Consider the following 103,191-nt stretch of genomic DNA (forward strand, 5'->3'; position numbering starts at 1 on the left):
GCCACTCGATACGACAAACACGCCGTCACCTACCGCGCCGCCGTCGTCCTGAACTCCGTCATCGCATGGGTCCAGCAATTATCAGACACGCCCTAGGTCGGGTCGCTCGCGATGGCGGCGACCCTGGCGGTCGGAGTGACGGCGGCCGTGACGAGCCGTCCGGTGTGGACGGCGGCATCCGTCCCGCCCGGGGCCGACATCCGGCACGTCGCGACCCTGACGGAGGATCAGGACCGCGGATGGCCGGACGGATATCTCGGCGGCACCGCCGACGGCGTCGTGTTCGAGTCGATCGGCGAGATCACCCCCGTCGTCGGATCCATGCCGACCGGTACGGGTGTGACCCGGTGCATGCAGTTGCTCCCGCCACAGGCGTGGGAGCCCTCGGGCGAAGAGGGCAGCGTGTGGGGCGGATACGGCGGATGCAGCGTCGAGCCGTTCTCCGTCACCGCCACCTTCGTCGTCGGGCCCGAGGCGCCGTCGGCGCTGCGGGAGAGGTTCGTCGAGGGGACGCGCCTGCAGTTCGTGGCCGGCGACGCTGTCATCGAGGTGTTCTCGGCGGACGCGCCGACGGCCGAGGCGACGAACTGACCGCCCCGGCCGTCCGACGTCGTCAGGCCGCCTGGTAGGTGAGGCAGTCGGCGGACTCGGCTCCGGGTCCGACGCGGACAGCGGATGCCGTGCACTCGAGCGACGAGTTGAAGACGCACTCCGAGCGCTGACAGGCGCCGACGTGGCTGACGACCTTGTCGAGTCCGCCCTTCGTTCCGAGGGGGATGAAGGTTGCGCACTCGGCGTCGCCGGGGGCGCCGCCGATCGTCACCGCCGCGGCGTGGCAGTGCGAGTGGTCGTTGTATGAGCAGCCGAGGGCGTTGCACTCGGACACGCGGGGCAGGTCGTCGAGGGTCATGCTCATGGAAGCCTCCAGGGTCGTGGTGGTTCGAGGGTATTCCGCGACCCCCGGAGGTTGGACAGCCTTAGTCGCGAGAAATCTGCCCGATCAGTCGCCTTTTCGAAGTTAGGTGAGCCTCGCCTCTCAGGGCCGTGACTCGCGTGGCCCGCGAGGCCTATCACAGGCTGTCGATTTCCACATCGGGCACCGCCGGCGAGCACGGAAATGGTAGATTCCCTGCATTCCGCAGCGCGCGGAAAGCCCGGGTCGGACCCGAATCCCGACACGGGCGACGGGGAACATCGGCGCGAGGCGGCCGGCGCGAGAAAGCGGAGTGCTCGTCCCGACGGAGGGAGAAGGGTACGCATGGCTCTCGCTGCATTGTCCGCCGACCTTCCGCCCGCCCTTCCGCTGTGGCCTCAACTCGCGCTCAGCCACGTCGAGACGGCGCTCTCGGAGCCGGACCGGCCGCTGCGCCTCGTCGTGATCGGTCCCGCGGGCTCCGACAAGTCGCCGCTGCTCGCGCAGATCGCCGATCGCCTCCCCACCCTCCCCCCCACGCGGATCATCGACGACGGCCATCGCCTCTCCGACGATGAGGTGCACGCGCTGCACACCTCGCTCGACGACCCCCGCGCCGGGCTCATCCTCGCCTGTCGGCCGTCGCCGTGGACGCCGACCCTGACGGCGCTGATTCGACGGATCGAGCAGTCGCACCCCGCCCTCGCCCTCGGTCAGGTGGACACCGAGGACGTCCTCCGCGCGCTGTCCGCAGCCGGACGCTCCATCGACACCGGCTGCGTCGGCGCGATCGTGCAGATGGCGGCATCCGTCACCTGGCTCGTGAAGGAGGCGCTCGCCGCGCACGGCGACGGCTTCTGCCACGACCCCTCCCACGAACGGGTCGCCCGCGCCGTCGGCGAAGTCATCGCCCTGCGGCTGGACACCCTCGCCCCCGAGACAGCGCGCATCGTGCGTCTGGCCAGCCTCGCAGGCGACGACCTGCCCCCCACCATCGACGGGACGGCCACGGAGTCGCTCGCCCGCGGCCACGCCGAGGGACTGTTGCTGCGCGGCGGGCGCCCCGTGCCGATCGTCCGGACGACCGTCGCCCGGATGACCCCCGTCGCCGAGCTCATCGACCTGCTCGACACCGCCCCGCTCTCGCCCCTCGACCCCGAGATCGCCACCTCTCTCGGTGGCCATCTGGACCCGCGATTGGCTCTCGCCCTTCGCGGCCAGGCCGACGAGGCGGCCGGCTACGATCCGCTGCGCGCCACGGAGCTCTACGACGCCGCGCTCGCGGCCGGCGACGACGCGCCGCTCATCGCGATCCGCAAGGCTCGGATGGCCTGGCATCGCGGAGATGTCGACGAGGCCGCATCCCTCGTCGACGCCATCGTCCGGGAGGCCACCGGGGACGAGGGCGACGAGGCCCTGCGCATCCTCGGCTCGGCGTGGAGCGCCCGCGGCCTGCTCCGCGCCAGCGCAGCGACCTACCACGCCCAACCGACCACGGACTTCGTCCTGCGTGCGCAGGGTGCGCTCTCGGCCTTCGGCACCGGCGACGCGGGGCCGATGCACGACACGCTCGGCATCGTCGACAGCGGAGTGAGCGGCATCCCGACCACCCTCCACGTCGCCTACGTGAAGCTGCTGCGGGGGCTCGCGGCATCCCTCGCCGCCGCGACGGGCACCGCCTTCAACGAGCTCATCCGGGCCAGCGCGACGTACGGCGATTCGAACGAGCACGGGCCTGTGCCCGAGCTGCCCGCTGTCATCGCGGCGATCGGCGCGATCAACATCGGCGAGCTCGATACGGCCGGCAACCTCCTCGCCGATGCGCTGATGGAGGAGCACGGCGGCCCCTGGGCCCGCTCGCGATTGCTTCTGTGGGCCGCGTGGGTTGCGGTGCACCGGCAGCATCCGGAGGAATCCGCGGCGCGACTCGCCGACGTCGACGCCTCGGCCTTGCCGTTGAGCAGCCGCGAAGTGCTGGTCCGCGACTCGGTCATGCTCGCGCACGTGCGGCGCTACGGGTCGCTCGACGAACTGCGTGCGCTGTGGGAGCGGGTGCGGGACGACGTCCGCCATGTCGAACCCGACCTCTACCTGCTGCACCCGCTGCGCGAGTTCATCGAGACCGCCCCGCTGTTCGACGACTCGGAGCGTGTCCTGCCCGCGATCGAGGCGCTGACGGACATCCTGCGCGGTCTCGGCGACCCGTCGATGTGGTCGACGCCGTTCCACTGGTCGACCTACCATCGGGCGCTGCTCGCACGGGATGCGCACGGACAGGCGCACGCGGCGCGCGCGCTGTCAGCCGCGGCACGCGGCTCCCGTCTCGCCGCCACCCTGTCGGCGGCGGTCGGCGAGTGGTCGCGCAGCCGCGTCGACGACGGCGACATCGATCGCATCGAGCAGATCGCCTCGCGCCTGGCCGAGGTGGGGCTCGCCTGGGAGGGCGCACGGTTGGCGATCTCGCTCTCCGAGCGTTCCCGCGATCGCCGCGCCGGCACGCGCCTCGCCACCTTCGCCCGCGCTCTGCACCCGAACGCCGGACCGGGGGTCTCGGGCAACGACGTGGCCCTCGGCGACAGCGGGCTGTTGAGCGCCCGGGAGCGCGAGGTCGCCGGCCTGGTGCTCAGCGGGATGACGTATGCCGAGATCGGCGAGGCGATCTTCATCTCACCTCGGACGGCCGAGCACCACATCGCGCGCATCCGCCGCCGACTGGGCGCGACCTCGCGCACCGACCTCATCGCCAAGCTGCAGGCGATCGTCGGCACCGACGACGGCGCAAGCGACGCGGGCGACAGCCGCTGACGAGGACCGCTCGAGAAGAGCGGACCCCCTCCGGCCAGTTCAGTGGGGACTGCGGCGGGAGAGGGTCCGCGAAACCATCCAGGTCGCCGGAGACGCGCAAGTTTGGGGACAGTGCGCGTCGAGACCGCTTGGGGAACGGTTCGGCAACCGATGGGGGATGGCTCTCACATGCTAGAGGAAAGCGCACCGCCGGAACAGGCAGGACGCCGGATCTTGAGGTGAACGACGAGGATCAGGCGGCCGGACAACCGATCCGACCCGAGCGCACATCGACGGGAGCGAGGAGCGGCGTGTGCAGAAGCCGTGGCTCCGCGCCGTCCGTCTTCACGTCGGGACCGGCCACGAATCGGAAGGTCAGCACGTCGGATCCTCCCGGCGACAGCTCGACCCGATGGGTGACTGAGAGACGACCGTCGTCCTGCACATCGACGGATGCGACGGACGCGCCGTCGAGCGTCACACCGCCGGCGAACCAGCCGCGCGGCGTCACCACCGTCACCGTGGGCGCGATGTTTCCCGCCTCCACGCCGTAGGCCCCGCCGCCCGTGACGCTGAGGGGCAGCGACGACGCGTCCGCCGCCGCCAGGGTGTTCCCCAGGTCGACCGCCACCTCGACCTCCCGCAGGCCGTCGGCGCGACAGACACCCGAGCGGGTCTCCAGCCCGACGGTCAGGTAGGGCGTGAGCTTGCCTCCGGTGGCATCGTTGAAGTACACGGCGAACGCATCCGGACCGGCCGCGTCGAGGCGGGCGAGCGGACCGGCGAACGCCGTGCCGGCGAGAACCGCCTGCTGCTCCGCGTCGCGGCTCCAGATCGAGATGCGCCCCTCCTCGACGACGCCGGTGAGCGCGGTGACCAGCGTCAGCGGGCGGGCGCGCTCGGTCACCGCCGCGAAGACGGCCCCCGCGGCATCCGCGAAGTACCGGCTCTGCGCGTCCTGATCGAGGGTGCGGTACGGCTCGACGAGCAGCCGGTCGATCGCGTTCGACTGATCGAGCGCACCCGATCGCGTCTCGACGGGGCCGACCGCCTTCAGGATCGCTGCGAGGACGACGGGGTCCATCGACACCACGACATCGGGGGCCGACCCGCCCGATCTCTGCCACCACGCGGCGGCGAGGTTCGCCGTGACACGGAAGTCCGCGGTCATCGACGTGTTCTGCACGTACCGACCGATGCCGTCCCCGAGCGCTCGGACCTCGGCGGCAGGCACGGTGCCGAGCGGCCTGTCGGACGGCGAGAAGTCCGACGAGTCGCGCTGGGCTTCGAGCGAGAGCATGCCGTCCCTCGCCCGGAGCTCGAGGAACGTCCCGGTGATGCCGCCGCCGGTACGCAATTCGGCGGTGTTCTGGAGGACGATGAGGATGCGACGGTCGCCGTCGACCCCGAGCATCGCCGGGACCAGCTCGGCAGCCTGCGCGGCTCCGTCCATCGCCGTCCGGAGATCGTCGACGGCATCGATCACGCGCTCGACGCCGTCGGCGAGCCGGGGGATCAGGGCGGTACGGTCGATGCCCGCCAGATCGCGCGCGATGTCGTCCTGCGTGGCGGCCGCCCGACTCAGCGCCGGGGCGGCCTCGCGCAGGGCGTGGACCGCGGCGGGGGCGTCGGCATCCGTCAGCCGCCGCGCCGTCTCGAACATCGTCGGCGCGACCTCCTCGCCCATTCGGACGATCGCGGTCGCCGCGCGACGCGCCGCCGAGAGATTCGCCCCCACCCCCGGGATCGCTTCGGCGGCGGACCAGACCGGATCGTCGGGGATCGCCGGCGCGATCTCGGCGACGAGTCGGGATGCCGCGCGTTCAGCTCCGTCGATGTCGCCCTCGGCGACGGCCGTCGTGGCGACGGCGGCATCCTCCGTCGCAGCCGTCAGGGCCTGCTGCAGGTCCCAGGCGGATCGCCCGACATGGACGACGGCGACCACGGCGCCGAGGAGGAGGAGAGCGCCGGCGACCCAGAGGAGTCGACGGCGCCTCGTCACGACTCGACCCGGCGGCGGCGGCGAGCGACCAGGAAGAGCCCTCCGGCGACGGCGGCGGCGCCACCGACGGCGGCCGCGATGGGCCACTGCCCGCCCGTGAACGCCAGCGTTCCGGGAGTGCCGTTCGAGGCGACCCCCGTCGGCGTGGCGCACGTGTCGGAGTAGCCCGGGTAGGCCAGCGGCACCGCGATGCTCTCGTCGCCGACGCGCAGCTGAGCGGTCACGGCCCCCGTGGTCCACGCGGCTGCGTCGTCGCGCGGAGTCCACTGATCGCCGGAGCGCACCCAGCCGGGGAGGGCCTCGACGGTGCCGTCGCCGTCGACCTCGACGCCCGGCCAGAGCACGGTGCCGTGCCCTTCACCGGCATCGTCCACCGTGAGCGGCACCGAGAGCTGGTGACCGTCCCCGGAGATGACGAGCTCAGCGGACGGCGCCGACGCGGTACGTGCAGCCGCCGATGCATCCACACGGACGATCGAGTAGTCGATCGCCGGTGCCTGGTGGACGCACAGCGACTGCACGACCGACCCGTTCAGTCCCGACTCGTCGGGAGTGTTCGGGACGTACGACCCGTCGGCCGCGAATGCCGGTGCCGAGCCGGCACCGACGATGACGGCGCCCACGATCGCGGCACGCCAAAGTTCCCCCCACATGTCTGCCTCCCCAAAGGCGACGAGGCGGCGCCTCGGATGGGCGCTCGCTCGTTCTTCAGCCGCCACGTTACCGCCGGTGCCGCCGGCGGACCTCCCGTGTTCTGCCCCGCAACCCCCTAATCCTCCTCCCTACTTGTCCCCCATCTGGGGGACAGGAGATTAGGTTCGTCCCCCTATTGGTGGACACCGTCGTCACCTGTAGCGTCTCCGATATCGCCGCCGCAGAGGCTTTGGGGAGTCGACACGGCACATGGCGGCAGCAGATGGAGTGGGGGCGAGCTTGGGGGCCGTACCCATATCTGCCTGGGCTCTTCGTACGTCTTCGTTCGCGCATCGAACTCGTGCGAAGAGCCCTTACTCCGCACACCGTATGGGGCGGTGGGCGGGGTTTTCTGGGGGAAGAGAAAGAGGGTGCGCCGAGGGGTCGGTGCATCGAGCGGTGTCGCTGGGGGGCGGCGCCGCACACGGGGAATCGCGGATCGGATCCGCACATCGGGGGACGCGAGCCACACTTGCGTCGATGTTTTTCGGGGGATGGAACGTTCATGGGGACAGAACGGAACAGGGGTGCGCGTCTGCGTGACGCGCTCGTCGATCCGACGAGACCATCGGTGCGCGAGGCACTCCGGGGCCCGCGTGATCGCCGCCGGAGCCGTGGCCGCACCACGGTCTCCGGCGGCATCACCCCGACCGCGAGGGCGGTCCGCTGATGCACATGCGCCTTGTTGCGCCCGCGCCGCACTCCGCAGCTGTCGCTGAGCGCCGCACCCCGTCGCCGGCATCGCCCGTCGCCCCGTACCCTGCTGAGGGTCTGCGCGAGCGCTCGACGCCCGGCGGTCTGACGCCCGGCGCCATCCTGGAGCATGCCGACGCGGCACACTGGCGCGTCGCCGTCGTCGGCGGCTCACCCGCCCAGCGCGAGGAGCTTCACCAGCGCATGGTCGCCGACCGACCCGGCGTGGCCCTCATCGGCCACTGGACGCCGGTGCACACCGCGATCCGATCGCGGGAGACCTCCCTCGACATCGCCGAACAGATCCGGCACGCCGAGGCCGACCTCGTGGTCGTCTGCCTGCAGACGCACCGGCAGACGGACTGGATCGGCACCTACGGCGAACTGACGGGCGCACGCGCCCTGATCGCTGTGGACGCACTCGGCGATCTTCTGACCGATCGAGTCCCGCGCATCCTTGCCGACGGCGCGCGCGGACGACTCGACAAGATGTGGCGGCTCGCGCTCGAGCCGAAGCGATGGGCGAAGCGGTACCTCGTCGAGGGACCCCCGGCCTCCCAGGCCGTCCGCCGATCCTCGGCTCCTCATGACGCGTGAACCGTCACCCGCACGCGGGCACGGCCGGACCTCCCCCCCGTCCGTCCGTGCCCGCCTGGTGGATCAGCCGGCGCGGCCCGAGCGCCGGCTCTTCCACGACCGCTCTGCCACCTGAGCGCGGCACGGACCGTCAGCCCGCGACGCACCGCGGCGCCCCGCGCTGAGCGGGATGCGGCAGCTCAGCGACCGCAGCGCACAGCGCCTTGCTCAGCGACCCGAGCGCGTCACCGTCTGCGCGTTCGCGAGCGCGGGTGCGCCCGGGTCGCGCAGGATCGCCACGATCTGATCCTGTTGCGCGGCCGTGAGCATGCGCGAAACGGGCAGGGCGAGCGTGCGATCGGCGAACCGCTCCGACCCGGGAAGCCCGTCGGGAGGTGTCAGCGCACGGTACGGCGCATGGCGGTGGATCGCCGAGCCGCCCCTTCGCACGGCGATGCCGGCGGCGGCGAGCGCGGCGAGCAGTCCGTCGCGGTCGACCGGATACGCGTCCTCGACCTCGACCCAGAAGGATCCGACGTTGCCCGTTCCCCACGCGGGGTCCGCCGCGAGACGTAGCCCCCGCACGTCCCGGAGCCCGTCGCGGTACCGGTCGGCGATCTGCCGACGGCGGCGCACGATCTCGGGCAGGCGACCGAGCTGGACGATCCCCACGGCGGCCTGCAGGTCGGTCAGGCGCGAGTCCCCACCCACCTCCCGGTACTCCTCCGCGGGCGGCACCGAGCCGGGACGCGGATCGGCGGACGGGGTGATCATGCCGTGCTCGCGCAGCCGCCGCGCCCGCGCCGCCCAGGCAGCGTGCGTCGTGGTAAGCATGCCGCCGTCACCCGTCGTCAGGATCGCGCGGCCGTCGAACGACCAGGTGGCGATCTCGGCCGCGGCACCGACGGGGCGGCCGCGACAGGTCGAGCCCACACCGCCGGCGGTGTCCTCGATGACGACGATCCCGAGCGGGTCCGTGACGTCGCGGATGCTCTGCAGGTCGACGGGAGAGCCCCCGTGGTCCGCGACGATGACCGCGGTCGTCGTCGGGGTGAGGGCACGCTCGACCGTGGCAGCGGTCGCGGTCCCGGTGACCGGATCGACGTCGGCGAACACCGGCGTCGCCCCCACCGAGCGCACGGCGTTCGCGGTGGCGATGAATGCCAACGACGGGACGACGACGTCCTCGCCGGGCCGCACCCCTGCGACGAGCAGGGCGAGATGCAGGGCGTCGGTGCCGTTGGCGGTCGCAACGGCGTAGTTCGCGTCGACGAGACCGGCGAAGTCCTGCTCGAAGCGCGCCACCCTCGGGCCCTGCCCCACCCAGCCGCTCGCGATGACCTCGGCGACCGCGTTCAGCTCGGCCTGGCCCAGCCAGGGGGCGTCGACGCCGATCTCCCACTCAGCCATGGTGGGCCCGCCCGTGGCGGCGCGACCGGCTCATGCCGCCACCTCGGCAGAGGAGCGGGCGTGCGGGATCGGATGCGGCGCACCGAAGGCCGCCAGGCTGCCCGCGGCGGCGTCGAGGATCGACAGCACCCGGAGCCCGGACGCGCCACTCGTGCGCGAGGCGCGCTTCTCACGGATCGCGGCGGCGAACTCGCTCACGACGAGCGTGAGCGCCTCCCGCTCCTCGAGCGCCGGCGCGCGGGTCGCGCCCGCCCGGTACGGGATGCTGACCTCCCGTCGCTCCTTCGCGGTCGCGCGCGAGATCGATGCGACGTCCGCGCCGCGGTCGTACATGGTGAGCCGCTGCTGCGTGTTCAGGTCGTCCCACACCAGGGTGTGGCGGGTGCCCCCGATCACCATGCGGCGCGTACGGGTCGGGCTCAGCCAGTTGACGTGCACGTGCGCCATCGCCCCGCCCGCGAGCGGCATCGCGAGGTGGCCGATGCACGACTTGCCGGTGTTCAACGGATCGGATCCGTGCGCCGACACCGAGGTCGCCCGCAGGCCACCCGGCAGCACGAAGTCCATGATCGACAGGTCGTGCGGAGCGAGGTCGCGGAAGACGTCCACGTCGGGCTGCACGAGACCGAAGTTGATGCGCACGCTGTCGATGAACAGGATGTCGCCGAGCTCGCCGCTCGCGATCAGCTCACGCATCTTCATCACCGCGGGCGTGTAGCAGGACGTGTGGTCGGCCATCAGCACGAGGCCGCGTTCGGATGCCCGCCCGACCATCTCCTCGCCGCGCTGCTGGGTGTCGGCGAGCGGCTTCTCGACCAGTACGTGCTTGCCGGCCTCGAGCGCTGCCATCGCGATCTCGTGATGGGTCGATGCGGGCGTCGCGATGGCGATGGCGTCGATCTGAGCGTCGGCCAGCACGGAATCGAGCTCGGGGACGACCCGGGCACCCCCCACGGCGTCCGCGGCGCGGCGCGCGCGGTCGATGTCGAGGTCGCAGATGGCGGCGAGACTCCACTCACGGCTGGCACGCAGCGTGCGCGCCAGGGTCGGCCCCCAATATCCCGCGCCGATCACGGCGACATTCAGTCGTCTCTTCACTTCGTCCCCCGGATTCCCCCCGCGGATCACGCTCCCCACGAGCGCCCCCCGACGGCTGCTGCCGTCAACCGGTGGGGGCGATCGCCGCCGCACCGGTGTCGTCTCGCGGCGACCCTCCGAGGGCCGTCCGCGATGTCATGTGCCCGCACTGCGGTCGCCGAGCGAGCGCAGAGCTGCGGAAGTGTTTCGGAGCGCTCCGTCAGTCGGATGGCGACGCGCGGCGCTCGCAGGACCGGGGCGGCGTACGGCGTCCGGACGGCCGTGGCAAGGCGCGGTCGCGCGGTGGTCGCACGCACGTCGATGCGCGTCGGACCCGTCCGGTGTACGCCGAGTGTCCCCGCAGTCCCCATGCTCTCCCCCACAACGCCCACCCCGAGCAAGAGGTGCGGACGGTAGACCGGCGCCGTCGACGATCCCACTCGTCGCCGTTGTGCTCGCCTCCCCAGGCGGGCACGACCGGTGTCCCCGCGGCTATGAAACCAGACGGGGGCGGCGGGCACAAGGCGACCCGCTCTGTGAATCCCGTGGGTGTTCAGCCCCACCCGCCGAGGTAGGCGGCGACATCGGGCTCGCCGACCAGCTCGCGCACCGCGTCGGCGGTCTCCGTCGTGCGGGGGAACAGGTCGTCCCGCTGCCAGCGCGCCTCGCGCGCCGCGGCCCGGAGGGAACGGATGCGGAGGAGCACCGCGCCGTCCTCATCGATGAGGCTCGCGACGCCGAGACCCTCCTGGGCGACCCGCTCCACGACCGCGTGAAGGCCCGCACCCGCGCGGACCGGTCGCACGATCTCGAGGTGCAGCCGCACGCGATCGAGCACGCCGCGCCCCGCCGCCAGATCCGCGGCGGCGACGGCGGCCGATCCCGGCACCGCCGCCACGACGGAATCGACGCTCACGAACGCAGCGGCGTCCGAGGCACCCTCCGGCGCGGTCACGGCGACGTCGACCTGCGCGGTCGGCAGCCCGCGGGGTCGCGAGCCCGGCACCGGGATCAGCTCCGACAGCAGCATCGCCTCGGCGTTCCGGTCCGCCTGGCCCGTCCCCTCGCGCGCACCCGCATCCGGACCGTCGTGCCATGCCACCGCGGACGGCACGTGCGCGAGCACCGCACCCCGCAGCCACGCGCGGTACGTCCACTCCCAGTCCTCCCCGCCGTAGGCCCGGAACGACTCGTCGAAACCGCCGGCGGCCGCGAACATCGTCCGCGAGCACGCGAGCACGGCGCCGATCGTATGCCGGTAGCTGCGGTCGTCGGCGTCGAGCAGGTCGCGCGAGCGCCGGTAGGCGTCGGCGAGCCATGCGGGCTCGGGGAGCTCCCGCCCCGCGACGACCCCGCGCACGTCGGCGACGGGGGGCGCGTCGGCGAGGTCGGCGTGGCGCCGCCGTCCGACCGCGACGACGTCCGGGGCGAGCCCCGGCATCCGCGTCAGCTCACGGATGAAGCCCGGCTCGGGGACCGTGTCGGCGTCGAGGAAGACGAGCACCTCCCCCGTCGCGTGCGCCGCGCCGAGGTTGCGCACCGCGGCGAGGCGGAATCCCTCGTCGGCCTGCCGGACGAGCCCGACGCCCGCCGGCACCTGCGGCGGCGTGGCCGAGCCGTCGTCCGCGACGATCACTTCGAGGCGGTCGCGGGGGTGGTCCTGGCCGGCGAGGGCGGCGAGGCACCGCGCCAGCTGCGCGGGCTGCTCGTAGTGCGCGACGACGACCGAGACGGTGGGTGTCGCCTCCCGTCCGTCCAGCAGGTCCCAGCGGTTGCCCGGCAGGGCGATGCCCTCCGGCATCAGGCCGCCCACCAGGCGAGGTACGACGCGGCGACGTCGTCGAGCGTCGGCGCGAGCGAGGCTCCGGGAGCCAGCCGCGTCGACGTCGGATCGAGCCAGGCGTCCACGAGGCGGGCGGCGAGCTCGTCGGGGGCGTAGCGGGCGAGCGTGCCGGGGCGGAGCGCATCCATCTCGGCGGCGTAGCGCGAGTCGACGACCAGCGGGCGGCGGCCCGCCTCGACCCAGTCCAGCATCGACCGCGAGGCCGACACGTGCTCGTGTGCCGCGAGGGGGATGCCGGGGGCGAGCAGCTCGGCGGCGAAGGCGTCGTCGCCCAGGAATCCGGTGACCTCGAACGCGACGCCGAGCTCGGCGGCATCCGCCCGCAACCGGACGACGTCCTCCTCGTGGCCGCGCGACGGCGCGCCGATCGCGCGCACCGCGACGTCGCCGACGTCCTCGCCCCGGCGGAGGAGCTCGTCGGCGGCCCGGGCCGCCGCGACCACGGCGGGACGGTGACCCTTTCCGGGGTAGACGAAGCCGGCGATGAGGACGCGCAGGTCGCGCGTCGCCTCGCCGGGGCGCGACGGCGGGATGCCGGTGCGCGCCCCGAGCGCGATCGCCTCGGCGCGGGTGACCCCGGGCAGGAACTCGTCCATGAGCAGTTGCTCGTGACGACTGTTGACGGCGACCCGGCTGGCTGCGGCGACCATCCGCGCGTAGGCGGCGCGGCGGCGCTCGAACATCGTGCCGTCGGAGGGCTGGGGCACGTCGTGGAGCGTGAGCGTCAGCCGCATCCGCTCGGCCCAGCGTTCGACGACGTCGGCGGCGTCCTCGGGTGTCCTGCCGAAGAGGCGGTCGGTGGCGTGGAGGTGCACGCGCGCACCCGCGTCGAGCCCGGCGAGCGCCCGGTCGCCGGCGGCGACGTCCGCGACGCGCACCGTCCGCGCGCCGGGACGGAGGGCCCCGACGGCGCGGGCGACATCGTCGCCGTACCGCGTGACACCGTGCCCCTCCGGACCGAGGACGAGCAGGAGCGGAGGCGCGGAGATCACCCGGCATGGTTATCCGTCCGGGGGAGCGAGGTCAAGCCCCCTCGATCCGACGCCTGATGCGCCTACGGTCGGGGCGTTCCCGCGCACCCACTTCTCGGTCGGCGCGACGCCGTCAAAGGGAGAACAGTGGACACGAGCACGCCGATCGTCGCCCCCGCGGGTGCGGAGAGGACCGGAGCGATCAGGATCGTCTCGGTCCCCGCCGGCCACCCGTACGTCCGGCAGACGACGGCGGATCCGTGTGTGAGTGTGCTCCCCGACCCCATCGCCCCCGGAGCGGACCCCGCGGTGTGGTGGCCGCCCGCCGCCCTCGACCCGACCTGGATCCGTGCGCACGCCGATGCCGCATCGCTCCTCCACATCCACTTCGGCACCGAGTCGTTCCCGCCCGGACACCTGACCGCGTGCCTCGAGGCCGCCCACGCCGTCGGCTGGCCCGTCGTCTACACGCTGCACGACCTCGAGCACCCGCAGCTGACCGACGACTCCGGCTACCTCGCCCAGCTCGACGAGCTCGTGACGGGCGCCGACGCGGTCACGACCCTCACGGTCGGCGCCGCCCGCGCGGTGCGCGAGCGCTGGGGCCAGCACGCGACCGTCATCCCGCATCCGTCGGTCCTGCCGCGATCCGCCGCGATCGAACCGGCACTCGGTGCGGGCCGCGTCGTCGGCGTGCATCTGAAGGACCTCCGGCCGAGCGTCGACGGACCGGGCACGGTCCGGGCGCTGGAGGCCGCGCTCACCGCCCTGCGCGACGCGGGCCACGACGTCCGCGGCGAGGTGCGTCTGCACCATCGGGTGCGGGACGCGGATGCCGCAGCCGAGGTGCGCGCGCTGTGCGCGGCATCCGCTGTCCTCGACCTCGTCGAGCACGAGCGTCTCGCCGACGACGAGCTGTTCGCGGCCCTCGCGAGCCTCGACGCGTGCGTGCTGCCCTACCGGCACGGCACGCACTCGGGATGGCTCGAGCTGTGCTGGGACCTGGGCGTCCCGGTCGCCGCCCCGCGGATCGGGTTCTTCGCCGAGCAGCACGCCGACGACACGGTCGCCTCGTTCGCGCCCGGCGACGCCGCGGAGCTCGCGCAGGCCCTCGCCGGCCTGTGGGTCGCCCCGTCGGCGCGTCCGGCGAGCGCCGCGCGCGACGCCCTCGTCGACGAGCGCCGGGCGCTGCGCACCGTGACGGATGCCGCGATCGCCGAGCGTCACGCGGAGCTCTACCTGCACCTGCTCGAGAGCCGCACCGCGTGAGCGCCCGTCCGCTCCGCATCGTCGTGATCGCGCCGCTGCGCTTCCCGATCCGGCGCCCGCACGCGGGCGGTCTGGAGTCCGCCGTCTGGGCCGAGGTCGACGCGCTCCGCCGCCGCGGGCACGAGGTGACCTTCATCGCCCCCGAGGGGTCGGACTTCCTGCCAGACGAGGCGGCGTTCCGGCTGCCGCCGGTGGTGTGGCCGGGCGATGCCGCACCGACCGACAAGACGTGGCCCGAGAGCTACCACCGCGAGAGCGCCCCGGCGCTCGACCGTGCGCTCAGCGGGATCGCCCGCCATCCCGAGCGGTACGACGTGGTCTCGAACCACTGCCTCGACCCCCTGCCGCTGCGCCGCGCGAACACCCTCGGCGTGCCGATGGTGACGACCCTGCACACGCCGGTCGAGGCCGCCGCCGTGGCCGCCCACGTCGCCGCGGGAGGGGCGGGGTCACGGTTCCTCGCGGTGAGTTCGCACACGAAAGGGCAGTGGGATGCCGCGGGTGTGCCCTCGCAGCTGTTGCCGAACGGCGTCGACCCGGCCGCGTGGCCGCTCGGTCCCGGGGGCGACGACCTCGTGTGGTTCGGCCGGATCGTCCCCGAGAAGGCTCCCCATGTCGCCGTCGAGGTCGCGCGCCGGCTCGGTCGCCGCCTCGTCATCGCCGGCCGGATCGGCGACGAGTCGTACGCGCGCGAGGTGCTCCTGCCGAGCGTCCACGGCGCGGTCGAGTACGCCGGCGAGCTCTCGCCCGGACCGCTCGCGGAGCTCGTCGGGCGGAGCGGTCTCGCCCTCGCGACCCCCGCCTGGGCCGAGCCGTTCGGGCTGGTCGGACCCGAGGCGCTCATGTGCGGCACACCGGTGGTGGGGTTCGCGGTCGGCGGCGTTCCCGAGATCGCGGCCGCGACGATGGGGATGCAGCTCGTGGCGCCCGGCGACGTCCTCGCGATGACCGAACGGGCCGCGGCCGTGCTGCCGAGCGGGAAGGATGCCGCGTTCCGTGCCGTCGTGCGCGAGACGGCGGAGCGCCGGTTCTCGCTCGACGCGCGCATCGACGCCCTCGAGGCGACGTTCGCCCGGATGCTCGCGACGGAGACCGCCGCGTGACCGGGCGGACGCCCCGGCTCGGCTGGTACGTGCACCACCACGGCCGCGGGCACCTGACCCGGCTGCTCGCGATCGCACCGCACCTGGATGCCGAGGTCGACGCCGTCAGCAGCCTCGCGGCGCCCGCGGGCCTGCCGTCCGGCTGGACCTGGACCGTGCTCGACCGCGACGACGACGGCGGCGCGCCGATCGACCCGACGGTGGACGGGATGCTGCACTGGGCCCCGATCGGGCACGTCGGGCACCGCACCCGGCTCTCGGTCATCGCCGCCGCGGCGGCGGAACGGCACTGGGACGGGATGGTCGTCGACACCTCGGTCGAGGTGACCCTGCTCGCGCGCCTGCTGGGGCTGCGGACCGTCGTCGTCACGCAGCCGGGTCATCGCATCGACCGGCCGCACCTGCTGGGATTCGCCGCCGCCGACACCGTGATCGCACCGTGGGCCCGCGGCATCCTCTCGCCCCCGCACCTCGAGGCGCTCGGCGACAAGGTCGTGCACACGGGCGGGATCAGCCGTTTCACCGCGCGCGTCGCGAACGGGCCGCGCTCGGATGAGGTGGTGCTGCTCGCGAGCGGGGGGACCGTCGGACCGGCCGCGATCCGGGATGCCGAGAAGGCCACCGGCCGGCCGTGGCGGGCGCTCGGGGGCGGCGCGTGGGCCGACGATCCGTGGCCGGTGCTGGCGACCGCGGGCGTCGTCGTGTCGTGGGCCGGCCAGAACGCGGTCGCCGATCTGGCGGCGGCCCGGGCGTCGGCGATCGTGATCCCGCAGGATCGGCCGTTCGACGAGCAGCGCGAGACGGGGCGCGCGCTCCGGCGGGCGAACCTCGCGCAGGTCGAGGACTCGTGGCCGACCGCGGCGCAGTGGCCCGACCTGATCGAGCGGGCGGCGACCGCGCGGCCGGAGTGGGAGCGCTGGGAGGTCGCGGGGGCGCCCCAGCGCGCCGCCGCCGCGATCACCGACACGATGCGCGGTCGGCGATGAGCGTCGCCGTCGTGAGCCTGTGCTCGACCCCCCGGCTCGCGCACCTGCGGGTGCAGTTGCGGGCCCTCGCCGGGGCACCCGACGTGCGTCGTGTCGTGGTGTGGATCGGGGACGAGGAGCCGCCCGTCCTGGACGCCGAGACCGTGCTCCGGGTCCCGCCCGGCGCGGACGGACTGCGCCTCGCCGCCGCCCGGAACGCGGGCGCGGCCGCCGCCGACGGCGCCGACCTGCTCGTCTTCCTCGACGCGGACTGCGTGCCCGGCCCGGATCTCGTGCGTCGCTACCGGGAGGCCGCCGTCCGTCACCCGGACGCCGTGCTGTGCGGGCCGGTGACGTACCTCGCCGAGGGGGTGTCGGCATCCGACCCGGCGGAGCTCGCCGCGCTCACCTCCCCCCACCCGGCGCGGCCGATGCCGCCGGACGAGGCGGAACGGACCGCGACAGCCGGCGAGTACCCGCTGTTCTGGTCGCTGTCGTTCGCGCTCTCCCCCGCGACGTGGCGACGGATCGGGGGCTTCGACGAGGCGTACGAGGGGTACGGCGGCGAGGACACCGACTTCGCGTTCCGGATGCGCGAGCGCGAGGTGCCCCTCGTGTGGACGGGTGGCGCCCACGCGTACCACCAGTACCACCCGACGACCTCGCCGCCCTGGCAGCACCTCGACGACATCCTCCGCAACGGGGCGCTGTTCGCCGCGCGCTGGGGCGAGTGGCCCATGACCGGCTGGCTCGAAGCATTCGAGCGGGCCGGCGCGGTGACGAGGGATGCCGCGGGCTGGCGCCGCGTGCCCTAGAAGCCCTCGACGCAGCCGTCGAGGGTGACGTTGGTCGAGTACCGGAGGGGGCGCACAGCGCGACCCTACGCCGGGATGGCCGCGCGCGACAGCATCCGATCGACGGCCGCCCGGAGGTCGGCCGCCACCGGCGCGGGGGCGAAGCGGTCGACTCCTGCGGCGGCGCGCGTCGCCCGTCGGCGGGCGGCGCCCGGGTCGTCGAGCACGGTGGCGAGCGCGGCCGCGAGGGCCTCCGGGTCGGCGGGCGGCACCATGAGGCAGTCGGCGCCATCGGTGCAGAAGTCGTCGAATCCGCTACCGGAGGTGACGACCAGCGGCACCCCGGCGGCCATCACCTCGACGGCCACGTTTCCGAAGCCCTCCCACCGAGAGGGACACATCACCACGTCGGCGGCAGCGATCGCGCCGTACAGCTCGTCGCCCGACACATGCCCGAGGAACGTCACCCGATCGCGCGCCGCGGACGGCACCCGGTCGAGGAGGGTCGCCCGCGACGGTTCGAAGCGGTCGTCTCCCCCGGCACCGGCCAGCACGAGGCGGGCGGTGGGATGCCGCTGCGCGACCCGCGCGAAGGCGTCGACGCCGTCGACCACGCCCTTCCGCCGCTCGGCGCGGCCGAGGAAGAGGACGATCGGACCGTCCCGCTCGGGCCAGCCCGCCGGCGGCCTGCGCGTCGCCGCCGCGTGCCGCACCCCCGCGACGTCGATGCAGTTGCGGACGACCTCGACCCGCGGCATCCGTCCCCAGATGCGCTCCGCCCGGTCGGCCATCGCGTGCGAGATCGCGACGATCCCGGCCGAGCGGCGCACCTGCCGCGCCTCGAGGCGACTCTGCAGCACGACCGCCGGACGACTCGATGCCGGGAGGTCGGCGATCCGCAGGCCCGAGATCTCGTGCGCGAGGTCCACGCCTGTTGCGAGGTTCGTCACGAGCGGGGCGTCGCGCGGCAGCAGCGCACCGAGCCCCATCCACTCCGGCACGAAGACGCGGTCGTAGGCGTCCGCAAGGTACGCGCGCCGCAGCGCACGGGGGCGATGCAGGAGCGCCGCGAGCCGCGGCATCCCCTTGGTCCGGTGGACGACCAGGCGACGGATGCCGGGGGCACCCGCTGCTTCTTCGGGACCGTCCGTGAACACCACGAGGTCGATCTCGGCGCACTGCGCGGCGAGGGCGGGTAGCAGGGCGGCGTAGTGCCTGCCGATCCCGCCGGTGTACGACGTCACGCCGGCGTATTCGGTCGTGGCGACGAGCCAGCGCTCGGTCATCGATATCGCCTCGGCACCGTCCAGTGTCGACCGAACTCCGTGTTGAAGGACTCCGGGTGGAACGGGCTGTCGCCGCCGGCGGGGAAGCTCGTCAGTTCGCCGAAGACGATGCGGCCGTCGACGTCGTACAGGTCGACGCGCACGAAGTCGGTGTCCGCACCGAGCGCCTCGGCGACGCGGATCATCTCGTCGAGGCCCGCCGGCCGCGGCGGTGTCGGATCGGCCCACGGCGGACCGCCGCTCAGCGGCAGATGGGTCCAGTCGCGGTCGAAGAAGTCCTGCGTGCGACCGGCGAAGCGCCCCGCATCCACTTGCACGTACTGCACCCGACCGTGGAACACGAAGAGCTTGAGGTCGTCGGGGATGCGGTCCGTCGCGCCGCCGAGCATCTCCTCGACGATGATCCGCCGCGGCACCCGGCCGTAGACCCACTCCCGGTTCGGACCCTGCCCGTAGAGCTGCGAGAGCCAGTCCGTCGCGAGGCGCACGAGATGCTCCCGCGGGGCGTGCTCGGGCCGGACGTGGCGGTAGACCCAACTGCCGTCCTCGGGCAGGCGCGCGTCCACCGGCGCCGACGGCGAGACGATGATCGCCGCCCCACTCCCGTGCGTCGGTTTCAGGACGAACGCGTCGGGCAGCTCCGCCGTCAGCAGCTCGGTCGGCGAATCGAACACGGCCGCATCGGGCAGGTACTGCGCGCCGACACGGTCGGCGACGTAGTCGCGCACCGCCGCCTTGTCGGCGAAGGTGACGACGAGGGGCCGATGGTCGCGGAGCATCTTGTAGCGGACCTTGTCGCGGAAGGTGACCGGATGCCGCGTCCGCCACAATCGCCAGCCGCGGACGAGGCGGCTGCGCTCCCGCAGGCGTGCGCGTCTCAGAACGACTCCTCGTACCAGGGGTCGTCTTCTTCGTACGGGTACTCGCCGACCGTCTCGGGCGGGTGCACGAGACGGTCGTTGCGACTGAGGAGGTCCATGACGGCGGCTTCGTCGTCGAGGTCCGCAGCGGCACCGGAGTGCGGCGTCGTATAGAGCTGGCTCGCGGGACCGATGAGCATCGACGAGACAGCCGGGCCCTCCGGAGTCGCGATGGGCACCGTGATGAGGTCGGAGGCCTTCTGCTCGGCGAGGGTCTTGGCGTAACGCAGCACCGCGTCGGCGATCGCGCCCGTCGTGACGACGTATCCGTCGGAGTAGTGCAGCTCGAGCATTGCTCGATGGTGCCCGCCGTCGGTCGAGGTTCGAGGGGGGTCGCGCCTCCGGCATCCGTCTCTTACACTGCGGCGCTGCGAGGTGATTCGTCCATCACAGTCGCCGGCCGCTCGCAACCCCCTGCCGCGGCCGTCCTTCGCGGCGGAGCGTGTGGGCATGAGCGAATCCGACGACATCCGACAGCCACTCGACCACCTGCCCAGGAAGGAGGACCGCGACCGCGCGGTCGAGATCGAGGAGCCGTCCTACCCGGGAACGGACTCCCCCCACGGTGGTTCCGCCGCGTCGCCCGCGACGGCCGCCGAACCGGACGAGCCGAATCGGCACGGCGTGGCGAAGCTCCCGCCCACCGGCCGTTGACGCCGACCTCAGCGGCCCGGTGATCCCCCGTTTCAGACGGGTGGGAGTGTCGACTTCCGTCATCGGTCCTCGTCCTCACCGTGGGCGAGGCGGATGCGGCGACCCTCGTCGATGTCCTTCTGCTCCTTCGCGGCCTGCTTGTCGGACTTCCGCGTGTCGCGGGCCGGCAGCTGGATGTCCTCCTCGGCGGCGATGCCGCCCTGCAGCTGACGGCCCCGTTCGAGCTCGGCGTCGAACTCCGCGCCGAACAGCAGCACGTTGTTCGCGATCCACAACCAGAGCAGGAACACGATGACGCCGGCGAGTGAGCCGTAGGTCCGGTCGTAGTTCGAGAAGTTCGCGACGTAGAAGGCGAACCCGGCGGTGGCGATGATCATCACGACGATCGCGATGAGCGCGCCGATGCTGATCCAGCGGAACTTCGGCTGCTTCGCGTTGGGGGTCGCGTAGTACAGGACCGCGACGAGGAACACGACGACGAAGAGCATGACGGGCCACTTCGCGATGTTCCACGCGAGCAGCACGCCGTCGCCGAGGCCCAACGTCTCCCCGATCGCTCGGGTGACGTCGCCCGAGAGGACGAGGCCGAGCGCGACGAGGGCGAGCGAGACCACCGCGACGAGCGTCACGAGCAGCTGCATCGGGCGCAGCTTCCAGAACGGGCGCCCCTCCTCGATCTCGTAGATCCGGTTCATCGCCCGGGAGAAGGCCCCGACGTACCCCGAAGCCGACCACAGCGCCACGACGATGCCGAGCACGAGCGCGAGTCCCGCACCGGGCGACGACGCGATCTGCTGGATCGGGCCCTCCAGCGCGCTCGCCGTGTCGGAGGGCGCGACATCGCGCACGATGCCGAGCACCGCGTCGGCGGCCGCCTGCCCCTGTCCCACGACGCCGAGCAGCGAGAAGATCGCGATGAGGGCCGGGAAGAGCGCGAGCACCCCGTAGTAGGTGAGGCCCGCCGCGGCATCCGTGCACTGGTCCGCGCTGAACTCGCGGATCGTCTTGCCCAGGACGTACTTCCACGACCGCTTCTTCACGTCGCCGACGGAGTCGGGCTTGCGCGACGCCTCGGGGTCGGGCGCGTCGGTGCGTGTCGTCTGCGTGGTGTTCTGCTCGGCCATGGTGGTCCTCCCGGTCGGAGGTCACCCTGCGGCCGACACGGTCCGGTTCAGAGGGGGTTGCACGCGGCGCCGGTTCGTGGCATTGCGTCAGCGGTGGAACGGGCAGCGCGCGCCGCCCGTCGATCCCGCGGTCCGGACGCGGCCGCCCGAACGGGGTTTCGTCGGCATCCGTCGCTCGTTCACCTCGAGTCCTGCGGGCAGGATCGCCAGGCGGGGGTCGCTCAGAGCGCTGATGGATGCCGCGAGCCCCGCGATCGCGAGCTTCTCGCCCGGGCAGCGGTGCCCTGTCGCGACGTCCGCACCCCCGTGCGGCACGAACACGGTGATCGCCTCGTAGTCGTCGACGCCGACGAAGCGCTCGGGATCGAAGACGTCGGCGCGCTCCCACGACCCCTCGTCGGTGTCGGTGCCGAGGATGTCGAGCACGATGCGCCCGCCGGCGCGGACCATACGACCGTCGACCTCGATGTCCTGCGTCGCGAAGGCCGGCAGCATCGGGACGAACGGCGACGTGCGGCGGATCTCCTGTGCGAACGCGGTCGCGAGCGGGCCGTCGACGAGCGACCCCCGTTCGGCGACCTCCGCGGCGATGCGCTCGCGCCATTCCGGGTGCTCCTGCAGCCGCTTCGCGGCGAAGGCGGTGAACCGGGCGACGGCGATCATCGGGCGGAAGCTGTTCTGCAGTTCCACCCCCGCGAGGCGAGCCGGCAGCAGCTCACCGGCGCTGTCGCGGTTCCCTGCCCAGGCGGCCAGCGCGGTTCCCGGGTGCGCGTCGAGGCGGCCTGCGCGCACGGCGCGGATGAGACGCTCGGCGTGGCGGTCGGACCACCGCCGGTTCAGAGCGGTGAGCAGGTACTCCGGGGAGTACGGCACACCGAATCCGTCGACGATCTGCGCCTGCCGGCGCGCCCATCGCGTCTTCGCCTCGCCGGTGCCGGGGAGCCCCGCCCACCGCATGATCGCGCGACCCAAGGCTCCGACGGCCGCGTCGTACGCCGACCGTTCGCCACCGGCGATCCACGCGTCGACCTCGTGCCGCCACTCGCGCTCGAGGTGCGGGCGCAGCCGGGCGACCTGCTCGTCCTCGTACAGCGCGGAGACGAACGTCGCCTTGCGGTGCCGGTGCTCGTCGCCGTCGAGGCTGTGCACCGAGTCGTGCCCGAAGAGGGTCTCCTGAATGAACGGCGGCATGGCGCCGTGCCGTGAGACCCGGGCGTCGTCGTAGAACGCCGCGACCCCCTCCGCGCCGCGCACCAGCAGGGCGTCGGAGAACAGCAGTCGCATCGGCGCCGAGCGCGCGCCGCGCGGCACGCGCTGCCAGATGCGATCGCCGAAGCGGTAGCCGCGGGTCAGGAGCGAGGCGGAGTCGTCGCGCCACGCGGGCCGCGACACGACCCCGAGCGTGGGATCCGCTGCCTGCCCAGCGCGGGTCTGCGGAGCGTCGGTCGTGGACTCAGGAGTGGTCGGCATGCTCCGACGCTCGCAGCGCGGAGCTGTGCCGGCCAGGGGCGTGCGCCCGCGGGGCCCATGTGATACCCCGCGTCACTCGCAGTCGCTACGAGGGCCGTCGTCGTACCAGACGTCGAAATCCGCCGGGGAGGCGACCGCCTGACCGTGCCCTATCGGGAGGGCGTCGTTAATCCCGTTCTCAGGATCGGTCAACATCCGCCGAACCTCGCGTCCGTACTCCTGGAGGCATGCCTCACACCACGAAACCGCGCCATCTTCGGACCGCCCTCATCGCCGGCGGCCTCACCGTCGCACTCGCCGTCGGAGGGGCGACGGCGTGGGCCGCAGACCGCTTCCTCATCGAACACGTCGAGATCTCCGACGTCTCGGCATATGAGGCCGAGAACTCGGCCGTCGAGCCGACGACGTCGGCAACGAATGCGGCGGGTGCCGTCGACGGAGACACGTACTCCGACGGGGCCACGAGCGTCACCGTGTCGCAGGTCGTCACCGGGTCGGGCGACGACACCCTCACCTACTACGTCGCCGATGTGGTCCTCTCGGATGCGACCCGGTTGCGCTCCGCATTCGCGAAGGATCAGTTCGGCGAGAACATCACCGAGACCACGAGCGGGATCGCCGAGGACAACGACGCCGTCTTCGCGATCAACGGCGACTACTACGGATTCCGCGACACCGGCATCGTCATCCGCAACGGCGTCGTCTATCGCGATTCCCCCGCCCGCGCCGGGCTGGCCTTCTACGCCGACGGAACGGTGCAGGTCTACGACGAGACGGCCACGAGCGCCGACCAGCTGCTCGCCGACGGGGTCTGGAACACCCTCAGCTTCGGCCCCGCACTCGTCGAGGACGGCGCCGTCGTGGCCGGGATCGAGGACGTCGAGGTCGACACCAACGTCGGCAACCATTCGATCCAGGGTGAGCAGCCGCGCACCGCCGTCGGCGTGATCGACGACAACCATCTCGTCTTCGTCGTCGTCGACGGCCGCAGCGAGGGCTACAGCCGCGGAGCGACCCTCATCGAGCTCGCCCAGATCATGATCGACCTCGGCGCCGAGACCGCCTACAACCTCGACGGCGGCGGGTCGTCGACGATGTTCTTCGACGGCGAGGTCGTGAACCAGCCCTCGAACGGCGGCGAGCGCGGCACGAGCGACATCCTCTACATCGCGGAGTGAGCCGTGATCATCCTCATCCCGGCCTACGAACCCGACGTCGCCCTGACCGACCTGGTCGGCGCACTCACGATCTCCGCTCCCGGCATCCCGATCGTCGTCGTCGACGACGGCAGCGGACCCCGCCATGCCGCCGTCTTCGACGACGTCGCGGCACTCGGGGCGACGGTCCTCGGACACGTGCGGAACCAGGGGAAGGGCGCAGCGCTGCGCACGGGGTTCCGGCACGCGATGAGCGCCTTCCCCGGACATTCCGTGGTCACGGCCGATGCCGACGGCCAGCACACGGTCGCCGACATCCTGAACGTCGGCGCGACCACCGTCGCCGCGGTCGACTCCGGCGCGCCGGTGATGGTGCTCGGATGCCGCGACACCGGCCGACGCGGCAATCCGATGCGCAGCAGGCTCGGCAACGGGGCGGCGCGGGCGACGTTCCGTCTCGCGGCGGGATGGACCCTCTCCGACACCCAGACGGGGCTGCGCGGCATCCCGCCCGTCATGCTGCCCTGGCTGCTCGCGCAGCGCGGCGACCGCTTCGAGTACGAGCAGAACGTGCTCCTGCGCTGTCACCGTGACGGGTGGGAGACGTGCGAGGTCCCGATCGAGACCGTCTACATGGCGGGGAACGCGTCGAGCCACTTCCGCCCCCTGGTCGACACCCTGCGCGTAGGGGTGCCGCTGCTGCTGTTCGCGGCCTCGTCGCTGTTCGCGTTCGCCGTCGACACCCTGCTGCTCCTCGTCCTGACCGCGGTGACGGGAGCCTTGATCCCGTCCATCGTCGCCGCCCGGGTCGTCAGCGCGACCGTGAACTTCGTCGTCAATCGGCACGTCGTCTTCCGTCGCGACGGTACCGGTGCGCTGCACCGCCAGGCGACACGGTACGCGCTCCTCGCCGGCGCACTGCTGGCCTCGAACGTCGCCTGGATGACGATGCCTCACCGCGGCCGGGATGCCGCTGCTCGCCGCCAAGCTCGTCACCGAGGCGGCGCTGTTCACGCTCGGCTACCTCATCCAGCGGAGCGTGGTGTTCGGCCGGAACCCGCGCGCTTCCCGCCTCGAATCGGCCGTCAATGCGCCTCTTAGGAACGGTGAAGGTGCCGCCACTCGAATGGAGATCGTCACCACATCCCCACGGAGGAACCCATGACCATCGCCTCGATCTCGCTCATCGCGATCGACCTCGCCGCCGCCCTCATCCTCAGCCTGGGGCTCTACTACCGACGCCACCGCCGCCGCGACCTGGTCGTCGCCTTCCTCGGGGTCAACGTCGGGGTGATGGCCGTCGCGACCGTCCTCGGCACCGCCGAGGTCGCGCTCGGACTCGGCCTCGGGCTGTTCGGTGTGCTCTCGATCATCCGGCTCCGGTCGTCGGAGATCTCGCAGCGCGAGGTGGCCTACTACTTCGCCGCACTGGCCACAGGCCTCATGGCCGGCCTCCCGACCACCGACATCCTGCCCGTCACCGGACTCATCGCGCTGATCCTCGTCGTGATGTGGGCGGCCGACCACCCGCGTCTGCTCTCCCGCAGCCGCCACCAAGTGGTGCGCCTCGACCGTGCCGAGGCCGACGAGACCGCGCTCCGCGCCCTCGTCGGGCAGCGGCTCGGCGGAGAGGTCACCTCGCTGACCGTGCAGGAGCTGGACCTCGTGAACGACACGACCACCGTCGACGTGCGCTACCGCATCGCGGACAACGATCGTCCCGCGCCCGACTCGGCGGGGTCGCAGGTGGACGGCCGCCTCGCAGCCGGAGCGGTCCGATGAGCCCCGACGCCCTCGCCCGCTTCGACGGGGTGAGCCTCGAGGACATGGTGGCCGAGGCGGCACTCCTGGCCCGCGTCGACCGCAAGTACGTGGTGCCCCAGTCCGCACTGGGCGGCCTGCTCTCGCGGGTCGACGAGCGCACCCGCGTCCTCGACATCGGCGGCGCCCGCCGATTCGCCTACGAGTCCGTCTACTTCGACACCCCCGACCTGCTGAGCTTCCATATGGCCGCGCAGCCGCGCCGTCGTCGGTTCAAGCTCCGTACCCGCACCTACGTCGACACCCACGCCGCCTACCTCGAGATCAAGACGCGCGGCGCTCGTGGGACGACGGTCAAGGAACGGTCGGAGTACGACGTCGCCCAGCGCGCCGTCCTCACCCCCGAAGCCCAAGAAGAGGTCGCTGCCGCCTTCGCCACGATCGGCGTCGACAGCGGTCGCGTCGACGAGCTGGATGCCACGCTCGTCACCCGGTACGCACGGGCGACGCTCCTCGCCCCCGACCAGTCGTCGCGGGCGACCATCGACACCGACCTGCGCTGGGACCGCCCGGACGGCACCGGCTTCTCCCTCCCCGACCTCGCGATCGTCGAGACGAAGTCGCCGTCGTCGGCATCCGCCCTCGACCGGCTGTTGTGGCGTGCCGGGCACCGTCCCGTCTCGGTCAGCAAATACGCGACCGGGCTCGCCGCGCTGAGCCCCGACCTCCCCCGCAACCGCTGGGGACGCCTCCTGCGCGGCCCCTTCTCCCCCTCATCCACCGCCATCCACACCGAGGAGCTGCCATGCGCCGCCGCCTGATCCTTCCCGCCGTCCCTCTCACCCTCGCCGGGCTCGTCCTCGCGGGGTGCGCCGTGACCGGCGTCGCCTCGACCGGCACGAGCGGAACCACATCCACGACGGACGACTCCGCCACCGTCGCGGTCGCGGAGATCGACTCCGACCTCGACCCTGCGGCCGTCCTCGCCGCCAACGAGAAAGCGACGGTCGTGGACGACGACGAGTGGTCGGCGGCCGACGCGATCGACGTCACTCTCGAGGGATCGACCGCGACGGCGTCCGGCGACGGCGTGAGCGTCGACGGCGGCACGGTCACCATCTCGGCCGCCGGCGTCTACCGGCTCAGCGGCGACCTCGCCGGATCTGTCGTCGTCGCCGCACCCGACGACGCGCAGGTCGTCCTCATCCTCGACGGCGTCGACATCACGAACGACGACGGCGCCGCCATCTCGGTCACGACGGCCGACGACGTCGCCATCTCGCTCGCCGACGGCAGCGAGAACTCGGTCTCGGACGCCGCGAGCTACGACGACAGCGCCGCAGCGAACGCGGCGATCTACGCCGATGCCGACCTGACCATCGGTGGAACCGGTTCGCTCGTCGTCTCGGGGAACGGCAACGACGGCATCGCCAGCACGGACGACCTCGCGATCATCGGCGGGACGATCACGGTGGATGCCGCCGACGACGCCCTCCGCGGCAAGGACGCCCTCGTCATCTCGGGCGGAACGCTCGATGTCACTGCCGGCGGCGATGTGCTCAAGAGCGACGACGACGAAGACGCCACGCGTGGGTACGTCTGGATCTCCGGCGGTGACATCACCGCCACCAGTGGTGACGACGGCATCGCCGCAACCACCGATGCCGTGATCACGGGCGGGACGGTGTCGATCAGCGCCGAAGGCGCGGCGGACGCCGGCTCGAAGGGCATCAGCGCGGGGGTCGTCGTCGCGATCGGCGACGGCTCGGTCGACGTGTCCGCCACGGACGATGGCCTGCATTCGGACGGCTCGATCGGGATCCTCGGCGGAACGGTCACGATCAGCGCGGGAGACGACGGTGCGCACGCCGAGGCGGCGCTGGAGATCGGTGGCGGCACGGTGACCGTCGGACAGTCGAACGAGGGACTCGAGGCGACCGACATCACCATCAGCGGTGGTGACGTCGCGGTCACATCCTCCGACGACGCACTGAACGGCAGCGGCGACGCCGGCGCCGCAAGCGCCGACGGGGCCGGCATGGGCGGCGGCATGGCCGACACCGGCGAGACCATCACGATCTCGGGGGGCACCCTGACCGTGGATGCCGGAGGGGACGGGATCGACTCGAACGGCTCCGTGACCGTGACCGGCGGCGACATCGTCGTCTGGGGTCCGACCTCGTCCGGCAACGGTGCGCTCGACAGCAACGGGGGCTTCGATGTCTCCGGCGGCACGCTCCTCGCCGTGGGCAGCTCGGGCATGGCCGAGTCGCCCGACAGCGGCAGCGCGCAGGCGTGGATCGCCGCGACGGTCAGCGGCTCTGCCGGCGACGAGATCCGGATCACGGATGCCGACGGCACGGTCGTCTTCTCCACCACGGCGGAGAAGGAGTTCCAGACCGTGGTGTTCTCGTCGGCCGACATCACGGCCGATGGGACCTACACGGTGTCGGCGGGCGCGACGTCGGTCACGGTGACGGCGGGAGAAGCCGTCACCGGCGGGATGGGGGACGGAATGGGCGGCGGCCCCCGCGGCGGCACCGCACCCGACGGTGCCGCCGGCGCCGGCGAACGCTCCTGATCCCGCGCGACCGTGCGGCGCGCCGCGCCGGCCGTCGCACGGTCGCATTTCCCCCTCGAACACGGAAAGCTGAAGCCATGAACGCCACCCGCCCGACCCCGATGACCCGCATCGACGGTTCCCCGATCCGCGTGCTGGTCGTCGACGACGAGGCGAACCTCAGCGACCTGCTCCGCATGGCGCTGCAGAACGAGGGCTGGGACGCCCGCACCGCCGCGAACGGCCAGGAGGCCCTCACCCTGGTGCGCGAGTTCGCCCCAGACCTCGTCGTGCTCGACATCATGATGCCGGGCATCGACGGCATGGAGGTGCTGCGCCGCCTGCGCTCAGCCGGCAATGACGTTCCCGTCCTCTTCCTGACGGCGAAGGATGCCGTGGAGGATCGCATCGCCGGCATCAGCGCGGGCGGCGACGACTACCTGACCAAGCCGTTCAACCTCGAAGAGGTCGTCGTGAGGCTGCGCGCCATGGCGCGTCGTCACGTGGCCGCGACCGCCGCGGCCGAGACGCGTCTGCGGGTCGGCGACCTCACCCTTGACGAGGAGACGTACGAGGTGGAGCGCGGCGGCATCCCGATCAAGCTGACGGCGAAGGAGTTCGAACTGCTCCGCTACCTCATGCAGAACCCGAGGCGGGTGCTCTCCCGTGCGCAGATCCTCGACCAGGTGTGGAGCTACGACTTCGGCGGCACGTCGAGCGTCGTCGAGATCTACATCTCCTACCTCCGGAAGAAGATCGACACCCTCGGCGAACCCCTCATCCACACGGTGCGCGGCGTCGGGTACACGATCAAGACGGCCTCATGAGGGCAACGGGTCGGAGCGGACGGAGACGCTGGACGCTGCGGCGCACCCTCGTCGTCGGCACCGGTGCGCTCGTCGCGATCGCCCTGCTCGTCACGGGCCTGGCGACCTCGCTCGCTCTGCGGACCTTCGTCTACGACCGGCTCGACGGCCAGGTGCTGGAAACCCTGCAGATCGTCCGCGTCGGCGGAGGGATGCCGGGGGGCTCGTTCCCCTCCGGCGGCGCCTCCGGTGACCGCGAAGGTCCCGCACCGCGCATCGGGTCGCTGCACGCCGTGTTCGCCTCGGACGGTTCGGTGGTGTCGTCGAGCTACACGGGCGACGACGGCCAGGAGACGACGCTCGCCGAGAGTCAGCTCGAGGCGATCACGCGCGCGGAGCTCCCCTCGCGCACACCCGAGACGGTCGACCTCGGCGGGAGCCTCGGCGAGTTCCGCCTCGCGGCTCAGGAGGAGAAAGGGATGCGGGTGGTCGCCGGCATCTCGCTCGACGAGGTGACCGCCACGACATCCGCCCTCACCGTCATCCAGGTCGCCGTAGCCGGGAGTGCGCTGCTGCTCGTCCTCATCGGGCTGTCGCTCGTCGTGCGCCGGACGCTGCGCCCTCTCGACCGTGTCGCCGCGGTGGCCGACCGCGTCGCGGCGCGCCCGCTCGCCATCGGCGAGGTCGAGATCCCCGAGCGCGTGCCCGACCGCGACACCGATCCCGCGACCGAGGTCGGTCGGGTGGGTCATTCTCTGAACGTCCTGCTGGCCCACATCGAGTCGGCGCTGACCTCGCGCCAGCACAGCGAGGATCAGCTCCGGCGCTTCATCGCCGATGCCAGTCACGAGCTGCGTACGCCTCTCGCGTCGATCCGCGGGTACGCGCAACTCTCCCTCGGCGAGAACGCGCCGATGACACCCACCCAGCAACGCGCCTTCGACCGGATCGCCTCGGAGTCCACCCGCATGGCCGACCTCGTCGAGGACCTGCTGCTGCTCGCGCGGCTCGATGCCGGTCAGCGGCTGCGCCGCGAGAGCGTGGACCTCACGATGCTCGCGATCGACGCGGTCAGCGACGCCCATGCCGCCGACCCGTCGCGGACGTGGCTGCTCGACCTCGGCGACGACGACACGATCGAGGTGACCGGCGACGAGAATCGGCTCCGGCAGGTGGTGGCGAACCTCCTGCGCAACGCGCGCACCCACACCCCACCCGGTACCCGCGTGGTCCTCGCCCTCCGGCTGGACGGCGAGGATGCGGTGCTCGAGGTGACCGACGACGGACCCGGGATCGCGCCCGACATCCGCGACAGGTTGTTCGAACGGTTCGCGCGGGGCGACGTTTCGCGCAACCGGGATGCCGGGAGCACCGGGCTCGGCCTGTCGATCGCCGAAGCGATCGTGGCCGCCCACGACGGCTCGATCGGTGTCGAGAGCACCCCCGGACACACCGCGTTCACCCTCCGCCTGCCGCTGGCGTGACCGCCGTCCCATAACGTCTCGACGATTCCTCGTCCACCCCTTCCCCGGGCGGCGTGCTCGGGCCAGGCTAGACGTGTGGGATTCGACGACGACCTCGGTGCCTGGGTGGCGCGGCAGCGCTGGTATGCGGGCAAGAGCCACGATCCGCAGTTCCGCGTGCTCGACACGCAGACCGTGGCGGGGGCGACCCGGTACCTCCTCATGGACGACGCCGGCGCGGTGCCCACGCTCTACAACGTGCCGCTCGCCGAGGTGAGCGACCCCGGCGACCTGGAGGTCGTCACCAGGACCGCGGAAGGGCATGCGGTGGTGGATGCCACCCGGCATCCCGCCTTCACCGTCGGCCTCCTCGCGGACATGGGTGTCGACACGAGCCGCGTGACGGGCTCGCGTGTGCTCACCGGCGAGCAGTCGAACACCTCGATCGTCTACGACGTCGACGGCGCACCCGCCATCATCCTCAAACTCTTCCGGACGCTGCACCACGGCGAGAACCCCGACGTCACGGTGCAGCGCGTGCTGAGCGAGGCCGGCTCGCCGTACGTGCCGCGCTTCTACGGCAGCGCGGATGCCGAATGGCCCGACGTCGGCCGCGACTCCGGCGCGGCACGCGGGACCCTCGGGTTCGCGCAGGAGTTCCTGCCCGGCGTGCGCGACGGGTGGGCGATCGCACTCGACGCCGCCCGCGAGGGCCGCGACTTCACCGACGCCGCCCACGACCTCGGGGTCGCCGTCGCCGGGGTGCACGGCGCGCTCAGCGACGCCCTCGAATCGATGGATGCCTCGCCCGACCAGCTCGCCGCGGTGGGCCGCGCCTGGCGCCGACGCCTGGCGATCGCCTCCGCCGAAGTCCCCGCCGTCGCCGACCGGCTCGCGGCGATCGACGCCGTGTACGCCGCCGCGCTCGACCGCCCCTGGCCTCGGCTGCAGCGGGTCCACGGCGACCTGCACCTCGGACAGGTGCTCGCCGTGCCTCACGGCGGCTGGCGGATCGTCGACTTCGAGGGCGAACCCCTGCGCCCCATGGCCGAGCGGGCGATCCCCGACCTCCCGCCGCGCGACGTGGCCGGAATGCTGCGTTCCTTCGACTACGCCGGCGCTGTCGGCGCGGGACCGGATGCCGCCCCCTGGGCGGCGGCGTGCCGGGAGGCGTTCCTCACCGCCTACGCCGACGCGCCGGGCGCGATCACCCTCGACCCGGTGCTGCTGCGCGCGCTCGTGCTCGACAAGGCGGTGTACGAGTCGATCTACGAGGCGCGCAACCGGCCCGACTGGCTGCCCGTGCCGCTCGCCGGCATCGACGCCGCGCTCGCCTGAGAGGCGGGCGCGACGCCGTCACCGGTCAGTCTGAGGCGCCGCGCCCGGTCGCCTGCTGCAGACGGTCGATGTGCTCGGAGGCCTGCGCCTTCGTGAGGTCGGCGGGGATCTGCTCGCCCGCCTCCCGCGCGAGGGCGTCGAGGTAGCTGCGCTGCGCGCCGGTCATCGGCTCGTCACCGGTGACCCACTCCTCGGGGTCCTTGACGGCGGTGTCGCCGCTCGGGCCGCCGAGCATCTCGCCCGACTGCCCGGTCTCGGGCGGAAGCGCGTGACCCTTGACGGGGTCGGTGGTGTCGTTCTCGGAAGGGGTGCTCTGGTCGCTCATGAGACGACGCTACGCAGGGCGCCGGACATCGCCGGGGGGCTTGCGCCCCGGCATCCGCTCCGTCAGTCCTCCTCGGCCTGCGGCCCGAGCAGCAGGAACCGGGCGCCGTAGGCGGGCAGCGACACCGAGAAGCTCTGCAGGTCGTCGACGCGGCCGATGACCTCGCCCGCGGCCGCGTCACGGACATCGCTCTGCGGCGTCAGGTGCTCCGACCGCACGGTGCCCTCGATGGGCTCGGCCGAGAAGTTCAGGACCGTCACCTGTATGGGAGCGTCGGCCTCCGGCATCCCCTCGTCGAGGCGGTGGACCAGGACGAGCATGCCGGGGTGCGCGACCTCGGGGATGTCGACCTGCGTCGCCGTCGCCACCCCGTGCGCGCGGCGCAGGTCGATGATCGCCGACAGGCGCGACGCGAACGAGTCGGGGTCCTCGAGCTGCGCGGGCAGCGGACCGTAGAGCGCCCGGCCGCGCGGCATGCCCGAGGTCGAACGGGTCGCGCCCGGGTCGACGTCGAGCAGGTCGTGCGCACCGCGCTCGATCCACCGGGTGTCGCCGGCGCCGATCAGGTCGGCCACCTCGTCGGCGGGCAGCGTCAGCATGCCGACGAGGTCCCAGCCCGAGAGCCCGAACACGCCCGGCTGCCACGCGTTGTACGCGCACAGCAGGAGGTGCGCGTCGCGGATCGCGGGGACGTCGTCGTCGGTGATGTCGTCGAGGGACGGGATGCCGCGGGTCGCCGCGATGAGCGACGTCGTCGTGCAGGCGATGCCGTTCTGCGTGAACACGCGGTTGTAATCACCGGCATCCACCAGCTTCTCGGTCAGCTCCGCGCGGACGACCTCGGCGAGCTCGCCGCCCGTGATCGTCTCGCCGCGGAAGCCGTACTCCTCGTCGGCGTGGCGGGTGGCCCAGTGGACGAGCTCGTAGGTGAGCTCGTCGTGGTTCTGCAGCCCATGCACGAGCTGCACGGGGGCGACGCCGAGCGCGAGCGACGAGGTGAGCGCGAGTCGCAGGAACTCGGTCTGCCCGGTGGCGAGGGCGTGGTGGTAGCCCGGACGTCCGATGAAGTCGTACGACAGGTCGGCGCCGACGGCACCCGTGTCGCGGATGTCCTCCATCGTCAGGTTCAGCTCCTGGAACGTGAAGCCGCCGACCTTGCGCACCATGCCCGCGATGATGTGGTTCGCGGCGTGCGAGAGCGGATGCCCCTCCGACCACGCGGGCAGACCCTCGGCGCTCTTCTCCACCCCGAGGAAGCCGTTCGCGTCGAGGCGCAGCGCGCTCGTGCCGAGCTCGCCCAGCGAATGCAGGGCGTCGCCGATCACGAGGCGCATGCCGGCGAAGGTCGGGTCGAGCCAGTTGATCGAGGGCTGTCCCTGCTTGAAGTAGTGCAGGTACACCCAGCGGCGCGTGACCCCGTCGGGACCGATGGCGGGAGCGGTCGCGCTCCAGTTCGTCTCCTTCACCCCGGGCGTGTAGAAGATGACGCGCTGCAGGGCGCCGATGATGTAGCCGTGCTCGGCGAGGGTGTGCTCGGCCGCCGGGTCGAGGTTGACGCTGTCGTAGCCCTCGGGTACGTCGGGCAGCAGGTGCCAGTCCTCCGGCGGGATCGCGACCATGTGGTAGATCCCGGGGTAGTCCTTGAACCCCATCTCGGCGAGGCGGAAGTCCGCCCCCTTGCCGGTGTGGCCGGGGACGATGTCGTCGATGATGCTGCCGCCGTGCGAGTCGGCCACGTCGCACAGCGTGCGGAACTCGTCCTCCGTGCCGAACGCGGGGTCGATCGCCGTGCTGATGCGGTCGAAGTGCCCGTCGACGCTGGGGGTCTCACCCCACCCCTCGATGCCGCCGGCGCGCTTGACGGGCCCCGTGTGGATGGCGGTGATGCCGATCCGCTCGAACACCGACCAGAGCTCGTCGTCACCGAGGGCCGACAGGAACGACTGGCCCGGGCGCGTGATGAGCGAGATCGGGTACGCGGTGAACCACACGTCGCTCGTCGCGATCGCCCGGCGGGCGTCGGGGCGCGCATAGGCGTTGCGCCACATCGTGGGTTGCCCCGACAGCTGGCGCGCCAGGACGTCGGCATCCTTCAGCATCGACTGACGCACCAGCCACTCGACGTACGACGGGTTCGTCCCGTTCGCCGTACGCGGGTCGGTGCGGATCCGGCGCACGCTGCTGCCGCGCAGGTTGTCGCGCGGGCGGAGCCGGCGCGGGCGCGCGGGGTACCGCTGCTCGTCGTAGCTGATCTCGGGCATCTCGAGATCGCCGTCCTCCGCGGCGAGCGCCGACAGGTCGATGGGTCCGGTGTAGAGGTCCTCGGGTCGGTCGTCGTCACGCGCCATGGCTCCACGCTACGAACTCCGCCCCGTCGCCCGGAAGGGGTGGTGCCGAGTTTCTCGCCGCGATATGAGCCCCGGCGCTCGGCCCCGAACGCCGAGGCGTCGCACATGGCCACTCTTCGGCATCCTGCCCGACCATCTGCGACGTCTCGACGCCGCGACCCGGCGCGAAGTGCGGCTTCGGGGCCGGGATGGGTGCAGGTCGCGTCGGGTCGGCGGGGAAGCCCGGGCGTGGCGCGAGCGCGACGAGGCGTCGCGGATGGTCGCTTCCCGGCATCCTGCCCGACCATCTGCGACCCCTCGCGGCCGCGACCCGACGCGAAGTGCGGTCTCGCACGCGGGATGGGCGCCGATCGGGTCGGGTCGACGCCCACCCGCCCGTCCGCGCGAGGTCAGCCCGCGAACGCGCGCGACAGGAAGGCGTCGAGCTCGGCGGGCGCGTCGAGGGGCAGGACGGCGGCGACGTACTGGTCGGGGCGCACGACGACGACGGCGCCGCGGCGGTCGATGCCGCGCTCGGCGAAGATGTCGACGGAGTTCCAGGCGCCAGGCCCGGCCGCGTAGACCTTCTCCCAGTCCATGAGGCCGAGCGGGCCGGTCCGCGGCCGGAAGACCTCCGGCACCGCGAGCAGATCCACCTCGTCGTACGGCTGCGGGTACACGGCCTTCACGTCGAACACCGCGTCGACGTCGGCGCCGGCGGGCGTGAACCGCACCAGCGGTGAATCGGCGGATGCCGCCCACTCCGCCCACGTGCCCAGGGCCGCGGCATCCGTGTCGGCGAAGGCGTAGACCCGCCACCGTCCGTCGGCGCGGGCATGGTGGCCGAGGTGCACGACGTTGCCGTCGCTCACTCGGGTCACCGGGACCGACGCGAAACGCTTGCCGACGGGGTAGCCCTCGGTGAGCGTTTGGTGCCGGTCGTCCGCGACGATCGCCGACGGCTCGTAGCGCGTCATGAACCCCGAGGGGAACTCGGCGGTCGCGAGGTAGTAGTTCGCGAGGTCGTCGGGGTCCGAGATCTCGTGGGGCTTGCGGGCCATGAGCGAGGACCACTCGCGGTCGAAGTCGATGAGCTGCTGCGCGACCGGCTGACGCTCGCCCGAGTAGGTCGACAGGAGGGATGTCGGGGCCAGCCCGGTGAGGACGTGCCCGAGCTTCCAGCCGAGGTTGAACCCGTCCTGCATCGACACGTTCATGCCCTGCCCCGCTTTCGCGCTGTGCGTGTGGCAGGCGTCGCCGGTGAGGAACACCCGGGGCGTGCGACCGTCGCCATCCTCGACGTCGTCGAACCGGTCGGTGACGCGGTGCCCGACCTCGTACACGCTGTGCCAGGCGACCTGCTTCACGTCGATCGAGTACGGGTGCAGGATCTCATTCGCGCGGCGGATGATCTCCTCGATGGGGGTGCTGCGCACCGCCCGGTTGTCGGTGTCGGGCACCTCGCCGAGGTCGATGTACATGCGCGAGAGGTACCCGCCCTCGCGCGGGATGTGCAGGATGTTGCCCGCCTCGGAGGTGATCGCGCACTTGATCCGCCAGTCGGGGAAGTCCGTGTTCACGAGCACGTCCATGACGCCCCACGCGTGCGCCGCGAACCGCCCGACGTGCCGTCGGCCGATCGCCTCGCGCACGCCGCTGCGCGCCCCGTCGCATCCGACGACGAACTTCGCGCGGATCGTGCGCTCCTCGCCGGCCCGCGCACCTTCGACGTGGCGCACCCGCACCGCGAGCGGGTACTCGTCCGCGTCGTCCCGGGTGAGTCCGACGAACTCGACGCCGTAGTCGGGGCGGATGCGGCCGGGGCCGAGCGCCGCCGCCTCGGCGAAGTAGTCGAGCACGCGCGCCTGGTTGACGATCAGGTGCGGGAACTCGCTGATCTTCAGCCCGTAGTCCTCCGTGCGGCTGGTGCGGCGGATGCGCGACGGGTCCTCCGGGTCCGGGCCCCAGAAGTTCATGTACCCGATGTTGTAGGCCTCGGCGGTGATCCGCTCGGCGAACCCGAACGCCTGGAACGTCTCGACGCTGCGCGGCTGGATGCCGTCGGCCTGGCCGAGGGGCAGCCGCCCGCCGCGCCGCTCGATGATGCGCGTCGAGGCCGCCGGGAACTGCGACATCTGGGCGGCCAGCAGCATCCCGGCCGGTCCCGACCCGACGATCAGGACGTCGGTCTCGTCGGGAAGCTCCTCGGGTCGGTCGATCCCCGTGCCGGCGGCGTTCTCGACGCGAGGGTCCCCGGAGACGTAGCCGTGGTGGTGGAACTGCATGGTGCTCGCTTTCGGGAGGACGGTCGGATGCGGCATCCGGGATCTCAGGCCCGGGACACCCCGTAGATCGGGCTCTTCGCCTGCTCCTCCTCGTGATCGGGTCCGAGGGGGATGCCGGTGCGATCACGCAGCAGCAGCGTCGCCAGCAGGCCGAGCACGGTCATCCCGGCCAGGTAGAACGCGACCGACCAGGTCGACCCCGTCGCCTGCACGAGCGCGGTCGCGATGGTGGGGGCGAACGCGCCGCCGAGGATCGCGCCGATCGCGTACGAGATCGAGACGCCCGAGAACCGGATCGAGGCGGGGAAGAGCTCGGCGTAGTACGCGGACTGCTGCCCGTAGGTGAAGCCGAGGCCGATCGCGAGGATCGCGAGGGCCGTGAACAGGAGGCCGAGGTCCCCGGTGTTCACGAGCGGGAAGAGGGTGAACACGCCGATCAGCTGCAGGATCCAGCCGCCGATGTAGGTGGAGCGCCGGCCGATGCGGTCGCTGATCCAGCCGGCGGTCCAGGTCGAGGCGAGCCAGAACAGCGCCGAGCCGGTGACGGCCAGGAGCACACCGCTGCGGTCCATCGCGAGCGGCCCCTCGGGGTTTGTGGCGTAGTTCTGGATGTAGCCGCCGGTGGTCATGTAGCCCGCGGCGTTGTTGCCGGCGAAGACGAGCGCCGCGATGACAACGAGAAGGGCGTGCTTGCGGAACAGCTGCACGATCGGGGTGCGCGTGCGCTCCTTGCGCTCGGCGAGCTCGAGGAACACGGGGCTCTCCTCGACGCGACGGCGGATGTAGTACCCGACGAGGATCAGCACGATCGAGAAGAGGAACGGCACGCGCCAGCCCCACTCGAGGAACGCGTCGCCCGGGGCGAGCACCGACATGAGTGCCATCATCCCCGAGGCCAGCAGCAGACCGATCGGCACACCGATCTGCGGCGAGGCGCCGAACAGTCCGCGCTTCTGCTTGGGGGCGTGCTCCACGGCCATGAGCACCGCGCCGCCCCACTCGCCGCCGGCCGAGATGCCCTGCAGGATGCGCAGGAAGATCAGCAGGATCGGGGCGGCGAGGCCGATGACGGTCCAGGTCGGCAGCAGGCCGACGAGCGTCGTCGCGACACCCATGAGGATGAGCGTCACCACCAGCACCACGCGGCGGCCGTACTTGTCGCCGAAGTGTCCGGCCAGGAACGCTCCGAGCGGGCGGAACAGGAAGCTGATGCCGACGGTGAGGAACGACAGGATCGTCGCCGTGCTCTCGCCGAGCGGCGCGAAGAACAGCTGCGCGAAGACGAGCCCCGCCGCCTGGGCGTAGATGAAGAAGTCGTACCACTCGACGGTGGTGCCGACGACGGTTGCGAACACGACGCGGCGACGGTCGGTGGGGCTGCTGATCGTTCCGGTGGGGGTGAACCCCGTGCGCGAGGATTCGCTCATCTTCATTGACTCCTGGTGACGACGTTGTCGGGGGCCGCGGCTCCCGGTGGGGTGTTGCCTGCGGTCGGTTAGATAATATACGATTTGGGATATGCCGCAAGAGCGAGGGAGCTCATGACCCACGACATCGAACCGACGACCCCCATCGATCCGCGTTTCGCCGCCCTTCCTCAGCGCCCGGGCAAGATCGTCGCGGTCCACCTCAGCTACGCCTCGCGCGCCGACCAGCGCGGACGCCGCCCCGCCGCGCCTTCTTATTTCCTGAAGCCGTCGAGCTCGCTCGCCGCGTCGGGAGACGAGATCGAGCGCCCCGCCGGGACCGAACTCCTCGCCTTCGAGGCCGAGGTCGCACTCATCATCGGCACCGATGCGCGCCACGTGGGCGCGGCGGAGGCGTGGGCGCACGTCGGGTGGGTCACGGCATCCGACGACTTCGGTCTGTACGACCTGCGCGCGAACGACCGCGGCTCGAACGTCCGCTCCAAGGGCCGCGACGGGTACACGCCGATCGGGCCGCACCTCATCGACGCCCGCCAGGTCGACCCCGCCGCGCTGCGTGTGCGCGCATGGGTCAACGGCGAGCTCGCGCAGGACGACACGACCGCCGACCTGATCTTCCCCCTCGCGCAGATCGTCGCCGACCTCTCGCAGCACATGACCCTCGAGCGCGGCGACGTCATCCTCACCGGCACCCCCGCCGGGTCGTCGGTGGTCGTCCCCGGCGACGTCGTCGAGGTGGAGGTGGATGCCCCGGATGCCGTCGGCGCGCCCTCCTCGGGACGCTTGCGCACGACGGTGGCGCAGGGCGAGCGGGCGTTCGACCCCGCCCTGGGGTCCCTGCCCGCCGCCGACGACCTGCAGCGCGCCGAGGCGTGGGGCTCGCGCGAGGCCGCGGGTCTGCCCGCGCCGGGGCTCGACCCGGAGCTCCGCGCGAAGCTCGAGCGGGCACCCGTCGCCGGGCTGTCGCAGCAGCTGCGCAAGCGCGGTCTGAACAACGTCACGATCGACGGCGTCCGCCCGCTCCACCCGGGCGCGAAGCTCGTCGGACTCGCCCGCACCCTGCGTTTCGTCCCGAACCGCGAGGACCTCTTCGACTCCCACGGCGGCGGCTACAACGCGCAGAAGCGCGCGTTCGACGCCGTCGGCGAGGGCGAGGTCATCGTGATCGAGGCCCGCGGCGAGTCCGGCTCGGGCACGCTCGGCGACATCCTCGCGATCCGCGCGCACGCGCGCGGGGCGGCGGGCATCGTCACCGACGGCGGCGTCCGCGACGTCGACGCCGTCTCGGCCGTCGGCATCCCGGTGTACACCGCCGGTGCGCACCCGGCGGTCCTCGGCCGCCGTCACGTGCCGTGGGACGCCGACGTGACGATCGCGTGCGGCGGCACGACGGTGCAGCCCGGCGACATCCTCGTCGGCGACGCGGACGGTGTCATCGTGATCCCGCCCGCGCTCGCCGCCGAGGTCGTCGACGCCGCGCTGGAGCAGGAGATCGAGGACGGCTGGATCGCCGACCGCGTCGCCGAGGGCCACGCGGTCGACGGACTGTTCCCGCTCGCGGGCGAGTGGAAGGACCGGTACCGCGCATGGCGGGCGACGAACTGACGGCGCCGGCGGACCTCAGCAAGTCGCAGCGCGCCTATCACTGGGTCAAGGAGCGCATCGCCTCGCAGGAGTTCACGCCGGGCTACCGCCTCGTGCTCGGCGCGATCGCGGGCGAGCTCGGCATGAGCGTCGTGCCCGTCCGCGAGGCGATCCGCCAACTCGAGGCCGAGGGGCTCGTCACGTTCGAACGCAACGTCGGCGCCCGCGTCTCGATGGTCGACGACACGCAGTACCGCTTCAGCATGCAGGCACTGTCGGTCCTCGAGGGCACCGCGACGGCCCTCGCCGCGCGCCGCCTCACCGCCGACGACCTCCGGCTCGCCCGCGAGACGAACGAGCGGATGATCCAGTCGCTCAGCGACTTCGACCCGCACTCGTTCACGCGGCTCAACCAGGAGTTCCACGCGACGCTCTACGCCAAGTGCGCGAACCCGCGGATGCTGGAGCTCGTCGAGTCCGAGTGGGCGCGTCTCGGGCACCTCCGCGACTCGACGTTCAGCTTCGTCCCGGGCCGCGCGCAGGAGTCGGTGCGCGAGCACGAGCAGATCGTCGCGCTCATCGAGCGCGGCGCGCCGCTCGGCGAGATCGAGCAGGCGGCGCGGCGACACCGCTCCGCGACGCTCGACGCCTACATGATCCACGAACACCCGGGCGAAGCGCTCGGCCTCCCCAACTTCTGACCCTCGAGCAAGGACGCACGACATGACGGATCCCACCCTCGCGGCGGCCCCGCACACGCCCGCGGACCTCCCCACCCGCATCCAGCACTACATCGACGGCGCCTTCGTCGACTCGCAGGACGGCGACACCTTCGACGTGCTCGACCCCGTGACGAACCGGGTCTACCTGCAGGCCGCGGCGGGCAAGAAGGCCGATGTGGATGCCGCCGTCGCCGCCGCGCGTCGCGCGTTCACCGACGGACCGTGGCCGCGGATGCTGCCGCGCGAGCGCTCGCGCGTGCTGCACCGGATCGCCGACCTCGTCGAGGCGCGCGACGAGCGCCTCGCGGAGTTGGAGTCCTTCGACTCGGGCCTGCCGATCACGCAGGCGCTCGGGCAGGCCCGCCGAGCGGCCGAGAACTTCCGCTTCTTCGCCGACCTGATCGTCGCCCAGTCCGACGACACGTTCAAGGTGCCGGGCCGGCAGATCAACTACGTCAACCGCAAGCCGATCGGCGTCGCGGGACTCATCACCCCCTGGAACACGCCGTTCATGCTCGAGTCGTGGAAGCTCGGCCCCGCGCTCGCCACGGGCAACACGGTCGTGCTGAAGCCCGCGGAGTTCACCCCCCTCTCGGCATCCCTCTGGGCGGGCATCTTCGAAGAGGCGGGACTGCCGCAGGGCGTCTTCAACCTCGTCAACGGTCTCGGCGAAGAGGCCGGCGACGCGCTCGTGAAGCACCCCGAGGTGCCGCTCATCTCGTTCACGGGCGAGAGCTCGACGGGACAGCTGATCTTCGCGAACGCCGCGCCCTGGCTGAAGGGCCTGTCGATGGAGTTGGGCGGCAAGAGCCCTGCGGTCGTCTTCGCCGACGCGGACCTGGAGGCCGCGATCGACGCGACGATCTTCGGGGTGTTCTCGCTCAACGGCGAGCGCTGCACGGCGGGCAGCCGCATCCTGGTGCAGCGCGAGGTGTACGACGAGTTCGTCGAGCGCTACGCGGCGCAGGCCGCGCGGGTGAAGGTCGGATTCCCGCACGATCCGGCCACCGAGGTCGGCGCGCTCGTGCACCCCGAGCACTACGCCAAGGTGATGTCGTACGTCGAGCTCGGCAAGACCGAGGGTCGGCTCGTCGCCGGCGGCGGCCGGCCTGACGGCTTCGACGACGGCAACTTCGTCGCGCCGACCGTGTTCGCCGACGTGCCGCCGACGGCGAGGATCTTCCAGGAGGAGATCTTCGGCCCCGTCGTGGCGATCACGCCGTTCGACACCGACGACGAGGCCCTCGCGCTCGCGAACGACACGAAGTACGGGCTCGCCGCCTACATCTGGACCAACGACCTCAAGCGGGCGCACAACTTCTCGCAGGCCGTCGAGGCCGGCATGGTCTGGCTGAACTCCAACAACGTGCGCGACCTCCGCACCCCGTTCGGCGGCGTCAAGGCCTCGGGCCTCGGGCACGAGGGCGGGTACCGCTCGATCGACTTCTACACCGACCAGCAGGCCGTGCACATCACCCTCGGCAAGGTGCACAACCCGACCTTCGGCAAGAACTGACCTCCCTCACTCACGCAAGGACGCTGACATGAGCCACCGCGACGACATGACCCTCACCTCCTCCGGCTTCTGGGTGAGCCAGGAGTCCCCCATCCGCTCCGACAACCCGCTCCCGACCCCCTCCTCGCCCGCCCCCGACGTGCTGCGCTGCGCGTACATGGAACTGGTCGTCACCGACCTCGCGGCATCCCGCGTCTTCTACGTCGACATCCTGGGGCTCCACGTCACCGAGGAGGACGACGAGGCGATCTACCTGCGCTCGACCGAGGAGTTCATCCACCACAACCTCGTCCTGCGGCAGGGTCCGATCGCGGCCGTCGCGGCGTTCTCGTACCGGGTGCGCTCCGCCGAGGACCTCGACAGGGCGGTCGCGTTCTACTCCGAGCTGGGGTGCGACGTGCGGCGCGAGCCGAACGGGTTCACGAAGGGCATCGGCGACTCGGTTCGCGTGGTCGACCCGCTCGGCTTCCCGTACGAGTTCTTCTTCGCGACCGAGCACGTCGAGCGGCTGTCGTGGCGGTACGACCTCTACAGCCCCGGCGAGCTCGTCCGGCTGGACCACTTCAACCAGGTGACGCCCGACGTGCCGCGCGCCGTCAACTTCATGCAGTCCCTCGGCTTCCGCGTGACGGAGGACATCCAGGACGAGGAGGGCACGGTGTACGCGGCGTGGATGCGGCGCAAGCCCACCGTGCACGACACAGCGATGACCGGCGGCGACGGTCCCCGCATGCACCACGTCTGCTTCGCGACGCACGAGAAGCACAACATCCTCGCGATCTGCGACAAGCTCGGCGCGCTGCGGCGATCGGACGCGATCGAGCGCGGCCCCGGCCGTCACGGCGTCTCGAACGCGTTCTACCTGTACCTGCGCGACCCCGACGGGCACCGCGTCGAGGTCTACACGCAGGACTACTACACCGGCGACCCCGACAACCCCGTCGTCACGTGGGACGTGCACGACAACCAGCGCCGCGACTGGTGGGGCAACCCCGTCGTGCCGAGCTGGTACACGGACGCCTCGCTCGTGCTCGACCTCGACGGCAACCCGCAGCCCGTCGTCGCCCGCACGGACTCGTCCGAGATGGCGGTGACGATCGGGGCCGACGGCTTCTCGTACACGCGCGCCCCGCAATCGGCGGGCGACGGCGGCGAGTTCAAGCTCGGCAACCAGCTCTGAGGCGCGGAGGAGACCGGATGCTGCCCCCCGAGACCATCGCCGCCATCGCCGCCGAGCTCGCCGAGGCCGACCGCACGCGCGGGGTGATCCCCCGCATCACGGCGCGCTACCCCGACGCCACCGTCGAGGACTCGTACGCGATCCAGGGCGTCTGGCGCGACCGCAACATCGCCGCCGGGCGCCGGCTCGTGGGGCGCAAGATCGGCCTCACGAGCAAGGCGATGCAGCAGGCGACGGGGATCACCGAGCCCGACTACGGCGTGATGTTCGACGACACGGTGTACCGCTCGGGCGACGAGATCGAGGCGGCCCGGTTCTCGAACGTGCGTATCGAGGTGGAACTCGCGTTCGTGCTGCGCGAGCCGCTCGAGGGGCCCGACTGCACGCTCGAGGACGCGCTCGCGGCGATCGACTACGCCGTCCCGGCGCTCGAGGTGCTGAACTCGCACATCGAGCTCGAGGGCCGCACGATCGTCGACACCATCTCCGACAACGCGGCCTACGGCGCGATGGTCCTGGGCGACGTGCACAAGCGTCCCGACGAGATCGACCTGCGCTGGGTGCCCGGGGTGCTCTCGCGCAACGGCGAGATCGAGGAGACCGGCGTCGCCGCGGGCGTCCTCGGCCACCCCGCCACCGGCGTCGCCTGGCTCGCGAACAAGGTCTCGCAGCACGGCGCCCGGCTCGAGGCGGGCGAGATCATCCTCGCCGGGTCGTTCACCCGGCCGATGTGGGTGTCGGCGGGCGACGAGGTACGGTGCGAGTACGGCCCGATGGGGGAGATCACATGTCGCTTCGTCTGACCCCGACCTTTCGCGCCGCGCTGGCGCAGGCTGACCGTCCGCTGGCCGGCATGTGGGTGTGCTCGGGTTCGCCTCTCGTCGCCGAGATCTGCGCGGGCGCGGGCCTGGACTGGGTGCTCATCGACATGGAGCACGCCCCGAACGGGCTCGAATCCGTCCTCGCCCAGTTGCAGGCCGTCGCCGCCTACCCGGTGACCCCGGTCGTGCGGGTGCCGTCCGACGATGCGGTCGTGATCAAGCAGGTCCTCGACCTCGGCGCGCAGAACCTGCTCGTGCCGATGGTGTCGTCCGCCTCGCAGGCCGAGGCGGTCGTCCAGGCGGTGCGATATCCCCCGCACGGTCGGCGCGGCGTCGGGTCGGCGCTCGGGCGGTCGGCCCGGTGGAACCGGATCGAGGGATACCTCGCCGACGCCGACGAGCATGTATCGCTGTTCGTCCAGGTCGAGACGGCCGAGGGCGTCGAGGCCGCCGGGGCGATCGCCGCGGTGGACGGCGTCGACGGTGTCTTCGTGGGACCGAGCGACCTCGCGGCATCCCTCGGTCTGCTCGGTCAGCAGACGCATCCCGACGTGACCGCCGCAGTGCTCCGCGCCTTCGCCGCGGTGACGGATGCCGGCATCCCGGTCGGCGTCAACGCTTTCGACCCCGAGGTCGCACAGTCCTACGTCGACGCCGGCGCCGACTTCGTGCTCGTGGGGGCCGACGTCGCCATGCTCGCCCGCGGGTCCGAGGCGCTGGCGGCGAGCTGGTCGCAGGCCGGCGACGAGGAGCGCGCGGGCTACTGAAACCGTCTCCGGAAAGGGAAAAACCCCCGACTCGCGGGGGTTTTTCTGGCGGTGACGGTGGGATTTGAACCCACGGTAGGGGGTTACCCTACACAACTTTTCGAGAGTTGCACCTTCGGCCGCTCGGACACGTCACCGTCGTCCAGCTTACGACACGAGAGCGGATGCCGCGAACCAGCGCCCCCTCGCGCGTCATCGAGGCGTCGCAGATGGTCGCTTCCCGCCCGCGATGGCGACCATCTGCGACGTCTCGGCGCACCGGCGGGCGGGCGTCGGCGTGTGATCACCACGGGGGTCGACCTCGCGGCGCAGCCCGCGCGCACCGCCGCGCTGCGCACCTGGCGCGTCGACGTGACCGGCTACAAGACGGATGCCGCGGCCCGCCTCACCGCGACGGCGAACCTCCTGACCGCGGCGGCGCCGTGGCTCACCCTCTCCCCCGCGCAGCGCGGGCTGATGGAGGCATCCGACGACGCGTTCGACGCCGTGGTCGCTGCGCTCATCGCCCGCGCACACGCGGTGCGCGCGACGCACCCCCTCCCACCCGCCCGCACCGCGCGGGCCCGCCGCGAAGGCTGGATCGCCCTACCCGCGACCCCCCTCACCGACCTCGACCCGACGCGAACCGTCGCTTCGACCCCCGGGTGACGACCGTTCGCGTCGGCTCGGCGTCGGCGCCGCGGGTCTACGGTGAGGCTGTGAGCGCATCGACGACGACCCCGCGGTTCGGCCTGATCGTCGCGATCGCCGCCCTCGCCTCGGCGGTCGCCTTCCTCGACGGCACGATCGTGAACGTCGCCCTGCCCGCGATCGGCGAGGAGCTCGGCGGGGGCCTGTCGACGCAGCAGTGGACGGTGGATGCCTACCTCCTCACCCTGAGCTCGCTCATCCTGTTCGCCGGTTCGGTGAGCGATGCGTTCGGCCGCGTGCTCGTCCTGCGCATCGGACTCATCGGGTTCGGCATCGCTTCGATCGGCGTCGGGCTCGCCCCCGACCCGATCGTCCTGATCATCGCGCGGGCGCTGCAGGGCGCGGCGGGGGCGTTCCTCGTGCCGAGTTCGCTCGCACTCATCACCTCCCTCTTGAACGGTCCCGCGCAGGCGCGGGCGATCGGTCAGTGGACGGCGTGGACGACCGCCGCGAACCTCGCGGGCCCCCTCCTGGGCGGACTCTTCGTCGACCTACTGTCGTGGCGGTTCGCGTTCCTCGTGCAGATCATCCCGATCGCGATCACCTTCGTCCTGCTCGCCCGCCTCCGCCACATCGACCACCGCCGCGACGACGCGCACCTCGACCTCGTGAGCGCGACCCTCTGCACCCTGGGACTCGGCGGGGTGGTCTTCGCCCTCATCGAACAGCCGAACCTGGGGTGGGGTCATCCGGCGATCTGGATGCCGCTGGTCGCCGGCATCGTCATGTTCGCCGCGTTCCTGCTGCGGCAGCGGACGGTGCGCTCGCCGATCCTCCCGCTCGACATCTTCCGCGTGCGGAACTTCTGGACCGGCAACCTGGCCACCCTCTTCATCTACGCCGCGCTCACGCTCAACGGGTTCGTCGTCGGCGTCTACCTTCAGCAGGGCGCGGGGCTCAGCGCCACCCTCGCCGGCCTCGCCAGCCTTCCCGTGACCGTCGCCCTGATCGCGTTGAGCTCGGTCGTCGGCGGGTGGACCAACCGTTTCGGGCCGCGCCTGTTCATGACCGTCGGCCCGCTCGTGATGGCGGTCGGCTCGCTGATGCTGCTCGCCGTCCGCGAGGACTTCGACTACGGGACGCAGGTGATCCCCGGGCTCGTCGTGTTCGGCCTGGGCCTCGGCGTCACGGTGTCGCCGCTGACCTCGACGATCCTCGGCGCGATCGGCGGGGAGCGCTCCGGCATCGCCTCGGCGACGAACAACGCCGTCTCCCGCATCGCGGGACTCGTCGTCATCGCGATCCTCGCCGTGATCGTCGGCGGATCGCTCGACCTCGACGGCTTCCACCGGGCGGCGTGGGTCACCGCGGTCCTCATGGCCGCGGGCGCGGCGGTCTCGTTCCTCGGCATCCGCCGGCCTGCGGCGACCGAGGCGCAGCCCGCCTGATTTCTCCGGCCCGATCCGAGCCACCCGCATCCGCCGGATGCCACACTGGCGGTATGAGCCTCATCGAGAACTCGAAACTCACCGTCGTCGGCGCGGGGGCCGTGGGGTCGAGCGTCGCCTACGCGGCCCTCATCCGCGGGTCGGCCCGCCACGTCGCCCTTTACGACATCGCCGCCGAGAAGGTCGAGGCCGAGGTGCTCGACCTCGCCCACGGCGCGCAGTTCACCGGCTCGAGCGACATCTCCGGCGGGGCCGACATCTCGGTCGCCGCCGGATCCCACGTCGTCGTCATCACCGCCGGCGCCAAGCAGAACCCGGGCCAGACCCGCACCGAGCTCGCCGGTGTCAACGCCGGCATCCTGCGACGGATGCTGCCGCAGCTGCTCGAGGTCGCGCCGAACGCGGTCTACGTCATCGTCACCAACCCGTGCGACGTGCTCACCGTCATCGGTCAGGAGGTCACGGGCCTTCCGCCCGAGCGGATCTTCGCCTCGGGCACCGTCCTCGACACGTCGCGCCTGCGGTGGAAGCTCGCGCAGCGCGCGGGGGTGTCGACGTCCAGCGTGCACGCCTACATCGTCGGTGAGCACGGCGACACCGAGTTCCCGCACTGGTCGCGGGCGACGATCGGCACCGTCCCGATCCTCGACTGGCAGCCGCCCGACGGCCAGCCCGCGTTCACGACCGAGGAGCTGGACGCCATCGCGGTCGACGTGCGCGACGCCGCCTACAAGGTCATCCAGGGCAAGGGAGCGACCAACTACGCGATCGGTCTGTCGAGCGCGCGGATCGTGGAGGCCATCCTCGGCGACCAGCACGTGGTGATGCCGGTCTCGACGGTGCTGAGCGACTTCCAGGGGGTCGACGGCGTCGCGCTCTCGGTGCCATCGGTCGTCAGCAGCGCGGGCGCCCGGCCCATCCTCGAGACCTCGTTCTCGGCCGACGAGCTGGCGCTGTTCCACCGGTCGGCGGACGCGCTGCGGACCGTCGCGACGTCGCTGCGCTGAGCGGGGTCACGCCTGCCGGCGGCGATGTCGGATGCCGCGGCTAGCCTGTCGTCATGGCTTCACGACGTCCCGCCCCGACCGCCGCCTTCCGGTGCACGGAGTGCGGATGGACCACCGCGAAGTGGGTCGGCCGGTGCGGTGAGTGCCAGCAGTGGGGCACGGTCGTCGAGGCCGCCACGCAGACCGGGATCACGGCATCCGTCACCCCCGTGACGCCCACGCGCAGCGCGCGGCCGATCACGCAGATAGACACGCGGGAGACCCCCCGCCGCACGAGCGGCGTCGGCGAGTTCGACCGGGTGCTCGGCGGCGGCATCGTCCCCGGCGCCGCGATCCTGCTTTCGGGCGAGCCGGGTGTCGGCAAGTCGACCCTGCTGCTCGAGGTCGCCGCCCAGAGCGCCCGCGCCGGCCGTCGCGTCCTCTACGTCAGCGCCGAGGAGTCACTCAGCCAGGTGCGCCTGCGCGCCGAGCGCACCGGGGCGCTGCACGACGAGCTGTACCTCGCGAGCGAGACCGACCTCGCCACGACGCTCGGGCACGTCGACGACGTGCGGCCCGATCTGCTCATCGTGGACTCGGTGCAGACGGTGTCGTCGGGCCTCATCGACGGCGCCGCCGGGCAGCCGAGCCAGGTGCGCGAAGTGGCATCCACCCTCATCCGCGTCGCGAAGGAGCGCGACCTGCCCGTCGTGCTCGTCGGCCACGTGACCAAGGACGGTCAGGTCGCGGGACCCCGCATCCTCGAACATCTCGTCGACGTCGTCTGCCACTTCGAGGGTGACCGGCAGACGTCGCTGCGGTTCGTGCGGGCGCTCAAGAACCGCTTCGGCGCCACCGACGAGGTGGGCTGTTTCGACATGGCGGGCGACGGCATCGCCGAGGTGCCCGATCCCAGCGCACTCTTCCTCAGCAACCGCCCCAGCGAACCCGGCACGTGCGTGACCGTCGCCCTCGAGGGGCGCCGCGCGCTGCCGGTCGAGGTGCAGGCGCTCACGCTCCACACGTCGGCACCCAACCCGCGCCGCATCGTGAGCGGCGTCGACGGCGCGCGGGTGGCGATGGTGCTCGCCGTCCTCGAGAAGCGGGCCGGCATCAAGCTGTCGGACCAGGACGTCTACGTCTCGACGGTGGGCGGGGTGCGGCTGACCGAGCCCGCCGCCGATCTCGCCATCGCGCTCGCGATCGCGAGCGCCGCCACCGAGCGTCCGAACCCCGAGAAGCTCGCGGCGATCGGCGAGCTCAGCCTGTCGGGCGAGATCCGCCGCGTCACGCAGCACGACCAGCGCCGGTCCGAGGCCGCCCGTCTCGGATACCGGGCGGTCATCGACGCCGGCGCGGGCACCCTGCGCGACGCCCTGGCTCAGCGGGCGCGCCACCACCGCCCGCGATCGGACGACCGCCCCGACTTCTGACGTCGATCAGGCCTCGAGCGCGGCGATCAGGCCTCGAGCGCGGCGATCACGTCCGCGGGAGCGGCCTGCATGGGGTGCGGCCCGGCGATGTCGAAGAACACCGTCGTGATCTGCTCGCCGTGGGTGCCGAGGAACGCGCGCAGCCACACCGGGGACTGCAGCCCGACCCCCGGCGGCAGGGATGCCGGCTTGTTCGCCGCGTCGCTGAACAGCAGCAGCGCGACGTCGCCCGTGGCGGGGTCGCGGTAGGTCCAGACCTCCCCCGCGTCGCGGGGATTGTCGCGCGCACCGGGGCGCAGGAGCGGCACGACCGTCGGTCCGTGCCGCAGTGCGAACGCCAGCGCCGCCATGTCCTGCGTCTGGAGCGCATCGGCGAGCTGCGTGTTGCGGAACTCGAGCGGCTTCTTCTCGCGCTTCTTCCCGGCCATCCCCCCAGCCTACGGCGGCGCGGGCCGGCCCGGCGAGACGTCAAAGGGCCCCCTCGAACTCCCCATTGGGGACTGGAGAAGTCGAGAGGGCCCAGCACTCACCGGCGGCGGGGGGGGGATCCGATCGCCACACCTCTGGGGGGTCGGTGTGGCTCCGTTGCTGGGGACAACGGGGAAAGCCGCCGGGAGCTGCCCCCAGGGTACGCGGCGAGCGCGAGGCGGCGACAGGGTCCCACCCCGCGAGATCATGAGAATCCTCTCAGAATCTCCTCCGCGCGCGGGGCCGGAGCGGGTCAGCGGATCGTGAACGAGGCGGGTTCGACAGAGCCGATCCCGCCGATCGAGACCGCGAGGTTGTACCACCCGGGCAGCGCCTTCTGCCGGTCGCCGTCGCACGTGTCGACGGACGAACGGGTGCGGTCCCACACGATCGGCGCCGCGCTCGTGACGGTCTGACGGGCATCCAAGGTGACGACCTGGTCGCTCGGCTCGGTCTGGCAGTCCGTCGACCGCCACCAGGTGTCGCTGCCGCTCGTGATCTCGAACGTCTGCGCCGCCGTCCCCACGTTGATCACGCACGGCAGGTCGGTGTCGTTGACGAGCCGGATCGACAACTGCGGCAGCTCCCCCGTCCCGTAGGAGCTCTTGTCGACGACGGCGCTGACCGTCACGTCCCCGGTCGTGCACGGGGCGGCCGCGGGTTCTCCGTCGGGCTTCGCCCCGGTGTCACCGTCCGCCGACGAGGTGACGCGCGGCGTCGGCGTCCCCGAGGCGGCGGCGGATCCGCTCGGCGTCGGCGAGGGGCCGGCGCCCGGAGAAGTGGAGGCCGGGGAAGCGGATGCAGGGGCCCCGGCCGTCGGCTGCGGCGCGGCATCCGCCCACGCCCGCCAGGGCTGCCACGCGACCACCGCGACGATGCCGCCCACGATCAGGAGGGCCAGCAGCACGACGGCGAGCCGACGACGCCGGTACACGGCGGGTGTCGGCTTGCGGCGGCGGGTCGGGCTGGTCACGGATCCAGGGTACGCACGGGTCCCCGGCCCGCCCGCCCGGCGCGCCTACAACTGCTTGAGCATCCGGGTGTTGCCCAGGGTGTTGGGCTTCACGTGCGCGAGGTCGAGGAACTCCGCGACACCCTCGTCCGGGCTCCGCAGCAGCTGCGAGTAGACGTCGGGGGCGACCACCTGCTCACCGATCTCGGCGAACCCGCGCCGCGAGAAGAACGGCACCTCGAAGGTGAGGCAGAACAGCCGGCTGAGCCCCAGCGCACGGGCGTTGTCTTCGAGCAGGTCGACGACCGCACCGCCGACGCCCCGATGCAGCCAGTCGTCGGCGACGATCAGCGTGCGGATCTCGCCGAGGTCCTCCCACATGACGTGCAGGGCGCCGCATCCGACAAGCCGGTCGCCGGCCTCGGCGACGACGAACTCCTGCACGGTCTCGTACAGCGTGACCCGCTCTTTGCCCAGCAGGATGCGGCGCTGCACCCACGGCTCGAGCAGTTCCTGGATGCGGGGGACGTCCGACGTCCGCGCGGGTCGCACGGTGAAGGTGGCGTCCGATCCCGTCATGCCTTCCACTGTATTCGCCCGGCACCGGCGGGAACGCGCGGATCGACCGCGCCGCGTGCCCCTACGCTGGACCCGGAAGGGGACCTGCGTGAGTGTGCTCCGTGATTACGCCGCGGCCGTGTCGCAGCCGACGCTGCCGTTCGCCTCGGCAGCGCCGCGGTTCGACGAGGTCGTCGACGCCGACGGTACGCTGCGCCCCGCCTGGCAGGGTCTCGCCACCCTCGCCCTGGGTCTGACCCGCGAAGAGCTCGACCGCGTCGACGGCGAGATCGCCCGCTTCCTCGCCGACGACGGCGTCTCGTACGCGCGTGCTGGCGCCGAGCTGCAGCCGTGGCAGCTCGACCCGATGCCGTTCGTGATGGATGCCGCCGGCTGGGCGCGCCTGGACGTCGGACTCGCGCAGCGGGCCGAGCTGTTGAACGCGCTGCTCGCGGACCTGTACGGGCCGCAGGTCGTGCTGCGCGAGCGGATCGTGCCGGCCGCGGTCGTCCTCGGCCACGCCGGTTTCGTGCGCGCCATGGCCCGCGCCGGCGACGACGCCCCGCCGCCGGATCTGCTGCTGTCGGCGACCGACCTCGGGCGCGACGCGGCGGGCGACTGGCATGTGCTGGCCGATCGTGTGCAGGCTCCGTCGGGGCTCGGCTACGCGGCCGAGAACCGTCGCGTGATCTCCCAGGTGCTGCCCGACCTGCTCGACGAGGGCGCGCTGCACCGGATGGATCCGTACTTCGCGGCCCTCCGCGCGGCGCTCATCGCCGCCGCCCCCGAGGGCGTCAGCACGCCGCGGATCGTCGTCCTCTCCCCCGGCCCGCTGTCCGAGACGGCGTTCGACCAGGCGTTCCTCGCGAACGCGCTCGGTTTTCCGCTCGTGCAGGGCAGCGACCTCGTCGTGCGGGACGGCGCGGTCTGGATGAAGCCCGCCCAGTGGCCGTCGCGGACGCCGCGCGAACGCGTCGACGTCATCCTGCGACGCGTCGATGCGGAGTGGTGCGATCCGCTCGAACTCCGCGCCGGGTCGCGGCTCGGTGTCGCGGGCCTCGCCGAAGCGGTGCGCCGCGGACGGGTGCGCGTCGTCAACGGGCTGGGCGCCGGCGTGCTCGAGAACCCGGCACTCCTCCCCTATCTGCCGGCAGTGTGCGAGCGGCTGCTCGGCGAGCAGCTGCGGCTCCCGTCGGTGCCGGCGTGGTGGCTCGGCGACGACGACGCGCGCGCCGAGGCGCTGCCCCGGCTGGATGCCGCCGACCCGGCGCTCGAGGTGTTCGACATCGACGACCCCCGCCGGCCCCTCGCCGCGACCGACCCCGCCGTCCGCGGCCGGATCGACCGCGGGCCGCACCGCTTCGCGGCCGTCGAGCGGCTGCACCTGTCGCAGGTTCCGGTGTGGGATGCCGGGGGCGCGGCATCCGCTCGACCCGTCACCCTGCGGGGTTTCGCGATCCGCTTCGGCTCGACCTACCGGCCGCTGGTCGGCGGGCTCGCGACGGTGCGCACCGCACCCGAGGCGGCGCCGCGCACGAAGGACGTGTGGGTCCTGAAGTCGGACGAGGCCGATCCCGACCAGGGGATCGCGGAGGTGGCGTCCCTCCCGACGACGCGCAGCGACCCGACCCTCGCGCCGCGCGCACTGTCGGACCTGTTCTGGACCGGGCGGTACGCCGAGCGCGCCGAGGATCTGCTGCGCCTCATCATCGCGACGCAGGCGGCGCTCGACCAGCCCGGCGCGCACACGGCCGCGCGGGCGGCCGAGAGCGTCCGCGTGCTGCTCGCCGCGCTCGACCGCCTCGCCGGGACGCGCTGGACCGACCCCGAGGCGGAGTTCCGGTCGCTGCTGCTCGACGCCTCCCGCCCCGGCTCGGCGGCGCACTCGATCGCGCGACTGCGCGATGCGATGGAGGGGGTCCGCGATCAGCTCTCGGGCGACACGTGGCGGGTCTTCTCGAACATCGACCGCGCCGTGCGGGCGCTGCGGAGCGCCCCGCATCCGCACCGCACCGCGGAGTCCGCCGGACGCATGCTCGCGTCGATGCTGTCGCTGTACGGCGTGACGGCGAACATGATCCGCGACCCCGGCTGGCACATGATGGAGGCCGGTCGCTACCTCGAGCGCGGGCTGCAGCTGACGACTCTGCTGTCGTCGGCGCTGTCGGCCAGCCGCGGTCCGCGCACCGACCGCGAGGTGCTCGAGTCGCTGCTGCTGTCGGCCGAGAGCGTCGTGACGCACCGTCGCCGCTATCGCGGGGCGATGCGGGCGGCCGACGTCGCCGAGCTGCTGCTGCTCGACCGCGGCAATCCGCGCTCGCTTGCGTTCTCGCTGCAGACCCTGCGCGAGCACCTCGCCGCGCTGCCGGCGTCGACGGGGTCGTCGCGGGCCGAGCGCCTGCTCGATCAGCTCGAGACGGGTCTCGCCGAGGTGGAGGTGCTCGAGGTGACCGCCGTCGTCGGCGGGCGCCGGGAGCGCCTCGTCGAGGGACTCGAGAGCATCCGCGCGCAGCTCGAGCAGCTGTCGGATGCGATCGCCGACCTGCATTTCGAGGCGGGGCCCCCGCCGGTGTCGATGACGGAGCTGTCGCTCGTCGAGCTGATGGGCGCGCGCGCATGACCCGCTACCGCGTGTGGCACCGCACGGCGTACACCTACAGCGACGCCGTGCAGGACAGCATCGGCCAGTTCCACCTGCGTCCGCGCGACCTGCCCTGGCAGACCGTGGCGCAGGCCGAGGTCACTGTCGACCCCGTGCCCGGCGACGTCTCGCCGCGCACGGACTGGTTCGGGAACTCGTCGACCTACTTCCACGTGACCGATCCGCACGAGGCTCTGACGATCGAGGCGGCGAGCGAGGTGACCGTCGCAGTGCCCGAGTACGACGCCGAGGCGCTCGCGCAGCCGTGGGAGCTCGCCCGGCCGCTGCGGCATCCCGACCTGCCGGGCGCCGTCGAGGCCACCGAGTACGCGCTCGAGTCGGCGCGCGCCGCGCACGATGAGGCGGCGTACGCGTACGGCGCGGATTCGCTCACACCGGGCCGGCCCATCGGCGAGGCGGCGACCGATCTCATGCAGCGGATCTTTCGCGACTTCGATTACGACAAGACGGCGACCACCGTGACGAGCACGGTCGCCGACGCGATGACGAAGCGGGCGGGCGTCTGCCAGGACTTCGCGCACGTCGCGCTCGCGTGCCTCCGCAGTCACGGCCTGGCCGCGCGGTACGTGTCGGGATACCTCGCGACGCAGCCGCCGCCCGGCAAGGAGCGCGTGTTCGGTGCGGATGCCTCGCACGCCTGGCTCGCCGTGTGGCTGCCCGGCACCGACCAGTGGCTCGCGATCGACCCGACGAACAACCAGTGGGCGAACGACCGCTACGTCACCGTCGCCTGGGGACGGGACTACGGCGACGTGTCGCCCGTGACCGGCATCATCTTCACCGAGGCCAAGACCTCGACCCTGCGCGTGCAGGTCGACGTCGCCCCGCTCGACTGAGGGCCCCCCCGTTCACGGATGCAACAGATCCGACCCGACACGCCGTCTCAGGACCCACGGATGCGGGGTGTCGCCCGGCATCCATTGCATCCGTGAACGCTCACCGGGCCCCGGCACGCGCGCCTCAGCCCAAGAAGCCCCGCAGCAGCGCCTCGGATCCGGCGAGGTGATCGAGCACGGCCGCCTCGGCGGCGTCCGGCTTGCCGGCGAGGATCGAGGCCACGATCCTCTCGTGCTGCGCGTCGGAGTGCTCGATGTTGCGCGGCAGCAGGGGGAACGTGTCGAGCCAGGCGTTCACGCGCGCCCGGTTCTCGACGATCAGAGGGAGCAGCGACGGGATGCCGCTGGCCTCCGCGATCGCGAGGTGCAGCAGCGAGTCGAGCCGGCGGTACTCCCCCTCGTCGGCTCCCACGGTCGCGTGATGCCGCTGCGCGAGCGCGGTGCGAGCGGCATCCGTCAGCTCCCGCGAGGCCGCCGCCCGCGCGGCCCCCGCTTCGAGCACACGCCGGAGCCCCAGGACGTCGTCGAGCTCGCCGATGTCGACGGGACCCGTCGGCACGGGGAGCGGGTCGGCGACGAACGTGCCGCCGTACCGGCCGCGCCGGCGCACGACGTACCCGGCGTCGGCGAGCTCGCCGATCGCCTGACGCACGGTGTCGCGGCTGACGCCGTACCGGTCGGCGAGGTCGCGCTCGGAGGGCAGCGACTCCCCCGGCGCGACCACGCCGAGCCGCACGGTCTGCACGAGCCGGGCGACGGTGTCTTCGAGCGCGTTGCCGCCGCGCACCGGTCGGTAGACGGTGCGGCCGAGATCCGGCGACGACGCGGCGCGGGTCACAGCGGCGTCACGTAGGCGTTGGTGATGCCGCCGTCGACGACGAAGGCGTTGGCGGTGATGAACGAGGCGTCGTCCGAGGCGAGGAACGCGACGGCGGCCGCCATCTCCTCGGGCTCGGCGAAGCGGCCCATCGGCACGTGCACGAGGCGGCGCTGCGCGCGCTCGGGGTCCTTCGCGAACAGTTCGCGCAGCAGCGGCGTGTTCACCGGCCCCGGGCAGAGCGCGTTGACGCGGATGCCCTGCCGCGCGAACTGCACCCCGAGCTCGCGGGTCATCGCGAGCACGCCGCCCTTCGAGGCGGTGTACGAGATCTGCGACGTGGCCGAGCCGAGCAGCGCGACGAACGACGCCGTGTTGATGATCGAGCCTTTGCCGGCCGGCACCATGTGCCGCAGCGCCGCGCGCGAGCAGAGGTAGACGCTCTTGAGGTTGACGTCCTGCACCTTGTCCCACGCGGGCAGTTCGGTCGTCTCGATCGAGTCGTCGTCGGCGGGCGAGATGCCGGCGTTGTTGAAGGCGATGTCGACCGAGCCGAGGTCGGCGGCGACCCCGTCGAAGAGCGCGTCGACGGATGCCTGGTCGGCGACGTTCACCTGGCGGAAGACGCCGCCCACCTCGTCGGCGGCCTTCTGCCCGGTCTCGGGGTCGAGGTCGGCGATGACGACGCGGGCGCCCTCGGCGGCGAACCGGCGAGCGGTCGCGAGGCCGATGCCGCTGGCACCGCCGGTGATGATGGCGACGCGGTCGCGCAGGCGCTGGGTGAGGTCCATTCGGGAGGTCCTTCCGGGTCAGGAGGTGGCGTAGAAGACGTTCTTGGTCTGGGTGAAGTGCTCGGCCGCGTCGGGTCCGAGCTCGCGGCCGAGGCCCGAGGCCTTCATGCCGCCGAACGGGGTCGCATAACGGACCGAGGAGTGCGAGTTGACCGACAGCACGCCGCTGCGCACGCCCCGGGAGACTCGGATGCCGCGCCCCAGGTCGCGCGTCCAGATCGAGCCCGCGAGCCCGTAGACGGTGTCGTTGGCGAGGGCGATCGCGTCGGCTTCGTCGTCGAAGGGCAGCACGGCGACGACGGGTCCGAAGACCTCTTCCTTCGCGATGCGGTCGCCCCGCCCGGCGAGCACGACGGTCGGCGCGAACCAGAATCCGTCGCCCTCCGGCGCGGTCCCGCGGAAGGCGACGTCGGCCCCGTCGACGTACCCGGCGACGCGGTCGCGCTGCGCGGCGGAGATGAGCGGCCCCATCTCGGTCGACTCGTCGTTCGGATCGCCCACGCGCCAGGCGGCGACGGCGGGTTCGACGAGCTCGAGGAACCGGTCGTACACCGACCGCTCGACGAGCAGCCGGCTGCGGGCGCAGCAGTCCTGCCCCGCGTTGTCGAACACCGAGCCGGGGACGGCCGCGGCAGCGGCCTCGAGGTCGGCGTCGGCGAAGACGATGTTGGCACTCTTGCCGCCGAGCTCGAGCGTCACGGGCTTGAGCTCGCGCGCGCATCCCGCGGCGACCTGCGTCCCGACCCGGGTCGAGCCCGTGAAGACGACCTTGTGGACATCGGGATGCGTCACGAACCGTTCGCCGACGACGGGCCCGGCGCCGGGGATGACGGTGAACACCCCCTCGGGCAGGCCCGCCTCGACCGCGAGGTCGCCGAGGCGCATCGCGGTCAGCGGCGTGAGCTCGGCGGGCTTGAGGACGACCGCGTTGCCGGCGGCGAGCGCGGGCGCGAAGCCCCACGACGCGATCGTCATCGGGAAGTTCCACGGCACGATGATCCCGACCACGCCGTACGGCTCGTGGTAGGTCACGTCGAGGCCGCCGGCGACGGGGATCTGGCTGCCGATCAGGCGTTCCGGTGCTCCCGCGTAGTAGTTCAGGACCTGCGCGACGTGGGATGCCTCCCACCGCGCGGACGAGATCGGATGCCCCGCCTCGAGCACCTCGAGCTGCGCGAGCTCCTCGACGTGGGGCTCCACTACAGCGGCGAACCGGCGCAGGGCGTCGGCGCGCGCGACGGGGGCGAGCTCGGCCCACGCGCGCTGAGCGCGGACGGCGCGGGCGATCGCGGCATCCGTCTGCTCCACCGAGGCGAGGTCGACGTCGCGGACGGCGGCGCCGGTGGCCGGGTTCAGGACGGTGAAGGCGCTCACGCGGCGACCCCCCGGTGCAAGGCGGCGTACGCGTCGGCCGCGGCGACCAGCCCCAGGAACAGGCGCCGGTCGGCGGAGTTCTCCTCGGGGTGCCACTGCACCGCGACGAGGTAGTCGTCTCCGGGCGCCTCGAACGCCTGCACGAGCCCGTCGTCGGTGCGAGCCGTGACGACGAGTCCCTCGCCGAGGCGGTCGACGCCCTGGTGGTGGTAGCTGTGCACCGTGTAAGGGCCGGCGCCGATGAGTCCGGCGAGTGTCGTCTCGGCATCCACGTCGACGGTGTTCTCGGCGAAGACGCCGCCGCCGATCTTGTAGCGCTCGGTGCCGAGGGCTTCGGGCAGGTGCTGGTGCAGCGTGCCGCCGTAGGCCACGTTGATCAGCTGCAGACCGCGGCAGATGCCGAACACGGGCATGCCGCGCTCGCGCGCGCCGGCGAGCAGGGCGAGCTCCCACTCGTCGCGGTCCGCGCGGGCAGGGTCGGTGAGCGGATGCCGCTGCGCACCGTACAGCTCGGGTTGCACGTCGAGCCCGCCGGTGAGGATCAGCCCGTCGAGGCCGTCGAGCACGACGTCGGCCGCCGCCTTCGCCGACGGCTGCGGCGGCAGCAGGACCGCGACCCCGCCCGACGCGGTCACGGCGTCGAAGTACTGCTGCGGCAGGAAACTGGCGCGGACGTCCCAGACGCCCTGCACCGCCCGCTCGAGGTAGGTGGTGAGTCCGATGACGGGGCGGCGGCCGCCCGCGGGATCAGAGACGTTCGAAGCCACGGATGCGCTCCCAGTCGGTCACGGCGGCGTCGTAGGCGAGGACCTCGACACGCGCCTGGTGCAGGTAGTGGGCGACGACGTCCTCGCCGAACGCCGCGCGCGCGATCGCGGACTTCTCGAAGAGGTCCGCCGCTTCGCGGAGGGTCGTCGGCAGGTGCTCGACGTCGGAGTCGTAGGCGTTGCCGGTGAGCGGCGCCGGCAGCGGAAGCTCGTTCTCGATGCCGTGGAGGCCGCCGGCGATGATCGCCGAGATGGCGAGGTACGGGTTCACGTCGCCGCCGGGCACGCGGTTCTCGACGCGCAGCGACGAGCCCTTTCCCACGACGCGCAGCGCGCAGGTGCGGTTGTCGACGCCCCAGGCGATGCCCGTCGGCGCGAACGAGCCTTTCGCGAACCGCTTGTACGAGTTGATCGTGGGTGCGTAGAGCAGCGTGAACTCGCGGAGGGTCGCGAGGATGCCGGCGATCCAGTGCTCCATCAGCGGACTGAAGCCGTGCTCGCCGTCGCCCGCCATGACGGCCTCGCCGTCCTCACCCCGGACGGAGAGGTGGATGTGGCAACTGTTGCCCTCGCGCTGGTCGAACTTCGCCATGAAGGTCAGCGACTTGCCGTGCGCGTCGGCGATCTCCTTCGCGCCGTTCTTGTAGATCGTGTGCTGGTCGGCGGTCTCGAGCACCTCCGCGAACCGGAAGGCGATCTCCTGCTGGCCGTCGTGGCACTCGCCCTTGACGCCCTCGCAGTAGAGCCCCGCGCCTTCCATGCCGCGGCGGATGTCGCGCAGCAACGGCTCGAGGCGGGTCGTGGCGAGCAGGTTGTAGTCGACGTTGTAGTCGGTGGATGCCTGCAGTCCGACGTAGCGCTTCGCCCAGGCATCCCGGAACGAGTCGTCGAAGACGATGAACTCGAGTTCCGTGCCCGAGTAGGCGACGAGGCCCCGGTCGGCGAGGCGCTGACGCTGGGCGTTCAGGATGCCGCGGGGCGACTGCACCACGGCTCCGCCGCGCACGTACTCGAGGTCGGCCATGACGAGCGCGGTGGCCGGCTGCCACGGGATGCGGCGGAGGGTCGCCATGTCGGGGCGGAGGACGAGGTCGCCGTAGCCCTTGTCCCAGCCCGACATCGCGTAGCCGTCGATCGTGTTGAGGTCGACGTCGACCGAGAGCAGGTAGTCGCACACCTCGGCGCCGTGGCCGGCGACCTCGTCGAGCCAGAACCGGCCCGCGACCCGCTTGCCGACGAGGCGCCCCTGGGCGTCGGGGAAGGCGACGATCACCGTGTCGATCTCATCCTTCGCGATCGCGTCGGCGAGCTCGTCCACCGTCAGATTTCCGGGCATCCGTCATCCTTCCGTCGTGCGCTGGTCGGGTCTGTAACGAGAACGCTACATGCCAAAGGTAGACACGGCGTACCAATAGACGCCACACTCTTCCGCAAGGCGTGAGCCAGCGCGCCGACCCGACGGCGCGCTGCGCGCCGACCGCAGCCAGGAGGTCTCATGACGAATCCGAGCACCACTCCGACCACGACGGGCGGCGTCCGTTACGCCCGAGCCGAGGACGGCTACTTCGAGAAACGCACGCTGAAGCGCTCCGCGGGAGTCTGGGGACTTTGGGGTCTCGCGGTCGCCGCCGTCATCTCGGGCGACTTCTCGGGCTGGAACTTCGGTATCGACTTCGCCGGCTTCGGCGGCATGCTCATCGCCTTCGCCGTGCTCGTGCTCATGTACTACGGCCTGACCTTCTCGATCGGCGAGATGGCGGCCGCGATGCCGCACACAGGCGGCGCCTACTCGTTCTCGCGCTCGGCGATGGGACCGTGGGGAGGGCTCGCGACAGGCCTCGCCGAGACCATCGAGTACGTCGCGACGACCGCGGTGGTCGTCTACTTCTCGGGGTCGTACGCGAATCAGGCGCTCGAGCTGCTGACCGGGATCAGCCTGCCCGCGTGGCTGTGGTGGGTCGTCCTCTATGTCCTGTTCATCGGCCTGAACGCCGCGGGCGCGGCGGTCTCGTTCCGGTTCGCGATCATCGTGTCGATCATCTCGATCGGCATCATCGTCGTCTTCGGGGTGATGGCCCTCGTCTCGGGCGCCTTCTCCTGGGCGTCGCTGTGGGACATGGCCCCGAACCCCGACGCGTTCGGCGCATCGACGTTCCTGCCCGAGGGCCTCGGGGCGATCCTGTTCGCGCTGCCGTTCGCCATGTGGTTCTTCCTCGGCATCGAGGAGCTGCCCCTGGCCGCGGAGGAGTCGCACAATCCGGCCCGCGACATCCCGCGCGCGGGACTGTGGGCTCGCGGCACCCTCATCGGCACCGGCCTGATCGTCCTGTTCCTCAACACCGGAGTCCTCGGGGCGGAGGCGACCGGCACGTCGGTCGAGCCGCTCCTCGACGGCTTCAAGGCGTTCCTGCCGCCGCAGGCCGCCGCGATCCTGTCGCTGCTCGCACTCATCGGTCTGCTCGCCTCGCTCATGGGCATCATGTTCGCCTACGGGCGCAACATGTACTCGCTGTCGCGGGCGGGCTACTACCCGCGGTGGCTGTCGCTCACGGGCAAGCGCCAGACGCCGTGGGTGGCGCTCACCTTCGGTGCCGTGCTGGGCTTCATCGCGCTCGTCATCCTCCAGGCCGCGGGCGGCGACACGAGCCCTGCCGGCGCGATCGTGCTCAACATCGCCGTGTGGGGCGCGGTGCTCGCATACTTCCTGCAGATGGTGTCGTTCATCATCCTGCGTAAGAAGTTCCCGAACGCCGAACGTCCGTACAAGAGCCCGTGGGGATTGTTCGGGGCCTACTCGGCCGCGATCATCGCGGCGATCGTGTTCGTCGGTCTGTTGTTCAACCCGACGTTCCTCCTCGCGATCGTCGCGATCATCGTCGTCTACGTCGTGATCTTCATCGGCTTCGCCGTCTACGGCCGCAAGCGCCTCATCCTCTCGCCCGAGGAGGAGTACGCCCTGTCCGGCGGCCTGCACCGCGACCCGCAGCGCGAGGGCTACGACGCCATGGAGAAGGACGTCTTCGGAGACCGCCGCTCCTGAAAGACCCGAACGGGCCGGGTGCTGCTGAGGGCGCACCCGGTCCGTTCGCACGTCCGGCTGCGTTCACGGATGCAACAGATCCGACGCGACACGCCGACGACGGGACCGAGGATGCCGGGTGTCGCCCGGCATCCGTTGCATCCGTAGACGCGGCTCAGCGAGCCCCGAAGCCCCGGAGGTACTCGACCGTCCGCGTCAGGTTCTCGTTCAGGGTCCGCATCGAGTCGACGGTGATCCGTTCGTCGTTCCATCCGTCGAAGCCCGACGTTCGCGCCCGCACGTCATCCCAGGTTGGCTCGGCGAAGCCCTCGAGGGGGCGTTGTCGGGTCTCGAGGCGGCGGCGGTGCTCGTCCGGATCCGAGCAGACCACCTCGACGAACGCGACCGGGACTCTCTGCTCAGCGGCGAGCGACCGCCACTGGTTCCGCGCGAGTTCGGCATCGTTGACCGCGTCGATGATGACGTCACCGCCGATGCGGAGCTGCTCGCGCGCGAGATCCTCGGCGACGACGTACGCCGCGAGCCCCATCGGCTCGTCGCGGTCGATGCCCGCGCGCCACAATGCGGACTCGATGGGATCGACCGAGAGGATCGCGCAGCGCAGTTCTCCGGCGATCCGCTCGGCCAGCGTGCTCTTCCCCGACGCGGGCAACCCTGCCATGACGATGAGCATGGCCCCATCCTCGCGTGTAGTCGGAGGGAAGGATCGTACGCGACTCGCCCTGGACCGCGACGACCCCAGCACTAGGGTGTGGGCATGAGCCACGCCGGAGCGGGGATGCCCCTTCGCGACTATCGGGTCCACCGCTACGTCAACGCGTTCTGCCCGACGTGCCACGAGGAGGACCCGGACCGTCCGCTGAGCGAGGTGCGCCGGCTGTCGGGGTGGCTCGCCGACCGCGACGGCACGATATGGCTGGAACGCGGATGCCCCGACCACGGCCTCGTGCGTACGCTCTACGACGAGTCGGCCGAGATCCTCACCTATCTGGAGTAGTGGACCGCGCCGACGAAGGTGCACGGTCCCGACACGACCGGCAACTTCAAGCCGGTGCCCTCGGCCTACGAGGATGGTCTGCCGCAGATGCAGACCCAGCACACCTGCATCCTGCTCGAAGACCTGCTCGACCACTGCAACCTCAAGTGCCCCACCTGCTTCGCGGAATCGAGCCCCGCGGCCTCTGCCGTTGCGCCGCTGGCCGAGGTGCTCGCGTCGGTCGACGCGCGGCTCGCGAAGGAGAACAATCGCATCGACGTGCTGATGCTGTCGGGCGGTGAGCCGACCCTCTATCCGTGGCTCGAACAGCTCCTCGAGCATCTCGTCGCGCGCCCCGTCGTCCGCATCCTGCTGAACTCGAACGGTCTCCGCATCGCGCAGGACGACGCCTTCGTCGAGGTGCTCAAGAAGCACCGTGAGCGGGTCGAGGTGTACCTGCAGTTCGACGGCGTGACGGCCGCGGCATCCGCCTTCCACCGCGGCGCCGACATCCGCCGGTTCAAGGAGCGCGCGATCGAACGGCTGTCGGATGCCGGGGTGTTCACCACCCTCACGATGACGGCGACCCTCGGGGTCAACGACGGCGAGATCGGCGCGGTGATCCGCCGCGCGATGGCGACGCCGTTCGTCGGCGGCGTGACGATCCAGCCGGTGTTCGGCTCGGGGCGCTCGTCGGGCATCGACCCGAGCGACCGTCTCACGCACACGGGTGTGCTGAACCGGCTCGGCCCGCAGACGGACGGCGAGGTCACGTGGCGCGACCTCACGGCGCTGCCGTGCAGCCACCCGCACTGTTGCTCGGTCGGCTACCTCCTGAAGGACGACGCCGGCGACTGGAAGTCGCTCGTCGGGCTCATCGGGCACGAGCGATTGAAGGACTTCCTCGATCTCCAGCCCGACATGATCGCCAACCGCATCGCCGACAGCAACGTCAACAAGGCGATCCGCGAGGTCGTGAAGGGGTCGCTCCTCGACCTGCTGAGCGAGCAGTCCTCGCTGTCGCATCCGTCGATGAGCTCGATCTGGCGCGACATCTGCCAGAACTGCGACCTCGGGATCGGCACCCTCGCCACCCTGGCCGCATCGAAGCTGCCGGGACAGCATGCGCGGCTGCGGAAGATGATGGGCGAGCGGGTGCTGCGGATCACGGTGAAGCCGTTCATGGACATCAACACGATGATCGAGGAACGGCTCACGCAGTGCTGCGTGCCCGTCGCGACGGTCAACGAGTCGACCGACGCACACCAGTGCGCCCCGTTCTGCGCCGTGCAGGCGTGGGCGCCCCTCGGCCGCACCCGACTGTCGACCGCGACCGGCGGTCGGCGGCAGATCCCGGTGAGCGTCTCGTGAGCACCGCCGGGTTCGGGCACCTCAATCAGCGCGACGAGAGCGTCGCCGATCCGGTCGCGCTGTTCGACCCCCTGCGGCTATGCGTCTTCGCGACGATCGCCGCGATCGCTGCCGTCACGGGGCCTCTCGCTGTCGCCGTCTTCGCCGGTGTCGCGATCGCCGGATACGCGCGCGCCCGGCGCGCAGGACTGCTCCGCTCGCGCTGCAAGCTCGGCGACACCCGGCTCGTCCTGGCCTACCTGTGCGTGCTCGAGGTGCTCGCCCTGGCGGCGATCCCGCTGTGGGTCATGCTCTGGATGCGGCTGCTGGGCTGACCCGTGTTCCCGCTGCTGAGCGACCTCGCACCCTGGCTGCCGCCGATCGACACGCACGCCGTGTTCGTGGGCCTCGGGCTGCTCGCCGCGGGGGTCGTCTTCCTCATCGAGAAGCGCCGACGCGGCGTCAGCGACCCGCGGGTCGCCTATCTTGTGCTCGGCGCGCTCGTCGGCGCCGCCGTGCTCTCGCGCCTCGGAACATGGGCGCAGCACCTCGATCCGTCGAAGAACCTGTCCCTCGTCGATCAGCTCGCCTACGGCAACGCGTCGATGCTGTCGGCGCTCGTCGGCGCCTGGCTCGGTGTACACGTCGCCAAACGCATCGCGCGCTACCCCGACCGCTCCGGCGACCTCTTCGCCCCGGCCGTCGCGCTGGCCATGGCGATCGGACGCATCGGATGCCTCCTCACCGAGCAACCCGGGACCCCGACCGGCGGCGGGTGGGGCATCGTCCTCGACCCGGGCGCGGCCGCACGCGTCGGGGCGCCCGCGGGCGTGCCGCTGCACCCGAGCTTCGTGTACGAGATCGTCTTCCATGCGGTCGCCTTCGCGCTGCTCTGGTTCTGGCTGCGCCACCGGCCCATCGCGCCGGGCGAGACGCTGACGCTGTACATCGCCGCGTACGCCGTGTTCCGTTTCGCCGTCGAGTTCGTCCGCGGTAACGAGGTCGCCTGGCTCGGACTCACGAGGCCGCAGCTGTTCCTCGCCGTGACGATCCCGCTGCTGTTCGCCCGCCTCGCCTGGATGGCCTCGCGCGGACGATTGACCCTGCACGACACCCCACCGATCGGAAGGATGGCCGCCGATGTCCCCCGAACCTGATCGTCCCGACGACGCCGAGCCGACACCGCCTACCGACCCGCACGCGAGTCCGCACGCGGGCCCGCCGCAGGGTCCGCCGGCCGGCGAGCCTACCGCCGGCCCGCCCTCCCCGACGCCACCGCAGGGCCCGCCCTATCCGACGCCACCGCAGGCGGGGCCGCCCTATCCGACCCCGCCCAACCCCGGCGCACCGGGCATCTCGCCGGAACCGGCAGGGTACGCGCAGCCCGCGGGGCCACGGCGGCTGAGCTTCGGTGCGGGCGTCGGCATCGGCACGGGCATCGGATGCGGCGCCTACGTCCTCGGCGGCCTGCTCGCGATCGCGCTGATCTCCGTCGGCTTGATCGGCTTCCTCGCCCCGTTCGTGATCATCGCCGTTGTCGGCGTCGCGCTCATGTTCTCCGCCCGCACCCGCCCAATCGGCACCGGCATCCTCATCGTCACCGCCGCCGCGTGGATCCTCGTCCTCGGCCCGTGCGTCGCGCTCCTCGCTCCCGGCGGTTTCACCTGATCCCGCCCGCTCGCGGATGCAACGGATCCGACGCGACACCCCGATGACGGCGTCGCGGATGCCGGGTGTCGCCCGGCATCCGTTGCATCCGCGGACAGCGGCTCAGAGGGGAAGGCGCAAGCACACGAGCTGTGCGCGCGACTCCCAGGACGGCGCCTCGACGAGGCCCTCCCGCGCGTAAAGCGCGAGCGCGTCAGCACGCCAGTTCCACACCGAGAGGCGCAGCCCCGCCGCACCCAGGGCGCGTGCGCGCTCCGCGGCATCCGTCAGCAGCGCCGACCCCGCACCGGACCGACGCCCCGCGGGGGCGACCCACAGGCGCTCGAGCTCGACGTCGCTCCCCGCACGGTGCATCACCACCATTCCGATGGCCGCCTCGTCGCGCTCGGCGACGAGGACCACGGCTCCGTCGAAAGACCTGACGGGGTCGCGCACCTCGACCGCGTATCGCTCGGGCAGCGGTCCGGGCTCGGCGAGCCCTCGCTCGACCTTCTCCCGCTCGGTCTGTGCGTGATACGCCGTCAGCATCGAGGCGACCGCGGCCCGGTCGGGCCCGTCGAGATCTGCCGGGCGGACGGTCACGGATGCGCGCACCTCCCCATCCTCCCGCGCTCACGGAGGCGACAGATCCGACGCGACACCCCGACGACGGCGCCGCGGATGCCGGGTGCCGCCCGGCATCCGTGTCATCCGCGGTCAGCGGCTCAGAGGGGAAGGCGCAGGCACACGAGCTGTGCGCGCGACTCCTAATCGCTCGGGCGCGAGCGGGAGCATCGGTGGCGATCGCCACCGCGACGAACGAAGACGCGGCCGCACTCAACGCGCTCATCCAGCAGGCCCACGCCCAAGCGGGCCACACGACGGCGCCGGCCACGGAGATCTCGGGCAGTGACCTCCTGAGCATCCGCAACGGTGACCGGCTCATGACGCGCAAGAACGACCGCGAGTTGGGCGTGGCCAACCGCGACGTGTGGACCGTTGATCATGTGACCTCGGACCGGCCCGTCGTCGTCAGCGACGGTAAACGCACCGTCCAGCTGCCCGCGGAGTACGTGAAAGAGCACACGCACCTCGCCTACGCCGCAACAGAGTTCGGCGTGCAGGGAGCGACGGTGCAAGCCGGCCACGGCATCGTCACCGACACCTCGAACGCTTCCGCGCTCTACGTGTCTGCAACCCGCGGCCGCGAAGCGAACACCCTGCACGTGGTCGCAGAGACCCCCTTGCAGGCGCGCGAGCTATTCGTGAACGCGATGACACGAGAGTCCGGCGACCGGGGCGTCGAGGTCCAGCGGGAGGCCGCACGGCGGGATCTCGACGGCACAGCGGGGACACGGACGCTCACAGAGACCCAGAGGGAGCAGGCGGCATGGTGGGGGGTCGACATCGACCGACCCCCCGAGCGTGCGCCGGCCGATGCAACGACCAGCCCGGATAGCGCCGTGGTGCGAGAGACCGAGGCCGTGCGCAGCCCCGAGGCCGCAGCGCGAACCGCGAACGACACCGAAGCAACCCGCATCGCTAGGGACTCGGCCGCGGCGCAGCAGAGGATCGCTGCGTCTGGGCAGGAGCGGTGACGCCGCCCACTGTTAGCGCTCCTGGCCTCAAGACCACGCGCGGGCGCAAGACACTCACCACTGGTGAGAGCGCCTATTGACGGCATTAGTCAGTCGCCTATATTTTCCGACCAAATCGTAGAGGCTGGGGGCCCGATGAAGATTCATTCTCGATGGCTAGGACGAGTGGGGCTGGCAGCTGCCATGTTGATGGGCGCGAGCCTAGTCACTGCACCCGCTTACGGTGCCAGCTTGGGTGGCGCCCGGGGATCAAAGCCGATGAGCATCGACGTTGCGCAAGTTGCTGTGCCGCCCGAAGAAGAACTGTCCATGGCGGAGCAGTTTGCGCTCGAGTACGACGTCAGTGTTGAGGAAGCAAGTCGCCTCCTCAACGTGCAGGCTGAAGCGGGTGATCTCGTGAGCATCCTCGCCTCAAAGTTTGGGGAGGGGGCTTTTGATGCGCAGACGGAAGTGCGCGACGGCTCCGTCTCTCTACTGCTCCGCACGGAAGATGACACGATCGCCCACCTGGCTGAATCCCTGGCGGATTCGAAGAAGGTGACGCTCACAATCGAGGCTACGCGGCCATTCGCTTCGCACACGCAAACCCTCGAAGAAGCCATCCCGAGATTCGCTGCGATCTATCCAGACGGAGGGTTGCAAGGGGTCTACATCGACAAGTCGTCGGGCGAGATCGTGCTCGATGTGAAGGAGTCCTCGGACGCGCAGCGCGCCGCGGCCGAGGAAGTTGCATCGTCTGTTGTCGCCTCTGACGCTGAGTGGGCTGCGTCTGCCCGTAAGGTCGAGTCGTCGTTTGCAAGAGTCGAGGCGTCCGGCGAGGAGGCCGGTGATGCTGCGATCATGCGCGGCGGCAACAGGGTCACAGGTGGAGGCGGCATCTGCACAGCCGGGTTCACAGCACAGACGGGCACGACGTCGATATCGAACCGCGGTTATTGGACGGCGGGGCACTGTGGCACCAGCCTGTCGTGGTACGCCAATCCCGGGGGGTCTGGTTCGACTTACGGTTCGTCATACAGCAGCGCCGCGTACAACAGCTCCGCCGACATCGCCTACTTCACCATCATCCCGTCTACTCACAGCACCTACACGACGTTCTACGGGGATTCGCTTTCTACGCCGCGACAGAACCCGCAGTCGATCTCACTTGCCTTGGTGGGCAGCTACCTCTGCCACCGGGGGATCACGACCGGCTATCAGTGCGGAGAAGTCACCTCGAATGAGTACGCTCCAACATGGTCGAACGCATGTAACGGTATGACCTGCCAAGCCCGATTCGTGCGGGTCGCGGCGGACCAAGCAGGCGGAGACAGCGGTGGGCCATGGCTTTGGACGAATGGGACCGGAACCAATCGGGCCTACGGGATACATAAGAGCGGCGCGTCTACGTGGAGCGTGTTCTCCAAGCTCTCGTACGCACCCGCCAGCACCCGGCTGCGCTACAACTACTAGGGGAGCCGACAGTGAAGCACACCACATCGGTGATCCTTCCCGGATTGATCACCCTGCTCCTGACGGGATGCACCAGCGTGGATGAACTGACGGTAGCGACCTACACACCCACAGGGGAAGGTGGGTTCGGCGCCCAGCTTGTTGGCTCTCTCACTCAAAGCGACGCTGGCTGTCTCACAGTTACCTCAGATGATTCTGCCGCGGTGCCCGTCTTTCCCGAGGACGCGATCGCCGTCGATGGTGAGAGCATCGTCTACAACGGTCAGACGTTCAAACTTGGAGACAGGATCAGTCTCACCGGCGGGATAGCAACCAATCAGGACCTGCCCGAGGAGTGCTCAAGCGGAGGCGACATCTTCCTCGTCTCAGCCGACGCCTGAATCGCAAGAAAGGCCGGAGGCTCGAGGCTCCGGCCTTTCTGTTCGGTCTTACGCGGCGCTCGTGGTGCGGCTTCGCCGCTGCGGGCGTCCGTCCGGCCGTCATCCGCGCCATGGAAGAGTCCACCGCGAACCTCGATTAGCCGGCTCGGCGCGCAGCGCGCTAGCCGAGCACGTACCGAGCGACAGCCTCATCGATTGCATCGAACTCGGGGCATCCGTCACTCGGGGTGGTCGACTGGCTCGCTATGCGGTGCACGAACGTCCGAGACAGGCCGAGGATCTTCTCGGCCTGGCCCATCGTGTACCCCGCCTCGAGAAGGTCTCTCAGCGCGGCCGCGTGCAGCCGCGAGAGCGGTGCGGAAGAGGGACCGGAACCTATGGCTCCGGTTCCTCTTCCGTGGGTAGGTCAGACGGCGGCCACGCGTTTGCGGCGTCCAACGATGAGGGCAAACACTGTGCCAATCACGCCGACGATCATCAGCGCGGGTGCAAAGTAAGCCGCCACCAAGACGAACGGCGCTCGCGGCCCGTCTCCGTTGAGCCCCGCTGCCTCCTGCGCCTGATAATCGGCTACCGCCCACAGACCGCCCACCACCTCGAGGACAACCCCGAGCGTCAGAGCTGCCAGCGAGACGATCAAGATCACGACGGGACCTCGACGAAACCCTGCCGCGCGTAAAGGGCGAGCGCGTCGGCACGCCAGTCCCACACGGACAGCCGCAAGGCGGTCGCGCCGGCGAGATGGGCGCGATGCGCGGCATCCGCCATCAGTGCAGACCCCGCGCCGGATCGACGCCCCGCGGGCGCGACCCAGAGTCGCTTGAGCTCGACATCGGCGCCCGCGCGGTGCAGTACCCCCATGCCGATCACGTCGCCGTCACGATCCGCGACGATGACTTCTGCGCCGGCGAAGCACGATGCGGGCTCGCGCACCTCGACCGCGTACCGCTCGGGCAGCTCGCCGGGCTCGGTGACCCCGTGCGCGACCTTCTCGCCCTCGGTCTGCAGGTGATAGTCCGCCAGCATCCTCGAGATCGCCCCGCGATCGGCACCGTCGAGAACGGCGGGGCGAATGGAGACGGTCACCCGACCATCCTTGCCTGTTCGCGGACGCGATGGATCGCGCCCGACACGCCGACGATCGGACCACGGATGCCGGGTGTCGCCCGGCATCCGTTGCATCCGCTGACGCACGCCCGCGGTTGAATGGACGGATGCGCTGAACCCTCCGCCCCTCGACGCCCGACGACGCGACCTGGATCGCCGAGCTGCGCGCGGTGGTCCTGCGGCCGGACCTCGAGCGCCTCGGCCGGTACGACGAGACTCGCGTGCGGCAGCGGTTCCTCGACGCCTTCGATCCGACTCTCACCCGCGTCATCGCCGTAGCACGGCTTCGTGCTCGACACCGAGGGCAAGGTCGACGTCTTCCTGGTGCGCCAAGACTGAACGACGAAGGGGTCGGATGCCTCTCGGCATCCGACCCCTGTCGTTCCGTCGCTTACGACCCGGCGATGATGTCCGGGCTCGCGGTGATCTCGCCTGCGGCACCCACGCCGACCGCTTCGCGGCCTTCCTGGCGGGTCGTCGCGAAGACGAAGCGGCCGTTCTCAGTGTCGACCTTCACGTGGTCGCCGGCGTTGAGCTCGCCGCGCAGGATCCGCTCGGAGAGCTGGTCCTCGACCTCGCGCTGCATCGCGCGGCGCAGCGGCCGGGCACCCAGCGTCGGGTCGAAACCGATCTCGATGAGGCGGTCCTTCGCGTCGTCGGTCAGCTCCACCGTCATGTCACGGTCGAGCAGACGCTCGCTGAGGCGCTTCGTGAAGAGCGTCACGATCTGGCGCAGCTCGTCCTTGTTGAGCTGCGGGAAGACGATGACGTCGTCGACACGGTTGAGGAACTCCGGCTTGAAGTGGCGCTTCAGCTCCTCGTCGACCTTGCCCTTCATCCGCTCGTAGGTCGTCTGCGAGTTGCCCTCGACCTGGAAGCCGACCGGACCACCGGCGATCGCCGACGAACCGAGGTTCGTCGTCATGATGATCACGGTGTTCTTGAAGTCGACCACGCGGCCCTGACCGTCGGTCAGGCGACCCTCTTCGAGGATCTGCAGCAGCGAGTTGAAGATGTCCGGGTGGGCCTTCTCGATCTCGTCGAAGAGGACCACGGAGAACGGCTTGCGGCGCACCTTCTCGGTGAGCTGGCCGCCCTCTTCGAAGCCGACGAATCCGGGAGGGGCACCGAACAGTCGCGAGACCGTGTGCTTCTCGCCGAACTCCGACATGTCGAGGGAGATCAGCGCGCCCTCGTCGTCGAAGAGGAACTCGGCGAGCGCCTTGGCGAGCTCGGTCTTTCCGACACCCGTGGGCCCGGCGAAGATGAACGAGCCCGACGGACGATTCGGATCCTTGAGGCCGGCACGCTGACGGCGGATCGTGCGGGAGAGGGCCGCGATGGCCTCCTCCTGACCGATGACGCGCTGGTGCAGAGCCTTCTCCATGAAGACGAGACGGCTCGTCTCCTCCTCGGTGAGCTTGAAGACCGGGATGCCGGTGGCCTGAGCCAGGACCTCGGCGATCAGACCCTCGTCGACGACCGCGTGCGACGCGACGTCACCCGAGCGCCACTGCTTCTCGAGGCGCAGACGCTCCGCCAGGAGCGACTTCTCCTCGTCGCGCAGGGCGGCGGCCTTCTCGAAGTCCTGCTCCTCGCTGGCGGCTTCCTTGTCCTCGCGGACCTTCGCGATCTTCTCGTCGAACTCGCGCAGCTCCGGCGGGCTGGACAGGATCGACAGGCGCAGGCGGGCGCCGGCCTCGTCGATCAGGTCGATGGCCTTGTCGGGCAGGAAGCGATCGGAGACGTACCGGTCGGAGAGGTTCGCCGCGGCGACGATGGCGCCGTCGGTGATCTGCACCTTGTGGTGCGCCTCGTAGCGGTCGCGCAGGCCCTTCAGGATGTTGATCGCGTGGGGCAGGCTCGGCTCGGCCACCTGGATCGGCTGGAAGCGGCGCTCCAGCGCGGCATCCTTCTCGAAGTGCTTGCGGTACTCGTCGAGCGTCGTCGCACCGATCGTCTGCAGCTCACCACGGGCGAGCAGCGGCTTCAGGATGCTGGCGGCGTCGATCGCGCCCTCGGCGGCACCCGCACCCACGAGGGTGTGGATCTCGTCGATGAAGACGATGATGTCGCCGCGCGTGCGGATCTCCTTGGTGACCTTCTTCAGGCGCTCCTCGAAGTCACCGCGGTAGCGGGAACCGGCGATGAGCGAGCCGAGGTCGAGCGAGTAGACCTGCTTGTCCTTGAGCGTCTCGGGCACCTCGCCCTTGACGATCGCCTGGGCGAGACCCTCGACGACGGCGGTCTTGCCGACGCCGGGCTCACCGATGAGGACCGGGTTGTTCTTCGAGCGGCGCGACAGGATCTGCATCACGCGCTCGATCTCCTTCTCGCGCCCGATGACGGGGTCGAGCTTGTTGTCGCGCGCGGCCTGGGTCAGGTTGCGGCCGAACTGGTCGAGGACCGCCGAGCCGCCCTGAGCGGTGGCCTGGGCCTGCTCGCCGGCGCCGGTTGCGACACCCGCGGGCTCCTTGCCCTGGTAGCCGCTGAGCAGCTGGATGACCTGCTGGCGCACCTTGTTCAGGTCGGCGCCGAGCTTCACGAGAACCTGGGCGGCGACACCCTCACCCTCGCGGATGAGCCCGAGCAGGATGTGCTCGGTGCCGATGTAGTTGTGGCCCAGCTGCAGCGCTTCGCGCAGCGACAGCTCGAGCACCTTCTTGGCGCGCGGCGTGAACGGGATGTGACCCGTCGGCTGCTGCTGCCCCTGTCCGATGATGTCCTGGACCTGCTCGCGCACGGCGTCGAGCGAGATGCCGAGGCTCTCGAGGGCCTTGGCGGCGACGCCTTCGCCCTCGTGGATCAGGCCGAGGAGGATGTGCTCCGTGCCGATGTAGTTGTGGTTCAGCATCTTCGCCTCTTCCTGGGCGAGCACCACCACACGACGTGCACGGTCTGTGAATCTCTCGAACATCGTCCACCTCCACTCGACGCACTGGCGGCGTCTTACGTAGAGGCTAACGACGCTCGGATGCCGGTATGCCCGTGTTCGCCGTGGGCATACCGAAGCCGGGGCTTGCGGCCGCGGCATCCGCGGGCATAACGTTTCTCGATAACAACGAATGTCGTTATGGGGGGCGGGCTGGCCGGAAGCCGCCCGGCGACCGCAGCGCGAGACAGAAGGGTTGGTGTGACATGGCACGGTGGATGCTGATCGTCGGGGCGGTTCTCGTCGTCGTCCTGATCGTGGGGACGATCCTGGCCTTCGCGCTGGCGACCGCGAAGAAGCAGCGAGCAGGGCAGGATCCCACCACGCTGGTTCGTGTCACGCGAGTCGTCGCGATCGTGTGGGCAGGATTCGCCGCGATAGGCGCGGTGATCGCACTGCTGACCGCGCTGCTCGCTCCGGGCGTGGCCATCACGATGCCCATCCGCGAGTTCTGGCCGCAGCTGCCCGACACCGTGACCCTCGATGTGGATACGGCTCGACGGGTGTCGGGAGGCTTTACCGAGGTGACTCTGACCCTTGAGGAACTCGACCCGACCGCTCGCGTGCTCTGGGCGCTGAGCCAAGCGCTCGCGTGGGGCGTTCCCGGCTTCGTCGCCGTGTTCGTCGCCATCGCCTGCTCTCGACTGCTCGTCGGCGCCGCCTTCGCCCCCGTCGTCACGAAGATGGCGGTCACCACGGGCGCGGTCATCATGCTCGGCGGCATCGCCGCTCAGGTGATGGGCGACATCGCGGGAACCATTGCTTCCATGCAGTTCTTCGGAGCGCGAAGCGGCTCGTGGTCGGGGGACTTCCCGGGCATCGACAACGCCTTCGACGCGTGGTTCCCCTCTCCCACCGCGCTTGTCACGTTCCCCTTCTGGCCGATCGCGGTCGGCCTCGCGTTCGCCGTCCTGGGGGCGATCCTCCGCTACGGCTCTCGCCTGCAGAACGACGTGAAGGGGCTTGTGTGATGGCGGCGCCATCCCGGACCGCCGGCGCACTCGACCCCATCGTCTACGTCGTCGCCGCCTCCCTCACGGCACTGGCCGTCGCGGTCTATCGGATCACCGAGATCGTGAGCCCGGCGGGCCCCGCTGTGACGGTCGGGGCGGATGAGGCATCCGCTGTCCTCCGACTCCCGTCCCGCGCAGCGGTCGATGCCGTCGTCGTGCGCGCGCCTGAACTCGGTGCGGGCGGTTGGGCCTGGATGATCGCCGCGGTGCTGATCGCCGCCGTCGCCGCGATCATCGTGGCCGCAGCGCTCATGCGCGTCGCCTTCGCCGTGCGCCGGGGTCGTGTCTTCGCGGGCGGCGCGACACGTGCGCTCACGGTGATCGCCGCGACCCTGACGATCGCGGCGTTCGCCTGGCCGATCGTCGACGGGATGGGGCGACAGCACGCCGTGCAATCACTCGGCATCCGATTCGAGACGCTGTCGATGCTCGATCTGCTGCCCCTGCTGCCCGTCATTCTCGTCGCCGTCGCGGCGGCGGTGCTGGCCGGTGCCTTCGCGCAGGCCGAGCGTCTGCAGCGCGACACCGAGGGACTCGTGTGACACCCGCCGAAGAGGACGCGCTCACCGGCATCCACTGTCGACTCGACGAGCTGCTCGCGGAACGCAACATGACGCTGACGCGCCTGTCGGAGATCGTCGGCGTCTCGGTGGTGAACCTGTCGATTCTCAAGAACGACCGCGCCCGCGCCATTCGGTACTCGACCCTGTCGGCGATCTGCCGCGCCCTCGACTGCGAGGTCGGCGAACTGCTCGTGCGCGCGGACTGAGACGCGTCAGCGGATCGGCACCGTCTCGGCCGCGTCGAGCACACCGAAGCTCAGGGTCGCATCGCGGTCGACCACCGCGTCGGGATCGAGCTGCACGAGCGTGAGCTGCGGCGCCATGTCCATCGTGCAGACCTGATCAGCGGGCGGGATCTCGAAGCGAACGACGACGGATGCCGGTGACGCGACCCGCGTGTCCTCGACGACGGGCAGGCACGACGACGACCCCCACGTCCGGAGCGCGATCACGCGGTCGCCGATCCACGAGGCGGACGGCGCGTACGCCTCGACAGGGCCGCCGGCGTACGCGGGCAGGTCGATGTCGGTGCGGACGTCCTCGAGTTCGACGCGGACCTGCTGGTCGGTACTCGCATCGACACCGTCGGGCACGGGCACCTCGAGGGCGCGCGCCACCAGATCATCCGTGCACGCATCCGCAGGGGGCTCACGCAGGGCGACGACGATCACCCCGTTTTCCTCCGTCACCTGCGAGACCTCGGGCCGACAGGACGAACTGCCGTACGTCACGACCCCGATGGTCGCTCCCCCATCGAGCCACCCGGCGTCCACGCGGGGCGCCGGCGCCACCGCATCCGCTCCTCCTCCGGGGGCCGCATCACCCGCCGCGGGTGTGGCGCACGCGGCGAGCGCGGCAGTGACGGTGAGTGCTCCGACCAAAGCGACCATCGAACGGATGCGCATCTGGGTTTCCTCCTCGATTGCGGACACCCGAGAAGTGTCCACAGCCGCCGGATCGTCTCACTGCAGCGCGGAGGTCAACCGCGCCAGGTTGTCGAGGATCACGGAGCGGATGGGGCGCTTCTCCCACTCCTCGATCGTCAGTTCGCGCGACATCCCGCGGTAGAGGTCCTCGACGTTGCGCAGCTGGTCGACGAACTCGGCGCCGCGGACGAGCATCGTCACCTCGAGGTTGAGACCGAACGAGCGCATGTCCATGTTGCTCGACCCGACGACGGCGACCTCGTCGTCGATCGACATCGACTTGGAGTGCAGGATGTAGGGCTTCTTGTACATCCAGATCTTCACGCCGGTCGCCAGCAGCTGCTCGTAGTAGCTGCGCTGCGCGTGATAGACCATGGCCTGGTCGCCCTCTTCCGAGACGAACAGTTCGACCTCGACGCCGCGGTGACACGCGGTCTGGATCGCCAGCAGCAGTCCCTCGTCAGGCACGAAATACGGGCTGACCATGACGATCTTGCGCGTCGCCGCGAAGATCAGACTCAGGAACAGCTTCAGGTTGTTCTCGTACTCGAAGCCGGGCCCGCTCGGGACGATCTGGCAGTCGAGGTCGCCGGTCCCGGCATCCGTGGAGAAGTCGGATTCGACCGCGAACACCTCACCGGTCTCGCCGTACCAGTCCGACACGAAGACCGCGGAGAGGGATGCCACGACCGGGCCGTCGACGCGGACCATCATGTCCACCCACTGCAGGCCGCGACGCAGGTTCGTCTTCAGGTTGTAACTGCGATCGGTGACGTTCTGCGACCCGATGAAGCCGACGACACCGTCGATCACGACGAGCTTGCGGTGGTTGCGCAGGTCGGGGCGCTGGTACTTGCCCTTCAACGGCTGCACCGGCAGCATGAGCCGCCACTGCGCACCCATCCGCTCGAGGCGCGAGATCGTCGCCTTGTAGTTCGGCTTCCAGCGGTTCGCCCAGTGATCGAGCAGCACGCGAACCGTGACCCCGCGAGCGGTCGCCCGCTCGAGAGCCGAGAAGAACTCGTCGGTCGCTCCGTCGGACTGCAGGATGTAGAACTCGACGTGCACGTATCGGCTCGCACGATCGATCTCCGCCGCCATCGTGTCGAGGCTGCCCTGATAGTCCGAGATGATCTGCGCGCCGTTGTCGCCCGCCATCGGCAGGGCGCCGAGCTTGCGGTTGAGGCCCACGAGCTGCTCGAACCAGACCGGCGCGTCGGGACGCAGCGTGCCGAAGTCGAGGTCCTCGCTCGCTTCGCGGAAAGCCCGGTTGATCGCCTCCTGCTCCTTGCGGCGCTTGCGCGGCAGGCGCGGGTTGCCGATGAGCAGGAACAGCAGGATGCCGATGACCGGGATGAAGTAGATCGCCAGCAGCCACGCCATCGCCGCTGTGGGGCGCCGGTTCCTCGGGATGATGAAGACCGCGAGGATGCGCACCGAGATGTCGAACGCGAGGACGAGGACGATCCACCACGTCCACGTCCAGTCGACGCTGATGCTGATCACGCGGCCCCCCGGAACTGTGGGCTCAGCCTATCGTTCGGCCCGTCAACCAGCGTTTTCGTCGGGTCGCGGCAGGCCGCGACGGCGGCGCTCCTCGGCCTCGACCTTGGCATAGACCTTGCGCTCGGTGCGATCCATCCGAAGGATGCTGCGCAGCACGAAGACGAGCAGGCCCGCGACGACGATCGTGGGGATCAGACCCCAGACCACCGCACCCCAGTACTCGTCCACCCCTCCATCGTAATGCCGCGGGCGGGGGCAGGGCGCACGGCCTTCTCCCCAGGCGGCCGGATCCGCGGTCCGTCCCGAATCCGCGCGGGCGGCGGCCACCGGCATCCGCTCGGGTCCGACGCTGGGCCCATGTCCACGATCGTCGCCGCGGCCGATGCCGCACACCTGCTCCGCCTCGTTCCGCGCCTGCTCGACTACACGCCCACGCAGAGCCTCGTCGTGATCCCCCTGCGCTCCGGGCGCAGTCTCGGCGTGATGCGCGTCGACCTGCCCCCCGACGACGCGGACCTCGATGCGGTCGCCTCGACCGTCGTCGGGCTCGCCTGCCGCGTCGCCGGCGTGGAGGGTTTCGTCGCCGTCGTCTACACGGACGAGTCCGCCGACCCCGCGCTGCCCGGCGCGGATCTCATCGGCGCACTGCGGCGGACCGCCCGCGCCTGCGGCCTCGACGTCGTCGACGCCCTCACCGTCGCCGCCGACGGCTGGGGGTCGCACCTCGACCCGACGCTGCCCCGCGGCGGTCATCCGCTCGCGCTGATCGAGCACCGGGCGCCCGCATCCGACCAGTCGTCGGGTGCCGACCTGCCGCTCGCCGACGCGTCCGAAGTCGCCGGTACGGCGGCCGCGCTGGCATCGCTCGAGTCGGCGCTCGCGGTGCTGTGCGGCATCCCGTCGACCCTCGGTGCCGAGACGCGGGTCGATCCGGCCGCTCTGCAGGCCGCCTGCGCGCTCGACGATCTGCCCGCGCTCTACGAGGAGATGCTCGAGTGGGATGCCGCGGCCCTCGACCCGATGCGCGTCGCCGTCCTGGGGTGGTGCCTGTCGCGGCCGTCGCTGCGCGACGTCGCCATCGTGCAATGGTCGGGCGATCAGGACCGCGGCGACGACGCCCTCGACGCGCAACGGCGGTGGGAGGACGGCGACGAGTACCCCGTCGACCTCGCGGAGGTCCTGTGGGGCGAGGGTCCGCGCCCCGACCCGGAGCGCCTGTTGCGAGCGCTCGAGCTCGTGCGTCAGGTCGCCGCGCGGCTTCCGGCCGACGAGCGAGCGGGCGCCTGCGCGACGGCCGGGTGGCTCGCGTGGGCACTCGGCCGCTCGACGCACGCGGGCAGGTACGCGGCTGCCGCTCTCGAGGTGGATCCCCGATTGGGGCTCGCCGAGATCCTCATGAGCTTCGTGCAGTCCTCGCACCTGCCCGACTGGGCGTTCCGCCGCTGAGCGGTCGTCAGCGTTCCACGATCGCGAACCCTCCGGCCGGGAGCGTGACGGTGCCGCCGCCCGGGCGCACCCGCACCTCGCGGCCCCGCGCGTCGTAGACCGACACGTCACCCGCGCCGACCGAGACCCGCTGCGGCGTGCGCGCGGCGGAGTGCACGAGCAGCATGCCCTCGCCGTCGCCGCCGAGTTCGAGGCGCGAGACGATCGGGCGCACGAGCAGCCCGTCGAGCTGCAGGTCGCCGCGCGTCACGTCGACGCGCAGCCGATCCTCGCCCTTCGGGAGCGCGCGGGTGAGCGTGTGCGGGTGCATCGCGCCCGCCGTCGGCGAGATGCCCTGCGCCGGCCCGGTGAGCTGCAGCGAGCCGAGCGGCAGCCGCCCGGCGCGCCACGTCGACGCAGTGCGCTCGCGCACCTCCGACCACACGACGGGTTCGACCCACCGATTGCCGCCGGTCCCGGCGAGGTCGAAGACCGCCGAGTCACCTCGCGACAGCGTCAGCCGATCGCCCGACCAGCTGGACTCGCCGCTCCACGACTCCGGGGTGTCGATCTCGCCGGTGGCCGAGACCGCATCCTCGGCCTCGACGAACGACAGACCCTCGCGGTCGGTCACCTCGGTGAGGGCGACGGCGCGCTCGCGCACGTCGGGATGGGCGTCGAGCGCGATCGCCGTCAGCAGACCGTGGATCGTCGACTCCGCGCCGCTGTTGCGGTTGACCGTCCCGTCGGGCTGCAGCCCGTCGTAGGTGACCCCCGTCGCGGGGTCGTACATGCGCTGCCCGGCCTGATTGGCGCCGAAGAACCACGCCGCCTGCATCGCGGCGAGCTGGGTGAAACCGTCCGATCCGGTCGCCTCGGCGACGGCGAGCAGCGACTGCACACGCGAGTCCGCGCCGTACGCGATCTGCACCCGGTCGACGGGGCTCGGGTTCCAGCCGTTGTCGGGACCACCCGCCGTCAGCAGAGTCGGTGTGAAGGTCGCCGCGTCGGCGACGGCGGGGCGCACGAGCGACCGATCGCGCAGGACGACGGATGCCTCGGCCAGCGCCGCGGGCATCTGCGAGCCCCACGCGTGCCAGATCGCCGGCGACTCCACCCACGGCAGCACGGCACTGTACGGCCACTCCCGCACCCCGCCGTCGGCCATCGCGGCGATGCCCTTGGCGAGCTGGCGCAGCGCCGTCGCGGACTTGCCGTCGGGGCCGGCCTCGACGCGGGCGGCGAGTCCGAGCGCGGCCTCCGCCGAGGCATCCGCCCCGTTCGCGATGAGCCAGGCGGGCACCCGCTTGCCGTCCGACACCGTCCACCGGCCGTATTTCGAGAGCACCTGACGGTTCAGGGCGTCGAGCGAGAGGTCGAGCCGCTCGTCGAGGAAGTCGGCGAACTCGGGATCCTCGTCCTCGAACGCCGCGTACCCCTCACCGAGCGCCCACAGGGTGCGCGCGAGCCAGTAGCTGGGGCCGCTGTCCGACGGATCGGGAAGCTCGACCGGTTCCGCCGACGGGTTCAGGGTGCCGTCGGGCTGCATCCAGAGGACGACGTTGCCGGCATCCGGTCCCTCCGTCGTCTGGAAGTAGGCGACCGAGCGGAGCAGCTCGTAGGCCTTCTCGCGGCTGCCGTCGTCGCCGGTGAGCTCCCAGTGACGCGTGTAGACGACGGCGGCGCGGGTCACGTCGTCGGCGTTGTAGGCGCCCTGGCCCCAGTAGCCGGTCTCGGGGTCGAGCGGCCCGCCGCCGACCCGCTCGAACGTGCCGCCGTCCCGGGCGTCGGCATAGGTCCACGGCAGGACGAGGGTCGGCTCCTCGTCCTGGCGGTAGGTGCTGTGGCCCTCGACGTCCGCGGGCGGGGTGGCCTCGTCGAGCAGGAAGTCGAGGTGGTCGAGGTTCGTCACGGCGGCGGATGCCGGGGCCGCGACGGCGAAGGTGGCGCCGAGCGGGACGATCAGCGCGGCGGCCGCCAGAGCAGCGAGCCCGAGGGTGCGCGCACGACGTTGTGCGGAGGTGTTCACGAGGGTGTTCCTTTCGGGTGCGGTGTCGTTCTCCGGATCAGTCGTGCGTTCGCGGCGTGTGGGTGCCGGATGGGACGGTCGTTCCGGAGAACGGCACACGATCAGTCGGTGCGTTCGAGCAGGGCGACGCCGATCTTCGAATCGGCCATGCCGTAGAACACGAACAGGCGACCGTCGACCTCTTCGATCGCGGTCGGGAAGACGACGTTCGGCACGATCCCGCTCCGCTCGTCGTCGGTCTCCGGGGCCAACAGGGGCTCCGGAGTGCGGGCGACAACCCTCGACGGGTCGTTCGCGTCGAGGATGATGGCGCCTGCGGCGTAGTTGACCTTCTGCTGCTGCGAGAAGGCGCTGTCGATCGTCCCGGTGACCCCGTGGTGCAGGACGAGCCATCCTTCGGGGATGCGGCGGGGCGGCGGTCCCCCGCCGATCTTCAGCGCCTCGAACGGGAACTCCGGCCCCGCGACGAAGCGGTGCTGCTCCCAGAGGGTGAGCGCTGAGAGGTCCTCGCGGACGGCGTCGAGGGGGATGTAGCTGATCCAGATCGACTGCCGCTCGTCCTCGACCCCGGCCGGGACGCGCACGCCCTGACCGGGCTTGGTCTCGCCGAGGTCCCACATCGGCCGGTGCAGCACGGCGAGAGCCTCGCGTCCGTCCGGCGCCGTGACCGGCTCGGGGAAGAACACCGTGTCCTTGTTGTGGAACAGGTTGAGGTCCATGTCGAGGTCGTCCTGGTAGCGGAAAAGCGCCGGCCCCAGCCGCCGCCACTCCCGCAGGTCGCTCGACACCGCGACGGCGGTGCGCGGACCGAGCGGCCCGTAGGCGACGTAGGTCATGACGTGCAGTCTGAGCGTCTCGACCCAGGTGACACGGGGGTCCTCGACGCCGGCGTTGCCGACCCCGCGCTCCCAGCCGCGGTCGGGTTCGAGCACGACGCCCTGCCGCTCGACCGCGACGGGCACGCCGTCCTCGATCACGACACGGGCGAGGCCCACCCGCGACACGTTGCCGTCGGCGACCAGCCGGGGCAGAAGGTAGAGCTCGCCGTCGGGGCCCCTGCCCGAGGCGGGGTTGAGCACCCCCTCGACCTCGTTCGGATCGCCGTCCGCGGGGGTCATGACGACCCCCATTCGGGTGAGGCGGTAGGGGACGTGGGTCTCGGCGGGCATAGTCATCCTTTCACTCCGGATCCGAGGTCGTTGGAGGTGAAGTAGCGCTGGAACACGAGGAACAGCGCCACTGCGGGGGCGGCCAGGACGACGGCGCCGGCCATCATCGCCCCGAACGGGTTGGCGGTGGATGCCGCGATGTTCGAGATGAAGTTCGCCAGCGAGACCGCGAGCGGCTGCATCGCGGCATCCTTCGTGATGAGGAACGGCCACAGGAACTCGTTCCACGGTCCGATGAACGTCAGCAGCACGACCGTCAGCAGCGCCGGGCGGACGAGCGGCAGCGCCACGTTCCACAGCAGACGGAACTCGCCCGCACCGTCGATGCGCGCCGCGTCGAAGAGCTCCTTCGGCAGCTGCAGGAAGTACTGCCGGAAGATGATCACCGCCGTCGAGTTGATGAAGAACGGCAGGATCATGCCGAGGTAGCTGTCGGCGAGACCGTAGTCGCGCGCGATCATGACGTACAGCGGGATCATCAGCAGCTGGAACGGCACGACCTGCACGAGCAGCGCGAGGGCGAACGTCGCCCCGCGTCCGCGCCACTGCAGCACCGCGAGCGCGTAGCCGGCGAGGACACCGAACACGATCGTGCCGAGGATCACGCCGCCGGTGAAGATGCCCGAGTTCGCGAGCCCCTGCAGCAGATCGATGCGCCCGTTGATGGCGGCGTAGTTGTCGAGGGTGAGGTTCGCCGGATTCGGGAACGCGCCCGCCGGCGTCGGGTCGACGTTCGTCTGCAACGACCCGACGATCATGTAGAAGAAGGGGAACAGGAACGCGAGCGCGCCGAGCGACAGCGCGACGTACATCGCGATCTTCGAGCCGAGCGCCCGCTTCATCGCTCCTCACCTCCCACGAACCTGCGCTGGAGCGCCGCGATGGCCAGCACGAACACGATGAGGACGACGCCGATCGCGGCGGCGACATCGGGGTTCTGCTGCTCGATGCCGCGCTGGTACATGAGCAGCACGGGTGACGTCGAGGCGCCGTTCGGCCCACCGCCACCGGTCAGCAGATAGGGCTCGGTGAAGAGGTTCGCACCGGTGATGGTGGCGAGAAGCACGACGAGCAGGGTCGCCGGCCGCACGCTCGGCACGGTCACCGAGAAGAACTGGCGGAGCTTTCCGCCGCCGTCCATCGACACCGACTCGTAGAGCTCGCGCGGCACGTTCTGCAGCGCCGCGAGGTAGAGCAGGATGTAGAACCCGAGGCCCTTCCACGTGACGAAGAACGCGATCGTCGGCATCGCGAGCGCCGAGTTCACGAGCCACGACGGGTCGGGCGCGAGCGGTCCGAGCACGTTGTTGACGAGTCCGCCGCGGGCGAATAGGAAGAGCCAGACCGCGACGACGGCGACGGATGCCGTGACGTACGGCACGTAGTAGCTCACCCGGAAGAAGGTCCGCGCCTTCGTCACCCGGTCGAGCGCCGTCGCCAGCAGGATCGACAGGACAACCGTCAGCGGCACGTTGATGATCAGGAAGATGCCGACGTTGCCGAACGCGCGCCAGACCTCGGGGTCGGTGAGGGCCGTGACGTAGTTGTCGAACCCCACGAACGGACGGTCGACCTCCGCGCCGGGCGCCGCGAAGAAGTAGTCCTGGAACGACATCCACACCGCGAAGACCACCGGGTACGCGAAGACGACCAGGACGAAGGCGATGTACGGCGCCGAGAAGAGCAGACCGTGCGGTTGTGCGCCGAAGATCCGGTGCAGGATGCCGCGGCGGCCCGCGGCATCCTGCCCGTCCTTCTTCTGCGGCGGGGCACCGCGGGTCGCGCCGGGATCGGACCCGGCGCGACCCGGGACGACGGCGGTCATCTCAGCCCGCCGCCAGCTTGTCGATCTCGGCGGCCGTGTCGGAGAGGAACTGGTCGACCGGGGTCTCACCGAAGATGACCGACTTCGAGTACCCGTCGCGGAACGCCTGCCAGATCTCGACGGAGCCGACGACGTTCGGGACCTCGACGGTGCGGGCCGCCTGGTCGCCGAACTGCTGGTACGCGGGGTTGTCGGCGAAGTAGTCCGGGTAGGTGCCGGTCAGGTCCTGACGCAGCGGCATCTGTCCGGTGGCCTCGAGCCAGGCGCCGTCCTGCTCCTCGCTCGTGGCGAACTTCAGGACGTCCCATGCGGTGCCCTTGTTGTCGCACGCCGTGAACATGCCGACGTTCTTGGCGTCGCTGAAGGTCCAGGTGTCCTCGGGAGCGGTGCCGTCCTGGGTGGGGACGGGGACCGAGCCCCAGTTGATCGCATCGCCGTAAACGCTGATGGCCCACGGGCCGACGATCGCCATCGCGGCGTACCCGTCGGCGAACGCGTCGCCCTGGTACTGCTCGTTACCGGCGAGCTGCTCCTCGTAGAGCGTGCGCCAGAAATCGGCGACAGCCTTGCCGTTCTCGTCGTCGAACGTGGCCTTGCCGTCTTCGAGCAGTTGGGTGCCGCCGGTCTGCGCGGCGTACAGCGGGTAGAAGTCGAACCACGACTGGAAGAACTCGCTCGTGGGAGCCGGGTTGATCGCGTACTCCGAGACGCCCTTCTCCTTGAGGGTGCGGGCCGTGTCGAGGAACTCGTCGTAGCTCGACAGCTTCGGGTTGTCCGGGTCGAGGCCCGCCTTCTCGAAGAGGTCCTTGTTGTAGAAGATCATGACCGGGTTCGACTTCCACGGCATCTGGTAGAAGTCGCCGTCGTCGGAGCGGTACTGCTCTGCGAGGTCGCCGCTTCGCGCGGTGATGTAGTCGTCGCCTTCCTCGAACTCGGAGAGGTTGACGAGTCCGCCCTGCCGCTGGAACCCGGGGACCGCCGCGGGTGAGGTGTTGAACACGAGGCACGGGGCGTTCCCCGCCGTGATGGCGGCGCCGATGACCTCTTCGCTCGAGGCGCCGGCAGGGATCTCCTGGGCCTTGATCTGCTCGTCGGGGTGGTCGGCGTTCCAGGCCTCGACCATCGCCTTGCCCCAGCCGATCTCGGCCTCGTTGTTCGAGTACCAGATGGTGATGTCGCCTCGGGATTCGAGGTCGTCACCACCGCCCCCGCCGCCTCCGCCGCTGCAGGCGCTGAGGGCGAGCACACCGGATGCGGCTGCTGCTGCCGTGATGAGGATGCGTCGTCGCATGTCTCTCTCCTTCGTGTCGTGTCTGTCTGTCGTGCTCTCTTGCTGTCGTGCGACGCCGATCAGGCGCCGGCGGGGGGTGCCGTCGAACCCCTGACGGCGAGGGTGGGATCGGGCAGGTCGATGTGCGCGGGCGGGTCGCCGGCGATCGCGGCGAGGAGGGTGCGGGCGGCGGTCACGCCCCAGCCGCGGGCGTCGGTCGACACGCTCGTCAGGGCCGGGTGCACCCAGCGCCCGATCTCGGTGTCGTCGAAACCGGTGATCGACAGGTCGCCCGGGACCCGCAAACCACGCTGGTGGGCGACACCCATCCCGGCGACGGCCATGCTGTCGTTCGAGTAGACGATCGCCGTGGGCGGGGTGGGCTCGTCGAGGAGGGATGCCGTCGCCCGCGCGCCGTCGGCGGCGCTGAAGTCGGTCTCCACGACGACGACGTCGAGGCCGGCGGCATCCGCGGCATCGAGGAAGGCATCGCGGCGGCGGTGGGCGTGGAGCATGCCGGAGGGCCCTGCGACGTGCCCGACGCGGCGGTGGCCGAGGCCGGCGAGGTGCTCGACGGCGAGACGGATGCCGGCGCCGTCGTCCGTCGAGACCGAGGCGAACGGCGAGGCGACGTCGGGGACGCCGAGGGTGACGGCGGGAATCCCGACCTCGGCGAGGAGCGCGATGCGCGGGTCCGCGACGCGGATGTCGGTGAGGATGACGCCGTCCACGCGTCGGTCCGAGGCGAGCGCCCGGTAGGTGGCCTCCTCCTGACGGCCCGGGTTCGCGACGGCAAGGACGAGGGCCTGTCCGGTGACGGAGAACTCGTCTTCGAGCCCGGCGATGAACGAGGGGAAGAAGGGGTCGGCCGCGATGACGTCGGGGCTCCGACCGATCACCAGTCCGCAGGCGAAGGCGCGGCCCACGCTGAGCGAGCGGGCGCTGAGGCTGGGGGTCCAGCCGAGGTCGGCGGCGACGTCCATGATGCGCTGCCGGGTGTCGGCCGAGACGCCGGGCCGCCCGTTGAGGGCGAAGGAGACGAGACCCTTGCTCACGCCCGCGACGCGCGCGACATCCGCGATCGTGGGACGGGTCTCCGGCGGCATCGGTCACTCCTTCGTGGCGGACCCGTCCCACTAAACCGGTTCAGACCCCGAAAAAGCAAGACCTAGACATGCCCGGGATGCAGGCGTACACGCGCCAGCGGCGCGCCTCCCGGCATCCACATCATGTGTTCCGGACGAGATCACATGGCGTGAACCGTGCAGGACGTATGCGGTCGTTGTGAGCACATGATGTGGGCCGGGAGCCGGAGCGGGCAGGGATGCCGTCGGCCGGGTTCGCGGCCGCGGTCGGGGGCGGGGCTACTTGACGAGCGGGAAGAGGATCGTCTCGCGGATGCCGAGGCCGGTGATCGCCATCAGCAGGCGGTCGATGCCCATGCCCATGCCGCCGGTCGGCGGCATGCCGTGCTCGAGCGCGCGCAGGAACTCCTCGTCGACGCGCATCGCCTCGTCGTCGCCGCGCGCGGCGAGCTTCGCCTGCTCGACGAAACGCTCACGCTGGATCACGGGGTCGACGAGCTCGGAGTAGCCGGTCGCGAGCTCGAAGCCGCGAACGTAGAGGTCCCACTTCTCGACGACACCCGGGATGCTGCGGTGCTCGCGCACGAGCGGAGACGTGTCGAGCGGGAAGTCCATGACGAACGTCGGACGCTCGAGACCGCCCTTCACGAAGTGCTCCCACAGTTCCTCGACGAGCTTGCCGTGGGTCGCGATCTTCTCCGGCACCTCGACGCCCGCCTCGGCCGCGAGGGCCTGCAGCTCCTCGAACGACGTCTCGGGCGTGACGCGGCGACCGGCGGCATCCGACAGCGACTCGTACATCGAGATGCGGTCCCACTGCCCGCCGAGGTCGTACTCCGTGCCGTCCGCCCACGTCACGGTCGTCGAGCCCGCGACGGCGATCGCCGCGTTCTGGATGAGCTCCTGCGTCAGGTCGGCGATGCCGTTGTAGTCGCTGTACGACTGGTACGCCTCGAGCATGGCGAACTCGGGGCTGTGGGTGGAATCGGCGCCCTCGTTGCGGAAGTTGCGGTTGATCTCGAAGACGCGGTCGATGCCACCGACGACGGCGCGCTTGAGGAAGAGCTCCGGCGCGATGCGCAGGTACAGCTCGGTGTCGAACGCGTTGGAGTGCGTGACGAACGGACGGGCCGCAGCGCCGCCGTGCTGCACCTGCAGCATGGGAGTCTCGACCTCGAGGAATCCGTGCGCCTCGAAGGTGCGACGAAGCGACGCGTTGACCTTCGCTCGGGCGACGACCGTCTCGCGGGCGGTGTCGCGCACGATGAGGTCGAGGAAGCGCGAGCGCACCCGGCTCTCCTCGCTCAGCTCGGAGTGCAGGTTCGGCAGCGGCAGCAGCGCCTTGGCCGCGATCGCCCACTCGGTGACCATGATCGACAGTTCGCCGCGCCGGCTCGAGATGACCTGACCGGTCACCGAGACGTGGTCGCCGAGGTCGACGAGCTCCTTCCACGCTTGCAGCGACTCCTCGCCCACCTCCGCGAGGGAGACCATCGCCTGGATGCGGCTGCCGTCGCCCGACTGCAGCGCCGCGAAGCAGAGCTTGCCGGTGTTGCGGCTGAAGACGATGCGGCCGGCGACCGAGGCGGTCTCGCCGGTCTCCTCTCCCGCCTCGAGCGATGCGAAGCGGTCCCGCAGCGCGGGGATCGTCGTGCTGACGGGGACCGCGACGGGGTAGGCGCCACCGGCGGCATCCGTCCGCTCCGCCAACAGGCGTTCGCGCTTGGCGAGGCGGACCGCCTTCTGCTCGAAGATGTCCTCGTCGGTCGTCTCGGCGGGCGTGGGCGCGGACGCGTCGGTCATGGCAGAAGGCTCCTCGGGGATTCGACCCTTCAGTCTATCGGCGAGGCCCTGTGCGGTTTCCGCGGCGAGAGCGGATGCCGGTGGCCGCCCGCCGTGAACAGTCGAGCGGGTCGACCGGGCTCAGCGGCGCGGCGTCCACCCGGGCGGACGCGGGTCGCCGCCCGCGGCGCGCTCGGCGTCGAACGCGGCCGACCACCCCTGCGCGGCGTCGACGGCGTCGAAACCGCCGCGCGCGACGCGGAACCCGACGTCGTCGTGCGTCATCCGCGGTCCCCCGCCGCGGCGGGTGCCGGCCCGCACGCTCCACGCGTCGTCGGCGAACCCGCCGCCGCGGAACACGCGGTAGTCGTCGTAACGCTCCGTGTCGAGGAAGTCCCAGCACCACTCCCAGACGTTGCCGAGGGTGTCGAACAGTCCGTTGAGGTTGGGCAGCTTGCCGCCGACCGGCTGAGGTGCGCTCACCCCGTCGGCCGATGTCCACGCGATCTCGGCGAGCGGGCCGTACTGCGGGCCCGTCGAGCCGGCGCGGCACGCGTACTCCCACTCGGCTTCGGTCGGCAGCCGGAAGCCGTCGCTGTCGACGTGCCACCGCACCTCCTCGCCGTCGACGGAGTAGGCGGGATCCAGGCCCTCCCACTCCGACAGCGCGGTGCAGAACCGCACGGCGCGCAGCCAGCTGACCTCGACGGCGGGACGCCGCGGATGGGATGCCGCGATCCCCAGCACCTCGGAGAGCTGCTCCTCCGTGACGGGATAGACCCCGATCTCGAACGGTTCGAGCTCGACGGTCCAGCGTGTTCTACGGCGCGCGTCGTGGAGCTCCACCCGCCCGGCGGGGATGCGGGCGAGCTCGACGTCGCTCACGGCTGCACCGTCGGACCGTCGCCGATCGAGGGGGCGGTCTCGGTGAGCGCGCGGTCGATCGTCGTGTGGACGAGGGCGGAGAGGTAGCGCGACGGATCCTCGACACCCGCGGCGCGGAGCAGGTCGGCGGACTGCCGCACGATCGACGAGGAGAACGTCGTGGCGGTGGCGATCGCCTCGCCGTAGGCGGCGCGCTCGGCGTCCGTGACCACGACGGGCTCGCAACCCATCTCGACGGCGAGCGCCTGCGCGATCGGCATCACGGCGGCCGGTGCGGTCACCGCCGCGTAGGCGTCCTTCAGAGCGCGGAGGTCCGTCGACGTGCCGGTGAAGGCGATGGCGGGGTGGATGGCGACGGGGATCGCGCCGCGCGACGCGGCGGGACCGAGCACCTGTATGCCGTGAGCGGCATCGGTGTGCATCACGATCTGCCCGACCTGCCAGGCCCCGACCTCGGCAAGGCCCGCGACGAGGGCGGGCAGCTCGTCGTGCGGGACGGCGAGGACGACGAGTTCGCTGCGGCGGACGACCTCCTCCGCGCTCAGCCGGGGGAGGTCGGGGAGGATCGCGTCGACGCGATCGTCGTCCGAACCCGACGTGATGCCGGTGAGGGCATGCCCGGCGCCCGCGAGGGCGGCACCGACCACGGGACCGACGCGTCCCGCGCCGATCACCCCCACGCCGAGGCGGCCGTCCCGCGTCACGGTTGCTCGTCCTCCGGTCGGGCGGATGCCACGACGGGCGCGGCGGTGTCGGGCGCGGACACGGGCGCGGCGGTGTCCGGCGCGGACCCCGCCGCATCCACCCCCGCGGCATCCTCCTCATCCGCAGCCGGGCTCACCGATTCCGCGGATGCCGCAGCCACGGCCGCCGCGGTGATGTCGTTCCAGAGCGCGTACGCCTCTTCGTGGTCGAGCGAGGCGACGGTGCCCGACACCGGGCCGAGCACGGTGTGGCCGGTGAGCCCGGCGAGGCCCAGCCGGCGGTCGAGGGGGCCCTGCGAGATGCGTACGGACTGCAGGCGCGCGAGCGGCAGGATGGTGAGCTTCGGCCAGAGGCGCCCGGTGCGCACGAGCAGGGCCTGCGGCAGGACGAGGATGCCGTTGCGTCGCCAGGTGAGCGGGTCGATGACGCGCGCGCGAGCCGGCGACGTCGTGTACCCGTCGCCCGCGGCGGGGCCGTGGAGGCCCGCGTCGAGCAGCGCCGCGTCGATCGGGACCGACGGGAGCAGCAGGCGCAGGACGCGCTCGACGTCCGCCTGCGTCCCGATGGGCAGCACGTCGCCCATCTGCGCCGCCGACGTGTCGCCCGCCGAACGTCCCGAGATCTGGTTGATGCGGATGCGGTACCACCCGCCCCAACGCCACAGCAGCGGCTGACGGACGTCGACGGCGTGGATGCGGCCGGGCGGCAGCGTCTCGGTCACCGTCGTGAGCAGCCCGAAGGTCACCCGGACGCCCGAGGCCGACGGGGCGATCGAGTAGCGGACCGTCCGGACGAAGCGGCGCACGGCGTACGCGCCGAAGGCGATGGCGGTGGGGATCGAGGCGCCGAGCGCCGGGACGATCCACACCGGCTGCAGCACGAGCCCGACGATCACGGCGATCACCACGAGGACGAAGCTGATCGTCGATCCCGACAGCAGCCCCGCCAGGATGAGGCGTGACATCGGCACGCGGACGATGGATTCCGCTTCGGTGCCGTCGTCCTCGACGCCGTCGATGATCTCGGAGATCCCCGCCGTCACCCGCGAGGTGAGCGGACCGCCCGCCGCGGTGCGGGCCGCGGCATCCTTCGTCCGGTGTCCGGACGCGAGGCGCAGGATGTCGCCGCGCACCGTCTCGGCGTTCGCCGTCGACAGGTACTCGAGCTTGACGTTCGCGTCGAGACCCGCGCCGACGACCTCGAGCTTGGCCAGCGCGACGAGCCGGGCGAGCGCGGGCCGGGTGAGGTTCACACCCTGCACCCGGTCGAGGGGTGCGCGCCGGTGCGTGCGGAACAGCACACCGCTGCGCACCTCGACCTCGTCGCCCGTGATGCGGAAGGTGTGGAAGCGCCACGCCATCCAGAACAGGGCGACCAGCACGATCAGCCCGACGACCACGGCGACGATCGCCTGGACGGCGATGCCGTTCTGCAGCACGAAGTCGACCGGGTCCTCCTCGTCCCACCGGAAGCCCTCCGGCAGGAAGAACGAGATGAGCCGGTCGCGCAGGTTCGCGATCAGGATGCCGATGATGACGAGGAGCGTCAGCCCGCCGCGCAGCAGCGGCGACAGCGGATGCAGCCGGTGCCATTCGCCGTCGCTCATCTCGGACCGCACCGCGGCGGGCGGCGGCGCGGGCACGCCGATGTCCGCCGGAGCGGCCGGCTGCGGGTCGAGGTCGCTCACAGGCCGGTCCGCCGGGTCTCGGCCACCTCGATGAGGGTGTCGCGCAGCGCCTCAGCGTCCTTCTGCGGCAGCCCGGGGATCGTCACACCGGTGGATGCCGCGGCGGTGACGAGCTTCAGCTGGGCGATGCCCAGCATCCGGTCCAGCGGGCCGTGCGTGATGTCGACGAGCTGCAGCCGACCGTAGGGCACCGACACCATGCGCTGCCACAGGATGCCGCGGCGGAAGACGAGGTCGTCCTCGCGCAACTGGTACCCGATCGAGCGCGCCTGACGCGGCGTGACGATCAACGTCACGAGGACGATGACGAAGAGGATCGAGCCGGGAATGAGAGGCCAGGTCGCCTGGAACATGAGCCAGAGGGTGAGGACCGCCGCGGCGATCAGCACCAGCAGCACCAGGTTGCCGATGACCTGCCCGAGGACGTACTTCCGCGACAGCTGCCGCCACGTGCCGTCGCCGAGCGGCAGGCGGTTCGCACCGCGCGGCTCGAGGATCCGCGAGAAGGTCGCGTCGTCAGTCGGAGTGGGAGAGTCCGTAATCGGGCTCGTCGGGTCCGGGCTGGTCGTCATCATCGTCCTTCCGGATGGTGCACAGGTGTTCGGCGACGAGGGCGCCGGCGACGAGGAGCAACCCGCCCCCCAGTGCGGCGATCACCGCACCCGTCGAGCCTAACGAGGGTGACACCGGTCGTGTGAGGACGAAGACGAGGAGGCCGCCCGCGAATCCCGCGACGAGGGCGCCGACGATGCTCGACGCCTTCGCCATCATCGCGATCCGCAGCGCCCGGAACGGATCGACCGGTGCCGCCGCCCCGACGGTCGCACGGCGCACCGGGATCGCCGCGGCGACCACCGCGACGGCGAGCGCGATGAGGAGGATCGGCAACAGGGGCGACGGGGTGAAACTGGGATGCCCCATGCCCGTCAGCACCTGGTCGACGAAGAACCCGGCAACACCCGACACGACGGCGATGGCCGCGAGCAGGAGCGGGTTCGTGCGCGTCACGACGCACCTCCGGGGAGGGCGGCGCGCAGGTCGGCCACCCGGCCGACACCGGGGAGCACCGCGTCGGGGTCGATGCGGAGCCAGGGGTCGAGGACGAAGTCCCGCTCCGCCGCCCGCGGGTGCGGCAGGACGAGCGCGGGGTCGTCGGAGCGCACGTCGCCGTACGTGATGAGGTCGAGGTCGAGGGTGCGGCTCCCCCACCGCTCCCGCCGTTCGCGTCCGTGCCGCCCCTCGATGGCGTGCAGATAGCCGAGGAGCATCGTCGGGGCGAGACGGGTGTCGACGATCGCCACCGTGTTGAGGTAGCGGGGGGCGTCGGCATCCGGTCCGCCGAGAGTGATCGCGACGGACTCGACCGGCTCGGCCGCGGCGACGAGTTCGGTCAGCGGCAGGCGGCCGAGGTCGGCGATGGCCTCGGCGATCGTGGCGGCCCGCTCGCCGAGGTTCGCGCCGAGGGCAATGACCGCGCGATGGGCGGGACCGGCGGCGCGCGGCTCGCGCGGCGGTGTCCCCTCGGCCAAGCGACGGCTCATGCGCGCGACCGCCGGACGGTCACGGCGACGTCGCCGAACGGGACGGGGATGGGAGCTGCCGGCTTGTGCACGGTGACGGCCACGGCCTGGACGAGCGGCCACCCGGCGAGCACGGCGGTCGCGATGCGCTCGGCGAGCGTCTCGATGAGGTTGACCGGGTCGCCGGCGAGCAGCGCCGCCACTCGTTCGGCGACCTCGCCGTAGTGCACGGTGTCGACGACGTCGTCGCTGGCCGCGGCCGGCGCGAGCGACAGCGAGAGCACGAGGTCGGCGACGAACTCCTGACCGTCGCGGCGTTCGTGGTCGTAGACGCCGTGATACCCCGTGGCACGGATGCCGGTGATCGCGATCTCGTCGGTCATCACTCCCCCTCCCACGCCGCGCGCACCGCGAGCGCGAGACGCGTGGCGGCGACGTCGTGCACGCGCACCGCCCACACCCCCGCCTGCGCGGCGAGGACGCTCGTGACGGCGGTCGCGAGGTCCAGGTCGTCCTCGCCCGCGAGCTCGATGCCCGCGCCGGCGGCGGCGACCGCCAGCATCCGCTTGCGACTCGTCCCGACGAGCACCCGGTGACCCTCGCCGATCAGGCGGGCGAGGCCGCGCACGACCAGCCAGTTCTGCTCGGGCGTCTTGCCGAAGCCGAAGCCCGGGTCGACGACGATGCGGTGATCCGGGATGCCTGCCGCCCGGGCGGTGGCGACGCGCTCACCGAGTTCGCCGACCACCTCGGCGACGATGTCGTCGTAAACGGCGGTGCGGTACATGTCGGCCGAGTGCCCGCGCCAGTGCTGCAGGACGACGTCGGCCTCGGTGTCCGCGACGGCGGGGAGCATGTCGGGGTCGGCGAGGCCGCCCGACACGTCGTTGACGATGCGGGCGCCCGCGGCCACCGCGGCCATCGCGGTGCTCGCGTTCATCGTGTCGACGCTGATCGTCGCGCCGTCTTCGGCGAGGGCCTCGACGACGGGCAGGATGCGGCCCTGCTCGTCCGCCGGCGCGACGCGCTCGGCGCCCGGTCGCGTCGACTCCCCGCCGATGTCGAGCAGGTCCGCACCGTCGAGACGCAGCGCGCGACCGTGCGCGATCGCCGCGTCGTGCGAGGCGTAGCGTCCGCCGTCGCTGAACGAGTCCGGCGTGACGTTCACGACCCCCATGACGAGGGTCATGTGCGGCCACCCGTGAGCAGGGCGATCGCCTCGGCCCGCGCCGCGGCCTCGGTGAACGCGCCGCGGGCCGCCACGGTGACGGTGGATGCCGCCGTCTGACGCCCGCCCCGCATCGTCACGCACTCGTGCACCGCGTCGAGCACGACGAGCACCCCGCGGGTGTCGATCGAGCCGGCGATCGCGTCGGCGATCTGCTCGCCCAGGCGCTCCTGCACCTGCGGCCGAGCGGCGAGGATGTCGATCACCCGCGGCAGCGCCCCGAGGCCGACCACCTGCTCGCCCGGCAGGTACGCGACGTGCGCGCGCCCCGCGAACGGCAGCAGATGGTGCTCGCACATCGACTGGAAGCGGATGTCGCGCAGCATGACCGCGCCCGAGGGCAGCGTGTCGGGGGCCGGCCCCCGCGTCACCGAGATCGTGTGCGCGAGGGGGGCCGCGGCATCCTCCCCCACTCCGGAGAAGAACTCCGCGTACGCGTCGGCGACGCGCTGCGGGGTGAGCTTCAGGCCCGGGCGCTCCGGATCCTCACCGATGGCCACGAGCAGTTCTCGGACCAGTTCGGCGACGCGCTCGCGGTCGACCGCCATGCGGGCCGCCTCAGGCCGTCGCGGGTCGAGCCTGCCCCGTCGCGTGGCGCGCGGGAGAGGTCTCGGCGGCCGGCTGCGCGGCCTCGGTGTTCGCCGCGACCGGCGCCTCGGCGCGGCGCGGGACCTCGACGGGAGGCAGCGTCGAGACGGGACGCTCGCTGCTCGAGAGCCACTGCGGGCGCGGCGGGAGCTTCTTGACGTCCTTGAAGATCTCGGCGAGCTCGAGGTGGTCGAGGGTCTCCTTCTCGAGGAGCGCGAGCGCGAGCCGGTCGAGGATCTCGCGGTTGTCGTTGATGACCTGGTAGGCCTCGTTGTGCGCCTGCTCGATGAGTCCGCGCACCTGGGCGTCGACGCGCTCGGCGATCCGCTCGCTGAAGTCGCGGCCGTGGCCCATGTCGCGGCCCATGAAGACCTCACCCGACGACGAGCCGAGCTTGACCGGTCCGACGTCGGTGGTCATGCCGTACTCGGTGACCATCTTCCGGGCGATGCCGGTGGCCTTCTCGATGTCGTTCGAGGCACCGGTGGTCGGGTCGTGGAAGACGATCTCCTCGGCGACACGTCCGCCCATCGCGTAGGTGAGCTGGTCCTGCAGCTCGTTGCGGGTCACGGAGTACTTGTCGTCGAGCGGCAGCACCATCGTGTAGCCGAGCGCCTTGCCGCGGGGCAGGATCGTGACCTTCGTGACAGGGTCGGTGTTGTTCATCGCGGCGGCAGCGAGGGCGTGGCCGCCCTCGTGGTACGCCGTGATGAGCTTCTCCTTGTCCTTCATGACGCGCGTGCGGCGCTGCGGACCGGCGATCACGCGGTCGATGGCCTCGTCGAGGGCACGCATGTCGATGAGCTGCGCGTTCGAGCGGGCCGTCAGCAGGGCCGCCTCGTTGAGGACGTTGGCGAGGTCGGCACCCGTGAAGCCGGGGGTCTTGCGCGCCACGATCGACAGGTCGACCGAGGGCGACAGCGGCTTGCCGCGACCGTGCACCTCGAGGATCTTCTGGCGCCCCTTCAGGTCGGGGGCGTCGACACCGATCTGGCGGTCGAAACGGCCCGGACGCAGCAGAGCCGGGTCGAGGATGTCGGGACGGTTCGTCGCGGCGATGACGAGCACCGACACCTTCGGGTCGAAGCCATCCATCTCGACGAGCATCTGGTTGAGCGTCTGCTCGCGCTCGTCGTGACCGCCGCCCATGCCGGCGCCGCGGTGGCGGCCGACGGCGTCGATCTCGTCGATGAAGATGATGGCGGGCGCGTTCTCCTTCGCCTCCTTGAAGAGGTCGCGGACGCGGCTCGCACCGACGCCCACGAACATCTCGACGAAGTCCGAACCCGAGATGGAGTAGAACGGCACCCCGGCCTCGCCGGCGACGGCGCGCGCGAGGAGGGTCTTACCTGTTCCGGGAGGGCCGTACAGCAGCACGCCCTTGGGGATCCGCGCACCGACGGCCTGGAACTTGGCCGGGTCCTTCAGGAAGTCCTTGATCTCCTGCATCTCCTCGATGGCCTCGTCGGACCCGGCGACGTCGGCGAAGGTGACCGTCGGGGTCTCCTTCGTCACGAGCTTGGCGCGCGACTTGCCGAACTGCATGACCTTGCTGCCGCCGCCCTGGGCGCTCGAGAGCAGCCACCAGAAGAGCAGACCGAGGATGAGGATGGGGAGGAGGATCGAGATGAGGCTGCCGAACCAGCTCGTCTGCGGCACGACGTCGTTGTAGCCGTCCTTCGGAGCGGCCGAGTCCACCGCCTGCACGACCGCATCGGCGCGCTCGGCCACGTAGTAGAACTGCACGTTCGTCGCGCCCTCGAACGGCTCGCTGAGGGTGAGGTCGACCCGCTGGTCACCGTCGGTCAGGGTCGCCTGCGTCACGGTGTCGCCGCCGAGGAGCTTCAGGCCCTCCTGCGTCGTGATGCTGCGGGCACCCGTCAGGTTGGTGATGAGGGTCATCCCGACGATCAAGAGCACGCCGATGAGAACCACGTAGACGAACGGGTTGCGGGAGAGCTTCTTGACGTTCATGGTGCGTTCAGGCTACCCCCGCAGGGCTATGCGGGGTCTGTGCGTTCGTTTTCGGCGTACCGCGCGGAATCAGGCGTAGACGTGGGGTGCGAGGACCGCCACGTCGCGGAGGTTGCGGTACTTCTCCGCGAAGTCGAGTCCGTAGCCGACGACGAACTCCACGGGGATGTCGAAGCCGACGTAGCGGCAGTCGATCTCGACCTTGGCGGCCTCGGGCTTGCGCAGCAGCGCGAGCACCTCGATCGACGCCGCGCCGCGTGACGCGAAGTTCTCGAGCAGCCAGCTGAGGGTGAGGCCCGAGTCGATGATGTCCTCGACGATCAGGACGTGCTTGCCCGAGATGTCGGTGTCGAGGTCCTTCCGGATCTGCACGACACCGCTCGACTTCGTTCCGGCGCCGTACGACGAGACCGCCATCCAGTCCATCTCGATCGGGCGCTTGAGCGAGCGCGCGAAGTCGGCCATGACCATGACCGCGCCCTTCAGCACGCCCACGAGCAGCAGATCCTTGCCCTCGTAGTCGGCCTCCACCTGCCGCGCGAGCTGTTCGAGTTTGGCCTGGATCTCCTCCTCGGTGACGAGGACATCGGTGAGCTGGTCGGCGATCTCGGCTGCGCGCATTGCAGAAGTCTAAAGTTCGCGATCGGATGCCGGGAATCGGGCGCCCGTCCCGGCCTCGGCTCCCGTGAACTCGATCATCGCACCGATGCGGCGGGCGCGGCATCCGGGCAGGTCGATCGGACCCTGCCCCGCCCAGTCCGTCACCAGCCGCGCCACCTCGAGGGTCTGCATGCGCGTCAGCGAGGCGTGGAACTCGCTCGCGACGACGTGCCGGATGATGCGGTGGCGCAGCGCCGGCGGGTTGGCGGCGAGCGCGGCGACCGAGACGGCGATGCCGGCCTCGGCGTGCTCGACGATGTCCTCGATGGTCTCGTCGATCATCTCGTCGAAGGCCTCGGCGTCCTCCCGCAGCTGCGCGGCCGTCCGGGCGAGCGCCTCCGCGATACCCGGGCCGAGCTCGGCCTCGAGCACGGGCAGCACCCGCTCGCGGACGCGCACACGGGTGAAGCGCGCGTCTTCGTTGTGGGGGTCGTCCCAGGGCTCGAGGCCCTGCGCGGCGCAGGCGGCTCGCGTCGTCGCGCGGCGGACGTCGAGCAGGGGCCGCAGCAGCGGCACGCCGTCGAGATCGGATGCCGCCGCCATCCCCTGAAGGCTGCCCGCCCCCGATCCGCGCGCCAGCCCCAGGAGGACGGTCTCGGCCTGGTCGTCGAGGGTGTGGGCGACGAGCACCGCGGCGGCGCGGGCGTCGCGCGCGGCATCCCGGAGCACGCGGTACCGCGCATCGCGTGCGGCGGCCTCGGGTCCGCCGTCGGCACCGACCTCGACGCGCACGACGAGCGGGTCGAGGTCGAGGCGTGCGGCCGCGCGCGCGGCGCGGGCGGCGACCTCGGCCGAGTCGGCCTGCAGACCGTGGTCGACGGTGACCGAGGCGGCCCGCAGTCCGAGCTTGGGTGCCTCGAACGCGACGGCCGCGGCCAGAGCCAGCGAATCGGCGCCGCCCGACAGCCCGACGATGACGACGGCGCCCTCCGGAAGCCCGGTCAGGGCAGCGCGGACGGCGCGACGGACCTCGGCGACGGCGGGGTTCAGGGACGGCACGGCTCCACGCTATCCGGCCGGTGTCCCGTATTCAGTCTGCGGCGCCGAGGCCTGTCGGGGCTCGCGCGTGACTCCGCGCCGGGCGGGCGCCCGCCACGGGCGTGGAGACTGAAGACGGTGCGCGGCGGCGTACCGAATGCAGGTGAAACGGCGGCAACAGGGGCCGAAGACGGCTGTTCGCGGCGTTTCTTCCGGAGTTCGGCACACGCAGCGGCGCCAGTAGGCTGGTCGGCGCATCCCACCGGACATTCAAAGGAGCACAGGCATGGGCGCGTACGACGCCGTCATCGAGATCCCGCGCGGCAGCCGCGTGAAGTACGAGGTCGACCACGGCACGGGCCGCGTCTTCCTCGACCGCGTTCTGTTCACCCCGATGGGGTACCCCGCGAACTACGGCTTCTTCGAGAACACGCTCGGCGAGGACGGCGACCCGCTCGACGTGCTGGTCCTGCTCGACCGCGAGATCTACCCGGGCGTGCTGGCCAAGGTCCGCCCCGTCGCCGTCCTGAAGATGAGCGACGAGGCCGGCGGCGACGACAAGGTCGTCGCGGTCCTGGCGAAGGATCCGCGCTGGGCTCACATCCAGGACGTCGACGACATCGACGAGTGGACCAAGGGTGAGATCGGCCACTTCTTCGAGCGCTACAAGGACCTCGAGCCGGGCAAGTGGGTCAAGGTCGACGAGTGGGCGAACGCCGCTGAGGCCGAGCGCCTGGTCGGCGAGGCGTTCGAGCGCTTCGAGCAGCACGAGGGCGAGACCCGCACGCAGGGTGAGGGCGAGTCGCCGAACACGCTCTGACGTGAAACGAAGAGGGTCGGATGCCGCGCGGCATCCGACCCTCTTCGTTTCCGGGCGCGGGCGTCAGACGCTGATGCCGCGGGCGCGCAGGAAGGGCGCCGGGTCGATGCGGACACCGCCGCGGTAGACCTCGAAGTGCAGGTGGCATCCGGTGGAGGCGCCGGTGCTGCCGATGTAGGCGATCGTCTGACCGGCGCGGACGCGGTCGCCGTAGCCGACGTTGTAGCCGCCGTTGATGATGTGCGCGTACCCGGTGACGGTGCCGTCGCTGTGGCGGACCTGGATGTAGTTGCCCCAGGCTCCGCTGTAACCGGCGAAGACCACGGTGCCGGATGCCGCGGCGTAGATCGGCGAGCCGCAGGAGCTGGCGAAGTCGATGCCGCGGTGGCCGCTGGCCGTACAGCCACCGGAACCGCAGATGCTGCCGCGCGTGCCGAACCAGGAGCTGATCCAGCCGTGGGCGGGACGCACCCACCCGGACGACTGGACGACTCCGCCACTGCCGCCGCTGCTGCTTCCGCCGCCGGATGAGCCGCCGCCGGAGGATCCCCCCGTGCTCGGCTTGGGCTTGTTGGCAGCGGCGGCCGCTGCTTCTTCCCGGCGACGCTTCTCCTCCGCGAGGCGTCGGGCTTCCTCTTCGCGAGCCTTGCGGGCGGCCTCTTCACGCGCCTTGCGGGCGGCCTCTTCGCGCGCCTTGCGGGCGGCTTCGACGCCGGCCTTGTACCCGGCCACGGTCTTGGCCGTGGTGTCGCGGAGGGCGTCGAGCTGCGCTTCGAGGACTTCGCGGTGTTCGTTCTGCGCGGCGAGGGCGGCCTGCGCGGCTTGCGCGGCATCCTGCGCAGCCTGCATCTTCTGCTCGGCCTCGACCTTGCGCTTGTCACGCTCGTCGCGGGCGACCTGGGCCTGGGCGGCGAGGCTCTTCGCGCTGTCGCGGGCGCCGACGGCCTCGGCGTAGACGTCGCGGTTGGCGTCGACGAGGCGGTCCATGGTGCCGAGGCGTCCGAGCAGCTCGTCGGCGCTGGCGGACGAGTCGGAGAAGAAGAGCTCGAGGGTCGCGTCGCCCTTGCCGGAGCGGTACTGCTGCGCGGCGAGGACGCCGAGCTTCGCGGCGGACTCCTTGGCGCGGGCCTCTTCGGCGTCGGCCTTGGCCTGCAGCGCGTCGGCGCGGGCGGCGGCGTCCTCGAACGCGATGAGGGCGTCCTGGTACTCGACGCCGAGGCGCTCGGCTTCGGCCTGCTTGGCGGCGACGTCGTTCTCGAGCGACGAGATGAGGTTCTGGATGCGGGTGATCTCAGAGCCCTTGGCGGCTTCGTTGTTGCGGGCCTTCTCGACGTCGTCCCAGCTCGGGTACGAGGTGGCGGCGAAGGCGGGAAGGGCGAAGCCCAGACCGGTGGATGCCGCGGCCACACCGAGGATGCCGAGTCCCAGGGCGTTGCGTCGGCTGATACGCGACGAGAACGACCGCATCTCGTCGGCGGTGGGCGCGCAGCCGCAATCGACGTCCGTCGCCTCGGAAAGATCGGTCACTGCACACACCCTTCCCTCGGCCAGATGGCGTGCTGATCCGCCCATCACAGTAGCAACACTGTTCACATTCGTCACAGGGAGAGTGCGGACGGGCACCGCCATCGTGCCTCGGTTTGAGACCCGCGAGAAGTCGGCGCGCCCTCGATTCGCACATTCGTCGGGGATCGCATATGCTTGACCCTCGGTAAGCGTGAGCCCCCGGGTTCGCTCGGCCCCATCGTTTAGCGGCCTAGGACGCCGCCCTTTCACGGCGGTAGCACGGGTTCGAATCCCGTTGGGGTCACTCCCACAATTTAATAAGCATGGCCCTGTAGCGCAGTTGGTTAGCGTGCCGCCCTGTCACGGCGGAGGTCGCGGGTTCAAGTCCCGTCAGGGTCGCTCCGAGCGACGAGCCCTTTGTTTTCAGAGGGCTCTTCGTCTAGGACATGGCACCTTCGGATGCCATGCGGCTCTGTAGCTCAGTTGGTAGAGCGCACGACTGAAAATCGTGAGGTCACGGGATCGACGCCCGTCGGAGCCACACGGACCGTCGTTACAACGGTCCCAGAAACCCTCGCCTAGCTTCTACATGGCGGGGGTTTTGCTTTTCCCGACGTCGGTCCGCGTCATCCGGCCAGTTCGTCGAGCCAGTTCGACCTCAGCCGCAGTGCTCGTTCGGTGCTTGCCGCTGCCAGAACGAGCGTCACGGCAATGTTCGCCTCCGCGGAGAGCCGGATGGGCGACGTGAAGGTGCCGAGGTGCTGCGCGAACAGTTCGATCTGCGAGATCGTCTCGACCAACTGGGGCACGGCGATGCCGACTCCGGCGACGACGAGGACCGATGCGACGACGCCGATCACATGGCTGAGGAACGGATGCCGCCGGTGCAGCGCCGCGCGCCGTCCTTCTGCGGCCGCGGGTGCGGCGTCAACTGTCGTTCCACTCCCTCCGTCGAGACGAAATGGCATCGCCGGAGCCCGAAAGAGTTCGCGGCGACGTCGATGTGGCCGCCGGGGACGGCGAATCGTGCCGGCAGCCGGGAGGCGGCATCGAGCGCGCCGTCTCGGTGGAGCCGCGCGCGCACCTCGCCGTCATCCCGGTCCCCCCATTGGCGAACGTCCACCGTGAAGACGGACGTGGACCCGTTCGCACCGGGGAGCGCGATGGCGAACGTCGACCTGCCGAGGGCCTGCCACCACCGGTAGGGATCCAGGGGACGGCCGTCTCCTGCGCGGACCCGCCGTTCGGCCATGCGCTGCCGCCAGGTCGCCATCAGGCAGCACCACCGAGCAGCCACTGACTGAGCGGATGGACCAGGTAAAGAAGGGAGTACGCCTCCCAGATCGCTCCGACGACCAGGAGGATCAGCGCCGGCACTGCCAAGAGGCCGATGCTCTTGAGTCCCCGGACATACCCGTCCCGGTGCCGCTGCACCCCGACACTGCGAGGACGCAGCCAGCTGCGGCCCAGGATCCACGCGCCGAGCAGGAAGAGGACGTAGGCCTGCAGTTCGATCAGGACGGTGAGCGCGTGAGGGATGAGCGCGACCCAGCCGACGGCCGTGGTCTGCACGAGCGTGACCCCCGTCTCCACCGCCCACCACCCGAACAGCGCGAGACCCGCGAAGGGGACCAGCAGCGATGGCAGCACGATGGTGGCGAGGCTGAGGCGGAACAGGTTCACCGCGAAGATCAGCAGGGCGAAGAGGGGAGCCGAGGAGACCGCCGACCTCACCAGGTCGGCCGTGCCGTCGGATTCGAGCGCGTCCGCGCGGGCGGTGTTCAGCTCGGGGAAGAGCAGCCCGAGCGCGAAACCGACGAGGACGAGGCCGTATGCGGCGACGTTGAGGAGCACGTAGGCGCGCGCGTTCGTCCGGATGAGGTGGCCTGGCCGGCGCCAGAACGGCAGGGCGGACGAGGCTACGGGGACCATGGATGTGCGAAAGGGCATGCATCCATCCCACGCCGCCGGCGACTTTCGCGGCAGTGCCGACGCATCACCGATGAGCGTGACATTTGTCAGTCGGAGCCGGGAGATCCACCGCCCGCAAGGAGCGTGCGCACGAACGCCGGACGGAGACCACTATTGTCGGCGATCTGATCGGCCGCGAGTCCGGACACGGCGAGTTCGCGGACGACCGCCGACACCTTGATCTCCAGCTCGGACGCCTCGAGGGGTCCCCCTCGGGAGTTTGCCAGCTCGCGCCGAGTCGATCCAGAAGTGCCTGTTGCCTCTCGGTGAAGCGCTGCCCTTCGGAGCCGGGAATGCGGATCGTCCAGCCGGGCTCGTCGTTGCTCATGCCCGCGCATCCTGACACGTCGGTGTCACTGCGCTGACCCTCACCGCGGCTCGGTCACCCGCACGAGCCCGCAGTCCAGACATGACCAGGCGACGGTGAAGCGCTCGTCGCCGAGGATCTCGAAGCGCAGCGGATCGCCGCAGGTGGGGCACATCACCGCCGGGCGCTCGCTCACGCATCGAGCCTAAGCACGCCACGGCCCACCGGGGCGGCCCGGCTACCCTGATCGCATGCCGCCCCTCCTCAGTGCTCAACGGCGGTCGCGCCTCGTCGAGATGCTGGCCGAGTCCGGCAGCATCCGCCTCGAACCCGCCGCCGACGCGCTCGGGGTCTCGGTCATGACGGTGCGCCGCGACCTCGACGACCTCGTGCGCGACGGCCTCGCGAGGCGCGTGCGCGGCGGCGCCGTCGCGGCGGTCGGTGCCGCAGGGCTTCAGCGAACGCATCGCCGCCCGCGGCGGCGCCAAGGCCGAGATCGCCCGAAAGGCGCACGACCTGCTCCCCCACCGCGGCGCTGCGGCGATGGATGCCTCGTCCACCGTCGGGGCGCTCCTCGCCACCCTCGACGACAGCCACGAACTCCTCGTCGTGACCAACTCGTACGACAACCTCCGCACCGCCCAGGCCCGGCCCGGCATCGACGCGATCCTCCTCGGCCGAAGCGCGAGGTCGTGCCCGAGAACGTCGCCGACGCGGTCTACGTCCTCACCGGCCCCGAGCTCTCACGCACCACCGGCCTGCACATCCCCGTGGACTCCGGCGTCGCCGCCGCCTTCCTGCGTTAAACACGGCCCGCGGTCGAATCACTCCAGAGGAAGATGGTCCCCATGGTGCAGCGTCAATTCCCGAAGCCCGTCGAGCTGCTCGAGCTCATGCAGTTCAAGAAGCCCGAGCTCAACGGCACGAAACGCCGACTGGATGCCGCGTACACGATCGCCGACCTGCGGAAGATCGCGAA

Annotated in this window: 98 protein-coding genes, 4 tRNA genes and 4 pseudogenes; 49 read left to right on the forward strand and 57 right to left on the reverse strand. The window is 71.2% G+C overall.

Going from position 1 to position 103,191, the window contains the following annotated elements:
- A pseudogene (locus tag AB0P29_RS13875) lies at positions 1–96 on the forward strand (IS5/IS1182 family transposase); the annotation flags it as partial.
- Between the two features lie 15 nt (positions 97–111).
- Positions 112–591, forward strand: coding sequence for a hypothetical protein (locus tag AB0P29_RS13880; protein WP_363380640.1), 480 nt, complete (start codon positions 112–114; stop codon positions 589–591).
- A gap of 22 nt (positions 592–613) precedes the next feature.
- Here the strand turns inward: AB0P29_RS13880 and AB0P29_RS13885 are convergent, their stop codons facing one another.
- Positions 614–916, reverse strand: coding sequence for a DUF1540 domain-containing protein (locus AB0P29_RS13885; RefSeq protein WP_064003688.1), 303 nt, complete (start codon positions 914–916; stop codon positions 614–616).
- Positions 917–1,258: 342 nt separating this feature from the next.
- Between AB0P29_RS13885 and AB0P29_RS13890 the strand changes: the two genes are divergently transcribed.
- Positions 1,259–3,718, forward strand: coding sequence for a LuxR C-terminal-related transcriptional regulator (locus AB0P29_RS13890; protein ID WP_363380643.1), 2,460 nt, complete (start codon positions 1,259–1,261; stop codon positions 3,716–3,718).
- Positions 3,719–3,950: 232 nt separating this feature from the next.
- Here the strand turns inward: AB0P29_RS13890 and AB0P29_RS13895 are convergent, their stop codons facing one another.
- Positions 3,951–5,699: a DUF4012 domain-containing protein gene (locus AB0P29_RS13895; protein WP_363380646.1), complete on the reverse strand. Its 1,749-nt coding sequence runs from the start codon at positions 5,697–5,699 to the stop codon at positions 3,951–3,953.
- Positions 5,696–6,352 (reverse strand): LPXTG cell wall anchor domain-containing protein, encoded by a 657-nt coding sequence (locus tag AB0P29_RS13900; RefSeq protein ID WP_363380648.1) that lies wholly within the window; start codon positions 6,350–6,352, stop codon positions 5,696–5,698. Before AB0P29_RS13900 ends, AB0P29_RS13895 begins: the two co-directional genes overlap by 4 nt.
- Positions 6,353–7,067: 715 nt before the next feature.
- Between AB0P29_RS13900 and AB0P29_RS13905 the strand changes: the two genes are divergently transcribed.
- Complete coding sequence (locus AB0P29_RS13905) at positions 7,068–7,682, forward strand: WecB/TagA/CpsF family glycosyltransferase (protein WP_363380650.1); 615 nt, start codon at positions 7,068–7,070, stop codon at positions 7,680–7,682.
- 207 nt (positions 7,683–7,889) lie between these two features.
- On the opposite strand, the gene AB0P29_RS13910 is transcribed toward AB0P29_RS13905, so the two are convergent.
- The 4 genes from AB0P29_RS13910 to AB0P29_RS13925 all read right to left on the reverse strand — a co-directional run bounded on the left by AB0P29_RS13910 (position 7,890) and on the right by AB0P29_RS13925 (position 12,983).
- Positions 7,890–9,071 (reverse strand): DegT/DnrJ/EryC1/StrS family aminotransferase, encoded by a 1,182-nt coding sequence (locus tag AB0P29_RS13910; protein ID WP_363380653.1) that lies wholly within the window; start codon positions 9,069–9,071, stop codon positions 7,890–7,892.
- A gap of 30 nt (positions 9,072–9,101) precedes the next feature.
- Positions 9,102–10,169: a Gfo/Idh/MocA family oxidoreductase gene (locus AB0P29_RS13915; RefSeq protein WP_363380655.1), complete on the reverse strand. Its 1,068-nt coding sequence runs from the start codon at positions 10,167–10,169 to the stop codon at positions 9,102–9,104.
- A gap of 532 nt (positions 10,170–10,701) precedes the next feature.
- Entirely contained in the window at positions 10,702–11,949 is a 1,248-nt protein-coding gene (locus AB0P29_RS13920) for a glycosyltransferase (protein ID WP_363380658.1), read from the reverse strand.
- Positions 11,949–12,983, reverse strand: a complete 1,035-nt coding sequence (locus AB0P29_RS13925) for a hypothetical protein (protein WP_253034551.1) — start codon at positions 12,981–12,983, stop codon at positions 11,949–11,951. The genes AB0P29_RS13920 and AB0P29_RS13925 overlap by 1 nt, the downstream gene beginning before the upstream one ends.
- 243 nt (positions 12,984–13,226) lie before the next feature.
- Between AB0P29_RS13925 and AB0P29_RS13930 the strand changes: the two genes are divergently transcribed.
- Genes AB0P29_RS13930 through AB0P29_RS13945 form a run of 4 tightly spaced genes read left to right on the forward strand, consistent with a single transcriptional unit; the run spans position 13,227 to position 17,114 of the window.
- Positions 13,227–14,231, forward strand: a complete 1,005-nt coding sequence (locus tag AB0P29_RS13930; protein ID WP_363380661.1) for a hypothetical protein — start codon at positions 13,227–13,229, stop codon at positions 14,229–14,231.
- Entirely contained in the window at positions 14,228–15,334 is a 1,107-nt protein-coding gene (locus AB0P29_RS13935; RefSeq protein ID WP_253034549.1) for a glycosyltransferase, read from the forward strand. Before AB0P29_RS13930 ends, AB0P29_RS13935 begins: the two co-directional genes overlap by 4 nt.
- The gene (locus AB0P29_RS13940; protein ID WP_363380664.1) at positions 15,331–16,320 is read left to right on the forward strand and encodes a hypothetical protein; all 990 of its coding nucleotides are present in this window, start codon (positions 15,331–15,333) and stop codon (positions 16,318–16,320) included. The genes AB0P29_RS13935 and AB0P29_RS13940 overlap by 4 nt, the downstream gene beginning before the upstream one ends.
- On the forward strand, positions 16,317–17,114 hold the full coding sequence (locus AB0P29_RS13945) for a galactosyltransferase-related protein (RefSeq protein WP_363380667.1): 798 nt from the start codon (positions 16,317–16,319) through the stop codon (positions 17,112–17,114). The genes AB0P29_RS13940 and AB0P29_RS13945 overlap by 4 nt, the downstream gene beginning before the upstream one ends.
- A 65-nt stretch (positions 17,115–17,179) precedes the next feature.
- Here AB0P29_RS13945 and AB0P29_RS13950 read toward each other — a convergent pair whose 3' ends face one another.
- The 3 genes from AB0P29_RS13950 to AB0P29_RS13960 are packed head-to-tail and all read right to left on the reverse strand — an operon-like array spanning position 17,180 to position 19,592.
- On the reverse strand, positions 17,180–18,379 hold the full coding sequence (locus AB0P29_RS13950; protein WP_363380670.1) for a glycosyltransferase family 4 protein: 1,200 nt from the start codon (positions 18,377–18,379) through the stop codon (positions 17,180–17,182).
- A complete protein-coding gene (locus AB0P29_RS13955) occupies positions 18,376–19,209 on the reverse strand; it encodes an ATP-grasp fold amidoligase family protein (RefSeq protein WP_290440311.1) in 834 nt (277 codons plus the stop codon). The genes AB0P29_RS13950 and AB0P29_RS13955 overlap by 4 nt, the downstream gene beginning before the upstream one ends.
- Before the next feature lie 47 nt (positions 19,210–19,256).
- Positions 19,257–19,592, reverse strand: a complete 336-nt coding sequence (locus AB0P29_RS13960; RefSeq protein ID WP_253034544.1) for a hypothetical protein — start codon at positions 19,590–19,592, stop codon at positions 19,257–19,259.
- Positions 19,593–19,749: 157 nt separating this feature from the next.
- Between AB0P29_RS13960 and AB0P29_RS13965 the strand changes: the two genes are divergently transcribed.
- Positions 19,750–19,953, forward strand: a complete 204-nt coding sequence (locus tag AB0P29_RS13965; protein WP_363380674.1) for a hypothetical protein — start codon at positions 19,750–19,752, stop codon at positions 19,951–19,953.
- 59 nt (positions 19,954–20,012) lie between these two features.
- On the opposite strand, the gene AB0P29_RS13970 is transcribed toward AB0P29_RS13965, so the two are convergent.
- Together AB0P29_RS13970 and AB0P29_RS13975 are read right to left on the reverse strand one after the other, a co-directional pair.
- Entirely contained in the window at positions 20,013–21,077 is a 1,065-nt protein-coding gene (locus AB0P29_RS13970; protein WP_363380676.1) for a YihY/virulence factor BrkB family protein, read from the reverse strand.
- A gap of 87 nt (positions 21,078–21,164) precedes the next feature.
- Positions 21,165–22,547: a cytochrome P450 gene (locus AB0P29_RS13975; RefSeq protein ID WP_363380679.1), complete on the reverse strand. Its 1,383-nt coding sequence runs from the start codon at positions 22,545–22,547 to the stop codon at positions 21,165–21,167.
- 227 nt (positions 22,548–22,774) lie between these two features.
- Between AB0P29_RS13975 and AB0P29_RS13980 the strand changes: the two genes are divergently transcribed.
- The 8 genes from AB0P29_RS13980 to AB0P29_RS14015 all read left to right on the forward strand — a co-directional run bounded on the left by AB0P29_RS13980 (position 22,775) and on the right by AB0P29_RS14015 (position 31,632).
- The gene (locus tag AB0P29_RS13980) at positions 22,775–23,725 is read left to right on the forward strand and encodes a phosphodiester glycosidase family protein (protein WP_363380682.1); all 951 of its coding nucleotides are present in this window, start codon (positions 22,775–22,777) and stop codon (positions 23,723–23,725) included.
- A 3-nt stretch (positions 23,726–23,728) separates the two neighbouring features.
- Complete coding sequence (locus tag AB0P29_RS13985) at positions 23,729–24,805, forward strand: glycosyltransferase family 2 protein (RefSeq protein ID WP_363380685.1); 1,077 nt, start codon at positions 23,729–23,731, stop codon at positions 24,803–24,805.
- Between the two features lie 60 nt (positions 24,806–24,865).
- Positions 24,866–25,486, forward strand: a complete 621-nt coding sequence (locus tag AB0P29_RS13990) for a DUF4956 domain-containing protein (protein WP_253034539.1) — start codon at positions 24,866–24,868, stop codon at positions 25,484–25,486.
- Positions 25,483–26,286, forward strand: coding sequence for a polyphosphate polymerase domain-containing protein (locus AB0P29_RS13995; RefSeq protein WP_363380688.1), 804 nt, complete (start codon positions 25,483–25,485; stop codon positions 26,284–26,286). Before AB0P29_RS13990 ends, AB0P29_RS13995 begins: the two co-directional genes overlap by 4 nt.
- Complete coding sequence (locus AB0P29_RS14000; RefSeq protein ID WP_363380690.1) at positions 26,271–28,046, forward strand: carbohydrate-binding domain-containing protein; 1,776 nt, start codon at positions 26,271–26,273, stop codon at positions 28,044–28,046. The genes AB0P29_RS13995 and AB0P29_RS14000 overlap by 16 nt, the downstream gene beginning before the upstream one ends.
- Positions 28,047–28,123: 77 nt before the next feature.
- The gene (locus tag AB0P29_RS14005; RefSeq protein WP_363380693.1) at positions 28,124–28,852 is read left to right on the forward strand and encodes a response regulator transcription factor; all 729 of its coding nucleotides are present in this window, start codon (positions 28,124–28,126) and stop codon (positions 28,850–28,852) included.
- Positions 28,849–30,315, forward strand: a complete 1,467-nt coding sequence (locus AB0P29_RS14010; RefSeq protein WP_363380696.1) for an ATP-binding protein — start codon at positions 28,849–28,851, stop codon at positions 30,313–30,315. Before AB0P29_RS14005 ends, AB0P29_RS14010 begins: the two co-directional genes overlap by 4 nt.
- Before the next feature lie 75 nt (positions 30,316–30,390).
- Positions 30,391–31,632, forward strand: coding sequence for a hypothetical protein (locus AB0P29_RS14015; protein ID WP_363380699.1), 1,242 nt, complete (start codon positions 30,391–30,393; stop codon positions 31,630–31,632).
- A gap of 25 nt (positions 31,633–31,657) precedes the next feature.
- On the opposite strand, the gene AB0P29_RS14020 is transcribed toward AB0P29_RS14015, so the two are convergent.
- The 4 genes from AB0P29_RS14020 to AB0P29_RS14035 form a co-directional block, all read right to left on the reverse strand.
- Complete coding sequence (locus AB0P29_RS14020; RefSeq protein WP_363380848.1) at positions 31,658–31,867, reverse strand: DUF3072 domain-containing protein; 210 nt, start codon at positions 31,865–31,867, stop codon at positions 31,658–31,660.
- A gap of 152 nt (positions 31,868–32,019) precedes the next feature.
- Positions 32,020–34,305 carry a maltose alpha-D-glucosyltransferase gene (gene treS, locus AB0P29_RS14025; RefSeq protein WP_363380702.1) on the reverse strand — a complete coding sequence of 762 codons (2,286 nt, stop codon included), beginning with the start codon at positions 34,303–34,305 and terminating at the stop codon, positions 32,020–32,022.
- Between the two features lie 389 nt (positions 34,306–34,694).
- Complete coding sequence (locus AB0P29_RS14030) at positions 34,695–36,569, reverse strand: FAD-dependent monooxygenase (RefSeq protein ID WP_363380706.1); 1,875 nt, start codon at positions 36,567–36,569, stop codon at positions 34,695–34,697.
- Positions 36,570–36,613: 44 nt separating this feature from the next.
- Complete coding sequence (locus AB0P29_RS14035; RefSeq protein WP_217529728.1) at positions 36,614–37,996, reverse strand: MFS transporter; 1,383 nt, start codon at positions 37,994–37,996, stop codon at positions 36,614–36,616.
- Positions 37,997–38,110: 114 nt separating this feature from the next.
- Between AB0P29_RS14035 and AB0P29_RS14040 the strand changes: the two genes are divergently transcribed.
- Genes AB0P29_RS14040 through AB0P29_RS14065 form a run of 6 tightly spaced genes read left to right on the forward strand, consistent with a single transcriptional unit; the run spans position 38,111 to position 44,586 of the window.
- Positions 38,111–39,601, forward strand: a complete 1,491-nt coding sequence (locus tag AB0P29_RS14040) for a fumarylacetoacetate hydrolase family protein (protein WP_363380710.1) — start codon at positions 38,111–38,113, stop codon at positions 39,599–39,601.
- Positions 39,583–40,281 (forward strand): GntR family transcriptional regulator, encoded by a 699-nt coding sequence (locus AB0P29_RS14045; RefSeq protein WP_363380713.1) that lies wholly within the window; start codon positions 39,583–39,585, stop codon positions 40,279–40,281. Before AB0P29_RS14040 ends, AB0P29_RS14045 begins: the two co-directional genes overlap by 19 nt.
- Positions 40,282–40,303: 22 nt before the next feature.
- Positions 40,304–41,818, forward strand: a complete 1,515-nt coding sequence (gene hpaE, locus AB0P29_RS14050) for a 5-carboxymethyl-2-hydroxymuconate semialdehyde dehydrogenase (RefSeq protein WP_217529733.1) — start codon at positions 40,304–40,306, stop codon at positions 41,816–41,818.
- Positions 41,819–41,846: 28 nt separating this feature from the next.
- Complete coding sequence (gene hpaD, locus AB0P29_RS14055) at positions 41,847–42,998, forward strand: 3,4-dihydroxyphenylacetate 2,3-dioxygenase (RefSeq protein WP_363380716.1); 1,152 nt, start codon at positions 41,847–41,849, stop codon at positions 42,996–42,998.
- 17 nt (positions 42,999–43,015) lie between these two features.
- On the forward strand, positions 43,016–43,801 hold the full coding sequence (locus AB0P29_RS14060) for a fumarylacetoacetate hydrolase family protein (protein WP_363380719.1): 786 nt from the start codon (positions 43,016–43,018) through the stop codon (positions 43,799–43,801).
- Complete coding sequence (locus AB0P29_RS14065; RefSeq protein ID WP_363380722.1) at positions 43,786–44,586, forward strand: HpcH/HpaI aldolase/citrate lyase family protein; 801 nt, start codon at positions 43,786–43,788, stop codon at positions 44,584–44,586. The genes AB0P29_RS14060 and AB0P29_RS14065 overlap by 16 nt, the downstream gene beginning before the upstream one ends.
- A 46-nt stretch (positions 44,587–44,632) precedes the next feature.
- Here the strand turns inward: AB0P29_RS14065 and AB0P29_RS14070 are convergent.
- A tRNA-Ser gene (locus AB0P29_RS14070) sits at positions 44,633–44,723 on the reverse strand.
- 142 nt (positions 44,724–44,865) lie between these two features.
- Here AB0P29_RS14070 and AB0P29_RS14075 point away from each other — a divergent pair.
- Genes AB0P29_RS14075 through radA form a run of 4 tightly spaced genes read left to right on the forward strand, consistent with a single transcriptional unit; the run spans position 44,866 to position 49,083 of the window.
- Complete coding sequence (locus tag AB0P29_RS14075) at positions 44,866–45,234, forward strand: DUF429 domain-containing protein (RefSeq protein ID WP_363380725.1); 369 nt, start codon at positions 44,866–44,868, stop codon at positions 45,232–45,234.
- 50 nt (positions 45,235–45,284) lie between these two features.
- On the forward strand, positions 45,285–46,664 hold the full coding sequence (locus AB0P29_RS14080) for an MFS transporter (protein ID WP_363380728.1): 1,380 nt from the start codon (positions 45,285–45,287) through the stop codon (positions 46,662–46,664).
- 53 nt (positions 46,665–46,717) lie between these two features.
- On the forward strand, positions 46,718–47,671 hold the full coding sequence (locus tag AB0P29_RS14085) for an L-lactate dehydrogenase (protein ID WP_363380731.1): 954 nt from the start codon (positions 46,718–46,720) through the stop codon (positions 47,669–47,671).
- Between the two features lie 53 nt (positions 47,672–47,724).
- Positions 47,725–49,083 (forward strand): DNA repair protein RadA, encoded by a 1,359-nt coding sequence (radA, locus tag AB0P29_RS14090; protein ID WP_253034524.1) that lies wholly within the window; start codon positions 47,725–47,727, stop codon positions 49,081–49,083.
- A gap of 26 nt (positions 49,084–49,109) precedes the next feature.
- Here the strand turns inward: radA and AB0P29_RS14095 are convergent, their stop codons facing one another.
- From AB0P29_RS14095 to AB0P29_RS14105, 3 genes are all read right to left on the reverse strand, one after another.
- The gene (locus AB0P29_RS14095; protein ID WP_363380735.1) at positions 49,110–49,511 is read right to left on the reverse strand and encodes a dehydrogenase; all 402 of its coding nucleotides are present in this window, start codon (positions 49,509–49,511) and stop codon (positions 49,110–49,112) included.
- Between the two features lie 293 nt (positions 49,512–49,804).
- Entirely contained in the window at positions 49,805–50,524 is a 720-nt protein-coding gene (locus tag AB0P29_RS14100) for a hypothetical protein (RefSeq protein WP_253034522.1), read from the reverse strand.
- Between the two features lie 45 nt (positions 50,525–50,569).
- A complete protein-coding gene (locus tag AB0P29_RS14105) occupies positions 50,570–51,082 on the reverse strand; it encodes an amino-acid N-acetyltransferase (protein WP_253034521.1) in 513 nt (170 codons plus the stop codon).
- 88 nt (positions 51,083–51,170) lie between these two features.
- Here AB0P29_RS14105 and AB0P29_RS14110 point away from each other — a divergent pair, with 88 nt between their 5' ends.
- Together AB0P29_RS14110 and AB0P29_RS14115 are read left to right on the forward strand one after the other, a co-directional pair.
- On the forward strand, positions 51,171–53,681 hold the full coding sequence (locus AB0P29_RS14110) for a circularly permuted type 2 ATP-grasp protein (protein ID WP_363380739.1): 2,511 nt from the start codon (positions 51,171–51,173) through the stop codon (positions 53,679–53,681).
- Complete coding sequence (locus tag AB0P29_RS14115; RefSeq protein ID WP_363380742.1) at positions 53,678–54,559, forward strand: transglutaminase family protein; 882 nt, start codon at positions 53,678–53,680, stop codon at positions 54,557–54,559. Before AB0P29_RS14110 ends, AB0P29_RS14115 begins: the two co-directional genes overlap by 4 nt.
- A gap of 124 nt (positions 54,560–54,683) precedes the next feature.
- Here the strand turns inward: AB0P29_RS14115 and AB0P29_RS14120 are convergent, their stop codons facing one another.
- The 5 genes from AB0P29_RS14120 to AB0P29_RS14140 are packed head-to-tail and all read right to left on the reverse strand — an operon-like array spanning position 54,684 to position 59,644.
- Positions 54,684–55,397 carry a GntR family transcriptional regulator gene (locus AB0P29_RS14120; protein ID WP_363380745.1) on the reverse strand — a complete coding sequence of 238 codons (714 nt, stop codon included), beginning with the start codon at positions 55,395–55,397 and terminating at the stop codon, positions 54,684–54,686.
- Positions 55,394–56,167 (reverse strand): 3-oxoacyl-ACP reductase, encoded by a 774-nt coding sequence (locus tag AB0P29_RS14125; RefSeq protein WP_064003646.1) that lies wholly within the window; start codon positions 56,165–56,167, stop codon positions 55,394–55,396. Before AB0P29_RS14125 ends, AB0P29_RS14120 begins: the two co-directional genes overlap by 4 nt.
- Before the next feature lie 18 nt (positions 56,168–56,185).
- Positions 56,186–57,541, reverse strand: a complete 1,356-nt coding sequence (locus tag AB0P29_RS14130; RefSeq protein ID WP_363380748.1) for an aldehyde dehydrogenase family protein — start codon at positions 57,539–57,541, stop codon at positions 56,186–56,188.
- On the reverse strand, positions 57,538–58,308 hold the full coding sequence (locus AB0P29_RS14135; protein WP_363380751.1) for a gamma-glutamyl-gamma-aminobutyrate hydrolase family protein: 771 nt from the start codon (positions 58,306–58,308) through the stop codon (positions 57,538–57,540). Before AB0P29_RS14135 ends, AB0P29_RS14130 begins: the two co-directional genes overlap by 4 nt.
- On the reverse strand, positions 58,289–59,644 hold the full coding sequence (locus tag AB0P29_RS14140) for a glutamine synthetase family protein (RefSeq protein ID WP_363380754.1): 1,356 nt from the start codon (positions 59,642–59,644) through the stop codon (positions 58,289–58,291). Before AB0P29_RS14140 ends, AB0P29_RS14135 begins: the two co-directional genes overlap by 20 nt.
- A 159-nt stretch (positions 59,645–59,803) precedes the next feature.
- Between AB0P29_RS14140 and AB0P29_RS14145 the strand changes: the two genes are divergently transcribed.
- The gene (locus AB0P29_RS14145; protein WP_363380757.1) at positions 59,804–61,348 is read left to right on the forward strand and encodes an amino acid permease; all 1,545 of its coding nucleotides are present in this window, start codon (positions 59,804–59,806) and stop codon (positions 61,346–61,348) included.
- Positions 61,349–61,502: 154 nt separating this feature from the next.
- On the opposite strand, the gene AB0P29_RS14150 is transcribed toward AB0P29_RS14145, so the two are convergent.
- A complete protein-coding gene (locus tag AB0P29_RS14150; protein ID WP_363380760.1) occupies positions 61,503–62,021 on the reverse strand; it encodes an AAA family ATPase in 519 nt (172 codons plus the stop codon).
- A gap of 84 nt (positions 62,022–62,105) precedes the next feature.
- On the opposite strand from AB0P29_RS14150, the gene AB0P29_RS14155 reads away from it, so the two are divergent.
- From AB0P29_RS14155 to AB0P29_RS14175, 5 genes are read left to right on the forward strand one after another with little or no spacing between them, the layout of a single operon-like run.
- Positions 62,106–62,345: a hypothetical protein gene (locus AB0P29_RS14155; RefSeq protein ID WP_363380763.1), complete on the forward strand. Its 240-nt coding sequence runs from the start codon at positions 62,106–62,108 to the stop codon at positions 62,343–62,345.
- Positions 62,346–62,363: 18 nt separating this feature from the next.
- The gene (locus tag AB0P29_RS14160; RefSeq protein ID WP_363380766.1) at positions 62,364–63,695 is read left to right on the forward strand and encodes a radical SAM protein; all 1,332 of its coding nucleotides are present in this window, start codon (positions 62,364–62,366) and stop codon (positions 63,693–63,695) included.
- Complete coding sequence (locus AB0P29_RS14165) at positions 63,692–64,009, forward strand: hypothetical protein (RefSeq protein ID WP_363380769.1); 318 nt, start codon at positions 63,692–63,694, stop codon at positions 64,007–64,009. The genes AB0P29_RS14160 and AB0P29_RS14165 overlap by 4 nt, the downstream gene beginning before the upstream one ends.
- A 3-nt stretch (positions 64,010–64,012) precedes the next feature.
- The gene (locus AB0P29_RS14170; protein WP_363380772.1) at positions 64,013–64,831 is read left to right on the forward strand and encodes a prolipoprotein diacylglyceryl transferase family protein; all 819 of its coding nucleotides are present in this window, start codon (positions 64,013–64,015) and stop codon (positions 64,829–64,831) included.
- Positions 64,815–65,342: a hypothetical protein gene (locus AB0P29_RS14175; protein ID WP_363380774.1), complete on the forward strand. Its 528-nt coding sequence runs from the start codon at positions 64,815–64,817 to the stop codon at positions 65,340–65,342. Before AB0P29_RS14170 ends, AB0P29_RS14175 begins: the two co-directional genes overlap by 17 nt.
- A 102-nt stretch (positions 65,343–65,444) precedes the next feature.
- On the opposite strand, the gene AB0P29_RS14180 is transcribed toward AB0P29_RS14175, so the two are convergent.
- Positions 65,445–65,936, reverse strand: a complete 492-nt coding sequence (locus AB0P29_RS14180) for a GNAT family N-acetyltransferase (RefSeq protein WP_253036240.1) — start codon at positions 65,934–65,936, stop codon at positions 65,445–65,447.
- A gap of 182 nt (positions 65,937–66,118) precedes the next feature.
- On the opposite strand from AB0P29_RS14180, the gene AB0P29_RS14185 reads away from it, so the two are divergent.
- The 3 genes from AB0P29_RS14185 (at position 66,119) to AB0P29_RS14195 (ending at position 68,751) form a co-directional block, all read left to right on the forward strand.
- Positions 66,119–66,919 (forward strand): hypothetical protein, encoded by an 801-nt coding sequence (locus tag AB0P29_RS14185; RefSeq protein WP_363380777.1) that lies wholly within the window; start codon positions 66,119–66,121, stop codon positions 66,917–66,919.
- A gap of 258 nt (positions 66,920–67,177) precedes the next feature.
- On the forward strand, positions 67,178–68,371 hold the full coding sequence (locus AB0P29_RS14190) for a hypothetical protein (RefSeq protein WP_363380780.1): 1,194 nt from the start codon (positions 67,178–67,180) through the stop codon (positions 68,369–68,371).
- Positions 68,372–68,382: 11 nt separating this feature from the next.
- On the forward strand, positions 68,383–68,751 hold the full coding sequence (locus AB0P29_RS14195) for a hypothetical protein (protein ID WP_311285130.1): 369 nt from the start codon (positions 68,383–68,385) through the stop codon (positions 68,749–68,751).
- A gap of 406 nt (positions 68,752–69,157) precedes the next feature.
- On the opposite strand, the gene AB0P29_RS14200 is transcribed toward AB0P29_RS14195, so the two are convergent.
- The 3 genes from AB0P29_RS14200 to AB0P29_RS14210 all read right to left on the reverse strand — a co-directional run bounded on the left by AB0P29_RS14200 (position 69,158) and on the right by AB0P29_RS14210 (position 72,775).
- On the reverse strand, positions 69,158–69,397 hold the full coding sequence (locus tag AB0P29_RS14200; protein ID WP_217529795.1) for a hypothetical protein: 240 nt from the start codon (positions 69,395–69,397) through the stop codon (positions 69,158–69,160).
- A complete protein-coding gene (locus AB0P29_RS14205; RefSeq protein WP_363380784.1) occupies positions 69,394–69,837 on the reverse strand; it encodes a GNAT family N-acetyltransferase in 444 nt (147 codons plus the stop codon). Before AB0P29_RS14205 ends, AB0P29_RS14200 begins: the two co-directional genes overlap by 4 nt.
- Before the next feature lie 412 nt (positions 69,838–70,249).
- Complete coding sequence (locus AB0P29_RS14210) at positions 70,250–72,775, reverse strand: ATP-dependent Clp protease ATP-binding subunit (RefSeq protein WP_064003636.1); 2,526 nt, start codon at positions 72,773–72,775, stop codon at positions 70,250–70,252.
- A 65-nt stretch (positions 72,776–72,840) separates the two neighbouring features.
- Between AB0P29_RS14210 and AB0P29_RS14215 the strand changes: the two genes are divergently transcribed.
- From AB0P29_RS14215 to AB0P29_RS14225, 3 genes are read left to right on the forward strand one after another with little or no spacing between them, the layout of a single operon-like run.
- Positions 72,841–73,761, forward strand: a complete 921-nt coding sequence (locus AB0P29_RS14215) for a hypothetical protein (RefSeq protein ID WP_363380788.1) — start codon at positions 72,841–72,843, stop codon at positions 73,759–73,761.
- Positions 73,761–74,345 (forward strand): hypothetical protein, encoded by a 585-nt coding sequence (locus AB0P29_RS14220; RefSeq protein WP_363380791.1) that lies wholly within the window; start codon positions 73,761–73,763, stop codon positions 74,343–74,345. Before AB0P29_RS14215 ends, AB0P29_RS14220 begins: the two co-directional genes overlap by 1 nt.
- On the forward strand, positions 74,342–74,572 hold the full coding sequence (locus AB0P29_RS14225; protein ID WP_363380794.1) for a helix-turn-helix domain-containing protein: 231 nt from the start codon (positions 74,342–74,344) through the stop codon (positions 74,570–74,572). Before AB0P29_RS14220 ends, AB0P29_RS14225 begins: the two co-directional genes overlap by 4 nt.
- A gap of 6 nt (positions 74,573–74,578) precedes the next feature.
- On the opposite strand, the gene AB0P29_RS14230 is transcribed toward AB0P29_RS14225, so the two are convergent.
- The 3 genes from AB0P29_RS14230 to AB0P29_RS14240 are packed head-to-tail and all read right to left on the reverse strand — an operon-like array spanning position 74,579 to position 77,026.
- Positions 74,579–75,298, reverse strand: a complete 720-nt coding sequence (locus AB0P29_RS14230; protein ID WP_363380796.1) for a hypothetical protein — start codon at positions 75,296–75,298, stop codon at positions 74,579–74,581.
- Between the two features lie 30 nt (positions 75,299–75,328).
- Positions 75,329–76,798 (reverse strand): cardiolipin synthase, encoded by a 1,470-nt coding sequence (cls, locus tag AB0P29_RS14235; RefSeq protein WP_363380799.1) that lies wholly within the window; start codon positions 76,796–76,798, stop codon positions 75,329–75,331.
- Positions 76,799–76,840: 42 nt separating this feature from the next.
- Positions 76,841–77,026: a hypothetical protein gene (locus AB0P29_RS14240; protein ID WP_064003630.1), complete on the reverse strand. Its 186-nt coding sequence runs from the start codon at positions 77,024–77,026 to the stop codon at positions 76,841–76,843.
- A 129-nt stretch (positions 77,027–77,155) separates the two neighbouring features.
- Here AB0P29_RS14240 and AB0P29_RS14245 point away from each other — a divergent pair, with 129 nt between their 5' ends.
- The gene (locus tag AB0P29_RS14245; RefSeq protein WP_363380802.1) at positions 77,156–78,244 is read left to right on the forward strand and encodes a DUF4192 family protein; all 1,089 of its coding nucleotides are present in this window, start codon (positions 77,156–77,158) and stop codon (positions 78,242–78,244) included.
- A 7-nt stretch (positions 78,245–78,251) separates the two neighbouring features.
- Here AB0P29_RS14245 and AB0P29_RS14250 read toward each other — a convergent pair whose 3' ends face one another.
- The 19 genes from AB0P29_RS14250 to tilS all read right to left on the reverse strand — a co-directional run bounded on the left by AB0P29_RS14250 (position 78,252) and on the right by tilS (position 97,629).
- Positions 78,252–80,252, reverse strand: coding sequence for a hypothetical protein (locus tag AB0P29_RS14250; RefSeq protein WP_363380804.1), 2,001 nt, complete (start codon positions 80,250–80,252; stop codon positions 78,252–78,254).
- A gap of 101 nt (positions 80,253–80,353) precedes the next feature.
- A complete protein-coding gene (locus tag AB0P29_RS14255; protein WP_363380807.1) occupies positions 80,354–81,421 on the reverse strand; it encodes a glycosidase in 1,068 nt (355 codons plus the stop codon).
- A 2-nt stretch (positions 81,422–81,423) separates the two neighbouring features.
- The gene (locus AB0P29_RS14260; protein ID WP_363380810.1) at positions 81,424–82,263 is read right to left on the reverse strand and encodes a carbohydrate ABC transporter permease; all 840 of its coding nucleotides are present in this window, start codon (positions 82,261–82,263) and stop codon (positions 81,424–81,426) included.
- Positions 82,260–83,246 carry a sugar ABC transporter permease gene (locus tag AB0P29_RS14265; protein WP_363380813.1) on the reverse strand — a complete coding sequence of 329 codons (987 nt, stop codon included), beginning with the start codon at positions 83,244–83,246 and terminating at the stop codon, positions 82,260–82,262. The genes AB0P29_RS14260 and AB0P29_RS14265 overlap by 4 nt, the downstream gene beginning before the upstream one ends.
- Before the next feature lies 1 nt (position 83,247).
- Positions 83,248–84,537 carry an extracellular solute-binding protein gene (locus AB0P29_RS14270; RefSeq protein ID WP_363380816.1) on the reverse strand — a complete coding sequence of 430 codons (1,290 nt, stop codon included), beginning with the start codon at positions 84,535–84,537 and terminating at the stop codon, positions 83,248–83,250.
- Between the two features lie 59 nt (positions 84,538–84,596).
- Positions 84,597–85,622 carry a LacI family DNA-binding transcriptional regulator gene (locus AB0P29_RS14275; protein ID WP_253035635.1) on the reverse strand — a complete coding sequence of 342 codons (1,026 nt, stop codon included), beginning with the start codon at positions 85,620–85,622 and terminating at the stop codon, positions 84,597–84,599.
- 258 nt (positions 85,623–85,880) lie between these two features.
- Complete coding sequence (gene lysS, locus AB0P29_RS14280; protein WP_363380818.1) at positions 85,881–87,404, reverse strand: lysine--tRNA ligase; 1,524 nt, start codon at positions 87,402–87,404, stop codon at positions 85,881–85,883.
- Between the two features lie 120 nt (positions 87,405–87,524).
- Positions 87,525–88,268 carry a formylglycine-generating enzyme family protein gene (locus AB0P29_RS14285; protein WP_363380820.1) on the reverse strand — a complete coding sequence of 248 codons (744 nt, stop codon included), beginning with the start codon at positions 88,266–88,268 and terminating at the stop codon, positions 87,525–87,527.
- Complete coding sequence (locus AB0P29_RS14290) at positions 88,265–88,972, reverse strand: DUF2520 domain-containing protein (protein WP_359920666.1); 708 nt, start codon at positions 88,970–88,972, stop codon at positions 88,265–88,267. The genes AB0P29_RS14285 and AB0P29_RS14290 overlap by 4 nt, the downstream gene beginning before the upstream one ends.
- Positions 88,969–90,660: a PH domain-containing protein gene (locus AB0P29_RS14295; RefSeq protein WP_363380822.1), complete on the reverse strand. Its 1,692-nt coding sequence runs from the start codon at positions 90,658–90,660 to the stop codon at positions 88,969–88,971. Before AB0P29_RS14295 ends, AB0P29_RS14290 begins: the two co-directional genes overlap by 4 nt.
- Positions 90,657–91,232, reverse strand: coding sequence for a PH domain-containing protein (locus AB0P29_RS14300; RefSeq protein WP_253035024.1), 576 nt, complete (start codon positions 91,230–91,232; stop codon positions 90,657–90,659). The genes AB0P29_RS14295 and AB0P29_RS14300 overlap by 4 nt, the downstream gene beginning before the upstream one ends.
- Positions 91,177–91,668, reverse strand: a complete 492-nt coding sequence (locus AB0P29_RS14305; protein WP_363380825.1) for a DUF3180 domain-containing protein — start codon at positions 91,666–91,668, stop codon at positions 91,177–91,179. The genes AB0P29_RS14300 and AB0P29_RS14305 overlap by 56 nt, the downstream gene beginning before the upstream one ends.
- On the reverse strand, positions 91,665–92,201 hold the full coding sequence (gene folK / locus AB0P29_RS14310; protein ID WP_253035022.1) for a 2-amino-4-hydroxy-6-hydroxymethyldihydropteridine diphosphokinase: 537 nt from the start codon (positions 92,199–92,201) through the stop codon (positions 91,665–91,667). The genes AB0P29_RS14305 and folK overlap by 4 nt, the downstream gene beginning before the upstream one ends.
- Entirely contained in the window at positions 92,198–92,563 is a 366-nt protein-coding gene (folB, locus tag AB0P29_RS14315; protein ID WP_363380828.1) for a dihydroneopterin aldolase, read from the reverse strand. The genes folK and folB overlap by 4 nt, the downstream gene beginning before the upstream one ends.
- Positions 92,563–93,369 carry a dihydropteroate synthase gene (folP, locus tag AB0P29_RS14320; protein ID WP_363380830.1) on the reverse strand — a complete coding sequence of 269 codons (807 nt, stop codon included), beginning with the start codon at positions 93,367–93,369 and terminating at the stop codon, positions 92,563–92,565. Before folP ends, folB begins: the two co-directional genes overlap by 1 nt.
- Entirely contained in the window at positions 93,366–93,956 is a 591-nt protein-coding gene (folE, locus tag AB0P29_RS14325; RefSeq protein WP_253035019.1) for a GTP cyclohydrolase I, read from the reverse strand. The genes folP and folE overlap by 4 nt, the downstream gene beginning before the upstream one ends.
- A gap of 10 nt (positions 93,957–93,966) precedes the next feature.
- Positions 93,967–95,970 carry an ATP-dependent zinc metalloprotease FtsH gene (gene ftsH / locus AB0P29_RS14330; protein WP_363380833.1) on the reverse strand — a complete coding sequence of 668 codons (2,004 nt, stop codon included), beginning with the start codon at positions 95,968–95,970 and terminating at the stop codon, positions 93,967–93,969.
- Between the two features lie 69 nt (positions 95,971–96,039).
- Positions 96,040–96,591 carry a hypoxanthine phosphoribosyltransferase gene (hpt, locus tag AB0P29_RS14335; RefSeq protein ID WP_253035017.1) on the reverse strand — a complete coding sequence of 184 codons (552 nt, stop codon included), beginning with the start codon at positions 96,589–96,591 and terminating at the stop codon, positions 96,040–96,042.
- A 9-nt stretch (positions 96,592–96,600) separates the two neighbouring features.
- On the reverse strand, positions 96,601–97,629 hold the full coding sequence (tilS, locus tag AB0P29_RS14340) for a tRNA lysidine(34) synthetase TilS (RefSeq protein ID WP_363380835.1): 1,029 nt from the start codon (positions 97,627–97,629) through the stop codon (positions 96,601–96,603).
- 265 nt (positions 97,630–97,894) lie between these two features.
- Between tilS and AB0P29_RS14345 the strand changes: the two genes are divergently transcribed.
- A complete protein-coding gene (locus AB0P29_RS14345) occupies positions 97,895–98,428 on the forward strand; it encodes an inorganic diphosphatase (protein ID WP_217529849.1) in 534 nt (177 codons plus the stop codon).
- 63 nt (positions 98,429–98,491) lie between these two features.
- On the opposite strand, the gene AB0P29_RS14350 is transcribed toward AB0P29_RS14345, so the two are convergent.
- Positions 98,492–99,955 (reverse strand): M23 family metallopeptidase, encoded by a 1,464-nt coding sequence (locus tag AB0P29_RS14350; RefSeq protein ID WP_363380838.1) that lies wholly within the window; start codon positions 99,953–99,955, stop codon positions 98,492–98,494.
- Between the two features lie 210 nt (positions 99,956–100,165).
- On the opposite strand from AB0P29_RS14350, the gene AB0P29_RS14355 reads away from it, so the two are divergent.
- The 3 genes from AB0P29_RS14355 to AB0P29_RS14365 all read left to right on the forward strand — a co-directional run bounded on the left by AB0P29_RS14355 (position 100,166) and on the right by AB0P29_RS14365 (position 100,475).
- Positions 100,166–100,238 (forward strand) — tRNA-Glu (locus tag AB0P29_RS14355).
- 21 nt (positions 100,239–100,259) lie between these two features.
- Positions 100,260–100,333 (forward strand) — tRNA-Asp (locus AB0P29_RS14360).
- Positions 100,334–100,402: 69 nt separating this feature from the next.
- A tRNA-Phe gene (locus tag AB0P29_RS14365) sits at positions 100,403–100,475 on the forward strand.
- 85 nt (positions 100,476–100,560) lie between these two features.
- Here AB0P29_RS14365 and AB0P29_RS14370 read toward each other — a convergent pair.
- From AB0P29_RS14370 to AB0P29_RS14385, 4 genes are all read right to left on the reverse strand, one after another.
- A complete protein-coding gene (locus AB0P29_RS14370; protein ID WP_363380840.1) occupies positions 100,561–100,794 on the reverse strand; it encodes a hypothetical protein in 234 nt (77 codons plus the stop codon).
- Positions 100,791–101,231 carry a hypothetical protein gene (locus AB0P29_RS14375; protein WP_363380842.1) on the reverse strand — a complete coding sequence of 147 codons (441 nt, stop codon included), beginning with the start codon at positions 101,229–101,231 and terminating at the stop codon, positions 100,791–100,793. The genes AB0P29_RS14370 and AB0P29_RS14375 overlap by 4 nt, the downstream gene beginning before the upstream one ends.
- Positions 101,207–101,884, reverse strand: coding sequence for a hypothetical protein (locus AB0P29_RS14380; RefSeq protein WP_363380845.1), 678 nt, complete (start codon positions 101,882–101,884; stop codon positions 101,207–101,209). Before AB0P29_RS14380 ends, AB0P29_RS14375 begins: the two co-directional genes overlap by 25 nt.
- A 389-nt stretch (positions 101,885–102,273) precedes the next feature.
- Entirely contained in the window at positions 102,274–102,408 is a 135-nt protein-coding gene (locus AB0P29_RS14385; protein ID WP_311285095.1) for a hypothetical protein, read from the reverse strand.
- Between the two features lie 100 nt (positions 102,409–102,508).
- On the opposite strand from AB0P29_RS14385, the pseudogene AB0P29_RS14390 reads away from it, so the two are divergent.
- The 3 pseudogenes from AB0P29_RS14390 to AB0P29_RS14400 form a co-directional block, all read left to right on the forward strand.
- A pseudogene (locus AB0P29_RS14390) lies at positions 102,509–102,586 on the forward strand (DeoR family transcriptional regulator); the annotation flags it as partial.
- A 169-nt stretch (positions 102,587–102,755) separates the two neighbouring features.
- Positions 102,756–102,839, forward strand: a pseudogene (locus AB0P29_RS14395) (DeoR/GlpR transcriptional regulator); the annotation flags it as partial.
- A gap of 221 nt (positions 102,840–103,060) precedes the next feature.
- Positions 103,061–103,191, forward strand: a pseudogene (locus AB0P29_RS14400) (alpha-hydroxy-acid oxidizing enzyme); the annotation flags it as partial.

It is taken from the genome of Microbacterium sp. NPDC080220 (genome assembly GCF_040686395.1).
GTDB classification, from domain to species: Bacteria; Actinomycetota; Actinomycetes; order Actinomycetales; family Microbacteriaceae; genus Microbacterium; species Microbacterium gawkjiense.

What these genes read in the sequence shown, in the direction of transcription:
- AB0P29_RS14270 (WP_363380816.1), bottom strand. Translation starts at nt 84,537, where the DNA reads ATGCGACGACGCATCCTCATCACGGCAGCAGCAGCCGCATCCGGTGTG.
- lysS (WP_363380818.1), bottom strand. Translation starts at nt 87,404, where the DNA reads ATGACCGACGCGTCCGCGCCCACGCCCGCCGAGACGACCGACGAGGAC.
- AB0P29_RS14125 (WP_064003646.1), bottom strand. Translation starts at nt 56,167, where the DNA reads ATGGACCTCACCCAGCGCCTGCGCGACCGCGTCGCCATCATCACCGGC.
- treS (WP_363380702.1), bottom strand. Translation starts at nt 34,305, where the DNA reads ATGGCGCGTGACGACGACCGACCCGAGGACCTCTACACCGGACCCATC.
- AB0P29_RS14145 (WP_363380757.1), top strand. Translation starts at nt 59,804, where the DNA reads ATGACGAATCCGAGCACCACTCCGACCACGACGGGCGGCGTCCGTTAC.
- AB0P29_RS13945 (WP_363380667.1), top strand. Translation starts at nt 16,317, where the DNA reads ATGAGCGTCGCCGTCGTGAGCCTGTGCTCGACCCCCCGGCTCGCGCAC.
- AB0P29_RS13960 (WP_253034544.1), bottom strand. Translation starts at nt 19,592, where the DNA reads ATGCTCGAGCTGCACTACTCCGACGGATACGTCGTCACGACGGGCGCG.
- AB0P29_RS14215 (WP_363380788.1), top strand. Translation starts at nt 72,841, where the DNA reads ATGCCCGTGTTCGCCGTGGGCATACCGAAGCCGGGGCTTGCGGCCGCG.
- AB0P29_RS14000 (WP_363380690.1), top strand. Translation starts at nt 26,271, where the DNA reads ATGCGCCGCCGCCTGATCCTTCCCGCCGTCCCTCTCACCCTCGCCGGG.
- AB0P29_RS14040 (WP_363380710.1), top strand. Translation starts at nt 38,111, where the DNA reads ATGACCCACGACATCGAACCGACGACCCCCATCGATCCGCGTTTCGCC.
- AB0P29_RS13995 (WP_363380688.1), top strand. Translation starts at nt 25,483, where the DNA reads ATGAGCCCCGACGCCCTCGCCCGCTTCGACGGGGTGAGCCTCGAGGAC.
- AB0P29_RS14255 (WP_363380807.1), bottom strand. Translation starts at nt 81,421, where the DNA reads ATGCCCGCCGAGACCCACGTCCCCTACCGCCTCACCCGAATGGGGGTC.
- hpt (WP_253035017.1), bottom strand. Translation starts at nt 96,591, where the DNA reads ATGCGCGCAGCCGAGATCGCCGACCAGCTCACCGATGTCCTCGTCACC.
- AB0P29_RS14175 (WP_363380774.1), top strand. Translation starts at nt 64,815, where the DNA reads ATGTCCCCCGAACCTGATCGTCCCGACGACGCCGAGCCGACACCGCCT.
- AB0P29_RS13880 (WP_363380640.1), top strand. Translation starts at nt 112, where the DNA reads ATGGCGGCGACCCTGGCGGTCGGAGTGACGGCGGCCGTGACGAGCCGT.
- AB0P29_RS14065 (WP_363380722.1), top strand. Translation starts at nt 43,786, where the DNA reads ATGTCGCTTCGTCTGACCCCGACCTTTCGCGCCGCGCTGGCGCAGGCT.
- AB0P29_RS13975 (WP_363380679.1), bottom strand. Translation starts at nt 22,547, where the DNA reads ATGCCGACCACTCCTGAGTCCACGACCGACGCTCCGCAGACCCGCGCT.
- AB0P29_RS13980 (WP_363380682.1), top strand. Translation starts at nt 22,775, where the DNA reads ATGCCTCACACCACGAAACCGCGCCATCTTCGGACCGCCCTCATCGCC.
- AB0P29_RS14105 (WP_253034521.1), bottom strand. Translation starts at nt 51,082, where the DNA reads ATGACGGGATCGGACGCCACCTTCACCGTGCGACCCGCGCGGACGTCG.
- AB0P29_RS14245 (WP_363380802.1), top strand. Translation starts at nt 77,156, where the DNA reads ATGTCCACGATCGTCGCCGCGGCCGATGCCGCACACCTGCTCCGCCTC.
- AB0P29_RS14010 (WP_363380696.1), top strand. Translation starts at nt 28,849, where the DNA reads ATGAGGGCAACGGGTCGGAGCGGACGGAGACGCTGGACGCTGCGGCGC.
- AB0P29_RS14140 (WP_363380754.1), bottom strand. Translation starts at nt 59,644, where the DNA reads ATGCCCGGAAATCTGACGGTGGACGAGCTCGCCGACGCGATCGCGAAG.
- AB0P29_RS14035 (WP_217529728.1), bottom strand. Translation starts at nt 37,996, where the DNA reads ATGAGCGAATCCTCGCGCACGGGGTTCACCCCCACCGGAACGATCAGC.
- AB0P29_RS14085 (WP_363380731.1), top strand. Translation starts at nt 46,718, where the DNA reads ATGAGCCTCATCGAGAACTCGAAACTCACCGTCGTCGGCGCGGGGGCC.
- AB0P29_RS14380 (WP_363380845.1), bottom strand. Translation starts at nt 101,884, where the DNA reads ATGCCCTTTCGCACATCCATGGTCCCCGTAGCCTCGTCCGCCCTGCCG.
- AB0P29_RS14045 (WP_363380713.1), top strand. Translation starts at nt 39,583, where the DNA reads ATGGCGGGCGACGAACTGACGGCGCCGGCGGACCTCAGCAAGTCGCAG.
- folE (WP_253035019.1), bottom strand. Translation starts at nt 93,956, where the DNA reads ATGGCGGTCGACCGCGAGCGCGTCGCCGAACTGGTCCGAGAACTGCTC.
- AB0P29_RS14210 (WP_064003636.1), bottom strand. Translation starts at nt 72,775, where the DNA reads ATGTTCGAGAGATTCACAGACCGTGCACGTCGTGTGGTGGTGCTCGCC.
- AB0P29_RS13890 (WP_363380643.1), top strand. Translation starts at nt 1,259, where the DNA reads ATGGCTCTCGCTGCATTGTCCGCCGACCTTCCGCCCGCCCTTCCGCTG.
- AB0P29_RS14115 (WP_363380742.1), top strand. Translation starts at nt 53,678, where the DNA reads ATGACCCGCTACCGCGTGTGGCACCGCACGGCGTACACCTACAGCGAC.
- AB0P29_RS14345 (WP_217529849.1), top strand. Translation starts at nt 97,895, where the DNA reads ATGGGCGCGTACGACGCCGTCATCGAGATCCCGCGCGGCAGCCGCGTG.
- AB0P29_RS13910 (WP_363380653.1), bottom strand. Translation starts at nt 9,071, where the DNA reads ATGGCTGAGTGGGAGATCGGCGTCGACGCCCCCTGGCTGGGCCAGGCC.
- AB0P29_RS14095 (WP_363380735.1), bottom strand. Translation starts at nt 49,511, where the DNA reads ATGGCCGGGAAGAAGCGCGAGAAGAAGCCGCTCGAGTTCCGCAACACG.
- folP (WP_363380830.1), bottom strand. Translation starts at nt 93,369, where the DNA reads ATGACCCTCGTCATGGGGGTCGTGAACGTCACGCCGGACTCGTTCAGC.
- AB0P29_RS13965 (WP_363380674.1), top strand. Translation starts at nt 19,750, where the DNA reads ATGAGCGAATCCGACGACATCCGACAGCCACTCGACCACCTGCCCAGG.
- AB0P29_RS14260 (WP_363380810.1), bottom strand. Translation starts at nt 82,263, where the DNA reads ATGAAGCGGGCGCTCGGCTCGAAGATCGCGATGTACGTCGCGCTGTCG.
- ftsH (WP_363380833.1), bottom strand. Translation starts at nt 95,970, where the DNA reads ATGAACGTCAAGAAGCTCTCCCGCAACCCGTTCGTCTACGTGGTTCTC.
- folK (WP_253035022.1), bottom strand. Translation starts at nt 92,201, where the DNA reads ATGAGCCGTCGCTTGGCCGAGGGGACACCGCCGCGCGAGCCGCGCGCC.
- AB0P29_RS14020 (WP_363380848.1), bottom strand. Translation starts at nt 31,867, where the DNA reads ATGCTCGGCGGCCCGAGCGGCGACACCGCCGTCAAGGACCCCGAGGAG.
- AB0P29_RS14275 (WP_253035635.1), bottom strand. Translation starts at nt 85,622, where the DNA reads ATGCCGCCGGAGACCCGTCCCACGATCGCGGATGTCGCGCGCGTCGCG.
- AB0P29_RS13905 (WP_363380650.1), top strand. Translation starts at nt 7,068, where the DNA reads ATGCGCCTTGTTGCGCCCGCGCCGCACTCCGCAGCTGTCGCTGAGCGC.
- AB0P29_RS13990 (WP_253034539.1), top strand. Translation starts at nt 24,866, where the DNA reads ATGACCATCGCCTCGATCTCGCTCATCGCGATCGACCTCGCCGCCGCC.
- AB0P29_RS13900 (WP_363380648.1), bottom strand. Translation starts at nt 6,352, where the DNA reads ATGTGGGGGGAACTTTGGCGTGCCGCGATCGTGGGCGCCGTCATCGTC.
- AB0P29_RS14030 (WP_363380706.1), bottom strand. Translation starts at nt 36,569, where the DNA reads ATGCAGTTCCACCACCACGGCTACGTCTCCGGGGACCCTCGCGTCGAG.
- AB0P29_RS14190 (WP_363380780.1), top strand. Translation starts at nt 67,178, where the DNA reads ATGAGCATCGACGTTGCGCAAGTTGCTGTGCCGCCCGAAGAAGAACTG.
- AB0P29_RS13970 (WP_363380676.1), bottom strand. Translation starts at nt 21,077, where the DNA reads ATGGCCGAGCAGAACACCACGCAGACGACACGCACCGACGCGCCCGAC.
- AB0P29_RS13950 (WP_363380670.1), bottom strand. Translation starts at nt 18,379, where the DNA reads ATGACCGAGCGCTGGCTCGTCGCCACGACCGAATACGCCGGCGTGACG.
- AB0P29_RS13885 (WP_064003688.1), bottom strand. Translation starts at nt 916, where the DNA reads ATGAGCATGACCCTCGACGACCTGCCCCGCGTGTCCGAGTGCAACGCC.
- AB0P29_RS14300 (WP_253035024.1), bottom strand. Translation starts at nt 91,232, where the DNA reads ATGACGACCAGCCCGGACCCGACGAGCCCGATTACGGACTCTCCCACT.
- AB0P29_RS13920 (WP_363380658.1), bottom strand. Translation starts at nt 11,949, where the DNA reads ATGCCGGAGGGCATCGCCCTGCCGGGCAACCGCTGGGACCTGCTGGAC.
- AB0P29_RS14150 (WP_363380760.1), bottom strand. Translation starts at nt 62,021, where the DNA reads ATGCTCATCGTCATGGCAGGGTTGCCCGCGTCGGGGAAGAGCACGCTG.
- AB0P29_RS14060 (WP_363380719.1), top strand. Translation starts at nt 43,016, where the DNA reads ATGCTGCCCCCCGAGACCATCGCCGCCATCGCCGCCGAGCTCGCCGAG.
- radA (WP_253034524.1), top strand. Translation starts at nt 47,725, where the DNA reads ATGGCTTCACGACGTCCCGCCCCGACCGCCGCCTTCCGGTGCACGGAG.
- hpaD (WP_363380716.1), top strand. Translation starts at nt 41,847, where the DNA reads ATGAGCCACCGCGACGACATGACCCTCACCTCCTCCGGCTTCTGGGTG.
- folB (WP_363380828.1), bottom strand. Translation starts at nt 92,563, where the DNA reads ATGACCGACGAGATCGCGATCACCGGCATCCGTGCCACGGGGTATCAC.
- AB0P29_RS14005 (WP_363380693.1), top strand. Translation starts at nt 28,124, where the DNA reads ATGAACGCCACCCGCCCGACCCCGATGACCCGCATCGACGGTTCCCCG.
- AB0P29_RS14265 (WP_363380813.1), bottom strand. Translation starts at nt 83,246, where the DNA reads ATGACCGCCGTCGTCCCGGGTCGCGCCGGGTCCGATCCCGGCGCGACC.
- AB0P29_RS14155 (WP_363380763.1), top strand. Translation starts at nt 62,106, where the DNA reads ATGAGCCACGCCGGAGCGGGGATGCCCCTTCGCGACTATCGGGTCCAC.
- hpaE (WP_217529733.1), top strand. Translation starts at nt 40,304, where the DNA reads ATGACGGATCCCACCCTCGCGGCGGCCCCGCACACGCCCGCGGACCTC.
- AB0P29_RS14220 (WP_363380791.1), top strand. Translation starts at nt 73,761, where the DNA reads ATGGCGGCGCCATCCCGGACCGCCGGCGCACTCGACCCCATCGTCTAC.